Source organism: Dinoroseobacter sp. PD6, assembly GCF_028807315.1.
Lineage (GTDB): Bacteria > Pseudomonadota > Alphaproteobacteria > Rhodobacterales > Rhodobacteraceae > Dinoroseobacter > Dinoroseobacter shibae.
This window is the reverse complement of sequence record NZ_JARAMN010000006.1, coordinates 55,136-167,484: the sequence shown is the minus strand read 5'-3', so window position 1 is coordinate 167,484 and position 112,349 is coordinate 55,136. Positions and strand designations below refer to the sequence as shown.

The window sequence follows — 112,349 nt, the reverse complement described above, 5'->3', positions numbered from 1 at the left end:
TAGCCGTCGGTCGCCATTTCCAGCCGGTCGCCACCACAGAGCAGTTCCGCGCCCTCGTCCTTGCCAACGCCGATATACTCCATGTTCTGGTTCAGCTGGCTTTCGCTGACCACTGGACCCAATTGCGTGCCGTCCTCAAGCGCGTGACCCACTTTCATGGCCCGCGCCGCTGCGACCAGTTTTTCGACGAAAGCATCATGAACGGCGCTGTGTACGATCAGGCGGCTCGCAGCGGTGCATTTCTGACCCGTGCCCCCGAATGCGGAACTCGCGGCATGGGCCACGGCCAGATCGAGATCGCAATCGTCCATCACGATCAGGGGGTTCTTCGACCCCATCTCCATCTGCACCTTTGTCATGTTCTGCACTGCGGCCGCAGCAATGCCGCGCCCTACGGGGACCGAGCCGGTGAAGCTTATGGCGTCCACCTCGGCGCTTTCCACAAGACGTTGGCCCACGTCACGGCCCGGCCCCGCGACCAGGTTGAACAGCCCCTTGGGAATGTCCTGGCGCGCGATGATCTCGGTCAGGGCAATGGCGCTTGCGGGCGTAACATTCGCGGGCTTCCAGACGACCGCATTGCCGAAAGCCAGTGCAGGCGCAATTTTCCACGCGGGCGTGGCCACGGGAAAGTTCCAGGGTGAAATGATCGCCACCACACCCACGGCTTCGCGGCGCACGTCGATCTCGATCCCAGGGCGCACGCTTTCGGCGAGATCCCCGTGCTGGCGCAGCGCTTCGGCGGCAAAATAGGTAAAGAACTGCCCGGCACGGTAGACCTCGCCCTTGCCTTCGGCCAGCGGCTTGCCCTCTTCACGCGACAACAGGCGACCGATTTCGTCAGAACGCGCCATCAACTCGGTGCCGATGGCCATCAGAACGTCGTGACGTTTCTGAATGCCGGCGGCCCACCAGGCGGGCTGTGCCCGGCGTGCGGCGGCGAGGGCGGTGTCCAACTGGCCCGCATCCGCCTGCGCATACATACCGATCAGGTCAGTGGTGTCGGACGGATTGCGGTTCTCGATCTGGGCGGTACCCTCGGTCCAGGCACCGTCGATATAGAGTTGCGTGCGATCCGTCATGGCTCTCTCCTGTTTGCTTGATTGCTCCCTAGACCATTGCGCTTAATTCAGTCAGTCTGAAAAAATTGAAAAAATCTTCAGGTATTCTGAATGTCTATCAAGCTCGAAATGCTGAGAACCTTCTCGGTGGTGGCGACGCAAGGAACACTGGCAGGCGCGGCCGCGGTTTTGGGGCGCTCACCCTCCGCGGTGTCGATGATGTTGGCGCAGCTTGAGGACGACATAGGCGCGCCTTTGTTCGAGACTGACCGCAAAAGCCGTCTGACACCCCTGGGACAGCTTGTGCTTGAAGAAAGCCAGCGCGCTACGGATGTCTTCGACCGCAGTGTCGCTGCCATTCGCCGGCACGCCATGTCCGCGGGCGGGATCGTGCGCATCGCGGCGGTGCCTTCCGCCACAGTGGCGCTCTTGCCGGATGTGATCGAAGCTTTCCGCAAAGCACACCCTGATGTGCGCATCGAGATCAGCGACGTCGATAGCGCCGCCGTGCGCGCGCGCATCCAGCGCGACGCGGCCGATATTGGGATCGTTTCGGCACAGCCTCGCGACACACCGGAGGGCACGCGCATTCGCTCGGATGATTTGGGGATCGTTTGTGTCGAAGGAGGGGCCATACACCTCGCGCACATGAATACTCAGGGCATGTCGGGATGGGAATTGCTGAAACGGGAGCCTCTGATTTCGAATCCGCTGTGCGAACTGGTCGATGATCCTCTGGTTGCGGAGATGAGGATCGCCAGCACTTTGGAGGCGCGGAACACCACGGCAATCCTGTCGTTTGTCAAACGTGGATTCGGGGCAAGCATCCTGCCCTTCGATGCCGTGCGCAATCAGCCCGACGGTGTGGAGTTCTTCGTCCCTGCCCACTCCACCAGTCAGCGTGAACTGCGCAAGATCAGGCAGGATAACGGCCGGATGCGGGGTCCAGTTGCCGCGTTCTGGGACCTGCTGAAAGACTAACGGTCAAAGGCGAGCCCCGATGCAACAAATCGAAAACGGCATCCGGTTGGACGACAAGCTAATCCTCAAAGATGACAACCTCGGCGCCCATGCCACCAATCTGAGATCGAGAAATGCGCCGAAGCAGACAGCACTAAGCTTTGATTGCTGTACGCTTCTGCAATGGCCCACCCCCGAGCATGACCAGCCTTGCAATTCCCGATAAGTTCTGTCAGGATTAATTTGCCCAGCCAAGCCTCGATCTGAGCCCGGCTCCATTGTGATCGTTGCAACGGTGCGCATCTCTTCGCGCATTGCAACAAAGGAGGCTGGACATGCTTTTACATCTATTCCTTTCCAACCCGTTCCGCGCCGCCTGGAACGCTCCGCAACAGCCTGGCCTTGCGCCCATCCGGAGCGGAGCCGTTATCGATGTTTGACCATCAAGGCCCTCGCACGACCGAAAGCTGCTGCGGCAGGAGAAACGACCCCATGTCGGTGCGCATCGAAAAGGCCGGCCTAGAGCCACGCGATCAGGTCGTTCTTCAGACCGCGCGCTACTTTTTCGAAAGCTTCGCAAACCCCGAACACCAGAGCTGGTTGCTTGGGCTCACATGCCCGACCCTGACCTATGGCGAGATCGACGGGGTCCGCGTCGCGAGCCTTGTGCTCGGTGCGGTGCAGGCGATGCGACAGGCGCGCCAATCCTGTTTCCGGTTCAACAATCCCCATTGCGCAAACTGCGCGCGGCTTCTTTCGGAACATGAGGGGTTGTTCATGCGCAGCTTCATCGCCCTGCGGGAGGGGCGGCGCCCCGTGGCGTTCTCCTACGCGATGCTGCTTTGCGAAACCAACCCGGTGGACACGTTCCTGGCCGCGCAAACACGACTGATCAACGCAACCGACGCGCTGGAAATGCAGCCCATGTCCTGAACGCGCAGTCGCATCGTGATTGCGCCCCCATCCAACGCCCCCAGCAGCCAGTTTCGGGAGACTGCCATGTTAGATGCAAAAGAGATCCGGGAGGCGCGCACCCACAAGGCCGGGCGCGCGCGCGACATTGCCGAGGCGCTCGGGCTGCCGGAGGCCGCGCTGGTCGCGGCGCAGGTCGGGCATGATGCCGTGGCGCTGCGCCCGCATCCCAACGACCTGATCCCAGCCCTCGGGGCCCTCGGCCCGATGATGGCGCTCACGCGCAACGACGCCTGCGTCATCGAAAAGGATGGGGAATATACCGACTACCACGGGGGCGATCACGCGACGATGACCCTCAACGAGGGGATCGATTTGCGGATGTTTCCGCGCCACTGGGTGCATGCCTTCGCGGTCTCCGAGCAGGTCAAGAGCGGTCTGCGCCACAGCGTGCAGGTGTTCGACGCCGCAGGCGATGCGGTGCACAAGGCCTATCTGCGCGACGGCGCGGACATGGCGGCCTGGACACGGCTGCAATCGGACCTCGCCCTGCCCGCACAAACCGACACCTTGGCCCTGAAGGATCGGGAGCCGCCCGAGGGCGCGCGGATCAATCTCGACAAGCGCGACATCCTGCTCAAGGAGTGGGCACGGCTCACCGACACTCACCAATTCCTGCGCCTCTGCGCCAAGCTGAAAATGAACCGGTTGGGCGCCTATCGGATTGCGGAACCCCCCTTCGTGCGGCCGCTTGCGCCTTCGGCAGTGGACACGATGTTGCGCGCGATACAGGTTGCGGGATTCGAGATCATGCTGTTCGTCGGCAATCGCGGCTGCATCGAAATCCACACCGGCCCCCTTCGGCGGATAGAGCCGATGGGCCCCTGGGTGAACGTGCTGGACCCGGACTTCAACCTCCATCTGCGCGGCGACAAGGTCGCGGAGGTCTGGCAGGTCGAAAAGCCGACACAACGCGGCCCGGCTGTCTCGGTCGAGGCGTTCGACGCCGACGGTGTCCTGATCCTTCAGGCGTTCGGCGTTCCGAAGGAAGGCAAGGATACCCGCACCGCGTTCACCGAGATCGTCAACGGCTTGCCGACACAGGAGACCACGGCATGATGTTTCGACTTGCCCTGATCCTGTTTCTCGTGACCGGTCCGGTGCTTGCCTCGGACCGGGTTCTGGCCATCGGCGGGGCGATCACGGAGATTGTCTATGCCTTGGGCGAAGACGCGCGGCTTGTGGGCCGGGACACCACGTCGGTCTTCCCCCCCGAGGCCGAAGCGTTGCCGGATGTCGGTTACATGCGCGCATTGTCGCCGGAGGGCGTGCTGAGCCTCGCGCCGGATCTGATCATCGCCGACGAGGGCGCCGGCCCTGCCGAGGCGCTCGATGTTCTGACCTCCGCGAGGGTTCCGATCGTCATGGTCCCGAACCAGCCCGATGCAGAGGGCCTGGTGAGCAAGATCATGACCATCAGCGACGCGCTTGGCGTCCCGGAGCGGGGGGCGGAGCTTGCCGAGGCTGTCAAGAGCGACCTGGAGAAGGCGCGCGCCCGCGTTGCGGAACTTTCCGACGGGGATGATCCCAAGCGCGTGCTGTTCATCCTGTCGACCCAAGGGGGGCGGATCCTCGCATCGGGCACAGACACCGCCGCAGCGGCGATGATCACCCTGGCCGGCGGCGTCAATGCCAATACCGGTTTCGAAGGCTACAAGCCCCTGAACGACGAGGCCGTTACCGCACTGGCACCCGACCTGATCCTGATGATGGACCGGGGCGGAGATCACGATGTTGCGGTGGACGAACTTCTGGCCATGCCCGCGCTGGCCAGCACACCGGCCGCGCAGAACCGTGCGGTGGTCCGGATGGATGGCCTGTTCCTGCTCGGGTTCGGCCCACGAACAGCACAGGCGGTCCGCGACTTGTCCCTTGCGCTCTATGGCAACTGATCTGAGCCATCAGGCCGGAACCGCCGCGGGCGCCGAGGGGGGGCGGTATGCCCGCGCGATGCGACTGCATCTGTGGCTCTGGATATTTCTGCTTGCCGTATCTGCGTTCTCTTTGGGAATCGGGGCGGCGGGGGCACAGGTGCGTGCCGCGGTCGCAGACTGGATCCGCACCGGCACACTGGATGCGGGGGCGCAGGTGATCCTGTTCGACATCCGCCTGCCGCGACTGGCACTCGGGTTGCTGGTCGGCGCCGCCCTTGCGGTGGCGGGGGCCGTGATGCAGGGGCTGTTCCGCAACCCGCTGGCCGATCCCGGCATCGTTGGGGTCAGCGCCGGCGCCGGTCTGGGCGCGATTCTGGCGATCGTGCTCGGTGCGGCCCTTCCGGCCTTTTTCATCGATGCCTTGGGCAATTACCTGATCCCGCTGGCGGCCTTCGCCGGGGGCTGGGGCAGCACGATCCTGCTTTACAAGGTTTCGACCCGGCGCGGGCGGACGTCGGTCGCGACCATGCTCCTGGCCGGGATCGCCCTGGCCGCCTTGACCGGGGCGCTGTCCGGGATCCTGGTCTACATCGCCGATGACAGGCAATTGCGGGATTTGACCTTCTGGGGGCTGGGCTCCTTGGCCGGGGCGACCTGGACCAAGGTGCTGATCGCGGGCCCCTTGATCGCGGTGGCGTTCCTGTCGGCGCCCTTGCTGGCACGGGGATTGAACGGAATGGCCTTGGGCGAGGCCGCGGCGGCCCATATGGGCGTGGCGCTGGAGCGGCTCAAAACCGGCGCCATCCTGATCGTGGCCAGCGCCACGGGCGCGGCTGTCGCGGTGTCGGGCGGCATCGGGTTCGTGGGCATCGTGGTGCCCCCTCTGTTGCGCATCGCAGTCGGACCGGATCACCGGACGCTGTTGCCGAATGCGGCGCTCTTGGGCGCGAGCCTTCTGGTGCTGGCCGACTGCATCAGCCGAACCATCATCGCACCTGCGGAATTGCCCATTGGCATCGTCACCGCGGTTCTGGGCGCGCCGGTATTCTTGTGGATCCTGCTGCGCGCGCGGGGGGTCGTGGACCTGTGAGCCTGCATGCGCGAAATATCACCGTCAGGCTGGGTCGCCGGGATGTCCTGTCGGGCGTCGATTTCACCGCGCAACCCGGGGCGCTGACGGCGATCGTCGGGCCCAACGGCTCGGGCAAGACCACCCTGCTGCGCGCGCTGGTGGGCGAGATCGGCGCTTCGGGCGACGTGCGCCTGAACGGACTGCAGACCGCGTCGGCCAAACCCTGGGCGCTGGCGGCGATGCGCGGGGTGCTGCCGCAGGCGGCCTCGCTCGCCTTTCCCTTCACCGTTATCGAAGTGATTACCATGGGGCTGGAGGCAGGGCGTCATGCGGCGCGGCGTACCCTGCCCTTGCAGGCCCTGCAAAAGGTCGGCCTGAGCGGGTACGAAGACCGCTACTACCAGGAACTTTCGGGCGGCGAGCAGCAGCGGGTCCAACTGGCCCGCGTGCTCTGCCAAGTCTGGGAGCCGGTCTCGGCCGAGGGCCCGTGCTGGCTTTTTCTGGACGAGCCTGTGTCGAGCCTCGATATCGGGCATCAGCTCGGTATCATGCGGATTGCGGCGGACTACGCGGCGCGCGGCGGCGGCGTGATCGCCGTGATGCATGACCTGAACCTGACGGCGATGTTCGCCGATCAGGTCGCCCTTCTCAAAGGCGGCGCGATCCGGGCCGTCGGCACCCCGCGACAGGTGCTGACCGACACCAACCTGTCCGAAGCCTATGACTGCGCGGTGCGGGTCAACACGGCCCCCGCGGCCGATAATACATTCATCCTGCCGCACGCCGCGCAAATGTAGCCCCACCATGGGTGGGGCCACGCGCCGCAACGCCCGCCCCCTGGCTCAGAAGGTCCAGGTCAGGAACACGTCAACCGACCGCTTCTGTCCCTCGATCTGGTCGATCGGATCATAGGTCGTGTTCAACAGGTTGTTCAGCGCAACCGTCAGCGACGCGTTTTCGCTGATGTTGACGAAGGCATCGACCTCCAGCAAGCCGAACCCGTCGCCGGACCGCACCACTGCGCCGGTCTCGTCCCGCAAGGTGGCAGAGGTTTCGCCCCGCACATGCGCGTCCAGCACCCCGGTCATCCCGAACCAGTCGAAATCGTATTTCACACCGACGCGACCGAACAGTTCGGGCGTGCCTGAATCTTTGGTCTTGAACCCGTTGCCGAAATCGAATTCTCGCCGCACATATGTGAGCGAGGCGTAGGGCGACCAGTTGCTTGCCCCGATCCGGGTTTCGGCCAGAACCTCAAGCCCGAAGGCCTCGGCTGCAGCGATGTTGGTATAGCTCAGCGTGCCGCCACCTGCCGCTGTCAACTCGATGTAGTCGGAGCTGTCGGTATAGAAGAACGTGGCATCGATGGTTGCGCCCGCCCCGTCATAGCGCGCGCCCAGCTCCAGCGTGGTGGCAGTCTCCGGCTCCAGATCGGGATTGCCGATGACCGTTTGGCCGCCTGCGGAAGTTTCGAGGAAAAGCTGGCCCAGCGACGGATAACTGTAGCCTTGCGAGATATTCAGGCGCAGCGCCGTCTCGGGATTCGGGGTCCAGACCAGTCCGGCGGAGCCGAGAAACCTGTCGTCGTCATTGGACCGCGGGGCACTGCGCGTGTTGCGGATAAGCTCTGCATCCACCGCGTAATACCGCCCGCCCAGAAAGCCCGTGACCGTGTCGGAGAGATCGAATTCCTGCAAGGCGTAGAGGGAAGTGGTCTTGATGCTCGCATCTTCCTCGCGGCTATCGACACTCACAACCGGCGGTCCCGGCGGGCCGGGAGGCGGGTTTGCCGTGACAATCGAACTGCGCGCGGTGTCGAGACGGTCGTCTTCATACTCGAACCCGACAAAGCTGCGCCCGATGTCGAAAATCGACAACTCGGCTGTCACATTCAGCCCCCAGGTCCTGCCCTCGTCATCGCTCAGGCCCTGAATGTTCGTCGGCGCATTCGGCACGAACGGCGGCACACCAGTATTCACATCGTTTTCGAAAACCCGGTCGACGGTCTGATAATAGACATCCGCGTTCAGCTTCGGCATCCAGGGCGCGAGGTCCGTCCCTTCATAGAAAGCCGAGTATTTCGTGAGATCCCGATTGGGCAAGGTGATCGTGAAATCGGGATCGTCGGTGAAGACATCCGCCGATTGATCGTAACGCTGGGCTTTGAACATCACGTATTGGTTCGGATCAATCTGGTATCCCAGGTGCACGGCGAGGCTGTCACTGGCACTTTCCGAAGGCACCAGCGTGCGATCGGGCGTCTCGCGGTCCCCGAAATCGGCCGTTCCGGCCGTAATCCGGTAATCGAAGGCCCCGATGGTGCCCCCGACCGAGCCACTGGCGCGGTAGCCATCCGAGCCGCCGAAATAGCCCGCGCCGAACGTGACCTCTGCCGCGGTGTCGGGCGCGCCGCGTTTGGTCACGATGTTGACCACCCCGCCAATGGCGCGCGAGCCCGAGACCACCGACGACGCCCCCCGGATCACCTCGATCCGCTCGATGTTGAGCGGATCCACCAGCACAGGCTGCCCATAGGTCGTGTGGTCGGTCAGGGCTTGCCCATCGACCTTGATCAGAACCCGGCGCTCCGCCTCGCCCCGGATCTGAATACGCTGGATGCCCTGTTCGCCGATGATGACGCCCGGGACGCTTTCGAGGTAACTGCCGATCTTCTCAGGCGCGATGCGGCGCAACTGACCGTCATCGATCACGGTCACACTGGATGGGCTTTCGAAGACAGAGGTCGGCAAACCGGTGCCCAGGACGGTGATGGCTTCCAGGGCTGTGGCGTCCTGCGCGGCGCTGATCCGCGCAGATAGCCCAGTGGCGGTTACGAGAACAGTCGTGATGGTAAGTGCCTGTTTTAGCATGATCAGGTCCTTTGGAGTATTCGGAGCGGACTGCTGCTGGGCGCGAAACCTTGCTGAGCCTGAGGATGAAGAATCGGGGGTCGGGACGGGTCCGGGGCGCCGGGCCTTCGCGCCAAGTCAGAGATGGCGATCACGTCGTGCGCGCCCGGGTGCGAAGCTCGCCTGCCACCCATGGGCGCAATGAACTCAAATTTGCAGATCATGGTCATTCTCGCGCCGCCTTTCGTTGGCCTTGGCCCTGCGGGTCAAAACATCCATGCGTGGCGTGGCGAGACGCGCACCCTGGCCAAGGTCGGCAGGTACGGCATCATTGCTGCGATTGACATTTCCGATAAAAACAGTAAGAAATCAGCTTAGCAAGTGTTAACGCAGACTTTCCGGAGCGCACCGCACAGCGGGGTCACAAGGTCCTGCCCGGTGACGCCCCACACCACCACGCAAGCCCTGACCCGTCCTGGATGCGGTCACCGCCAGCATATCGCACACACCTTGTCGAGGGTTGCATGATGGCGCGAATACGTCCCTTCCCGACGTGGGTCGCATGGCTCACAGCTCACCCCACCATCGCACGATGGGTTCTGGCAGCCCCGGTTGCGATATGCTCCACGTTGTTTGTCATGCTCATGCTTCCGCAGGTGTTTCCACCCGGAATGAATGGCGGGGCATTTCTGCTCTTACCCTTCGCATTGGTTTTCATGCTCTGGGCGGCCGTTTCGGTCGTACCGGCGATCGCAGGGCCATTGGGCCTGAGCTTAGGGGTCGTGTTGGGGTTGGCGTTGGTCGAAATGGCCTTCCTGGTCAGCATTTTTCAGTGACGCCTGCAAAGCACGCCCCGGACCCGCTCGCCGCTCAAGGGCCACAACCACACTGCCGAAAGACATTCGCATGATCGATCTCGCCTCGCTTTCCCTGCTCGACCTCAGCGCGCTTCAGAGCTTCATGGGGCAGGGGGGGCCGGCCATCTGGGTCATTGCTGGCCTGTCGGTCATCACGCTGACCGTCATACTCTGGAAGCTGTGGCGTTTCGCTCGGATCGGGGCGTGGTCTGGACAGCGCGCCGACCGCGCCGTGCAGCATTGGGTAAAGGGCGACATGGGTGCTGCGCACCGGGCTTTGAGCGGGCAACAGGGGGTGCGGGCCAGACTGGTGGCGCGCGCCCTTGCGGCCCTGGACGATCCTGGCCTGTCTTTCGAGGGCGCAAAGGAGGAAACCTACCGCATCGCCCAGCGCGAGCTTGCGCAGTCACGCGCCGGGCTGCGGGTTCTGGAGTTGATCGCGACGATCGCACCGCTCATCGGCTTGCTGGGTACGGTGCTGGGAATGATCGCCGCATTTCAGGCCTTGCAAGACGCAGGCGCGCGCGCAGACCCCGGCACGCTGGCCGGTGGCATTTGGGAGGCGCTGCTGACGACGGCGGCGGGCATGGCTGTCGCCATCCCTGCCTCGATGGCGCTGAGTTATTTCGAAAGTGTCGTGGACCGGATCAGGCAAGATATGGAGGATCTCGCGACCCGGATCTTCATTCGCGCCGAAACCCGGGAGCTGACACCGAAACCGCTCCAGCAGGCCGCCGAGTGACCAGCTTTCGCCTCGATCCCACCCGGCCGCGTCGGCGGCCGAGCCTGACACCGATGATCGACGTGGTTTTCTTGCTGCTCGTGTTTTTCATGCTGGCGGCACGGTTCGGCTCGGACACGGGCCTGTCGCTGACACTGGCCGGCGGCAACAGCGGGGCGTATTCGGGCCCACCACGGGTGATTGACGTGCTGCCGGAGGGACAGCGTCTGAACGGTGTGGCACTGGACGAGGACGCGCTCCGCGCCACGCTTGCCGACCTGACCGCATCACCAGACGACCTGATCATCCTGCGGAGCCGGGACGACGCGGTTCTGCAACGGCTGGTCGATCTGGTCGCGACACTGGAAGCCGCGGGATACACACGCTTCGCAATCCTGGAGTAGTCCCGTGCGCATTCCACCGCCCCCGAAACCTCTGCGCAACGAGAGCATCATCCCGATGATCAACGTGGTGTTCCTGCTGCTGATCTTTTTTCTGATCACCGCCGAGATCCGCCCCGCGGATCCGATCGAGGTCGTGTTGCCCAGCACCGAAGACCAGGAGTTGGCATCCGAAACGCCGGTGCGGCTGTTTCTTTCGGCCGATGGCCTGATTGCCTTCGACGCGTTCACCGGCGAAACCGCGCTGGCCGCAGCCCTGGAAGAATATGGGCCCGAGCCGGGCGTTCCCTTGCAGATCCGCGCCGATTACCGGGTCCCGGGCACCGCGCTTGCAGCTTTGCTGCGCCGTCTGGCCGAGGCCGGGATTCGCGACGTCGAGTTGACCACGGCGCCGTCGTGACCATGGTGCGTCAGCTCGAACTGCCCGCGTTTGTGATGCTCGCAACCGTCCTGCATTTGGGCTTGTTTCTGACGCTGCCCGAGGGCGCGGCCGGAGATGCCGGCGCAGGCGGCGATGTCGCGATCAGCCTGACCGCCATATCGGGAGACCTCGACGCACTCGTCGAGGCGTTCGAGACACCGCCCGAAGCTTTGACCCGCGCACCGCAGATGGATCCGACGCCACTGGCCCCGGATCAGCCGCCCGAGGCCATCAGCCCCGCCACGCGCGCAGCGCCCCCGCCCGAGCCGCCGCGGACCCTGAGCGCCCCATCCGAGACGCCAGCCCTGCGCCTCGATACGGCGCCTCCCACCCCAGCGGACCTGCCTCGGCCGGACGCGCTTGCGGATCTTCCACCGCCCGCCCTGCCGTCACTGGATATGCCGCAGGCAATACCGACGCCCAGGGTGGCAGAGCCGGACCCTGCACCCGCACCTGCGCCGCCTGCAGCGCAGATGCCTCCCCCCGACCCTGCCACACCGCCGCCCCCGCCTGCGCCGCCTGCCCCGCCGGAGCCCGCGGTCGCGCAAGCCCAGCTGCCCGAGGCCGCCAAGTCACCGCCCGCGCCACGGCCGGAGCGCGCACAAGCGCCAAAAGCCGAAACAGCGGCCGCGCCGCAACCCGCCGCGCCGCCGCAGAAAGCCCAAAGGGCGAAAGGTGACGGCGATGCGGCAGCGGCCGGTCGCGGAACGCAGACCGACATATCCAGCCTCAGCCCCGGTGTCCGCGAGCGCCTCATGACACGCTGGGGCAGTCAGATCCGGGCCCGAGTCGAACGGCGCAAACCCTCGGGAACACGAGACCGCGGCACGGCCGTCGTGCGATTGGTGGTGTCGACCGAAGGTCAGCTGCTTGCCGTCAGTCTGGCACAAAGTTCAGGCGTGGCCGCGATAGACGCCGCCGCGATCAGCGCGGTCCAGCGCGCAGGCAGGTTCCCCAAGGCGCCCAGGGACCTCGATGGCACGCAACATGCCTTCACCTTGCCCATTCGGTTCGGAAGGTAGCAGGGCCGCCGGTCCAGGCGCGCGGCCCCAGGCGCCGAAAACGCCGGCGCGCTCAGACCGAGATCAGATGATTGTCCCAGCGCAGCGCCGTTTGGGCCGTGCGCACGGGCGCGCGGTTGGCAAGCGCCACTAACTGCCCGGCCCCCGAGGTGGCCAGAAAACCTGTGCCCGCCTTGACCACACCACAGACATCCGTCAGCTCATACGCCTCCAGAAACGTGAGGCTCCGCGCGTCATGGCATTGCAGGGTGTTGCCCCGCGGCGAGGTCACGGCGATCGTTGCCCCGTCCCGCGAGATAGCGATGCTGCCCACATAGCCGGCAAGCGCTCGCATTTCAGGCGCGGGGGCATGCACCAGGCGCGGCTCCGATCCCCGACGATGCAGACCGGCAAGTGCGGCGACCGGGCCGTCACCCTGCCGTTGCATGCCAAACGCCACCGCGCCGTCAGGGGCTACGGCAAGGTGGCGGATGGAATTCCGGTGCAGTTCCGGTGGAAGCTCTGCGATCTCGATAATCCGGCCTTGATCGAGATATGCAAGGTTGGGCCGCATGGTCGGGATATTGAGCTTGGCGCGGCCGCTGTCGGGGTGGGTATCGATCCCGCCATTGGCAACGACAAGCGTATCCGTGCCCGGCAAACGCTCAATATCATGGGGGCCGATACCGCCGCTGTCCCATTCGCCCAGGCGGATGTAACCTCTTGTCACGTCCCAGAGCCCGACACGCCCGCGCCCGGCCTCGTAGTCATTCTCGGTCGTATAGAGCAAGCTGCCATCGGCGCTGAAGGTCCCGTGACCATAGAAATGCCGCCCCTCGGGGGTCTGTAGCATCGCCTTCTGCGCGCCGGAAACACAGTCGAGAACCAGTGCGAACCTGCCCGGACGGCGGGCAAAGGCAACGGCTTCCGGGCGGCTCGGATGTGCCGCTGCCGCGTGGCCGCGGGCGGGCAAGGGCACCTCGAACCGGATCCGCAACGCCGCATCGATCCCACACAGCACATAGCGGCCATCGGAGGTGACCGCCGCAGAAAGATAAGCCGGGGACCCCGCATCTGCCCATGTCAGCGCGGGTGTCAGACCCGCCGAAAGAAGGCCGCCCAGAAAGGCACGTCTCCCGGACAAACCACTGGCCATGTCAGTCCCCGTCCAGGGCGTTGAACCCGGCGTCGACCCCGAGCTTCGGGCCAAGTCGGTCAGACACCGTGCTACGGATTTCGTTGACCGATTGCTGGATCACCTCGACTTTAAGGCGTGTTTGCGGCGCCGTCACACTGGCAAAGATGGGATCATCCAGCGCCTCCAGCCGCGACTGCGCACGGGCGAATTGGTCCCCAAGCCGCTCTCTCAAAGCGGCGTTGCCGGTGGCAAGACGCAGCGCCAGATCCTCGACCGACGCAAGACTGATGGCCACATGGCGCGCCGACCGACCGGACCGGCGCGCCTCGGCCCGCAGCGGGCGGGGGCGCTCGAACGTACCGAGGGGGCGCCCGAGGCGGGTGTCGGCGGTGAATTGCAGGCCCGTGGTCACCGCTTTGAACATCTCCTGCAAGGCTTCCTGTTCGGTGCGATACACCCCATCGGCTCGCGGGGTGCGCAACAGGTCTGCGTACCGGGTTTCCCAATCTGCCAGAATTGCGGCGGCGGTTGCGGCAATATCGGCCGTTATCGTCCGAACGAGAGTGCATCGATAATCGGCATTGCCAGTGGTGCTCAGCCCGGGGTCATAGAGCAGGAATTCCAGTGCGTAGAACCCCCGCGCAGCGATCGAGACGTCGGAATAGGTCTCGCCCCCCTGCGCGACCGGATCCTCCGTGGCGATCAGATCGCTCAGCACGCGCGGGGTTGCGCCGCGACTGTCGGGCCAGAATGCCAGAGCAAAGGCGCGGTCGTCCACTTCGGTCGGGCCGAAGCGCAGATGGCTGGCCGCGATCCAGGCATCGAATGCCGCGCCATAGGCCGCGCGCAATTCCGGCGCGTCCGCGCGACACTCCTGCGCGGCGGCATGCGACAAGTCAGCAGATGTCTCTGACAGCATCGCGAAGCGTGGCAGGATATGGTCGCTGACAATTCCGTCGATATCCGGGGCATTATCGTCCGCAAACGCCAGAACCGGGGCACAAGTCAGAAGGAAAGTCACAAGGAGATGCTTCATAGGCTTTCCAAAAACGCGATAAGAGCCTCGCGGTCTTCGGTAGACATGGCCACGACTGCATCGCGATGGGGTTGCGCCTCCCCCCCGTGCCACAGGACGGCCTCCAGCAGGGACCGCGCGCGTCCGTCATGCAGGAAATAGGTATGGCCGCTGACCGTCTCGGTCAGACCGATCCCCCAGAGCGGCGGCGTGCGCCATTCGCGCCCCGTGGCACGGGCCTCGGGGCGGTTGTCCGCCAGCCCCGGCCCCATGTCGTGCAGCAACATGTCCGTATAGGGCCAGATCAACTGGAAGCTCTGCTCGGGCCGGTCAGCCAGCCGGTGTGTCACGAAACTGGGTGTGTGACAGGAAACGCAACCGGTGTTGTAAAACACCTCCTTGCCGCGCAGCACCTCGGGGGTGTCCACGTTGCGCCGGGCCGGAACGCCGAGGTTGCGGCTGTAGAAGGCAACAAGATCCATCCCCAAGGCATCGATTTCCGTCCCCCGCGCATCGCCATCCCCGTGAACGGCGGTTTGGCACGCGGCCTGGGCGGGCGTGCATTCCCCGGCGCCAGCCGGAAAGAGCGGGTTGGAGATGCCGATATCACCTGCAAAGGCACCCGCCGATTGCTGCATGACGGTGGGATTGCCCGCCTTGAGCCCGAAACGCCCGAGCATGGGCTGGTCATATTCGAACGACCAGACGATGTTGGGGCGCCCGGAAATACCGTCGCCGTCCAGGTCCTCGGGATCCGCACGGGCCAGGATATCGGCCGCCGGGATCGCCTCCAGCAGGCCCAGACCGATCATCTGCGGGGCGACGCGGGGCGACAGCATCGCCTCCGGATGCAGCGGGCCATAACTCAGGTTGGCCGCGGTGTAGGTCGGGTGGCGCAACGACACCTCGGTGCCGTCCGCGAGCACGACGATCTCCTCGGTATAACGCACGTCCAGCCGGTATTCCGCCGCGTGGCCCTGAACGGCGAAATCCTGCAACTGGGTGCCGTAGGTCGGGTCCGGCAGGGTCGCGATATACCCTTCGATCTCGGGTATCCCCGCATCCACAGGCCCGGGAATCGACACCCGCAGAAACATCGAGATTGCATTATCGTCGGCGTTCTCCGGCGGATGGCCGCGCCCGTCCTTGATGTGGCAGCGCTGGCATGAGCGCGCATTGAAGATCGGGCCCAACCCGTCAGACGCGAGCGTGGAGGCGGGCGACGAAACCCACAGCTTCCGGAACAGCCCATTGCCCAGCTTGAAGGTCATTTCATCTTCGAAGCTGATATTGCCGGAAGGCAGCGAGAAGGCGTTCGGGTTGTCCAGCGCCCGCACCGTAGCCGCCCCGGCGGAGCGCTCCTCGAACTTCGCCGCGGCGCTGAAATCCTCGGTCAGCGCCGTGACGGCGGCGATCCGCGCCGCCTCCTCCGCTGTTCTGGGCACGACGTTCAAATGGGGATCCCCGAGCCTGGCGAAGGGGCTGTCGGCCCATGCGGCGGGCACGGCAGCAAAGATATACAGGAGCGCAGGGATGTGGCGGGTGAGCATGGCGGCAACTCGGCGCGGTATGGAGGGAAAAGGCAGGCCTCCGCAGAGGCCTGCCGTGAGCTTGATGCGGTGCGCGCGCAAGGCCGCACGGACCGCGCGTGGATCACTCGAACACAGCGCTCGGGTTGTCGAGGCTGTCGGAGCCTTCGATCTCGATCCCTTCGGCATTCAACACGGCGATGACCCGCTCGATCGACCTTGTCTGATCCACGAGTCCGTTCACCCCGCCCATGATCAACGCCTCGCCCGCGGCATTGCCTTGCTCCAGCATCTGGTCATAGGCAAACCCGGCTTCGGCGGCGGTCTTGATCCGTCCCAATTGCATCACGGCCATGGCCAGCTTGCCCTGCATCTCGGCATCGAGTGCCGGATCGGCCGCCACCACCAGATCGGACAGGGCCGGCCCCGAGACCAGCGTGCCATCGACGCGGACATACTCTCCGAGATAGACGTTCTGGATGCCGATGCCGTTATAGAAGTGATCGTTATGGGTATTGTCGGCAAAGCAGGAATGTTCCTCTTCGGGATCGTTCAGCATGACGCCAAGCCGCATCCGCTCCCCCGCCGTTTCGCCATATGAAAGCGACCCCATGCCCGTCAAGATCGCGGCGATCCCGGCCTCCGCATCGGCGGTCAGTTCAGCCCGCGCGGCCCCGTCATCGGCCCATTGTGCCACCATCCATTCCAGATCGGATACCAGAAGGTCGGTCGCCGCCTTCAGGAACGCCCCGCGTCGGTCGCAGTTGCCATTGGTGCAATCGTCCCCCGGAGCATAATCGGTCCAGGGCCGGTCGCCTGGTCCGGCACCGTGACCGTTCAGATCCTGTCCCCAGAGCAGGAATTCGATGGCGTGATACCCGGTGGCCACGTTTGCCTCGACCCCGTCCGCCTCGTGCAGCGTTTCTTCCAGAAGAGCCGGCGTGATCTCGGTCGCGTCAACCTCCGCGCCCGACAGCGTGAAAGTCGGGCTTGCAATCACATTGAGGGAGGCAAACGCGTTCTCGTCGGTCGGCCCGCCGTAAGAGGCGTCCACATAGTCGATCAGCCCCTCATCCAGCGGCCAGGCGTTCACCTTGCCTTCCCAATCATCGACGATGGCGTTTCCGAACCGGTAAACCTCGGACTGTTGATAGGGGACGCGCGCAGCAAGCCACGCCGCACGCGCAGCGGTCAGAGCCTCGGCAGAAGGCGTCGAAACGAGGGCGTCCACCGCCGCTTGCAGTCGCTGTGCGGTGATCAGGCTGTCTTCGTACTTGGCCACGGCCATGTCCGCGTAGTGATCCAGAACCTCTGCGGGTTCTGTGGCGAAGGCAGGCGTCGCAAGCACCAGCGCGAGCGCTGTGGAAAGGTGGGGCAGTCGTGTCATCGGGGCTGTTCCTGTATGTGGAGAGATCGTGAAATCGAAAAAAGGGCTGTTGCGCGCCCTAAGGCGCCGGATCAGAAGTCACATTCGAATTGTCGGATCTGTAGCGATCGGCGATCCATTCCGCAGACGTTTCGTCCGTCTCGGCAGACGCCATCAGCGCCTCCAGCGGATCGGTGTCAGCAAGACGTCGTGCCTGCGCGGTGGGTGATTGGCTTGTGTTTGGGTACAACTTCCAGGCCCTATTTGTGCTATTCATCGGGCTTCTCCGACCAAGGGACAGAGTGGCTGGAACTATCGAAAAGTTGACTTAATCAGTCGGAAAAGTCAACCCGACCAGTTTTATCAAGAACTCGTCGGGCCCTTTTGTCGCGCGTTACGCGTTCAGCGCAAAACGCTGCACGCGCGTGCCTCAGCGCACCGGTGAGCTGGTTCGATCTTGCTCTAACCTCAGGTAGCCACGTCGGCGTGACCGGGCTGGGAGCCATTTCAAACAGGTGTGAACTGCGAAGTGAAACAGGGAAGGACGGCTCGAACAGTCCACTACCCAAGGCTGCAAATCGAAGGGGATCGAACAACCGGCGTGGGGATTGATCAGGGCTTCCTTCGTCCGGTGGCAGAGTATCTCCCACCGCGCCCTCATGCCCGCCGGCGCAGCAGCCAGACAAAAAACGCGCCTCCGATCAGACCGGTGACGATCCCAATGGGTATGTCCTCAGGCGCCATTACGGTGCGGGCCGCGATGTCGGCCCAGACAAGAAAGATCGCGCCGACGAGCGCGGAAGCTGGCAGCACGCGGGCGTAATCGCCACCGACCAGCATCCGGACTATATGTGGGATCATCAGTCCGACGAAGCCGATGATGCCCGAGAAGGCGACCATGCACCCCGTCAGCAGCGCGCCCACGACAAAGACCGACAGTCGAAAGCGGGCGATGGGTATGCCAAGGGTCGAAGCCGTCTCGTCGCCAATCGTCATGGCATTAAGCCGACTGGCATTCGCGAGAAACCAGAGCCCGCAACCGACAAGGATCACAGCCGGGAAGAGCAGCTGGTCCCACTGCGCAAGGCCGAGACCGCCAAGCATCCAGAAAACGACAGTGTGGGTCGCGCGCGGGTCGCCGATGAAGATCAGGATATTCGCGCAGGACATGACGATGAAGGACACGGCCACGCCCGCCAGAACGAGCCGGTCGGCACCCGTCGCCTGCGCGAAGCTGGTCACGCCAAGGACAAGCAGCGTGGCGGCCAAAGCTCCAGCAAAGGCCAAGAGCGGAACGGTCAGCAGGCCGAGGAACAGCCCGGTGTGCAACAGCGCAAGGATCGCTCCGAATGCCGCACCCGACGAAATGCCGAGCAGATGCGGGTCCGCCAGCGGGTTGCGGGTGACCGATTGCAGGCTGGCCCCGACCAGCGCCAGCCCCGCCCCTACCATTGCCGCGAGAAGCGCACGCGGAAGGCGGATCTCCCAGACGATTGCAGCCTGTCCGGTTGTCCAGTCGGGCGTCAGCAGCCCCGGCAAAATCCGATCTGCCATGATACCCCAAACCGTGCCAAGTGGCACGGCGACCGCGCCCAAGCTGACCGCGACGGAGATCGAGAGCAGCAGCACCGCGACCCCCGCCGCCGTCAGCGACGGCATCACGAAGGCCCGGCGTGCGGGCGCTCCAACGCGGGTCTCGGTCATTCTGCGCGGAACGCTTCGGCGAGCGTTCTCACTGCGCCGATGTTGCGCGGGCCGGGCGTCGCCTCGACGTATTCGAGCGTGACGAACCGGTCATTCCTGACCGCAGACAAGTCAGCGAAAGCGGGGTTTTGCATCATGAAATCGCGCTTCTGCGCCGCCGTGACGTCGCCATAGTTCACGATCACGATGACCTCGGGGTCGCGTTCCACCACCGCCTCCCAGCCGACGGTCGTCCAGCTCTTTTCGACGTCGTCCATGATGTTGGTTCCGCCCGCGGCCTGGATCAGGGCATTCGGCATGGCGTAGCGGCCGGCAGTGAAGGGCATGTCCTCGCCACTGTCATAAACGAAAACGCGGGGGGCATTCTCCAGAGGTGTCATTTCGGCAAGGATCGCATCGAGTTCCGCGCGGTAGCCCGCCACCAGCGCCTCGGCGCGTTCCGCGACGCCGAAGATACGCCCGAGGTTCAGGAGATCGGCGTACATGTCATCCATCCGCGCAGGGGGCTTGTCCATGATATGGGTGCAACTTTCGGTCAGCTCGTAAACCTGGATGCCAAAGGGCGCGAGTGTGTCAGGCGTCACCTCGCCGCCGACCCGCATGCCGTAGTTCCAGCCCGCGAAGTAGAAATCCGCACCCGCGCCGATGAGGACTTCCTTGGATGGGTATTTCTCGGACAGTTCCGGCAACTCCCCAACACCCGCGCGCATGGCTTCGTCGAGCTTGTTCCAACCATTGATGCCGGTGAAGCCGACCATTCGCTCTGTCAGCCCGAGCACGAGCATCATTTCGGTCAGATTGACATCATTGGACACGGCCGCCTTGGGAGGGGCGTCGAACGTCACCTCGCGATCGCAGCTCTGGACGGTGACAGGATGCGCAAAAGCCGGGCCGGCAAACGCGAGAAGGGCGAGGGAAAGCAGGGGTCGCATGTTGGATCCTTAGGATTAGAGATGGAACGTCAGGTGAGGGTCGCCGCTGGGCGCAAGGGTCTGGCGCGAGACGCGGACACCGAAGGCGCGCGCGATCAGAGCTTCGCTCAACACCTCGCCAGGCGGGCCGTAAGCCAGAGCCTGACCATCCGAGAGAACCAGCACCTCATCTGTGTGGGTCGCGGCCAGATTGATGTCATGGAGCGAGGTGACGATTGTCGGACCCAGGGTGCCGATCAGGTCCAGCACTTCCAGTTGATGGCGGATATCGAGGTGATTGGTCGGTTCGTCCAGAACAAGCAGCCGTGGCTCCTGCGCCAGTGCGCGCGCAACCATGACACGCTGACGCTCCCCGCCTGACAGTGTTCCGAACATGCGATTGGCAAAGGCCGAAAGGTCCAGCCTGGCGAGGGCGGCGCGCACGATCCGGGCATCGCTGTCCCCAGCCGAGGCCAAGCCACTGCGATGTGGTGTTCGGCCAAGGGCCACGATCTCGCGCACGGTCAACGCGAAGTCGGTGGGCTGCTCCTGCAATACTACAGCGATGGAGCGGGCCACCTCGCGGGCCGAGATCGACCAGATGTCCACTCCGTCCAGCAGCACTCTTCCGCCGGCAGGGCGGAGATAGCGATAGAGCAAACGCAGCAGTGTGGACTTGCCCGCGCCGTTCGCTCCGACGACGCCGAGTATACGGCCAGGGGCCAGCGCGAAGGAGGTCGGGTGCAGGACGGACGCGCCACGCTTCGGAGCCCAGCTCAGATCCTCGACCAGCAGAGCGGCGGCCGTCACTGGACCGGCCCCCCTTCGGCGACGATCAGTGCTGCCGGCACGCGGGCCAATGTCGTGCGCTGCAGCTTGCCCGGCCGCGTGGTCGAGGAGCACCAACCGTCGTCCAGGTCGCGATACTGCCGTGCGAAGGCAACGAGATCTTCGATGTCCTGCCCCGGCTCGATGTCACCGAACAGGTACGTCGCCTTGGCGGATGCGTGGTAAGCGACAGTGCAGGGTCTATCGCAGCCGGCCATGCAGGCCACACCCGAAATCTCAAAATCGTTCGAAAGGAGACCTCCGGCCGCTTTGAGCGCCGCGCGCAAGCGGTCGATCAGCTCAAGGCCAGGGCGGCAGTCGCGGCCCTTGTGCCGGCATGACGTGCAGATCGTGATCCTGTGGGAATGATATCCGGTTGCGCCCATGTCGCCCTCCGCGAATACGCGAGAGCGGACATCGGACATGCAAACCGGAGCGGAACGCGCCCGTATGGAACATCATGACCTCCTGCCCAGACACCCCGCCTGGTCGAGTTTTATTTGGCGCCGAAAGCGCACCATCGATGGCAGGTCTCCTGACTCGCGGGTCACGGCTTCCCCGAACCTTCCCGGACCGCATCGGTCCAGTGGTGTCCACGGGGTCGCTCGCCGCTCACAGTTGCGGGGGCAGTCACGGGTTTGGTGCCTGATGGCTACGCCTCACCGTGTTCCCTTTTCATCCTTTCACCCTCGCGGGTTTCGGGAACCATCATTTCGACCATCGCCTGAATACCAATCCCGGTCAAGAACAAGGCGCGGATCAGGACCCAGTTGGCCAACACAAACCCAGCAACAGGTTGGATGCGTTCCGTAGAGCTTCTTCGTGTTTGACTGATCACCGCGCGTAGCGCGCCGCTGTCAGCCCCTCCATCGAGATTTCAGGCGGTTTTCCCATGATCACATCGGCGACGGCCCGGCCCGAGCCACAAGCCATGGTCCAGCCCAGCGTCCCATGCCCGGTGTTGAGGAACAGGTTTTCGTAACGCGTCGGGCCGAGAACCGGCGTGCCATCGGGCGTCATCGGGCGCAAACCGGTCCAACCTTCGGCACGAGAGAGATCGCCGCCCTTGGGAAACAGATCGCCAATCACATGCCGCACCGTGTCGGTTGCATGCGGGCCCAGGCGATTGGAATAGCCCACGATCTCGGCTTGCCCTGCCACGCGGATACGATCGCCCAAGCGGGTAATCGCGACCTTGTGCGTCTCGTCCATGATCGTCGATTGCGGGGCGAACGCGTCGTTCGTGACGGGGAGCGTGACGGAATAGCCCTTGACCGGATAGACCGGCAGCCTGATCCCGATGGGGTTCAGGACGTTCACGGCGTAACTGCCCATGGCACACACATAGGAGTCCCCGGAAATACGCCCGGCGATCTCCGTGTCCACACCCGCGATCTTGCCATTCTCGACGGCGATGGCGTTGATGGTTTGGCCGTACTGGAACTCAACGCCCATTTCGATGCACTTGTCGGTCAAGGCAATCGTGAACATGCGGCAATCGCCGGTGCGGTCCGACGTCAGGCGTAATCCGCCGACGAACTTTCCGCGGACTTCCGCCAAGGCCGGTTCTACTTCGACACAGGCATCGCGCCCGAGCACCTCGTAGGGCGAGCCGTACTCGGCCAAGACCGCTTGATCGGCCTTGGACGCTTTCATCTGCTTGGCGGTGCGGAAAAGTTGCAGCGTGCCCATCTGGCGTCCGTCGTATTCGATACCGGTGTCGGCGATCAGATCCGGCATGACATCGCGCGAATAACTGGACACACGCACCATGCGCCCCTTGTTGATCGTGTAGCTTTCGGCGTTGCAGTTGCGCAGCATCTGCACACACCATTTCCACATGGTCGGGCTCAGGAGCGGCATGATGAACAACGGACGACGTTTCATGAACATCCATTTGACCGCCTTGACCGGAATACCCGGCGCCGCCCAGGGCGAGCTCATCCCGTAGCTCAACTGACCCGCGTTGGCGTAACTCGTCTCCAGGCCCGGGCCGGTCTGACGATCGATGACCACGACCTTTACGCCTTGCTTGGCCAGGTAATATGCGGTGGTGACGCCGATGACGCCCGCGCCCATGATAACGACTTTCATGACAAGCCACTTTCCTTGATCAGGTTTGTCACGATCGAGACCCAACCTGGCGTTAATTCTCTTGCTGATGAGCGCCACCTTACAGGAAGGGCGCCGGTCAAACCGGGGAAATCGCGATGCGCGGCGTCACCGGGTCGCTGCGGGTTGTTCCACCTGAATGATGGTCAGCATCCGTCGCTGGTTTCCCCTTGTCTCCCAGTGGAAACTGGCGCCTTCCGCCAAGCCCAGCAGGGCGACACCGATCGGCGTCGTCACGGACACCCGGAGCCGGGCAATATCGGCCTCTTCGGGATAAACGAGGGTCACGGACTTTTCCTGTCCGGTCGCCTCATCGCGATAGGTCACCCTACTCCCCATACTCACGACATTTTTCGGCATCTTGGAGGATGCCACGATACGCGCGCGCGCGATTTCGTCGAACAAACGGTCCGCAAGTGCGGGCTGACGCCGCATCATGCCGTCCGCCAGCCCCTCGAGATGCTCGAGATCATCCGCACTGATGACAATTTTCGGAGAACGTTTGGTATGCTTTTTCGTAGCTTGAAGTGATGTAGACATCTGAAAATGTCCTTCTTGTTTAACTGTGGAATGTGGAGTCGGGGTTGAGGTCAGGTCGCGTGGTCAACTGCGATCACGGCAAGTCTGCCGATGCGACCATTCTCGAAGAGCAGAGGGGCACGCTGCCCCACCTGCATACCAATCAATGTAGCGCCCAAGAGCGACGCTACCGGAATGAGAGCACTCGTTGGCCCCTTGCGCACGCGGTGGACCAGTTGCCCCCTTAGGGGGTCACCACCATCGATCGCGTAGGTAACGCGAGATCCCCCAACCACGAGATCGCCCTGGTGCAGGTTTTCCGAGGGCCGTGTGTTCATCACCTTGTTGGCAAGCACGTAGACCAACAGTTCCGAGGCTGGCGGTATCGCGCACACACAACTTTCCAGATGCTCTTGCAACTGCCGGTAATCCGCCGCAGGCAAGCGGGTCCGTCTATCCTGCAAGGCGCCGGATGAAGGCTCAAGCTCTACTTCCGGGTGATCGAGATCGAACATGATTTCTCCTCGGGGCGAACGCCCGCTGTCACGATTTTTGCAAGTGAGGAGACCCCGGGAAGTGTGTTAGGCGCAGGCGCCTAGTCCCCCCGGGGAAGCGGGCGGTTCAGCAGTAGAAATCGGAAATGATCTACGTGTTCCAGCATGCATCGAACGTAGGGACTGGCATCGCTGTCGTCAATCTCGGTTGCTTTGCACCGGCACGTTTGCGCGGTCCTTGGCCAATGGCCCAGGATCCACACAAACCGCGGTAATTTTGGCAGCCCAAGCTCTGACAGGCGCCGAGTCCAGAGTCAGCCCGTTTGCACCATCCGCTTCGAAAATCATCCACCCGAAAGCCCGAGAGAGCACTTCATAGCGACCCTTGCCCGAAAGCGCATCATGATCGCTGGTAGGCTCTGCCGAAAAGGCTTGCAGGGAACCTCACTCGCGCCTGAAGACGACAGCCGTCAAGGTTTTGCGCTTGGCAACCGAGACCGGTACTGGCACTGGCGGCAGGAGCGTCAGACTGTTCAAACCGACCCCTTCGGCAAGGCCACCATGGCTTGTCGGACCGTTTGATCTGCCTTTTGCAGCATCTCGAAGGCCTCGAAACGTTTTTGATGTAGCGCCAAGATCTCGGCAGACGACGGGTCGAAGCGTGCTTTGACAGACGACATCGCGGACATTGCCGATTGGATTGTCGGATACGCCCCGGCCGCGACCGCTCCCAACATCGCGGCGCCAAGCAACACGGGTTCGGCCGAACGTGTCGACAGCACCGGAAAACCGCTCGAGTCCGCCAGAAGCTGCTTGATCGTATCGCTTTCCCCGGCACCGCCGCTGACCACGATGGTCGAAGGTCGCACTCCATGCTGGCCTTGCGCCTGCATGATCTGCCTCAGCCCGTATCCGACGCCGAGGACCGCGGCGACATACGTAGCAAGGAGGTCCTCGAAATCCGCAGACAGCGTCAGGCCCGAGATCGCGCCCGTGGCCCCCGGGTCTGCAAACGGGGCGCGGTTGCCGAGGAAATCCGGCACCACCACGCGCGCACCGGCGAGCAAAGCAACTTCGCTTTTTTCCGAGACGCGGCGGTCAACTTGGCGCAGGAGATAGGTTTGCAATGACAGCCCCTCGGCCCGGGCGGCTGCCTCGGCCTCGGCGCTGGCGGGATGGACGGTCACGAGATGCGCAATGGCTTCGCCCGCTGCGGATTGGCCCCCTTCGGACAACCACATGCCTGGCACCATGGCAGAGTAATAGGGCCCCCAGACACCGGGCACCCTGTGCGCTTCGGGCGATGTCGACATGGTGCAGGCCGAGGTGCCAAAGACGTAGGCCATCGTGGCCTCGGGACCGCGCTCGGGATCGGCACCGACCGTGCCGATCCCGCCCGCGTGCGCATCGATCAATCCCGCTGCAACAGGTATCCCGGCCAAAAGGCCCATCTGAGCGGCGGCGCCATGGCTCAGGCCTTGGGCCAACGCAGATCCAGGAGGCACTATCTCAGTCCCGATGCGGGAGAAGTTCTCCGACGCCAGCTCCCGCAAACCGATTTCTTCGAAATAGCTGTTATCCCATCTATCCTCATGCGCGAGGTAGGTCCATTTGCATGTCACCGTACAGCAAGAGCGCGCCAGTGACCCGGTTGCGGCCCAGGTCAGGTAGTCGACAAGATCAAAAAACTGCCCGGCAGCCGCGAAGCTCTCAGGCATGTTCTCCCGCAGCCAAAGCAGTTTCGGGGTCTGCATCTCCGGCGAGATTGCACCACCGACAAATTCCAAAACGGGATGCTCCTTGGCGTTTATCCGAGCGGCTTGATCGGTGGCACGCTGGTCCATCCAGACGATGACATTGCGCGCGACATCGCCCGAGGCGCTGACGCTGAGCGGGTGCATGTCGCCGTCCAGGACAACCAGGGAACAGGCCGCGTCGAAGCCGATGCCGCGGACCTCTTGCGGAGAGATCCCCGCATCGGAAATTGCCCCACGCACGCAGCTGCAGACCGCCTGCCAGATATCATCGGAGGATTGCTCTGCGATGTTGCCAGGTGCGCGCCACATCTGGATGTCGTGCTTCCTGCTGGCAAGAAGGGTCCCTTCGAGATCAAAAACCCCTGCGCGGGCGCTGCCCGTGCCGACATCGACACCGATAAAACAGGTCACAAGTCCACCGCGTTTGGCAAAAGGACGAGGTCGCGGATCGTCACGTTGGAAGGCCGCGTGAGCATGAAAACGACGCAGTCGGCAACTTCCTTGGGTTGCATGAGGCTGCCTTCGGCCAAGGCCTGTTCCATCTTGGGCTTGGGCCAGTCATCCAACAAGGCCGTCACGACCGGTCCGGGCAGTATCGCGCCGACGCGCACACCGTGTTTGGACATCTGCCGCCGGACGCTGTGGGTGAAGGCTTGCACGGCATGTTTGGAGGCGGTGTAAATCGGCTCCCACACTACGGGGATGACGCCTGCGACCGAACTCGTCAGGATGACGTCGCCCGAGCCCTGCTTCGCCAGGTGCGGCAAGACCGCATGCACAGATCGGAACGCGGCATTGATGTTGAGGTTCAGCACATGATCCCATTCGTCGGGATCCCCTGCGAGGACATCGCCACCGACATAGGCGCCCGCGTTGGCATGGAAAGCGTCCAACCGTCCGGCTTTGTCCAGAATTCGGGACAACATCTGCGCCACGCTCGCCTTGTCCATCAGGTCCGTCACGATCGGAACGGCCTGCGCGCCGAGCTCGGCGCGGACCTCTTCCAAAGCCGTTGCGTTTCGATCTATGATGGCAACCTTGGCCCCCGCGTCGATGCACGCACGCGCGCAAGCCAAACCGATCCCCGAGGCGCCCCCCGTGATTGCCACGACCTTTCCAGACAAATCCGTCATATCTGCGCCTTTCCGTTCAAACCTGGTTTCCTGGCTTACCCATAGAAGAGGTGCATACCCCGCCAAATGACTGCCGCCGGACTGCCCTGGATACTATCGGTATGCTCCAGCGAGTCATCGGCAGTCTCTTCCGCGCTCGGCCTTGTATCTACTGCGCATGGTTCAAAGGCGGCGAGAGTACATACTGAGTTGCCCAGTCTGACCGACCGAACGCTGCGCTGGCTAAGACCACCTGTCAGAGCCAGGACATCAGAACCAGCGACTTGCGCCACGGCGCTTATCCGGAATTCAGGCGGCATCGGGATTTCCTTGTGTCCAGGCCTGCTGGAACTGACCAGAAAAGCAAAAGATGGGCAGAATTGCGCACCAGCGGGATTTCCGCTTGAGACCCGCCGTTATGAAAGCGATTTCCAGCCAAACGCATTCACGGCAATGCCCCCCGTTCTGGTTTACCTTCGAGATGACGCGTTCCGCAGCCCGGCGCAGAGCGCAACTGCCCTTGTGGACGCAAGGGCTAGTCATATGCTGGAATACCCACCTTCGATCATCATGACCGCGCCATTGACCAGGTCCGAAGCGGGCGACGCCAAGTACAATGCCATATCCGCGATCTCGATCGGCTCCCCAAATCGCCCGAGTGGCGTGCGGGCAATGAAAGGGTCTTTTCTCTCCGGCGCCGACCACAGTTCCTTGCCCATTTCGGTCAGCACCACGGTGGGGCAGATGGCGTTGACCTGCACATTATGCGGGGCCGCCTCGGTCATCAGGGATTTGGTCAGGGCATTGAGCCCCCCCTTGGAGGTCGCGTAAGCCGCATGGTCTTTCAAGGCGATCACACCTGTCTGCGAGGATATGTTGATGATCTTGCCCTGTTTGCGCTGCATCATCCCGGGCATTACTGCCTTGGATAGAATGAATGGCGCGGTCAGGTTGACGGCCAGCGTGCGTTGCCAGTCGTCGAGATCATAGTTTGTCACCGGGCCGGTCACGGCAATGCCAGCCGAATTCACGAGAATGTCGATCTTGCCAAAAGCGGCAAGGGCTCGGTCCGCGACGTTCTGCGTTTGATCCGGATCGGCCAGATCGCCGGTGATCGCCGCGAACTGGCGCCCCGTGGTCTTGATCTGCGCGCCGAGATCCGTCAAGCGGTCCAAGTCACGTCCTTGGCCGACAATATCAGCGCCGGCATCGGCGAACACCTCGGCAATGGCTCTGCCGATCCCGGATGAGGCCCCGGTGACAAGGGCGGTCTTGTCTTGCAGGCTGAAGCGGTCTTGCCAAGGCATTGTCTATTCCAGGTTTGTGTGATTGGCGCGCATGGCCTCAGGCGCGACCTCCATAAGGGCACGCAAATCGAGCACGAGGATTTCGAAGAACAGAAACATGTATACCTCGTAGAGCGAGCCCATGGGCAGGATCGAGGTGGTCTTGTCTCCCTGATCTGCAGCCATCGTCTGAGCCGGCAAGGTCACACAAGCATCGACACTTCGCGGTACCGCACCGCCTGGTTCCGCGGTGATGCAAATGGTAGCGGCTCCGCTCAATCTGGCGACCTCGACCAGCGCTGCGACGGTCGCAAACTGGCCGGGACCGGCGCTGACGAACAACAGATCGCCCTGTCCCACCGGAGGCGCCGTCATGTCGCCAACGACATGTGCGTCGCAGCCCAGGTGATAAAGCCGCATGGCAAGCGCCTTCATCATCAGGCCTTCACGACCGACGCCGTAACACAAGATGCGCTTCGCACCTGCCAACGCCTGCGACAATGTCGCGACCTGCGCCAGCACCTCGGCCGAAAGACCGGGACGAAGCTCGTCCAGCAATCGATCTGCAAGCCCGTCGAGAGCCAAGGTCATGACGCCCCCATCTTGATCTGGATCTTGACATCGGTTGGTCGTGCTTCCACCGCTCGGTCAAAAGCCGCGATACTGTCTTCGAAGGGAAAGGTTGCAGAGATCAAGGGCTTCAGATCGACCTTGCCCGATGCCAACAGGGCGATGGCGCGGTCATACATGTTCGCATAGCGGAACACCGTTTCCATTCGCAGTTCCTTAGACTGGGCCAGAACGATGTCCACCGGCACCGGATCGACCGGCATCCCGACCCAGACAACGCAGCCGGCGGGCGCTGCGGCTTCCAACGCTGCCTGGATAGACGCGGCCGCACCCGCGCATTCAAAGACGACATCGGCCCCCCAACCCTCTGTCGCCTCTTGCAGAACCTCCGCCGGGTTGTCGCGAGGGATCAGGATCGGGTGGATATTGTCATAGCCCGCAGCAATCGCCAGCTTGTCTTCCACAAGATCGGATACGAACACCTTCGCACAACCACCGGCCAGAGCGGCAAGTGCGACCATCACGCCGATGGGCCCTGCACCGGTGACCAAGGCCACATCCCCGGGCTTGATCCGGGCCTTTGCAGCGGCCTGCATCCCAATGGCGAAAGGCTCGACCATCGCTCCTTCGGCAAAGCTCACGTGATCCGGCAGTTTGAATGTGAAGGCCGCGGGATGCACCACCGAGGGCGTCAGGCAACCGTGCACAGGCGGCGTTGCCCAGAACTGTACCGCGGGGTCCACGTTGTAGACGCCAAGCTTGGAGGCCTTGGAACTGCCATTGGGGATGCCGGGTTCCATACACACCCGGTCGCCCAACGCCAGATGCGTGACCGCCGCGCCAATTTCCGTGACAATGCCCGCCGCCTCATGACCAAGAACCATTGGTTGCTTCACAACGAAGGGGCCGATCTTGCCATGCGTGTAATAGTGCACGTCGCTGCCGCAGACCCCGACAGTATCAATCGCGATGCGGACATCCTCTGGACCAAGCTCGTCGGGAAGATCGATGTCGCGCAGCGCCAGCTTGCGCGCTGCTTCTAATACGAGTGCTCTGGCCATGTGCGCTCCTCCGTGTGGGTCATTTTGCGCGATCTTCCAGCAATGCGACGGCTGTGTATTCGTCGGTGACCAGCGTGTCGACAAAGCCACGGGTCAAAGCTGCGTTGATGACGGCAACCTTGTGCAAGCCACCCGCCGCGAGAATGACGTTGTCGATCTTCGCCATATCATCCAATGACATCCCGATGACGCGCTGGTTCAACGGGTGGTCGATCAATTCGCCCTTAGCATCCAGAATATGCCCGGTGATGTCCCCCACCCCGCCCAAGGCGCGCAACTCATCGGCTGTAATCCCGCTCGGCAAGGCATCCTGCACCAGCAGGGAGCTTTCCAGATCGCCGGTTGCGAGGGCAATGGCCTGGCAAGAGCGGATCTTCTCGAGCATGTCGCGGATCACGTCCTGTTCGACGAACAAGGTGCGGCTTTCCGCGCTGCCCGCGTATAGGGGTGCAGTGAAAAAGCTGTGTTCCGCATTGCAGAGATCCGCAAGGCGCGTCGTGATTTCGTATCCATTCACATCGGAGCCGCGCGACACGCCCCCCATGATCGACACGATCTCCAGATCAGGACGATCCAAGGGTTGCATGTGCCGGGTCGCCATATTGAGCGTGTTGCCCCACGACATGCCGAAATGCGTGATCTCTTTGTCGCGCAGCAACTCCCCCAGTAGTCCGCCAAGCCCTGCGCTGACCAACTGGGTCACCGAACGCGCATCCTGGGGGGACGGCACGACAACCGCCTGTTTCAATCTGAACCTGCGTTCCAGATTCCATTCCAGTTCGGCTGCTGCGGCGAAGACGGAGTCGATGTTGACGCGCAAGATGCCACGGCGACGTGCCTCGCTCAGTGCTCTGTTGACCCGAAGCCTCGTGACGTTGAATCGCTTGGCGGCTGCGGCCTGGGTCATGCCTTCGAATTCACACGCCCAAGCAAGGCGCACCAGGAGCTGCTCTTCCGGGTCGATCTGGTCCAGTTTGATCGTGCGTGACATGCGCTTCGCTTCTCTTGGCTACTCGTCGCCCAGGCGCGCAGCCAGAACAGGGAAAACCGATGTGAAGATCATTTGACCGCTCCCATCGTCAATCCGCGGACAAGTTGCTTGGATGCGATCAGCGCGAAGATAAGCACCGGGATGACGATTAAGGTGGAAGTCGCCATGATCTTTCCATAGGGCAGATTATAGCCCTCCATGAACGACACAGCCATGGCCGGGGCTGTCTTTGCCTCCGAGCGGGTCAGGATCAGCCCGAACATCAATTCATTCCACGAGAAGATGAACGAAAAAATCGCAGATACCGCCACACCCGGCATGGCCAAAGGCAGGCAAATCTTCCGCATGATTGTGAACTGGCTCGCCCCTTCCAGTCGGGCGGCTTCGTCCAGATCATAGGGGATCCCGCGAAACTGGTCCGTGACGATCCAGATCACGATTGGCAGGTTGAAGGTGAGGTAGATCAGGATCAGCGTGATATGCTTGTCCAGAAGCCCGAGGTTCCGCGCGATCAGGAAGAATGGCAGCGCAAGAACGATGGGCGAAATCATCCGGTTGGTGATGAACCAGAACCACAGGTCCTTCTTGCCGCGAAACTCGAACCGCGCCAGAGCAAAGGCCGCGGGTACGCCAAGGACGAGCGCAAGAAACGTCGTGCTGATTGCGATGATCAACGAGTTGATCAACGTGCGCAGAACGCCGTCTTCGAACAGCGCTTCGCGGTAGTTGCTCAGCGTCGGCTCGAAGATCCAGACGGGCGGGGCTTCCAGGGCGACAATCTGGGTTTTCAGGGAGGTCGTAACCATCCAGTAGAACGGAAACACGCATACGGTGATGATCAACACCAGTAGCGCGATCTGCGAAAAGAGGGAGCGGGTCGATGTCATGGCTCAAACCTCCTTGTAGAAGACGCGGATGTAGATTTGCGCCAGCACGATAGTGATGATCAGCAGGATGATCGCCTGTGCCGAAGCGAGGCCCTGATCAAAACCGCGAAAGCCGACACGCTGGATCATCAGCGATATGAACTCGGTCGAGGACCCGGGCCCTCCGCGCGTGAGCGTGAAAACCATGTCGAACAGTTTCAAGGTATCCGCGGTGCGCAGGATCAGCACAGCAACAAGCCCTGGCAGCAAGAAGGGCAGCTGCACGTAGCGCAAAACCGTCCATTTGGATTTTGTCTCCAGGCGCGCAGCCTCTTCAACCTCGCCCGGGACCATGGTCAGACCTGCGAGCAGAACGAGCGCCACAAAGGGGGTCCACTGCCAGACATCCCAGAAGATGATCATTGCAAAGGCGTTTTCCGGATCGCCAATCCAGTTGATGTCGGCGCCGCCCAGAAGTTGGTTCACGACTCCGAATTTCTGGTTGAACATCACCTGCCCCAGAAGCCCGACCACTGCATAGGTCGTCGCCATCGGCAGAACCAGGCTGAGCCGCGCCAGCGTTTTGACCAGGGTCAGACCGGGTTGATGGAGAACCAGCGCGATGCCAAGTCCGAGTGCGATCTGCAACGGAAGGGCCGTCCCGAGCAAAAAGAACGTGCGCCCCATCGCCTGCCAGAACACCTCATCCGTCAGGACCGTCCAATAGTTCTCCAGACCGATAAACTCGACCCGCCGCAGCTTGGTCAGGTTGTAGAAGTGTAGCGATGTCCAGAGGGCGTAGAGCAGCGGGGCAATCCCCACCAAGGCCAAACCGATCACAGCGGGTCCGATAAATGCAAAAACAGTTTTGCGGGGGACTTGGCCGCTCATGATCTTCTCCAGGGTTAGTGGGCCTATGGGATTTCGGGGCATCCCTCAGGATGCCCCGAAACGCGGTGTCGTGATTACTGGGCGAGCGGCTTTTCGCCCGAGTAGTAGCCGGCGGCGTCAAGCACCTCTTCCATGCGGGTGCCGATTTCCTGCGCACCCTCTTCGGTGGTGACTTCGCCGAGCATCATCTTGGTGCCCCACTCCTGCACGATCTCGGTGATCTCAGGCCATTCCGCAAAGCGCGGGCGGAACTCAGGCACACCGTCCTGCCAGCTTTCCACCAGCGCCGGGACGAACTTGAACTCTTCCAGACCGTCTTGCTGATAAACGGACTGGCGGGCCGGAACGCCACCACGCTCAAGGTATTCGCGCGCGTTTGCCTTGGATGTTGCCCACTGAATGAACAGATATGCCGCGGCCTGTTCAGCCTCGTCCGCCTGCGAGGCCACCGCGAGAGAGAAGCCGCCCAGAGCCGGTTTGCGACCGGCAGGCCCCATCGGCTCGGGCGCAATCTCGACGCAATCCGCGACCCGCGATGTCTCGGGAGAAACGACCGAAGAGTAGAATGCAGACCATTCGGTGATCATCGCCACATCGCCCTGCGAGAACGCGTTCACCGTTTCGGCATGGTCATAAGCGACGATGCCATCGGGCATGTACTCCATGAGCTCCTGGCGGAACTTCAAGCCCGCCTGGCTTCCTTCGCTCATAAGGTTGGACCGGAATTCCTCGTTCAGGAAGGAGCCGCCAAAGGGCCACAACATCCGTGCGAAGCTGTCTGCGGACTGGGTTTCATTCCGCTTGGACTGCAAGGCAAAAGCGTATTTTCCATCCTTGGTCAGCGCCGGGCCATAAACGTCCTTCAGTTCTTCCCATGTCGACGGCGGCCCGTCGAAGCCCGCCTCTTCGAGCATGCAGCGGTTGTAGAACATCAGGCCCGAATAGTTGTCGAACGGCAGGCCGTAGATGGTGTCGTTCCAGCCGCCAAAGGCGTTGAGGACAAGAGGAAAGAAGTCGTCGATATCTAGGTCCGGGTCGACCGCATCAGGGAACTTGGCCTGGACATCGGCCAGAGGCAGGATCCATTCGTTCTCAGCAAAGCTCCCGATCCAGACAAGATCGATCAGCGCGATATCAAGGTCGCCACCCGCCACGAAATCGCGGACTTGTTCGCCAAGCGCGTTCTCATAGGGGTGCTTGATCACGTTGACCTTGATGCCGGTCTCCTCTTCGAAGGCAGGCAACATCGCCTCGATCGCCTCGTAGCCGGGGCGCAACAGGAACACGACATCGACGGTCGTGCCCGCGTAAGGCGCGGCTGCGTCCTTCAAGCTCCAACCGTGGCCATCGGCCATGGCGCCAGATGCCATCACGCTCGCGACGGCGGCAGAGCACAACAGATTTCTCAGAGTTTTCATGAGTATGGGTTCCTCCCTTGGCGGAACATTTGGATTGCCTTCCAAATGGATTTACGTGCTTACAAAAGTAACATTGCAGTTGCCTGTCAATACAAAAGTTTCTAACTTGATACATATGGTGGCGGGCTTCTGATGGCCCGGGGAGCAGGAGGTTCGCGCCGTGGCAGGCATCAAGATCGACAAAATCAACAAGTTCTACGGGACGACCCAGGCGCTTTTCGACATCGACCTAGACATAGAGGACGGTGAGTTCGTCGTCTTTGTCGGCCCGTCTGGCTGCGGCAAGTCCACGTTGCTGCGCACGCTGGCGGGACTGGAAGGCGTCAGCTCCGGCCGTATAGAAATTGGTGGGCGCGATGTCACGACGGTCGAGCCTGCCGATCGCGACCTTGCGATGGTATTCCAGTCCTACGCGCTCTATCCGCACATGACCGTGCGAGAGAACATGGAATTCGGGATGAAGGTCAACGGGTTCGAACCGGACCTGCGCAAGGAACGCATCGCGGAGGCCGCGCGTGTGTTGCAACTTGAAGATTATCTCGACCGCAAGCCCGGTCAGTTGTCGGGGGGGCAGCGCCAGCGGGTTGCGATTGGGCGCGCGATCGTGAAGAACCCCAGCGTTTTCTTGTTCGATGAGCCTCTTTCGAACCTAGATGCTAAGCTGAGGGTGCAGATGCGGGTGGAGCTTGAAGGACTCCACAAGCAGTTGGGCGCGACCATGATCTACGTCACACACGACCAGGTCGAAGCCATGACCATGGCCGACAAGATCGTGGTCTTGAACCGCGGCCGCATTGAACAGGTCGGTTCCCCCATGGACCTCTACCACAAGCCAAATTCTCGATTCGTCGCGGAGTTTATCGGCTCGCCAGCGATGAATGTCTTCTCTTCCGATGTGGGATTACAGGACATTTCTCTCGATGCATCGGCGGCCTTTGTGGGCTGCCGTCCCGAACATATCGAGATCGTTCCAGACGGCGATGGTCACATCGCCGCCACGGTGCATGTCAAGGAGCGCCTCGGAGGCGAGAGCCTGCTTTACCTCGGTTTGAAAGGTGGCGGCCAGATTGTCGCCCGCGTTGATGGCGACGATGAAACAGAGGTTGGTGCAGCTGTCAGTTTGCGCTTCTCGCGACACAGGTTGCACCAGTTTGACGAGGCGGGCAGAGCCATTTAACAGCGCGCCATGAATACCCCGCGAAAGCTCCGCCCACCGCAGACCTGCACGGACCTGTTTGGCGATGTGGATCTGGTCATCTTCGACTTCGACGGAGTGATCGCTGACAGCGAGGTTATCTCCCTTGCCACTCTACAAGCGTCGCTAAAGGCCTTCGGGATGGACCTCACGATTGAAGAGATCCGCCAGAAGTTCCTGGGAAAATCGCTCAAGACGATTTCGACCTATGTGGATCAACACAGCTCATCGCAGGCCCCAGCGGACTTTGGTAATGCCTGGCAGGCAGAGCTTTACAGCAGGTTCCGCGCGGAACTGAAGCCGCTGCCGCATCTTGAGAAGCTACTGTTCGAACTCGCCGAGACCGCCACGCGGTTCTGCATCGCGTCCAGCGGCACGTTCGAAAGGATCAATGTCGCCCTGTCTGCCATGAGCATGTCGGATTGCTTCGATCACGTCTTCAGTTCAGAACAAGTCTCGCGCGGCAAACCGGCGCCGGACCTGTTTCTCATGGCGGCCGAAGCTCTGGACGTAAGTCCGTCCAGGTGCCTGGTCATCGAGGACTCTCTCTACGGGATTCGCGCAGCCAAGGCCGCTGGCATGCGCGGGGTCGGCTTTCTCGGTGGCGCACACCTGCAAGGCATCGTCGAGCAACACGGGAAAACGTTACTGGAGAACGGCGCGGATATGATCCTCGCCTCCCATCAAGACATCGCGGCGCGCCTGGCACCCAAGCGCACGCAGCAGAACTGACTGCCAGGCGATCAGGACAACTGGCCAGATGGCGAGTTCGGCGCTCCGCTTACCGCAGCACAACAGCCAAAAACGCCTAGCCCAGTTCCTTCAGCAACCATTCCGCGCGTGCGATATGGGTCCGCGCGATCCCGAGCTTACTTTCCAGCCGGGCCTTTTTCTTGGCCGAGCTGGCGGCCGCGATCTCGGCTTCCAGCTCGTTGGATTTCACGCGGAGCTTTCGCAGGACCTTTTCCACATGGCTGGGCGTGATCCTGCTGGCCTTTCCACTGTCGAGGCGGGCGTTATAGTCGGTTACCTTGTCGGCGAGTTTTTTCAGCCCCATCCTGTTTGCCCCTCTCTTCGCCACTCGGTCTTATCCTGCACGAAGTTCATGACTGCTCCGTGACACGGTCGTCTGCGCGTGACGCGATTGGGACCTCGCGGGGCGTGGTCATCGCCTCAGCCAACTCATCTTCGTCGAGCGACAGCAAACTTTCGACTTCGGCGACAGCACGATCGCGTTCCACATAATAGCTGCGCGCAGCTTCGATCATCGCGCGCATTGCGCTGAAGGCATATCCGGAATCGTTCATGAAAGAGGTGGCAGCCGCCGGCGTGAGCACGCCCTTTCGGATCAGCGCATCGACGCGCCGCGACGTGGACAGCGCATCCTCTTCGATCCGGGCGCGCTCCTGTTCGAGCCAGAGTGTGCTGCGATCCTCCGGCGCGGCGCGGTCGAGTTTGCGGATTTCCACCGCGATCCGGGCGATCTGCGTGCGCAACTCGTCATAGAGTTCTGTCGTCGCCCCCTGGGGGCGGACTGTGTAGCGCAGGACGTTCTTGCGCAGGTGCTTGACCGCTTTCACCGCGCGCACGATCTCGGCAGACACGTCGCGCAGGGCATAGATGCGCTCGGCGATATCCGGGGGCGTTCGCTTGTCTCCGGCACGGGTGGTGTACTCGACAATCCCCGAATAGAGCGTTTTCACCCGGCGATCATAGCCCTCCGTCAGATCGAGATCGAGAGGTTTGCGGCACTTGCGAACCAAAGCGCCCACATCCTCGGCGGCGTATACCTCGTCGCGATGCAGGTTCAGTCCATGCAGGATCAACTCGGCGGCATTGTCATAGAGGTGCAAAACCTCCTTGCGCAGGGCGACCTCCAGCGTTTGGGGAAACTCATCCACCGCCTCGTTCAGGTAGCGCGGGAGGCTGATATCGGGCACCGGCTCGACGATGCGGCGTTCGAGAAAGGCGATGAGCCGCGACAGGAAAGGCAGCATCAGCACCACGCCGAGCACGTTGAATATCGTGTGAAACACCGCCAGCTTCATGGTGAAATCCGTGGCGGCGATACCCACAAGGTCACTGATCCAGTCAACGCTCTGGCGCAGAGGGTCGATGAGCACGAGCGCCACACCAGCGGTGACCAGGTTAAAGATCAGATGGGCCAGCGCGAGGCGCTTGCCTTGGTAGTTCGCACCGATCGCGCCGATCATCGCGGTGATCGTGGTGCCGATGTTCGCACCGATTGCCAGGGCCAGCGCGTTATCGTAGCTGATCTGTCCCGCGGCGAGAGCGGTCAGGATCAGCACCATCGTTGCGTGGCTCGACTGCATGACCACGGTGGCGGCGGTACCGATTAGGGAATAGACCGCAAGCCCCAACAGCCCGGACAACGCAAAACGCGTCAGGTCGATCTCATCCTTGAAGGCATCGAACCCTTCTTTCATGTAGTGGATGCCAAGAAAAAGGAACCCCAACCCCCCAAGCGCGTAGCCGATCCCCCGCGCCACCTTGGACTTCTGGAACACCAGCACGATGCTTATGGCGATCATCGGCATGGCATAGGCCGCGATATCGACCTTCAGCCCGAGCCCGGCGACCAACCAGGCGCCGGTGGTGGTGCCGATATTGGCCCCGAAAATGATGCCCACCCCGCCGACGAGCGTGATCAGGCCCGCGCTCAGGAAGGAAATGGTGACGATGGACACCAGCGAGCTCGACTGCAGCAGCGTGGTGGCCACGATCCCGAACGACAGCGCCCGGGGCACCGAGTCGGTCGTGCGCTCCAGCAGTCGTTCTAGCGTACCACCGCCAAAAGACTTGAACCCATCCTCCAGCATCAGCATGCCGAAAAGGAAGATCGCGACGCCGGCCGCGATTTCCTGGGCGTCGGGGCTGACCCAGAAGGTCACCACGAGGGCCGCGATCACGAGCGGCAGGTAGAAGCGCTTCACGCTGGCGGCCTCCCTTCATCGCGTTGCAGCCTGGAAACATATCCTAACCCGAGGCACTCGCGTTGACCTGGGTCATATGCGCCGCCCCACCCTCAAGGAATATGGCGCCGCCGATCTTGCGCCAGAGGGGGCCTGCGCCGTGCTGCGAACCGACCATATCGAAAAAGCCGTTCAGCGAAACCGGGATGAAGTTTTCCGTTTCGGAACGGCCCTGATCTTCATCGTGGGCATCATGTTGTTTACCATCGTCCGGACCGAGGGCGGCACCGATGGCATCTTGATGGTCGCGGCCGCGATGATCGGTGGCTACATGGCCATGAATATCGGCGCGAATGACGTGGCCAACAATGTCGGACCCGCGGTCGGGTCCCACGCGATCACTCTGACCGGTGCCATCGTGATCGCCGCCTTTTTCGAGGCCGGGGGCGCCTTGATCGCCGGTGGTGACGTCGTAGGCACGATAAAGAGCGGGATCATCGACCCGGACCTGGTGGGCGACCGGGACACGTTCATCTGGCTGATGATGGCGGCCCTGCTGGCGGCGGCGGTCTGGCTGAACTGCGCAACGGCCATCGGAGCCCCTGTTTCTACCACCCATTCCATCGTCGGCGGCGTGCTCGGGGCGGGCATCGCCGCTTCGGGCTGGGGTATCGCGGACTGGTCCGTGGTGGGCCGGATCGCGGCGAGTTGGGTGATCTCTCCGGTGATGGGCGGGCTGGTCGCGGCCGGCTTTCTCTATGTCATCAAGCGGACGATTACCTACAAACGCGACGTGCTGGCAGCCGCAAACCGGATGGTTCCAATCCTGGTGGCCGGCATGGCGTGGGCCTTCGCGACCTACCTCATGCTGAAGGGCGTCAAGAAACTCATCGCGGTGCCATTGCCGCTGGCGGTCCTGATCGGGCTGGCGGTGGCAGCGGCGGTCTATGTCATCCTGCGCCCCCATATCGTCGCGCGGACGGCGGCCATGGAGAACCGCAAGGCGAGCGTCAACGAGCTTTTCACCGTGCCGCTCATATTCGCGGCGGCGCTGCTGAGTTTCGCCCATGGCGCGAACGACGTGGCCAACGCGGTCGGCCCACTGGCGGGGATCACCGAAGCCATTGCCGAGGGCGGTGTCTCGACAAGTGCGGGCATCCCGCTCTGGGTGATGGCGGTGGGCGCAATCGGGATCGCCCTGGGTCTCGCGCTTTATGGACCGAAGCTGATCCGTACCGTGGGCAGCGAGATCACCGAACTGGACAAGATGCGGGCCTTCTGCATCGCGATGGCGGCCGCGATCACAGTGATCATCGCCTCGCAATTGGGGCTGCCGGTCAGCTCCACCCATATCGCCGTGGGCGGGGTGTTCGGGGTGGGATTCCTGCGTGAATACATCAAGTCGAGCTACGCGCGGATGCTCGACGAGATCAGGGAGCACCACGCCGAGAGCGACCCGGAAGCGGTGGAGGCCTTCCTCGCGAAGTTCGAGGCCGCCGACGTTGCCGGAAAAGGCGAGATGCTGAGGGAAATGAAGGCCCAGGCCTCTGCTGATCGCCTTCTGAAGAAACGTGAACGGCGCGGACTGGGGCATGTGCACCGGGTCGAGCTGGTCAAGCGCACCCTGCTGCTGCGGATTGCGGCGGCCTGGATCATCACGGTCCCGATCGCAGCGCTGCTTGCGGCGATGTTCTTCTTCATGATCAGGGGCATGATGCTGCCTTGATGGCCTTCATGCGCATGTTGCGCCGGACTCAGGACAAGGCAGCCGCTGCTGCGGCCCGCACGTTAATCGTCGTGAAGAGTTTGCGCGTGGTGGTTGCAAGACGCCTCGTTAGTGCTCCGCAAGACGCGGGCAGCATGGCGTTGGGGCCGGAACGACCGGCGCGGCGCGGTCGATCGGTCTGATTTCCGGGCGCGCTTTCTTTATCAGGTTGGCGGTCTGTCGAACCACTTAACACAGCCTTGCCGCCAGGTTTTTCCCCGAATTCGACATCACCAGCCCCCATGACACAAACGCTCCAGACTGGGCGGTTCAGGTGCAGAGCGATACAGTCGGCGTTCACGTCACGGGTTTTGAGCGCCCGCGACAATTGCCGTGGCGTCTTGTCGCCGTGAACCGTGACTTCGCCATGGTCGTCGCGCGTTACAACGCCACGGAATGGCGGGCCTTGGAAGCAGCGAAATAGCTATCGAATGCCGCTGCCACGATCCGTGCCAGCGGGGCGCCTTTGGAGGTCACGCGCAGGCCCGTCGCGCCGCATTGGACAAGTCCATCCCGCTCCATATCCCGCAGTGAATCACGCTCGGGCCCCCACCATCCGGCAGGCACCCCGTAGCGCGCACCAATAGCATCCGGGTCCACGTAACCGTCGCACATGATCCGTTCGATCACCGCGGCACGCATCAGGTCCTCGCCTGCGAAGGCGCGGCCCTTGGCAACCGGTAGCGCACCGTTTTCGATGGCGCGCGCCCAGGCGCGGGTCTCAGGTTGGTTCTGGATATAGCCCTGCGGCGTCCGCCCGATAGAGGTCGCGCCCAGACCGACCAGGGTGGCCGCAGGATCGTCCGTGTAGCCTTGGAAATTGCGATAGAGCCGCCCTTCGGCCTGCGCCCGGGCGAGCCCGTCTTCGGGCTTGGCAAAATGATCGATGCCGATGGCGCGATATCCGGCCTCGGTCAGCGCACGCGCCGCAGCGGACGCTTGCGCCGCCCGCGCCCGTGCGTCCGGCAAGGACTCCTCCGGGATCATCCGCTGCGCCTTGGCGACCCAGGGGACATGGGCGTACCCGAAGAGCGCAATCCGGTCCGGGCCCATTTCGGAAACCAGGTCCACCGTGTGCAGCAGCGTCTCGACACTCTGGTACGGGAGCCCGTAGATCAGATCGAAATTGACTGCCGCGATGCCGTGCCGCCGGAACATGCCGACCGCCTTTGCAACCATCTCCGGCGGCTGGATACGGTTGATGGCGCGCTGCACCTTCGGGTCGAATTCCTGCACACCGAAACTGGCCCGATTGAAACCGAGTTCTGCCAGCCGCGTCACCATCGGCTCCGTCAGGGTACGCGGGTCGCTCTCGATGGCGATCTCGGCATCCGGCAGGATGTCGAAGGCCACCCGCAAGGCGTCCATGATCCGGGCGATCTGGTCCGGCGACAATGCGGTTGGCGTCCCACCGCCCCAATGCAGATGCGCCACCGGTACGCGCCCCGGCATCGCCGCCCGCACAAGAGCGATCTCCTTCAGCAGCGTCTCGACATATTCGGCAAGCGGGCCTTCGCGCTTGACGAGTTTCATGTTGCAGCCGCAATACCAGCACATTTCGCGACAGAAGGGGATGTGGACATAAAGAGAGATCGGCTCCGACGCATCAAGCGCGCTCAGCCATCCGCGATAGGTCGCCTCGGGAAACGCGGGCTCGAAATGCGGCGCCGTGGGGTAGCTGGTGTAGCGCGGGGTCGCCACGCGCGCATATTTCTCGACGATTTCATCCACGGTCTTGTTCCTCATTCCGGTCGGCTCCTGCCCCCTTCGACAAGAAGCGTGCACGATCCGACCATCCCCGTTATCCTCCATGTCTCGCATGGGTCCGACAAAGGCGTCCTTGACCTTCATCAAACCGCAGCCGTTGGCGACACACCATTATCAGGGCAGTGGACTGACCCCGAAAAGCCACGGATGCACCCCGATCAGAATGAGATAAAGCACGACCCCAAGGCCGAGCCTGAGCAGGCTTTCACCCAGAGGAAAGGCCCTGAAAACCGGCGTTTGCCGGGATTTCTGCAACAAGGGGCTCCATTGAGAGCCAAGCGTGCGCCGCGCGCGCCGGTCCACTAGGCGTCCACCCAGCAGAGCGAAGGCCGCAAAGGTGCCGAACAGTATCACATGCGCGAGATCACCGTTCGGAAACAGGTGAGCCCCAGCCCAGATTGCCAGTGCTAGAAGAAGTGGATGACGCGTCACCCGGACGATGCCCGGACGGTCCGGATCGAAGGTGTCATTGCGCGCGCCACCGAAGGAGAACGGGTTGGGTCGGCCAAGTGTCAGAGCAATAATCACGCAGACAGGCAGCATCGCGGCGAGTACCAGGTGCGCCTGCCAGGGGGCCCAGTCCCAGAGTGGCACAAAGGGCGCGCGCCCGGCAGCGCCGATCAACCAGGCCAGTACGCCAAGAGACAGGGCCGAATAGGCCAGCGTGAAGCCGCGCGCCCCGAGCCGCGCTTCGAGCCAGGGCCGCATCGGCGGGCGAACCGGCACCCCGTGGGACAGAAAGAACACCGTGAAGGCGAGGATGAACTCGACCCAACCCATATGCATGCACCCCTTTTGCAACGCAGCACCGCAAGCCGCGCTGACCAGCAACCTGCCCGCGGCACGATAGCCCTCCAGCCGCAAAATGGCAGCGGCATAGATGTCGCGCATCAGCGCCTCTGATGTGGCAGTTGACCTTCGCTGCCCGCCCCTCCTCTATGGCCGAAACCACATCGCAGGAGGCTCCCATGACCCAACTCACAACCCGCAGCGGCGCGCCCGCCTCGTCTCTGTGCTTCGGGTGCATGCAGTTCGGGGGGACGGCCGACAAACCCGCAAGCGCCGCCATGTTCGAAGCCTGCCGCGCCGCAGGGATCAACTTCTTCGACACCGCGCATGTCTATACGGAGGGTCGATCCGAGACCTGGCTTGGCGAAATGGTCACGGACCAGGTAGATGATCTGCTGATCGCCACGAAGGCCGGGTATGTCGGCGGCAGCGGTCGCGCGAATATCCGCGCGACCTTCGACGAAAGCCTCAGGCGCCTCGGCCTCGATGCCGTCGACATCCTTTACCTGCATCGCTGGGACGCGGAGACGCCGCTTGAGGAGACCTTCGAAGCCCTTGCCGATCTGCAATCCGCGGGTCGCTTTCGCTACATTGGCGTGTCGAACTTTGCGGCTTGGCAGGTGATGAAGGCACAGGCGGTCGCTGAACAGTTCGGCACGCGCATCGACATCCTGCAGCCGATGTATTCCCTGATCAAACGACAGGCCGAGGTAGAGATCCTGCCCATGGCCCTGTCCGAGGGAATCGCGGTCGCGCCCTATTCGCCGCTCGGAGGGGGGCTTTTGACGGGCAAATACGCCGAGGGCGGCACGGGGCGTCTGACCGAGAATGAAAAGTACGAGGTGCGCTACAGCTTGCCCTGGATGCATGAGACTGCAGTGGCGCTGCGCAGTCTCGCGGCCGAGATAGGCGCGGCGCCAGCAACCCTCGCTGTGGCCTGGGTCGCCGCCCATCCGGGCGTGAAAGCACCGATCATCAGCGCCCGCGACGTGGCGCAACTGGACGCCTCGCTTGCCGCACGCGACATGGCTCTGCCTCCGGAACTCTATGCCCGCATCACCGCCCTGTCCCAGACCCCACCCCCGGCCACGGACCGGCTGGAAGAGGCACTCAGCTGATCGCGGCGACAGTTCATCCCGCGAGGGGGAAGGTATCGATCACCTCGAACCGACCATCCGCACGTTCACCCACAAGCGCCAGGCCGGATATCTCGAACGGAGCGGGCAGAGGCGGAAGAAGATCGGCCAGCACGACCTCCCAATCGGGCAATGCTGCCGCAGGGAGACGGTCGGTCAGGGTCATGTGGAACCGGTATGCCGACAGGACGTAGGGATAGCCCCAGTTCGTCAGGTTGGCCTCCAACTCCGGACGCAATCCGCTGCCCCGCCTTCGGGAAAATTCCTCCGCCGTGGGTGAGGCACGAAATGCATCGAGTTGGGTCACGCAAGCCGCCGCCAGATGGTTAAGACCCGTCGCATCCCCCACGGGCAGCAGCGCCAGAAACCGCCCCATCCGCCCGAGCGCCAGCCCATCGCAGCGCGCCGGCGACAGGCGTCGGGCAAGCGTGGAGACCGCCTCGGATAGCCCTTCCAATGCGCAACCTTCCCCGAGCCGGAAGGGGGGCTTCAGGGTCGCATGAAAGCCATAGCGGTGTGCCGTTGCGGTTACCGCGTCACGTTCCGGCACTGCCAAGGGCACCGAGGGGCACCCCGCCGTTACATCCCAGCCCAACCACGCAGCCCCGAACGCAGACAGCGCCCCTTGCGGAGGCACATGATAGATCGCGAAGCGCTGATATGACATTCAAGCGTCCTTTCCGGACCTGGGCTTGCATACAAAGACTTTTGAAAGTTCAATGGTCTTGCCAAGGTCCCGGACCAGTCCCTATTAGCCAGTATGGACCACGTGGCCTCGCGGCCAGGTTAGGTAACTTTCTGCCTGCGGCGCGACGTCGTTGATTGCGCGCCAAAGTGCTCCGGCAACGCGGGCTAACGCGCAAGTGCTCCGCTGAGGGCCGGATAAAGCGCCAGGTAACGAGCGTAGATCTCTTCATAGGCCTGCACGGCTTTCGGATTCGGCTCTATCACGCGACCGGGTTTGACCATCGCCGCGATACCCTCGTCTATGGTCGCGAAGTATCCCGCGCCATGAGCGGCGAGGATCGCCGACCCAAGCGTCGGCCCGTCGGTTGAGGCCGGGATACGCACCGGGATGCCCGCCGTGTCCGCATGGATCTGCATGAAAAGGTCGGAGTTGGTCGCCCCACCGCCCGCAACCATTTCACTGCCCTCGTATCCGCCCTTGGCGAAGGAATCGAGGATCGCGCGGGTGCCCATCGAGATACCCTCCATGATCGCACGGAAGACGTGATGCGGCTCATGCGCTAGGGTCAGCCCGGTGATCGCCCCACGCGAGCGCGCGTCGGTGTAAGGTGTCCGGTTGCCCTGGAAATGGTCCTGCACGATCAGCCCTTCGGACCCCGGCGGCAGCGCGGCGGCCTTGCGGTTCATCTCGTCGATATCGAACTCGCCACCCACGAAGCGACGTAGCCAATTGATGATCGAGCCGGTGGAGGTCTGGCCGCCTTCGACGATATGACGACCCGGGTAGACGATATCGGCATAGGCCCCCCACATGCCCGGCGCGTGAAAGGGCTTCTCCGTCACTCCGAATTGCAGGTGCGAAGACCCGGTGATCAGGCACAGCTGACCCGGTTGCGACACACCGAGGCCGATCATGCCGATCAGGGCGTCCGCTCCTCCTTGCACAAGCTTGGTCTTGGGTGTCAGGCCCAGCGCCTCGGCGGCATCGGGCGTCAGGCTGCCAACCACCTCGCCGGGGGCCGCAACGCGCGCAGGCCATTTCTCGACCAGATCGGGCATGCCCAGTGCGGTCACGAGGCTTTCCGCCCAGCCGCCATCGCGGTTGGCATAGTGCCAGCGCAACCCGACATTGTTGAGCGATGCGCAGCGCTCCCCGGTCAGCCGAAGCGTGAGGTAATCCTGATACTCGCAAATCGTCGCGGCAGCATCGTAGACATCCGGCTCATTGCGCTTGATCCAGAGCGCCTTGGGAATCATCCACTCGGCCGATACCGGTCCGGCCCCGTCCGAATTCAGCCGAAGGCGCGCATCGCCCGTGGCGAGGACCGCTTCCGCCTCCTCGTCGGCGCGCACATCCATCCACAAAAGCGCAGGGCGCAGCGGCTTGCCCGCCTTGTCGAGCGCGACAACTGTGCAAGAGGTCGTGGCATAGGCCATTGCATCGATCTGCTCCCCTGAAAGGTCGGCCTCGCCCAGAGATGCACGGGATGCCTTGCACAGGCAGGTCCACCAGTCCTCGGGGTTCTGTTCGGCCCGGGCACCTGGGGAAAACGTCGTCTCGTAAGGTTCCGCATGAGAGGCGACACACACGCCGTTTATATCGTAGATTCGGACACGCAGGCTTTCGGTTCCCCCGTCCGCCGCCAGAAAATACGCCACGCTCCTATCCTCCCTCGGTCTGCGCCGTGTCACGGTGCCGCGATAATCGACGCGACCTCCTCCGTCGCGTCCCAGTGCGGCATATGTCCGGCCTCCAGCATGTGACAGGCCACGGCAGGCGGCAAGTGAAACGCGTGATCGCGCGGAATGATCTGGTCGGAGAGCCCGAAGATCGCCCGGACCGGTATCTTGCCTGCCAGGCTGCGCAGCGGAGCGATCGTGTCGATCCGCTGCACATCAGCGCGCGCCGCCGCCGCCGCCAAGGCTGAAAGCCGATCTCCCTGCAACTCCCGAGACAGGGCCTCCAGGGCGTGATTGTCCAACTCTGCCGCTTTCCGACCCAGGAGCCGCATTAGATGGGCCAACTCGCCAACGCTGGGCGCGGCCGCCATGCCGGACAGAAAGGCACCGTTGATCTCGATCCCGCACCCTGCCGGAGTAAGCAGCGTGAGCCGGGCAACCCGGGACGGAACGCGCAGTGCAGCCCGGGCCGCGACATGCGCGCCAAGAGAGTGCCCCACAAGCTGAACCGGCTCCGGTTGGCTTGCAAGGTCCGCGGCAAGCCAGTCGACAAGCGCCTCGATACTTCCGGCGTCAACCCGATTGCGCCCGTGTCCGGGCAGATCAGGCGCACTCGATGTAATGCCCGCGCGTTGCAGGCTGGCCCGCAGGGCGGCCCAGTTCGAACCGAGTCCGGCGAAGCCATGCACGCAATAGACGGATGCCGTCGCCCCGGGCGCTGCCTGGATCACCGCTGGTGTCGATGCACCTTCTTTCAGCATAGCGCGCACATCGCCCGCTTCTATTCGCCCGCGACGTCCTGTGCCGGTCACCTGGGAAAGCGCAATATGGTTCTCTCTGGCGATCCGACGCGCCAATGGCGTGGCCCGAAGACGTGCTGCATCAGGTGAGACGGGCGCTTGCGCCGCGGTGCCCGCCACTTCCGAAGGAGAGGCCCCGGGGGAAGATGCAGCGGCGTCCGGCTCTTCCACATTGTCCCACGCATCGCGTGTTTCAATCACCGCAATCGGCGTGCCGACTTCAACCACGTCACCGGGGCCGACAAGTGTTTCCATCAGTATGCCATCGCCCAACGCCGGGTATTCCACCATTGTCTTGTCGGTCTCGACCTCGAGCAAAGGATCGCCGCGCTTGAAGCTCTGTCCGGGCTGGACCAGCCAGTCAGCGATGGTCGCTTCTTCCATCGTCTCGCCCAGTCGCGGCATCGGCAGCGTCAACCTGGCCGGAGAACTCATGCGAACATCTTCCGCGCAATGTCCACGATCAACTCCGGCGTTGGCACCGAATTCTGCTCCAGCAGCGGTGACACCGAGATCGGAATATCCTCCCCCGCAACGCGCACCACGGGTTCTTCGAGGAAATCGAAGCATTCCTCCGTGATCCGCGCCGACAGTTCGGCCGCCACCCCACAGGTCATCACCCCTTCGGAAACCACCATTGCGCGCCCGGCGGCTTCAACGAGGGGGCGGATCGTGTCGAAATCAAGCGGGTTGAGTGTGCGCAGATCGACAACCGTGACATTGATGCCATGGGCACCGGCCAAGGTTTCGGCAGCCTCCAAGGCATGGTGCACCTGCCGCGAATAGGTGACGATGACCAGATCGTCGCCCTCGCGCAGAACCGTCGCCTCGCCCCAGCCGGCAGGCGCGGCATCGGGGTCGAGGGCGCCCTTCATGGTGTAGAGACCCTTGTGTTCGATGAAGACAACGGGGTCGGGCTGCTGCAACGACTGGCGCAGCAGGTGATACGCGTCCTCGACCGTGGCAGGCATGGCAAGCCGAAGGCCCGGCGTGTGCATGATATACCCTTCGAGGCTTTGACTATGCTGTGCGCCTGCAGATCGCCCCGTGCCGCCCTGGGTCCGCAGCACCATCGGGACACCGATCTGTCCGCCGAACATGTAGCGGATCTTGGCCGCCTGATTGGCAAGCTGATCCATCGTCATGCCGATGAAATCCACATACATCAGTTCGGCGACCGGGCGCAGACCAGTCATCGCAGCCCCCACGGCCGCACCGACGATGGCTGCCTCGGAAATGGGCGTATCGATCACCCGCTCCGGCCCGAACTCCTTGATCAGGTCCTTGGTCACCCCATAGGCCCCACCGTAGCGCCCGACCTCCTCGCCCATGACGATGACGTTTTCGTCTTTGGTCATGGCTTCGGACAACGCGAGGCGCAGAGCGTCGCGATAGGTTGTCTGCTGCACGGCCATTACCGCGGCTCCTGTGCCAGAATGCGGTCGAGACGGGTGCGCACAGGCTCCGGCTCCGGCTGCGACGGGGCATAAACATCACGGAACATCGACTGCATCTGCGGTTCGTTGCCTGCAACGGCAAAGTCGATGGATCCGTCCATTTCGGAGGCCACCCTCGTGTCCAGCGCATCGAGCTCGGCCTCCGACATCAATCCGCCGGAGATCAGTTTGTCGCGTGCTCGAAGCACCGGGTCCTTCTTGCGGCCCTCTGCCTCTTCGGCTTCGTCCCGGTAGGGCGACTTGTCTTTGCGGGCGTGGCCGAAGAACCGGTAGCAATCGATCGACAGAAACGCGGGTCGACCCGCACGGGCGCCCGCAATCAAGTCTGCCGCGGCATCGGCCACATCCTCGACATCTAGGCCATCGACCGTGCGCGCCGCCAGACCGAAGGCCGCGGCACGTTCGTGCAGGTTGGGGTTTGCCGTGGCCTGATCAATGCGCGTCCCCATCCCGTACTGGTTGTTGATGCAGACGAAGATCACCGGCAGCTTCCACAACGCGGCCATGTTCATGCTTTCGTACAAGATGCCCTGGCCCGTTGCGCCATCTCCGAAAAAGGCGACCGAAATGGCGCCGCTCTTCTTGTGCCGTGCAGACAGACCTGCCCCGACGACCGCCGGAATACCGCCCCCAACGATGGCATTGGCCCCAAGATGGCCCAGCCCCATATCCGCAATGTGCATGGAGCCGCCCTTGCCGTGGCAATAGCCGCTTTCCTTGCCCGCGATCTCGGCCATCATGCGGTCAGGGTCGGCCCCGCGAGCGAGAAAAATTCCGTGACCCCGGTGATGGGTTGTGAACGTATCACCGTCGCGCATATGTGCGCAGACCCCGACGGCGGCGCTTTCCTCGCCAATCGACAGGTGCAGCATGGACCCCGCCGATTTGCCGCGCACAAACAGTTCTCCGACACGCTCCTCGAATGTCCGCACCCGGCGCATGTCTTCATAAAGCTGTGGCAGCGTCGTGTTCTTCATTCTCGTAGTCTCCCGGGTCCGGTCAGATGAGACCGTATTGACACGCCTTGTTGCGCAAAAAGGGCAGGCCGTTTTCCATCACCTCCGCCTCGCCGGAGGCAACGGGCCGCCAGACCGAAAGCCCTTCGGCGATCTCCGCGGGCATGTTGATGAAGCTCTCCATTGCCAGACCGCCCTTGAATCCGACCGCCCGCAGGGCGCTGAAGATCTCGTCCCAAGCGATGGTACCGGCCCCGGGCGTGCCACGGTCGGACTCCGACAGGTGGATGTAGCGCAGGTGCTCACGCGCATCGATGATGCCTTGCGCGATGCCCTTTTCCTCGATGTTCATGTGATAGGTGTCGAGATGGACGAACATGTTCTCCGCCCCGATGCGCTCGATCATCTCGACGGCCTGCCAGCCGGTGTTGAGCAAATGGGTCTCGTATCGATTGACCGGCTCGATCCCGAACAACAGCCCGAGAGATCTGGCATGTCGCGCGGCCCGTGTCAGGGCATCTGCGACATTGTCCATCTCGGCCCGCGTCGGAGGCTTGCCCGATCGCTCCCCGATGCCGCCATAGACCACGCCGGACAACGCCTCAGCCCCCATGGCCGCGCATTTGTCCAGCGCAATAGTCAGGAAATCGACAGCACCTTCGGGATTGCGCGATGCCCAGACCTCCTGCGGCAGGCCAAGCGAACAGACCGCGCGCATCCCGGCCGCCTCGAGAACCGAACGGCTGTGTTCAGCATCGACATTTGGCGGGTCCAGAAGCGCGATTTCCAGAAAATCCATGCCATAGGCCCTGGCCTTCGCGACCGCCTTCTCGCAACCGGCCTGGTCCCATGTCATGGTCCACATGCTCGTATGAACGCCGAAACCTTCCATTACACCCCCACATGCTCACTTGCTGTGACCAACTTGGTGGCGAGCCCCTCATCGATCAGCAGTTTCCTCACGAAGCCGGCCCGCAGCACCGCCAGCGTTGCCGTCAGCTTGCCCGCGCCACCGGCCAGCAGAACCGTGTCCATCGCGCCCATGTCCTGCGGTTGCACACATGGCGTGCAACGGTTCAGTTCGATATCTGCCACGGAGCCATCGGCCTTGTAGAAAACGCCGCAGCAATCCCCGACCACATCGGCATCGCGCAATTGCTGGATCTGCGCCGGGGTAAAGATATCGCTGTCGAACAGGATCGCGCCCTCGCGGCATTCTCCGACGCTCATCAACGCATGATCGGCCTTGCGGGCGACACTCATCGCTTCGCGGACCAGACGCTGTGACATGATGCCAGCGCAGGCATCTGCACTGTCGGTCACGAACGGCGCTGGCATCAGGATCGCGCGACCGCCGGTCTGGGCGGCCAGTCGCACGCAGACGTCGCCCGGTGCGGTATGCGAGGCATAGGTCACCGACCCCATAAGCGACACGAATGTCAGGCCCGGATGGCGAACGCCGGTCACATTGTCCGCCATGGCAGACAGGGTCCGCCCCCAGCCCAAACCGATGGTGGCCTGACTGTCGGACGCGGCAATGCGGGAAAGGTACCCGCTGGCCAGGATAGCAACAGCGTTGCGCGACAAGACTTCGTCGCCGCTATCTGCGCCGATCGGCGCCACCTGCACCTCTTGCAGCCCGAAGGCTGTGACCAGTCTGTCGGCCAGCGACAAGGCCCGTGATGTGCGATGCTCGACCGCGATTCGCACCAGCCCCTGGTCGCGCGCATCCGCAAGCATGCGCAGAACCTTGAACCGGGAAACCCCCAGCCGCTTGCTGACCTCCTGTTGGCTCAGATTGCCCACATAATACAACCAAGCCGCCTGTGCGATGTCATCATCAGCCTGGCGTTTCTGCATCAACATGGCGCGTCCGGGGCCTCCCAGCTTCTTGCAGCAAAATGGCTTGACCGAGGCTTTCGTGGTTATATAGTCACAAACGTGCAGTCAATGCACAAGTGTTGAATTGGCGTCCAGCACTGCTGCTGTGTATGGTAAGGCGGACGTTCAAATCGACTTTTTGCCTGGGCTGACGGCACCCCCGCAGCCTCGGTCAAGGACCCGCAAATGCGGGCACAGGGAGGATCAGATGAAGACCAAATTCACACTTCTGGCCAGCGTGGCAATGGCGTCGTCGGCACTTTTTGCGACACAGGCGGTGGCAGACGGCCACTCCAAGGATATCGCAACCGTGGTCAAGATTGCCGGCATCCAGTGGTTCAACCGCATGGAAGAAGGCGTCAAGAAGTTTGCCGAGGAAACGGGCATGAACGCATTTCAGGTCGGCCCCGCCCAAGCAGATCCGCAGCAGCAGGTCGCGCTGATCGAGGACATGATCGCCCAGGGCGTGGACGCGCTTGCCGTCGTGCCGATGTCCCCCGAAGCACTTGAGCCGGTCCTGGGCCGCGCGATGGAAGCAGGCATAACCGTCATCACTCACGAGGCGGCTGCCCAGCAGAACACGACCTATGACCTCGAGGCCTTCGTCAACGAAGACTTCGGGGCGAACCTGATGGAACAGCTTGCTACCTGCATGGGCGGCGAGGGCGAGTACGCAGTTTTCGTCGGATCGCTGACCTCCCAGACCCACAACCAGTGGGTAGATGGTGCCATCGCCTACCAAGAGGCCAACTATCCGAACATGACGCTGGTCGGCGACAAGAACGAGACCTTCGACGACGCCGAGCAGGCCTACACCAAGACGCAGGAGGTTTTGCGCGCGTTTCCGAACATCAAGGGCATGCAAGGCTCTGCTTCTACGGATGTCGCGGGCATCGGGCGCGCCATCGAAGAGCGCGGCATGGAAGACGCCACCTGCGTTTTCGGCACCTCCCTGCCCTCCATCGCCGGTCAGTATCTTGAAACCGGCGCAGTGGACGGTATCGGGTTCTGGGATCCTGCGGTTGCAGGCGAGGCCATGAACAAACTCGCCGTGATGGTGATGAACGGCGAGGAAGTTACCGACGGCATGGACATTGGACTGCCGGGCTATGAGAGCGTTTCGCTCGATGGCAAGGTCATCTACGGCCAGGCATGGGTAAATGTCGATGCGGAAAACATGAGCGAATACCCGTTCTGATCCCCTGACCGAAAGGGGGCGGCGAATGCGCCGCCCTCATCCTTGTGAATGCCCTAAAATCAAGTTGGTTGTTCATGTCTTCAGACCATGACACCGCGTTCATCGATCTGCGTGCGATCACCAAGCGCTACGCGGGTGTGACGGCGCTCGACTCGGTCGATTTCACCGTGCAACCCGGCGAGGCGGTCTGCCTTGCAGGTGAAAACGGCTCCGGCAAATCGACCCTGATCAAGATAATCTCGGGCGTCGAGCCTGCGACCGCAGGCACCGTTCGAATTGCTGGCCAAGAGCATGTCACCCTCAACCCGCGGATTTCAGCGGCGGCGGGCGTGATGGTGATCTTTCAGGATTTCTCATTGTTCCCCAACCTGACCGTGGCCGAGAACATCGCATTCACCACGCAGCTTTCGACTCGCCAGCGCCTGTTCAAGTTCCGCGCGGTGCGCGACATCGCCCGCGCCGCGCTGGACCGGATCGGCGTTCAGATCGACCTCGACGCACGGGTCGAAACACTGCCGGTGGCGCAGAAGCAACTGGTCGCGATCTGCCGCGCGTTGGCATCCAAGGCCCAGTTGATCATCATGGATGAGCCCACCACCGCGCTCACCGAGAAAGAGGTGCGGCGCCTTCAGGGGATCATCCGGATGCTCAAGGAGGAAGGCGTCGCGGTGATCTTTGTCAGCCACAAGCTGGCAGAAGTGCTGGAGGTGTCCGAAAAGGTTGTGGTTCTGCGCAATGGCAAGAAGGTTGCGGAAGGCCCGGCCTCGGAGTTCGACACCCAATCCCTGACCTATCATATGACCGGCCGTGACGTACCCGAGGTGCCGCCCAGCGACGTCGCCGCAGGCGCGCAAACGCTCATGCAGGTGCAGGGACTTGGCAAGGCGGGCTCCTTTTCCGATATCAGTTTCGAACTCAGAACCGGAGAAGTGCTGGGGATCACAGGGCTTCTGGGCTGTGGTCGCACTTCGGTTGCCAAGGCACTCTTCGGTCTGGTCACCCCGGACGCAGGCAGCATCCTGGTCGACGGCAGCCCTGTGCCCCTTGGCGATCCGCAGGCCGCGTCGCTGGCCCGGATCGGCTATGTGCCCGAAGACCGCCTGACCGAGGGCTTGTTTCTGAGCCAGTCCATTCTGCGCAACGTCGCGGTCGGGCGGCTCGATGCGCATACGAGCGGCGGTTTTCTCGACATGGCGGGGCTTGCAAAGGAAGCCTCCGACTGGCTGCGCCGGCTCAAGGTCAAGGCCCCGGATGTCGAGGCCCCGGTTAAGTCCCTCTCTGGTGGCAACCAGCAGCGCGTTGCCCTCGCTCGGTGGTTGTCGCGGGCACCAAGGGTGCTCATCCTGAACGGGCCTAGTGTTGGTGTCGATGTGGGCTCGAAGGCAGACATTCACGACATCATCCGCGACCTCGCACGGGAAGGCATCGGAGTTATCGTGATCTCGGACGACTTGCCCGAGCTTCTGGCCACCTGTCACCGGGTCCTCGTGATGCGGGAGGGCCGCATCATCGACGCCCTCGAAGGCACGGCGCTTACCGAAGACGACCTTGCCCACAGGCTTGCCTCATGACCGGTTGGCTCCCCAAGGATTTCTGGACCCGCAACGAAACGCTGGTGGCCGGTGTGATCATGCTGTTCTGCATTGTCGCGACCGTTTCGGACCCACGATTTCTGACCATCACCACCGTTTCCGACCTGCTGCGCGCTTCCATTGTAATCGGGATCCTCGCCGTCGGCGCGATGCTGGTGCTGGTGTCCGGTGGGATCGACGTTAGCTTTACCGCCATCGCCGTGTTCGCGATGTACTCGTCAACCGTGTTGTCGCTTACCATCTGGCCCGAGATACCCTGGCCCGTGATCTTCGTGATTTCAGTTGTGTTCGGCGCTGCATTAGGGGCGATCAACGGATTCTTCATTGCCTTTCTGGGTCTTCCCACGCTGATCGTGACACTGGGCACCCTGTCGATCTTTCGCGGCTTTCTGCTGACCTTCATCGGATCACAGCGGATCTCGGACCTGCCCCCGTCGATGCGTGATTTTTCACGCGGCGTGATCGCGAGAGGCACCACCGAGGCGGGGAATTTCTATTCGATCCCCTGGGCGGCGCTGGCGCTGCTGTTTGTGATCGTGCTGACCTGGTTCATTCTCAAAAAGACCATGCTGGGGCGGTCGATCTATGCCATCGGCGGCTCGGTCGAAAGCGCAAGGCGCATCGGCATTAACGTCAAGTGGACCCAGTTTTTCGTCTATGTCTATGTCGGGGCCCTGGCCGGTCTGGCCGGGATTATTCACGGCTCCGTGGGGCGCATGGCCGATCCATTCTCCCTGGTCGGGCTCGAGTTGTCGGTCATCGCGGCCGTGGTTCTGGGCGGTGCGCGCCTGATCGGCGGGTACGGCACGCTCACGGGCACGATGCTCGGCGTCGCGTTGATCGTGATCGTGCAGAACAGCCTGATCGTCATCGGCATCCCGACCACATGGCAATCAGTCACGATCGGCATCCTGATCCTGCTCGGAACGGGCGTTCCTGCCTATCGTGCCAAGCGGGCGGCGGCACAAGCTGGATGAGGTTTTCCTGCCAATGAACACATCTGTGAAAGACTTCACCGCCAGCCCGGAGTTCCGGTTGCTGATCATCATGGTTTTTGTCTTCGGCTTGATGTCAGTCCTGTCGCCGGATCGCTTTCTGTCATCTCAGAACCTGACCTCGATGGCGTTTCAGTTTCCCGAGTTCGCGATCCTCGCACTGGCCATGACCATCGCCATGATGACCGGCGGGATCGACCTCTCGGTGGTGGGCATCGCCAACCTGTCGGCGGTTGTCGCCGCACTGATCCTCACCCATTTTTCGAATGCCGAAATGCCCGCCGCGCAATCCGCGATCTGGCTCGCAATCGCGATCACCGCAGCGCTGTGCATCGGGGCGATTGCCGGTTTGATCAACGGATCGCTGGTGGCATTCTTCGGCCTTCCGCCCATTCTCGCCACCCTGGGATCCGGTCTTGTGTTTACCGGTTTTGCCATTGCGATGACCGGTGGCAGCGCAGTCATGGGCTTTCCCGACACGGTCGCCTTGATCGGAAACGCGACCTTGGCGGGTGTGCCTGTCCCTCTCATCCTGTTTGCGGTTCTGGCGTTCCTGCTGCACCTGGTCCTGACCCGCACCGCCTTCGGATTGCGCGTGACGATGTACGGGGCCAATCCGCTCGCGGCGCTTTATGCCGCCATCGACATCAACCGCATGCTGCTCAAGGTCTACGTGATCGCCGGGATGTTCGCGTCGGTTGCCGGGCTCATCATAATGAGCCGTGCCAATTCAGCGAAGGCCGATTACGGGTCTTCCTACCTGCTGCTGGCGGTTCTGATCGCCGTGCTGGGCGGGGTGAACCCCTATGGTGGCTATGGTCGCGTCATTGGCGTGGTGTTGGCGGTGCTGTCTATGCAGTTCCTGTCCAGCGGCCTGAACATGCTTGGGGTGTCAAATTTCGCACGCGAGTTGATCTGGGGCGCGCTGCTAATCCTCGTCATGGTGATCAACACCCATGCCGTGACCGCCCTGCGCAGTAGCCTGAAGCCACCAAAATAAACCATCCGTCCAGAGCGGGAGGAGGACATGATGAAAAAGATACTTAACAAGCCGGAAGACTATGTCGACGAGATGCTGGCGGGGCTGATCGCCGCGCATCCGGAATACTACCGCCTGCACGGCGATACCGGCAAGGTCGTGGCCCGCGCCAACCCGGGCAAGGACGGCAAGGTCGGGATCGTGACCGGCGGTGGGTCCGGCCACCTGCCGGTCTTTACCGGCTATGTGGGCGAAGGATTGCTCGACGCCTGCGCGATCGGGGATGTCTTCGCCTCGCCCTCAGCCGAACAGATGGCCGATGCGATCCGCGTGGCCGACAGCGGTGCTGGCGTGCTACGCCTATATGGCAACTACGGCGGCGATGTAATGAACTTCGATATGGCCGGAGAGCTGGTGGAGTTCGACGACATCACCTGCACCACGGTGCTATTGGCCGATGACGTGGCCTCTGCCCCGCCAGCAGAAGCCGAAAAACGCCGCGGTGTCGCGGGCATGGTCTACGCCTTCAAGATCGCCGGGGCCGCCGCCGAGGAAGGCCGTGACCTGGATGGCGTTACCGCCGTGGCCCAGAAAGCCGCGGATGCCTGCCGCTCCATCGGTGCGGCGCTGTCACCCTGCACGGTGCCACAAGCGGGCAAACCCACCTTCGAGATCGCCGAAGACGAAATGGAAATGGGCATGGGCATTCATGGCGAACCCGGCGTCTGGCGCGGCAAGCTGCAGACCGCCGATCAGATCGCCGAAGAGATGATGGACAGGCTTCTCGCCGATATGCCGATCGGCAATGGCGACCGCGTGTCCGTGATGGTGAACTCCCTCGGAGCGACACCGCCCGAAGAACTCTACATCCTCTACCGCAGGGTAAAGGCCCGGCTCGAAGCTGCGGGCGCACGCATCGTCATGCCGCTGGTCGGGCGTTACGCCACGTCGATGGAAATGGCGGGCGTGTCCTTCACCCTGTGCAAGCTGGATGACGAACTTGAGAAGTTGCTTCTGGCACCGTGCGACTGCGCGTTCTGGAGGGTTGGATGACGATCACCCGCGATACACTTCTGGGTGCCATTGACCGCATCGCAGCCGCGATGGAGCGGGATTTCGACCTACTCAACAGTGCCGATGCGGCCCTTGGTGATGGTGATCTGGGGGTCACCATGACACGTGGCATGCGCGCGATCGTGGCGATGAAGGACGATCTGCCCGAGGATATCGGCATGGCCCTGCTGGGATGCGCCCAGGCGTTCACCAAGTCCTCGGGGTCGTCCTACGGCACGCTCATGGCAACAGGACTGATGAGCGCCGCAAAGGAACTGCGGGGTCAGCAGGAGATTGAATCGGAGAGTATTCCCGGTCTCATCGCAGGTGCGCGCGACAAGATGCAGGCACGGGGCAAGGCAGAGCTTGGCGGCAAGACGGTTCTGGACAGCCTCGACTACGTCGCCCGCACGACAGACAAGGCCGATGACAAGGCCAGCGCAGCAGCCGAGGCCGTGGACCGCGCGCTGGAGGATTTTCGCGACAAACCGGCCACGGTCGGCCGCGCCCGCATTTTCGGCGAAAAGAGTATCGGTCTGGACGATCCCGGGATGCTGGCGATGCAGTCGGTGATCAGGGCCGCCGTGGACAAATAGGCGCTCGGGCGCCTGGCGCTCAGGGCATCAGGGCGATCTCGCCGACCGTCCGGTGCAGCCTTGCAGAACCATCTCGACCCGGTCGCGCACTGACACGCGCGGCAAGACCCGTCCATCGTATCCCAACGCGTCCAGAGCGTGCGTTATACGATGATACTCCTGCACCGCCGTGTTGAAATCGTGTCGGCGCTCGGCGTCTTGGCCAAAGATCTCTTCCCACGGCAGCACCACGAAAACACGGCCCGCATAGGCACGAGCCGCACCCAGTGTCTCCCGGATGGACGGGCCGCCCGAATGCTCCAACGCGACCGCGGCGTCGACGATGCCCCGGTCGAAGAATACAAGACCCTCATGCCCCGTAGCCCGTTGCAGATCCGATTGCGCCATCTCGACGGCGCGCCGCGCGAACGCCCCCATGTCCAACCAAGGCAAAGCAGTGCCACCCTTGGCAATTTCATCTGCGACGATGCGTCGACCCGGTTCTTCCACGATGGCGAAACCCTTGGCGCTCAGCTATTGCAGGACTGTTGATTTTCCACCGCCAGAGCACCCGGTTAGCAAGATAAACCTGCGGCTCAATGTGTCATCCCCAGCCCTTTCTTGGCAACACCCGCCCCAGGAGCGCGCCGTGGCGAAACGGGTTCACACAAGGCCTTCGCCACTCAGACCAATGGGTCTTCGCCGCCATAATGGCGGTCCGGGTAATCGGCATGCAACGCCTGGTCGGCGGGGCTGAACCGCGGGCGGGCGAAATTGTGCTGATGCCAGTACGGATAGACCAGCGGAAGGCGACTGACATCGTTAAGGCGCTTCAATTCATCCTCCGACAGGACGACATCGACCGCGCGGAAGTTGCGCTCGAACTGATCGACGGTCCGCCCGCCGACGACCAGGGACGCTACCGCAGGCCGTGTCAGCAACCACGCCAGGGCGATCTGGGCGGCCTCGACCTGATGAGCCTCGGCGATCTCAACCAACACATCGACGATGCTCCAGAGCCTTTCCATGTCGCGGATCGGAGGCTCGTTCCAGCCCTCGGCCTGCCGCGAGCCTTCGGGCGTCTGCCTCCCGCGACGGTGTTTGCCCGACAACAGCCCGGCCGCCAGAGGCGACCAGACCAGAACCCCCAGCCCTTGGTCGACCGACAGGGGCAGAAGCTCGTATTCCGCGTCGCGCGCCTCGATCGTGTAGTGAATTTGCTGAGTGACGAAGCGGCTGGAATGGCGCGGCGCAGCGGCCAGCGATTTCATCACATGCCAGGCCGAATAGTTGGAACAGCCCGCATAGCGGATCTTGCCGTGCTGGATCAGCGTATCGAGGGCCTCCATCTTTTCCTCGACAGGGGTCAGACCATCCCATTCGTGCATGTAGTAGATGTCGATACGGTCGGTGCGCAGCCGCTTGAGGGAACGCTCGCATTCCCGGATCAGGTGCCAGCGCGAGACACCTTCGTCGTTCGGGCCATCGCCGATCGGCATACGCGCCTTGGAGGTCACGAGGATATCGTCATATCGGCCTTCCAAAACCTCGCCGAGGATCTCTTCGGACAGCCCGGTGGAGTACATGTTCGCCGTGTCGAACAGGTTGACGCCGTGGTCGATGCAACTGTCTACGAGGCGTCGCGCGTCGGTTACATCCTGGCTGGCCGTGCGGCCGAAATCACCGCGCCCGCCGAAAGTGAAGGTCCCCATAGTAATGACCGAAATCTTCAGACCGCTCCGACCCAGCGTTCGATATTTCATGATCTCTCTCCCTCCCCGTTCCGCTCTTCGGAATGACGTGGCCCGTAACTTGAGAAAGCCACCATGACTTCAGCAATCTCGGCATCCGACAGGATATGCGGCGCGCCCCCTATGCTGCTGAACAGGTAGGTGCGTGCCAGTGTCTCGAGCTCTTCCAGCCGCCAGCGAGCCTTGTCGACGGTTTCGCCTAGGACCGTCGCGCCGTGATTGGCCATTAGGCACCCATGACGGTCGGCCATGATGCGTGCCATGTTTGCGCACAGTTCAGGGCTGCCGAAAAGTGCGTAATCGGCAAGGGGCACATCATTGCCGCCGAAGGCTGCGATCATGTAGTGGCAGGCCGGGATCGATCGGCGCTGCACTGCAAGGACGCTGCAATAGGGCGGATGCGCATGCAGCACCACCGGCATGTCCGGGCGCGCCTGGTGCATTCCCTGATGAAACGGCCATTCAGATGATGGTTGCGCACCGTTGCTGTCGGGCAATCCGTCCAGCGGGATCGTGACCAAAGCGTCGGGTGTCAGGTATTCATAGGGCACACCCGACGGGGTGATCAGGATACCGCTGGCGATACGCGCCGAAATATTGCCTGACGTCCCCTGGTTGAGATGTCGTGCGTTCATCCAGAGGCAAGCATCGATCAGCGCCTGCCGTGTGGCGGTCGTATCTGTCAGCGGGGTTGCGGGTGTCATGGTGCCGTCTCCAACAGGTCTTCTGCGATGCGCTTGCTGGTTACCAGATGGGTGACAAATCCCCCCTTGATTGCGGCCTTTGCCGGAGCTGCGCGCCCCGGTCCTGCGGCAACCAAAAGCGCCATGTCCTTGCCTCGCATCTGATCAAGAGTCACTCCGATCATGCGGTCCTCGACCTCGGCCACCACCGGTTGTCCCTTAACGTCGATCAGGCGTCCGCAGATCACGCCAACTGCGCCTTTGGCGCGGTAGTCCGAGATACTGTCCGAGGTCACGATACCGCTCCGCACCACATGCGCGTCGGCATCACAGGTCCCACAAGCCAGCACCGTCTTGTTGCAACTCGCCAGCGCTTCCAGCTGTTCCCGGACCACCGGCTCGTCGCACAAAGCATCGCGCAGCGCCTTGTTCGAGAGCACGAGGGGCACATGCAAGTTGATGCATTCCCCCCCCAGACGTTGCGCCAACATCGCCGTGCAAGCCTCGGCGGCAAATCCGAGTGCCGCGGGACGTGACCCCAGAAGTTGAATGACCCTCAGATCGGGTACCGGGGCGTTAGGCACCTGCTGCGCCATCTGATAAATGGTCGCCCCCCAGGACACCCCCAAACGGTCGCCCGGCTCCAGCAAACGTGGCAGCCAGTCCGCCGCGGTCCGGGTCACCCGTGCGACGCTGGCCGCGGCCCCTTCGGGATCGAGCGGATCGTCCGGCACAACCAAGGCATCGGTCAGCCCAAAGACCGCACAAAGCTCTGCCGCCAGGCGGTGCCCTCGGAAAACATCGCTGTCGAGATGCACCCGCACCCAGCCCCTCGTGCGGGCTTCATTAAGGTAGTTCACCACCGATGCGCGGCTGATCCGCATACGTTCGGCAATTTCGGTCTGGTTCAACCCGTCATGGTAGTAGAGCCATGCCGCTTCGACAAACAGGGCGTCGTCACGCGATGCCATTCGCATCGGGTCCGCAGCGCCGCCTTTCAGCTTGCCGAGAGGACTGACCGAAAGGGGCACGGGCTATTCGGCTGCCTTGGAGAACTCGGGGAACAGACTCGCCAATCCCTCTGCGGATGCGTTGCACAAACCGCGTTCGGTAATGAGCCCCGTAACCAGCCGGTTCGGCGTCACGTCGAAGGCCGGGTTACCGCCACTTGTACCGTCGGGTGTGACCTGCACCATGCCGATCTCACCGGTCCCGGTGATCCCTTGCACGTGGGTCACCTCGAAGGCGTCGCGTTCTTCGATCGGGATCTCGGCCACGCCGTCCCTGACAGTCCAGTCGATCGTCGGCGAGGGCAGCGCCACATAGAACGGCACGCCGTTATCCCGCGCCGCCAGCGCCTTGAGGTAAGTGCCGATCTTGTTGCACACGTCGCCCTGGCGGGTGGTGCGGTCGGTGCCGGTAATCACCATGTCCACGAGGCCGTGCTGCATCAGGTGACCGCCCGCGTTGTCGGTGATGTAGGTGTGCGGCACGCCGTGCTTGCCCAGTTCCCATGCGGTCAGCGCCCCCTGGTTGCGGGGGCGTGTCTCATCGACCCAGACCTGCAAGGGGATACCCGCATCATGGGCGTGATACATGGGACTGGTCGCAGTGCCCCAATCCACCGTGGCCAGCCAGCCGGCGTTGCAATGGGTGAGCAATCGCACCGGTTCGCCTTCGGGCTTGCAGGCGGCGATTTCGCGGATCAGGGCAAGCCCGTGCTCCCCGATCCGGCGATTGATTTCGACATCTTCGTCCGCGATGTCATGGGCCAGCGTCAGGGCGGCAGCGGCCCGATCAGCTTGGGGCAATAGACGCAGCGCAGCGCGGCAACGATCCAGCGCCCAGCGCAGGTTGATCGCCGTAGGGCGGGTTTTCTCCAGAAAGCTCCAAGCCGCATCCATATTCGCATCCGAGGGGTCCTCGGCCATGGCTAGCGCCATGCCGTAAGCCGCCGTAGCCCCTATCAGGGGCGCACCGCGCACGCGCATCTGGTAGATCGCATCCGCGAAATCCTGCATCGTGGCGACCGGAACGACGCGAAAGTCATGGGGCAACCAGCGTTGGTCGATAATTTCGAGAACGTTTTGTTCGTGGTTCCACCACAAGGAACGGTAGTGTGTACCGTCGATTTTCATAGGACGTCCTTTCTATTGAAGTCCCGCGCAAGGGCGCAGACGGCCTTTGCATCGGCAAGCGTTGCGGCCGAATGGATCAACTCGGCCCCCATCAGCAGATTGCGCGCCTCCAGCGGTGCGCGCACCCGCACATCCGCGATGTCCTCGAAATCGGCATTATGCGCCAGCGAGAGGCACCGTCGATGCATCTCGATCCCGCACACCGCCCAGGCATCGCGCCAAATCTCTGCCAAAACGGCATCACAGGCCGGAGTGCTGTCCTGCCCCTGATCCTCGAACAAGGTTTGGGGATAAAGTATGCCTGTCCGCTCGCTGCGCCACAGATCGCGGAACTCGGCTTCAAAGACGGAACAGGTGTCCGCAATCACGCTGAGGATCCACTCTTGATAGGTCGCAAGGTCTTCACCGCGATGGGCGGGCTGGCTGAAATAGGCCATCAGGAAATTGGCGCAGAGCATCCCGATATCGAAGCCGAGCGGCCCGTATTGTACAAACTCCGGGTCAATCACGCGGCTATCGCTGTCGGTTGACATGATCGAGCCGGAATGCAGGTCGCCATGGACCATCGTTTCGGTGTTCGACACGAAGCGTTGCAGCGCTTGCTGCACCTTGACCTTCAAGCCGACATCGGCGCGCAACCTGGCGATGACCGGTTCAAGTCCTTCAGTGTGACTGTTCATCTCGGCATCGAAATACGGGTCGGCAAAGACCAGAGCCTCTGTGATGGCTGGGATCTCCACATTCCCTGCAAACAGGGCGACATCAGCCTTCTTTTCGGGGCTCGGCATCGACAGCTCGGATCCACGAAACGCTGTTCGGGCACAAAACCGGCCCAGAAACGCGGCCAGCCCCGCGACATGCTCCCCGGCGATCAGCTTGCGCCGCAAGATCACATGGGGGGACAGGTATTCCATGATGATCAGCGCCTGCGCCTCGTCGAAATGGTACACCGTCGGCACCGCGCCCGGGTCGCGTGCGGCCTGCCGCGTCAGCGCGTGATACTCGAAATAAGCGCGATAGAGAGGCAACGGCCAACTGTCCCCAACCAGACGGACATAGGGCAGCGCCTGCTTGACGATCACTTTTCCGCTGGGGCCACTGACGATGAAAACGAGGTTGAGATTGCCATCTCCGACCTCTTCCACCTGCCAAGCCCCCGGATCATTTCCCACACGGGACGCGAGCGCCGAGACGCCCCGGAGCCGCTCTGGCAGTGTCTCCACGGTTAAAGCTTCATACGCCGTGCCTGCGCCCATAGGCGGCCTCCCCTCGGTTGCTCTGACGCGCTGTCGAGTTGTGCGTAGTCCTCAGTTTATACTTATGTCAAATTATTTGACAAATGTATTCACGCCCGCCTACCGTCGCGCGACACGGGGGAGGAGACGCGTGGCTGATCATGCGCTCATAGTGAACGGTTTGCAAAAATCGTTTGGCAAGAACAACGTATTACGCGGCATCGACCTGGCTCTGGATCCGGGGTCCGTGACTGTTCTGATGGGCGCGAACGGCGCTGGAAAATCCACGCTGGTGAAAGTGATATGCGGCCAACACCGCGCCGATGGCGGCACCATGCGCCTTGCTACGAACGCGTTCGACCCCGAGGATGCCGCCGACGCGATCCGGCAGGGGGTCGTGACGGTCCACCAATCCATCGACGACGGCGTAATCCCCGATCTCGATGTGGCGAACAACCTGATGCTGGACCGGTTGGCGGAACACTCGCATGGCCTTTTCGTGCGCGAGCGCCACCTGCGTACCGAGGCAGCCAAGGTGGCCGCCGCGATGGGTATCGAGGTGAACCTGAGGGCCCGGGTGTCTGACCTGTCCGTCGCCGACCGGCAAATGATCGCCATCGCCCGTGCCATGGCCCGCGCGCCCAAGGTTCTGATCCTCGACGAACCGACCTCATCGCTCTCGGCGACCGAAGCGGACCGGCTGTTCGAGCTGATAGACCGCCTGCGCGCTCAGGGCGTGGCGATCCTGTATATCTCGCACCGAATGTCGGATATTCGCCGCATCGCAGACCGCATCGTGGTCATGCGCGACGGCATGATTTCAGGTGTTTTCGAGACTGAACCGCTCGACCTTGAAGCCGCCGTGACGGCGATGCTGGGCCACCGCATGACCGAGGTCGACGCCGAGGTGCGGCAAGGCACACATCCGGTACTGGAAATCAAAAATCTGCAGTTGTTCGAAGGTGCCTCCCCGATCACCTTGACCGCCCATGACGGCGAAGTTGTCGCCCTGGTCGGATTGCTGGGTAGCGGCAAGAGCCGCCTCGCCGAGATCCTCTTTGGCATCGCGAGGCCAATACGGGGGAGCATTCGTATCAAGGGAAAGGACTACAGCCCGCGTTCGGTCAAAGATGCGGTTGCACAGGGTGTGTTCATGTCCCCCAAGGACCGTGGCACCAACGCCGTGATCCCGGCTTTCGAGATCGCCGACAACATGACCTTGCCGTTTCTACAGGGTATGAGTGTCGGGTCGTTCCTGAAATCTCGCCAACAGCGCAGCACCGCGCAAGGCATGGTGGACCGGCTGGGCATCGTGTGCCAATCCGTCAGGGACGGCATCGGCACATTGTCGGGCGGCAACCAGCAGAAAGTGATGATCGCCCGCTGGTTGCTGGAGCCCGCGCAGGTCCTATTGCTCGACGAGCCCTTCCAAGGCGTGGATATCGGCGCGCGCCGCGACATCGGTCACCATATTCGCGCCACCACCCAAGGACGCGCCACCCTCGTGTTTCTAGCGGAAATCGACGAGGCACTCGAGATCGCCGACCGGATCGTAGTGATGAGCGAAGGCGCAATCGTCGGCGAACACACGAACCGGAACATCGACCTCGCCGCGCTTGTCGCGGATATCTCGGGGGCCACATCGACCGTGACAGGCACATCTCCATGAACGACCGACTTCTCGACATCGCCATTCGCTATGGCTTCCTGATGCTCCTGTTCGGGTTGATCGTGTATTTCAGTCTCGCCGCGCCGGGCTTCCTCGGGCCTTTGTCGGCGGCCTTCGTGCTGCAATCCGTGGCGATCACCGGTATTCTTGCCCTTGGGGTGACCTGCACCCTGGTGGTCGGCGGATTTGACTTGTCAATCGGCGCGGTGGCGACATCGGCGCTGATGCTGTCGGCCTATTCCATGGTGATCCTCGAACACCCGGCAATCGTCGCGGTTCTGTTATGCCTCGCGATGGGGGCCCTGGTCGGGTTCATCAACGGATTGCTGATCGTGAAATTCCGGGTGCCCGATCTGCTGGCGACGCTGGGCATGATGTTCCTGCTGATCGGTCTGCAACGCATTCCGACCCAGGGTAATTCCATCGCTACGGGGATGACCCTGTCCGATGGCACCGTGGCCGAGGGCACCTTTTCGGCGGCCTTCCTCTGGCTGGGGCGTCACCGGTTCGATGTGGTTATCGAGCGCCTGCTGCCGATGCCGGTGGTGATCTTTGTGGGGATCGCCGTTTTGATCTGGCTGTTTCTGGGCTTCACCCGGCATGGACGATTGATGTACGCCATCGGGTCCAATGAACGCGCCGCTGGTCTCGTCGGCACCCCGGTCAACCGCTACAAGATCGCGGCCTACATGATCTCGGGCGTGACCGCGTCCATCGGGGGTATCCTGCTGGCTGCCCGTCTGGGACGGGGCGACATTGCCAGCGGCAACAACCTGCTGCTCGATTCCGTGGCGGCGGCCCTGATCGGCTTTGCGGTGCTGGGCGCAGCCCGACCCAACGCTTTCGGCACCGCCATGGGCGCGCTTTTCGTGGGCATCCTGCTTCAGGGCATGACCATGATGAATGCGCCCTATTATACCCAGGATTTCGTCAAGGGCACGGTCCTGGTTGCCGCCCTTGTCTTCACTTTCTACCTGTCCTCGCGCCGCAGCGGCCCGGGGCATTGATCATCAGCGATAGGGAGGACTCGATATGCTGAGACGTCACTTCATGGCCTTTGCAAGTGCGGCAAGTCTTGCGCTTGGCGCGGGCGCCACAACCGCGCAGGAGGTACCTGCCCCACTGGATACCCCAAAAGAGGTCACTATCGCGCTTGTGCGCTACCTCTCCACCGGCGACTTCTTCCAGGCCTACCTGTCAGGCGTCGAAACGCAGGCCGCGGCACTTGGTGTGAACCTGCGCGTATTCGACAGTCGCCAGGACGCCGCCTTGCAGGCAGACATGGTCGACCAGGCCATCGCGCTTGGCGTGGACGGGATCATCATCCAGCACGGTCTCACGGAATCCATGCGGGAAGCCGCACAGCGCGCGGTTGATGCGGGGATCAAGGTTGTGGCGTTCGACGTGAATGTCGAGAACGCGGCTATTCCGCAGGTCGAGCAGTCCGATTATCTGCTCGGCAAGTTGGCTCTGGAACAGGCGATCAAGGACAATGGCGACAGCTTTGCCGCTGGCTATGTCTACGTCCCGGGCATCGCGCCGCTCGACCGCCGCCACGCGGCCTGGGAAGAAGTGAAAACTGCCAATCCAGGCATCACCGAAGAAGCGCGGATCGGCACGCTCGACAATCCGATCGCGAATGCCAATGCCAACCAGGCACGCGCGGCCCTTCAGGCGAACCCGAACATCTCGGTCTTCTTCGCCCCCTATAACGAGTTCGCCAAAGGCGTGAAAATCGCCGCGGACGAATTGGGCCTGAGCGGCGAGATGAGCATCTACTCGGCCGATATTTCCACTGCGGACATCGCGCTCATGCGCGAACCGGGCAGCGCCTGGAAGGCCACGGTTGCCACCAACCCAGCGGTTGTCGGGGAAGTCTCCGTGCGCGCGCTTGCCCTCATGCTGGCCGGCGAGGATCCCGGCGCGTCTGTGATCGTGCCGCCGACTCTCATCACGCAGGCTTTTCTCAACGACAATGACATCCGCAACATGGAAGACCTCGGTGCCAAGATGCCTCAGTTCCAGCACGCGGATGTCGCGATGGCTGATTGGATGCCTCTGCCCGCACGCTGACACAACCCGATCTGCCCCGCGACCAACGGGGCAGGTCGAACAGGTCTCGCCGGTGACGACCACCTGTCGACCGACCCGATCACTGCACCCGCCACAACAGTCCCGGAAGCCCTGGTTCACGGTCGCGCGCCAAGGACTTGGTCAGCTTGACGGGACTATTTTCCGCACCCAGTCTGAGCCCCTGACAAAAAGGGCTGGTGAAGGCCGTGCCAAAAGCGCGCTGGATGCAGATCGCCGAAAGACATGCAGGACTTGGCGCTGTCATGAGGCGGGCGTCCTCAATATGGTGGCGTCCGAAGGCCGGTCATAACGGTCCTGGCCTACGCCACCTGCTGGCCGCAATAGCAGCGCTTCTGTTCATCGGCACGTCGCAAGCCATGGCTCAGGAGGAAGACCTTCCTGAACAGGTCCGGTTCCTCGTACTCTACTCCAGTTCCAGCACGCTCTACGCCAACATCGCAATTCAGGAAGGCATCTCTTCGGCGCTCACCCAGGCGGATGCGCGGTCGCGGTTCGAGGTTTACGGCGAGCACCGCGACCTGCAGAGGTTTCCTGGTGCCGAGGAGGATCGGCATTTCATCCACAAGGTGACCCGCAAGTACAGCGACGACACGCTCGACGCGGTCCTGACCGTGGGCCCCAAGGCACTGTCCCTCGCGATAACGCATCAGGACCGTTTTGCACCGGGACTTCCCATCGTTTTCGGCGGCGTGGACAGCGAAGATCTTCGCGGGTTCGATCTGCCGCCCAATGCCTATGGCGTCTTCGGCTCCTTCGATCTTGTCGGCACGCTGGAGCTGGCGCGGGCGCTCCAGCCTGATGCGACACGCGTCGCCATTTTCACCGGAAGCGCGGCCTTCGATCAAAGTTGGAAGGCCTCCGCTGAGCAACAACTCGCAGGTCTCGCGGAGCTTGACGTCACCCACCTGTCGGACTTGACGCTGGAGGAGTTTCGCGACGCCGCGGCGGCCCTCGACCGGGACACCATCGCGATCGTACTCACCATCTTCCGGGATGCAGCGGGGCGGCTGTTCACACCGGTTGAAGCCGCCGTTACGCTCGCCGAGGTTTCGGGTACGCCAGTTTACGGGGTCTATGACACCTATGTCGGATGCGGTCTCGTGGGCGGGCATTTCTCGACGTTTCAGTCGCTCGGCACGGCGCTGACCGAAACGGCGCTTCAGCTCGTCGATGATCCTACGAATGTGTCGCAGACTATCGAGGTGCCCGCTTCATCCGTGCTCGACTAGCGACAGATGCAGCGGTTCGATCTTGATCAAGACCGCCTCCTGCCCGGCGCTGAGATTCTATTTTACGACCCCGGCGTCTGGGAGGAATACTGGGCGGCAATCCTCCTGGCCTTCCCGATCATCCTCTTGCAGTCGAGCACAATCATCGGCCTCGGCGTTCTGGAAAAGCGCCGTCGCCGTGCCGCGGCCGAGCTTGCCCAGCAGCGGGCGGAGGTCGCCCGGCTTTCGCGCGTGTCCCAACTGGGCGAGTTGTCCGGCGCGATCGCGCATGAGCTGAAGCAGCCCCTGACCTCGATCCTGATGAATGCGGAATCCGGCAGGGCCCTGTTACGACAAAGCCCGCCGGATCTGCGTGAGATTGCCGAAATCCTGGAAGACATTGCCAACGATGATCGGCGCGCGGCGGGTGTTATCGACAACCTGCGCAAACTCCTTGGCGAGGGGGCCCCTGACGTCCAACCTGTCGAACTCAACGACGTGGTGCGCGCGACCCTGCGCCTGATCCGGAGCGAGCTGATCGCGCGGAGTGTCAGGACAGATTTGAAACTCTGCGAGGCTGCCCTAATTGCGACAGGAAATGCGGAGCAACTTCAACAGGTTCTCTTGAACCTGATTTTCAACGCTACAGATGGCATGGCGGATCAACCGAGAAAGACACGGCGGATAAGCATCGAGACGACACTGCGTACCGACGGCATGCGCGAGGTGTCCGTCACCGATACTGGCCCGGGCCTGCCCGAGGCCGTGCGGGACGCCGCTTTCCAACCTTTCGTGACGACCAAGGCGCATGGAATGGGCCTCGGGCTGTCGATCAGCCGGACGATTGCAGAGGCTCATGGCGGTCAACTCCACGTCGACGGCGCGGCATCGAAAACCCGCGCCATACTGGCACTTCCAGCGCCATGAGTGCCCCGGAATCCCAGGAATGCCTTGTCCACATCGTCGAGGACGACGCCGCGATCCGGCGTGCGCTGCGACGAATGATCATGCGGCACGGGTACGAGGCCATTGAGCATGCCAGTGGCGAGGCGTTCATGGATGGCTTCGACCCCGACAGGATCGGATGCGTCATCGTCGATATGTAACTGCCCGGGATCAACGGCATTGCCTTTCAGGACCGGATCGCCGCGACATCCAAGAGCTGTCCCGTGGTCTTTCTGACCGGGCGCGGCGACATCGCGATGGGCGTGCGCGCGATGGAGTCCGGAGCTTTCGATTTTCTGACCAAGCCCGTCGAATCCGAACGGCTTCTGACACGGTCCGCAACGCAATCGACCATGCATGCGACGCGCAATCCGCGCTGTCGGTAGAAGCGCGCTTCGAACGGCGTCTGCGAAGACTTACACCGCGCGAACGCCAGGTCCATGATGCGTTGGTGGCCGGAGAGCCCAACAAGAACATCGCAATGGACCTGGGACTTGCGGAGAAAACCGTGAAGGTCCAAAGGGCGCGGGTCATGCAGAAGATGGGGATGCGTAACCTCGCGGACTTGGTGCGTGCCGCCGTCACCCGCCGGATCGGCGCACCGTGATGTAGGCCCATTGGGCATCTATCGGGCAACGGCCGCGCATGCGTAGGTTTGGCCCATGTGTAGCGATGCTGGACTTGTCGCGATTGTCGACGATGATGACGCCGTGAGCCGGGCATTGACGCTGGGAACCCGGTCTCTGGGCTACGATGCGCGGACCTTTGCCTCTGGCGAAGCCCTTCTCGGGGCCGCTTTCGAGGTCCCGCCGGTCTTGTTGCTTCTCGATCTGCATCTTCCCGGGGTTCGCAGCCCGGACCTGATCGCACAACTCAGAGCACGCGGCTTCACCCCGAGAATCGTTGTCATGAAGGGGCGCGATAGCGAAGGTGCAAAAGGCAGTTGCCTGGCTGCGGGCGCAGACGCGTACATCAGAAAACCCCTGTCCCGCGCGGACCTCTCCGGGTTCCTCCCGAAAGTCTGAGGCGCATCCACCACCCGATAGGTACATGGTCCAACTATGCGCCATCGTCGCCGTTCCGCATCCTGTGGGCAGTTCTGTGGTCGCCCGGCGCTGGCTCGCTTCACCCATCGCGGTACAGCCCCGGCCCCATGTCCGGCGCGTGTCCAGATCGGACTGTCAGCAGACAACAGGAAGGAGAACCTAAACATGACACAAGCAAGACTGGTGGTCGCGGCTTTGTCGGGCGCGATCGCATTGACGGTCACGGCGCCCGGCTTCGCCCCACGCGCAATCGCTCAGGATGCTGAGCCGCCCGCGCATTTCCACGAGAAGGGAAAGATGCCCTCGCAATTCACCATCGACATCCTGAACGAAGCACGCGAAGCGCTGCCGTTCGATGACACTCAGGATTTCGACGAGCTCGCCCGTGACCTGATCGCCGCGCCCGAAACGCTCCAGATTGAGGCGGAGGCCGGCGGGTTCGCCTGGGACCTGGAGCGATTCAATTTCCTCAAGGAAGGTGAGAACTTCGATTGTATCCATCCCTCTCTCGAGCGCCAGGCCCGTCTGACCACGCAATTCGGCCTCTACGAGGTGATGGAAGGCATCTACCAAGTGCGCGGCTACGACCTTTCAAACCCGACCTTGATCCAGAGCGACAGCGGCTGGATCGCCTATGACGTGCTGTTGTCCAAGGAAACCGCCGAGGCGGCAATGGAACTGGTCAACCAGGAGCTTGGCAAACGTCCGATTGTGGCCGTGATCTATTCGCACTCCCATGCGGACCACTTCGGGGGCGTGCGTGCCCTCGTGGATGATGCGGCGATCGAGGCTGGCGAGGTCGAAATCATCGCGCCTGAAGGCTTTATCGAGCACGCGGTGTCCGAAAACGTCTATGCCGGCAACGCCATGACGCGGCGGATGTTCTATCAGTACGCCTCGCTCTTGCCGGCCAGCCCCTATGGCTATGTCACCCAAGGCCTCGGCCAGGCTGCCTCCAGCGGCGCCACGGGCCTGATCGCGCCGACGATGGAGATTTCGGAGCCCCTCGAAGAGCACACGATCGATGGTGTGCACATGGTTTTCCAACTGACCCCGGGCACCGAAGCCCCGTCCGAGATGAACACCTACCTGCCCGACGTGAAGGCGCTTTGGATGGCGGAGAACGTCACTGGAACGATGCACAACATCTACACCCTACGGGGGGCCCAAGTGCGCGATGCCTTGGGATAGTCCAAGTTCATCAACGAAGCGCTGCAGATGTTCGGCACCGAGGCCGAGGTCATGTTCGCCTCGCACCACTGGCCACGATTCGGCAACGAACGCATCCAAGAGGTGCTGCGCGCACAGCGAGACCTGTACGCGAACCTGAACAGCCAGGTGCTGCACTTCGCCAATCAGGGCGTCACGATCAACGAGATCCACAACGTCTACGAACCGCCCGAGAGCATCGCGAACAACTGGTTCAACCGTGGCTACCATGGCTCGGTCGAGCACAAAGTACGCGCGGTGATCAACCGCTACCTCGGCTACTGGGATGCCAACCCGGCCACGCTAATCCCGCTGTCACCGGCGGATTCCGCTCCGCTTTATGTGGAGATGATGGGCGGTGCGGACGCGATCCTCGCCAAGGGGCAGGAGCCGTTCGACACCGGGCAGTATTTCCACGCCGTCGAGATCCTGAACAAGCTTGTCTATGCCGAGCCGGACAACACGGCTGCCAAGGACCTACTGGCCGACAATTTCGAGCAGATCGGCTACCAGCAGGAAAACCCCGGCCTGCGCAGCAGCTTCCTCGCCGGCGCCTATGAGCTGCGCTCCCCGCTGCCCACGGGCACTGCGACCGAAACCGCAACGCCGGACGTGATCCAGGCGATGCCCACGGGGCTGTTCCTGGACTACATCGCGATCAAGATGGACAGCCGGAAAGCGGGCGATACCGAGTTCACGATCAACATCGTGCATCCCGACATCGAGGAGAAATACATCCTCGAACTGAGCAACGCCACTCTGACAAATATCGAAGGCTACCAGGCCGAGACCCCCGACCTGACCCTCACGATCGACCGCGCGCAGCTAGTTCCGGTCATGATCGGCGAGGCGACCATCGACGCACAGATCGACGCCGGGAATGCTCAGGCCGAGGGCGATCGGTCAGTGTTGACGCAGCTGGCTTCGCTGCTGACCGACTTCGAGATGACCTTCGAGGTCATGCCGGGCACCGAAGGCGCTGCGGCCGTTCCGGGGCGCTATGACCCTGAGGCAGGCCCCAGCGGGGTCGAGGGCAACCCCTTCCAGGTCAAAACGGTCAATGCCGGGGAACTGCCCAACTGAGAACTGCCGCCGCGCCCAGCGCGCGGCGCCCAACCGAAGGGGGGCCGTGGCCCAGCCCCACGGCCCTCCACACGCGAGGTACAATGCCTGCACAAAAATCCTGCCGACTGCTTCATTCCGGATGAAGCCCTAGGGAGAAGACCGAGCAGTCAGGCGCGCAAACTGGAGGACCCGCTCAGCCATGAAGCATACCAGAGCTCTGTCACTGACAATCATCACCGCGACAATGGCCTCGGCGGCATTTGCGCAGGGGGAGGCCGATGCCGCGGCACAGGCGAACAACCCGCTCGCCGACACCACGTCGCTCAACCTGCAGAACCAGTATTTCGGCAACCTGTCGAGCATCGACCGGGACGCAAACGCCGTTCTGCTGCGCGGGGCCAAACCGTTTCGGCTGGGCGCTGCAAACATCATGGCCCGCGCGACTCTGCCCATCAATACCGTGCCCCGCGCTGGGGGTGGGGACCGCTCCGGCCTTGGCGATCTGAACGTCTTTGCGGCCTTTCTGTTCGACACCGGCAACCCCGCGATCAGTTTTGGGATCGGTCCGCAGCTCACCGCGCCGACTGCGACAGATGACGCGCTGGGATTGGGCAAATGGTCGGCGGGATTTGCAAACGTGCTGTTCAACGCATCCAGCCCGACCGTGCAATACGGCTAATTGTTGACTTGGCAGGCCAGTTTCGCAGGCGAAGACACCCGCGACGACGTCAACGCGGCCGCCTTTCAGCCATTCGTATTCTATCAACTCGGTGGCGGCACCTACCTGCGATCAACCGGCGTGATGACCTACGACTTCAAGACCGATGATTATGCCATCCCCATCGGCCTCGGGATCGGCCAGGTGTTCCAGCGCGAAAACGGGGTTCTGAACCTGTTCGTCGAACCGCAGTATACCGTGGCCTCCGACGGCGATGGCCAACCGGATTGGGGGATCTTCGCGGGTGTGAACTTTCAGTTTTGAGGACACCGGCGAAGCCGTCATTGTGCGCCTGCATGAGTTCAAGCGGAGTTTTCACCAGAATGGAGGTCTTCAAACGCCACCATGTGACTTGAGTTACCGGGTGACCATTTCCAGAAACTCGACGAGCGCCTGACGATCCGCAGCACTCGGCACGCGCTGTTCGGGCATACGGCTTCCTGGTGTATAGGCATCCGGGCCATACTCGAAGAGCTCGGATATCGTTTGGGCGGTCCATACGATATCAAGGTCTTTGAGAGCCTCAGAATACTGATACCCCTCGGCGGTCGCGATCCGGCGTCCAAAGATGCCATGGAGTGTCGGCCCGGCCCGCGCCCCGTCATCGGGCGTGAGGGTATGGCAAACGGCGCAGGCCCGAAAGACTTCTGCACCGCGCGGATTGGTTAGGGTCGGATCGGGGGGGCCACTGCCCTCCCCCAGGGCGATTCCGTCCAACGACCAGCGCCGGATCAGGCCATCGTTGCCACCCGTCAAAAGCACGCCATCCGAAATGGCCAGTGCCCAGATTGGCCCTTGACCGGTCTCAATGGCCACCTGCACGTCGAGCGTATCCGGATCGACCAGCCATACGTCCCCCGTCATGGCCCCAACGGCCACAAGCCCTTCGGAGGCGGCAACGGACAACAGCCCCCGACTGGAGATGGTCGCCTCATCAAGTTCTGTAATTGCAGTGACTTTCCGCAGAATGCCATCGGGAGACGCGACGAATAGGGCTGCGCCATCGGTCGCGAGCGCTGAAGCGGCTGCAGGCAGGCTGATCTGGCCGGCATCTGTCCCGTCCGGGTTCCACAACCGCAGCCTCAGATCCGCGCCCACGCTGGCCAAGCCACCGCGGTACCCGATGAGGCCGGTGATTTGTCCCTCATGCGCCTCGATGTAGCTGGGACTTCCAGTGCCGGACCAAAGGGCGATCCGCCCATCCCATCCAGCCGATGCAAGACCGTCGCCTAGGGCGACCATCGCGCCGACGGGCAGCGGGTGCCAGATCTCGGATTGCAGGGGCTCCGGGCTATCCCCCCAGATAACGACACGGCCATCCTGTCCCCCGGAGGCAAAGCGACCGCCTTCAAGCGGGACAACAGCCGTGACCGCCCCTTCGTGGTGACGGGTGACCTGCATGGCTGTGAAACCATCCCAGACAATGGCCCGGGTATCGAAGGATCCGGAATAGATGCGACCTGCCTCGTCCGTCGCCAGGGCGCGCACAGGTCCACCATGACCGCGTAGATCTTGCGCCAAGACAGGGGCAGAGGCCAGCGCGACCGCACAGAGGGTCGAGGCGACCCTCATCTTGCCCCCCTGCCCCACGGCAGATCAGTTGCTGATCAAGTTTTGTTCACCGGGCGATACGCGCGCGCCCTCTGTCGTGAAGGCCGAGGTGCTGTCGGTCTGAAAGGTGCCGTTAAGGACATTCGCCGCAATGAAGGCAATGCCGAGAACGACGCCACAGGCGAGAAGGAAAGCTTTCATCAGTCAGGCTCCTTGTAGTTTTCTTGGTGATTGGGATTTCGAGGATGAGGCTACCAGATTGGCCCAAAGGGCTCCTGCCATCTCGACGTAAAGCTTGCCCAGAGGGCCCTCCGGATCGCGGGCCACGATGGGCTGACCGCTGTCGGATGCGGCCCTCAAGTCCATTGTGAGCGGCACTGCCCCCAAGAACGGCACATTCAAACGCTTGGCTTCAGCTTCCGCTCCCCCGGTACCGAAAAGTGCGTGCTGTTTGCCGCAGTCGGTGCAAGTGAAATGCGCCATATTCTCGATCAAGCCAAGGATCGGCACATCCACCTTGTCGAACATCGCTATGCCACGACGCGCATCGATCAGGGCCAGGTCTTGTGGGGTCGAGACGATCACGGCACCCGCAAGCTTCGTGCCTTGGGCGATCGCGAGTTGCGCATCGCCGGTGCCAGGGGGCATGTCGACGATCAGAACATCCAAGGCACCCCAGTCAACCTCCGCCAGCATTTGCGTGATCGCCGACATCACCATGGGACCGCGCCAGACCATCGCCGTCTCGGCATCGACCATCATACCCATGGACATGGCCGATATTCCGTTGGACTGCATCGGCAGAAGCCTGCGATCCTTGCCCATGCGAGGTTGCCCATGAAGAGCAAGCAGCGTCGGGATGGAGGGGCCGTGGATGTCCGCGTCCAGAATGCCCACCTTCAAACCGTTTGCACGCAGACCCAAGGCAAGGTTTACGGCAGTGGTCGATTTGCCAACCCCACCCTTGCCAGAGGCAACGGCCACCACATGCGCGACCTCGGCCAACACCGCGGGCTTCGCGGCATTTGGTTGTTTGAGGACCGGTGGAGCGGCGGCTGCATCATTGGTCAGGGTAACAAAGGCCGTCTCAGCCCCTGGTATAGCGCGCAAGGCCGCCTCGGCCCTGGATCTTGTCTCGCCGAGAGACGCGGCGCCCGCGGCCGTTGTCATTATCGATACGCTGATACGACCACCGGACAGAACCGGCCCCGACACCTGCGGAGCGCCAAGAAAGGGCGTGCCGTCAGGCATCGTCAGCCCTGTCAGCGCCTCACGGGCAGCATGCAGGATCGGGTCATATGCCATCGGTCTTCAAACTTTCGGTAGCGCCAGTCTTTGCCTTCGCACGGGCAGGGAGACATGAACGGATCGCCCGGCGCAGAAATGTACCGCGCCGGGCGAGCCAAGCGTTCATTCCGCTGGATGCGGAGTTTTGGCGGGGCCGCCGTCTTGGGCCGCTTCGCCTTTCTGGACCTCTTCCACCCAAAGGGAGTGGTGTTCTTTCGCCCAGTTCAGATCTACTTCGCCGGTACCCATCGCATCAAACGCGCCTTCCATCCCGATCGAGCCAATGTAGATATGCGCTATGATGATGAAGGACAGGACAGCCGCAACGATCCCATGGATCAGTTGGTAGAACTGCCAATCCGCCTGTGTACCAGCCAAAGCCGGAAACAGCATCATGAAGCCGGTGAAAGACAGGGCAGCGCCGCCCAAAGTGGTCGACCAGAAGATGACCTTTTGACCCGCATTGAACTTTTTCGCAGGGGGATGAACACCTTTCTTGAGAAGACCGCCACCCTTGGCGACCCACTCGGCATCCACCTTGTCCGGGATGTTGTGCGAGATCCAGACCGCGAAAGACATGATCAGACCCAGCATGAAGGCCCATCCCACATAGTTATGCGCGATTTTGCCCCAAACCGAAATCGTGGAGAATGCAGTCTCTCCGAGCCAGGGCAGGACCATCGTGCGCCCAAGCACCAGGTTGAGACCGGTGAGAGCAAGCACGATGAATGAACCCGCCATCAACCAATGCGCAAACCGCTCTACCGCTGTGAAGCGCAGGATACGGACGCCGGACAGCTTGCTATCCACCATGATCTTGCCACGGATGAGATAGAAGCCCGTCAACACGACCAAAGCACCCACAACACCAAGGATCGAAAGGATTCGCACCGTGCTGGTGTGGGTATCAGCCCAGGAGGCGTTACCCGGTTTGATCAGACCGCTGGACAGTCCGTCTGGGATCGAAACACGACCCGCGACCATCTGATCGTCCCGCAGAGCCTCGAACAGGGAGTCCTCCGTGACCGCTTCTGCGGTCGGGTTGATTTGCTGAGCTTGCGCAGGTGCATGGAGGGTGCCGCCCATGATGCCCAGCACCACGAGCACACCGAAAACGGCCACGAAGCGTTGTGAGAGTGTTTTCATATTCATTTTTCTATCCCACTCAGACCGTTACCGTATCGCCATAAGCGCTACGCCAGCCCCATGCCCCGGAACCGTAGCCCCGGGTCACCACGCGTTCCTTGTAGATCTCGGCAATGATGTCCCCGTCGCCGGCAAGCAGCGATTTGGTGGAACACATCTCGGCGCACAGGGGCAGTTTCCCCTCGGCCAGTCGGTTGGAGCCGTACTTGACGTACTCGGCTTCGGTCATGTCCGCCTCCGGGCCGCCTGCACAGTAGGTGCATTTGTCCATCTTGCCGCGCGTACCGAAATTGCCCACCTTGGGATATTGCGGCGCGCCGAAGGGGCACGCGTAGAAGCAGTAGCCACATCCAATGCAGGTGTCCTTGGAGTGCAGCACGACGGCGTCATCGGTGGTGTAGAAGCAATCCACCGGACACACCGCCGCGCAGGGCGCGTCGGTGCAGTGCATGCAGGCCATCGAGACCGATCTCTCGCCCGGCAAGCCATCGTTGATCGTCACGACCCGGCGACGGTTGATGCCCCACGGAACCTCATGCTCGTTCTTGCAGGCCGTCACACAAGCGTTGCATTCGATGCAGCGGTCCGCGTCGCACAGAAATTTCATTCGTGCCATTTCAGTGTCCTCCCTTAGGCCGCTGCAATTTGGCAAAGTGTGACTTTGCCTTCATGCATGCCTGTTACCGGGTCATATCCATAGGATGTGACCGTATTGACGCTCTCGCCCAAGACGATGGGGTCGGTGCCCTCGGGGTAGTTGCCCCGTTGGTCTTCGCCCTGGAACCAGCCCGCGAAGTGGAACGGCATGAAGGCCACGCCCTCCGCCACGCGTTCGGTAACCAAGGCCTTGACGCGGGTCTTGCTTTCGTTTTCCGGACCGTAGACCCAGACCCAACCGCCGTCGGAAATGCCCCGGGCCTCTGCGTCCGCCGGGTTGATCTCCACGAACATGTCCTGCTGCAATTCGGCGAGCCAGGGGTTCGACCGGGTTTCTTCACCACCGCCCTCATACTCGACCAGACGGCCGGAGGTCAGAACGATCGGGAAGCTCTCGGACAGATTGCGCTCGACGGCAGAGGCCTGCATCGTGTGGCCGATGTTCGGCACACGGAACTGGCGACCGTCGTCGCGGGTCGGGTAGTCGGCCACGAGATCCGGGCGCGGCGAATAGATCGGCTCGCGGTGCACCGGGATCGGGTCGGGCAGGTTCCACGCCACGGCGCGGGCCTTACCGTTGCCGAAGGGCACGCAGCCGTGCTCGATCGCGACACGCTGGATCCCGCCGGACAGGTCGAGCGACCAACTCACATTGGCCATCGCCTCGGGATCGTTGCCGCCGATGCGCTGGATGGTGGCCAGCTCTTCCGCGGTCAGATCGCTGTCCCAGCCGAGGCTCTGAAGGATACCGTAGGTGAACTGCGGATACCCGTCCTCGATCTCGGAGCCAACCGGATACGACCCCTCCGCCAACAAGGTCTCGCCGTCCCGGTCGAGACCGAAGCGGGGACGGAAGCCACCGCCGCCCTCTTTGACCGGCACGTTCGGGTTGTAGAGGATATGCGTGCCGGGATGCTTGAACTCCGGCGTCCCCCAGCAGGGCCAGGGCAGACCGTAGAAATCGCCGGCCACGTCGCCCGCATCCGCGGGCGCGCGCAGAGTGACCAGGTCGAACTTGTCCTGGTTGGCCATATGCGCCTTGAGCCGTTCGGGGCTCTGCCCGGTGTAGCCGGTGGACCAGCCACCGCGGTTGATCTCGCGCAGGACGGATTCGGCCGTGGGCTCCATCGAGAACTTGCCCTGAACCATCTCGTAGTTCTTGAACATCTCGTCCGCAAAGCCGAGCTTTTCGGCCAGCCGGTAGATCACGGCATAGTCGTTGTCGCTCTCGAAGATGGGCTCGACGACTTTCTCGCCCCATTGCACCGAGCGGTTCGAGGCCGTCCGGCTGCCATCGCATTCGAACTGTGTCGAGATCGGCAACAGGTAGGTGTTGTCGGGACGATCGTGGAGGGCAGCGAATGTCGTGGGATGCGGGTCCGCGACGACCAGCAGATCGAGCGCGTTCATCCCCTTGAGGCTGTCGCCCATCCGCGGCACCGTGTTACCGCCGTGACCGAAGACGATCATCGCCTTGATGTTGTCGCGCTGATCGACGTCCTCCGCGTCAAGGGTGGTCGCATCGAACCAGCGGGTCGACGGGATCCCGGCCATTTCCATGTTCGCCTTGCGATCGCGCGCATCGCGACCGCCTTTGGCCGGCACCTCGTCGAAGCGCGCCTGCAGGTAGTCGTAGTCCACTTCCCAGACACGCGACCAATGGCGCCAGCCGCCCTCGGACAGACCGTAGTAGCAAGGCAGCGACCCGATATCGAGGCCGAAATCCGTGGCACCCTGAACGTTACAGTGGCCGCGGAAGATGTTGGCGCCCGACCCGTTGGAGCCGACATTGCCGGTTGCCAGAAGCAGGTTGCAATAGGTGCGCACGTTGGCCGTGCCGACCGTGTGCTGCGTGCCGCCCATGCACCAGATAAAAGTTGCAGGGCCTTGGGTGGCGAAGGTTTCCGCGACGCGGCGCAGTTCCGCTTCACCGATGCCGGTGATGCGCTCCACCTCTGCGGGCGGGTAGGCTTTGACCGCTTCGCGGATCTGGTCCATGCCCCAGACACGCTGATCGATATACTCCTGGTCCTGCCAGTTGTTCTCGAAAATGTGCCACATGATACCCCAGATCACGGCGATATCGGTGCCCGGACGCATGCGGATGTAATCCGTGGCGTGGGCGGCCGTGCGGGTGAAGCGCGGGTCGATCACGATGACATTAGCGCGGTTGGTCTCCTTGCCCGTCAGGATGTGCTGCAGCGAAACGGGGTGCGCTTCAGCGGCGTTGGAGCCCATGAAGATGATCGTCTTGGAGTTGCGGATGTCATTGTAGCTGTTGGTCATCGCGCCATAGCCCCAGGTGTTCGCAACACCTGCGACCGTGGTCGAGTGACAGATCCGCGCCTGGTGGTCGACGTTGTTGGTCCCCCAAAACGCCGCGAACTTGCGGAAGAGATAAGCGCCCTCGTTGGAGAACTTGGCCGAGCCGAGCAAATAGGCGCTGTCGGCGCCATGTTTCTCGCGGATGTCGAGCATCTTGTCCCCGATCTCGTCGATCGCCTGATCCCAGGAAATCCGGACCCATGCGCCGTTTTCCTTCTTCATCGGATATTTCAGGCGACGGTCACCGTGCACCAACTCGCGCACCGACGCGCCCTTGGCGCAGTGGGTGCCCCGATTGATCGGGCTTTTCCATGCCGGTTCTTGACCGACCCAGACCCCGTTTTGCACTTCGGCGAGCACGGTGCAGCCCACCGAACAGTGGGTACAGATGTTGGTCTTGATCTCAACGGGCTGGCTGAAGTCCGTCATGCCAGCCTCGGCGCGACGCACCGTCGTGGCACCGACCGTCCCCAGCGCCGCAAGGCCACCCACGGCCAGTCCGGAGGATCTCAGGAAGCTGCGGCGGTCCACAGGCTTGGCGGAAACGTTCTGCGCAAAGGCCGCGAGGCCACTACGGCGCGCGTCTGTCGATCTGCGTTTGACCAGCATGGCTTACGACCCCTTGTAATAGCGATTGGTGCGGTAGAAGGCTTTGACGTGCTCGGTTTCCTGGTAGCGCTGTTTGGTGCGCTCGGCTCCGACCTCTTCGGCAAAGGAGGGGCGTGCGCCCCCTGCGATCACACTGGTCGTGGCCGCGGCGGCGACAGCGCCGAAGAACCCGCGCCGTCCGATGCCCCGTTCTCTCTTGGTATTATCAGACATGGTAACCTCCCGTTAGTCGTTCCACAGCACCCGGACTTCGCGTCTGCGGGTGAGCTGCTTATGATTTCGCCACACCTGGCCCCGAGGCACGGTGCGCTTTCGCCTCGAGGGCAAATGCCCGAGTCTCGATATCAGTGAAGATGCGGCCAACCTCGGCAACGCTCCGGTAGAAGCGCGCGCTCGGTGCAACGGCCAGATCATCGAAGAACTGGGCCGCCCAAGGTTCCAGATGCCGCGCAAAGAAACCGGCCTCCCCAGCCGCGCCACAACCCAGCACACTGGCGTCGAAATCACCGGCCGCAAGCCCCGCCATCACTTCTGCAATGCTGGCGATGTGATCTTCCGGCTCGAACCGCCCCTCGACGCGCTCAATACCCATCATGGCAAGATCGCGTCGCAGATCTGCCAACGGTCGTTCGTTCAGGAACCCCGTCAGGTAAAACGAAGCATAGGGCAGCAATTCACCGCGCCCGACACCGACGAACAATTCGAAGAATTCGCGCGCGACATCCTCTGCGTCTGCCGCCCCGGCTGTATCGGCCAGAACACCGTAGGCTTGCCCGAGGGCAGTGTCGTCCCCAGTCAAACCCGCCAGAGCCGACAAAGCATCGCTATCCGGCGGCGCAACCAAAAGCGATGCAATCAGCGACCATTGCTGGGCGCGAAGCACCTCATATTCGGACTTTGCTGGCTTGGCCTGAGCCGTGCTCGCTGTCGACAAGGTCTTTCCCCGCTGTTGGAACTTTTGCCTGGCACCGCTTACGAATGGAACGATTCCACAGTTTCAGGCGTTTAGCAATCTTTTGTAGCACTGCCGTCGCGGTGTCTTTGCACAACTATTCCGGCATGGCGCCTCCATGGCGACGCCGCGGCAACTGAGCCACGCGATCAAAGGCGCGCGGCGCGTCTGGTTTTTCCTTTTGTTCCGGCTCAGATGGCGCGTCCCGCCGCACCGCAACTGGTGATGCTTCGGGCTGATCGGTCTCGGGGGCAGGGTCGGCCTCCTCCCCTGTCGTGTCCTCGGCAATCAACTCTTCCGCATCGTCGGACTGCTCGCCGATGAGCCCCTTGACCATCTTGGCCACGCTTTGCTCGGACAACGCCCCGCCGCCGCCAGGCACGCCGCCGGGCGCATTCCAGTCCCAGGCGTAGTCCACGGCAGGATCGAGGTAATCGCGCACCGCCGGGCTGGCCTGCCACAACTTGCGAAACGCCGCGTTCTTCAGGTGCGCCGGAACGCCCTTGGCCAGAAAGGGCGTCATGTCGAACCCGGCCTCGATCTCGTCCAGCGAGGGCAGCGCCGCGATCAGGTCCGGGTCCTCCTCGACCGCGTCCACGGCGTCGACCGCGGCTGTGTCGGCCACCTCATCGGCAACTTCGGCCTGGCGCTTCGCCTCGAGCTTTCTGCGCGACCAGCGGCTTAGTCTGCTCGCTTCGGGATCCGTCATCCAGCCCCCTTCGGCGGCAAACCCGCCTTGCCCCGTGTCTGCACCCATTTTTCATTGTCCGACAACACCCGTGGCGCGCGCGGGTCATGCTGGGACTTGGCGGGCACGCGCTTGCGCTTGTGGAACTCCTCGTGGACGTGATGGGCCTCGATAAAGGCCTCGATCCTGGCTGCCACCGCACGCGGCATGGCAAGCGCTTCGACGACCCGCTCGGGATCGCTGGCCATCGCTTCGCCCTCATAGGGGTCCGCGGTGACCAGCCGCACCTCATCGCCATCACACGACACCCAGAGCGACGGCCGCATGGCACGCAGGTTGTCGATGTAATGCCTTGTCTCGCCCGAGTGCAGAACGACCGCGTGATCGCCCATGTAATAGGTGCGCACGTCCCCCTGCTCCGACATCAGCGCCCCCGTGTCGAGGGCGGGCAGCTCGGCCATGAGCGCCGAAGGCCGCACCACGCGCTTGGCCCATTTGTTGCCCGGCGGATGCGACACGCCCACCACGGCGACACGGATCACTTCACGCGGCATCAGGCTGTCCCCATCACGGCCGCAAACGCATCCCTGTCGTCGATCAACGGCAGACCCGTCACCAGGTTCTGCGGCTTGAACCGGATCACATTGCTGCCATCCAGCCCCATCAGAAGAAACACCGGTCGCGTCCCGATCTGCGGCAGCACACGATCGGGGGTCTCGAAGGTCAGGGCAAACAGGCCGACGAGCGTGGGAACCGGCGCCTCGCCATTCCAAAGCGCATTGCCCACCTTCGTGCCTGCCTCGTCTAGCCCGACAAACCATTGCAGATCGACATCGTCCGCCGTCTTAAGCGGCACAACACTGACGGCCTTGCCCAGCAGATGGCTCACGAACCGCGCAATCGCGTCGGCCAGACCTGCGCGCGCCTTGGGGTCGGCGCCGAACGGCAGCGCCATCGTATGGGCATCGGACCGGCTCCAATAGGTCCAGGCATTTGCCTCGTTCAGCACATCCAGTGAGTCCACCCCGCCATCCATCATGGCAAAAAGCGGATTGCTGTGTATTTCGCCCTCAAGCTCGGTCACCAATTCATCATCGGCCAGCATCAACCCGCCATCTTGCAGATAGGCGCGCTGCGGACGAAAAAGCATCTCAGCCGCGCGCAGGGTATGTACGTCTTCGCAACCCTCGAGCGCATTGCGCAAGATGAGCTGCACCAACTGGTCGTAGAACAGATGCGGCAGGCGCACGCGCTTGCGCACAAGCTCCAGATAGCCGTCTTCGATCGACCCTGCGGCCAGCAGCGTATCGCGCAGTTTCAGCAGAAAGCCCCAATTCTCCCGGGCATCGGCATCTTGCATATTCGCGCATTCGACGCTCGAAACGGTCGCTTGCGGATGCGCCAGCAGCCGCGAATGGAGCGCGCGCTCGGCAGCACAGGCCTCGGGCGGCGGCACGATCTCGGGACGCGCCAGCCAGGCAAGGATCAACTCGTCCGTCACCTGCATGCGACCCGCCGCGTCAAGCCGCGTCAAATGATGACCGGAAGCGACCCAGAACTCCTTCATGTAATTCCCTTTTCTTCGGCAAAAGCGGCAAGGTCGAACGCTTCGTCCTCGTCGGTTTCGACCATGTGGAACGCCTTGTCATGGCCCCCCAGATAGCTGGCGGAAAAGGCCGTCGTCTCGCGCGGCTTCAGAGTGCGGAACTGCTCGCGGATCCCGCGTTCATCGGCGCTGCGATGAAGCGCGATCAGCGTCCCCTCACCGTGACCACGGCACAAATCCTCCGCGAGGCTCACCTCTTCATCGGCGGCGGGCGTGGCCGCGGCCAGGCTCGGGGCGCCCAGCTGTTCCACGAACTGCCGGGCCAGTGTCGCAACCATGTCGTCACGGTCTTCTTGGCGGGCCAGGGTGACCGTGACCAGCGTCGACCAGCCAAAGCTCTCGACCCCCAGGAAACCGGACCGAAAGGCGATCTGTTCCTTGCGGCTCAAACTCTCGGGATCGCGGCCGGCAAACAGAAATGTGCCCGTGACGGCCCACTCACCGGGACTGGCCGCGGGCGCAAAGATCACGGTGTCGGAGCGATCAAGCTGGATGGTGCGCGGCAGGCGGATCACAGCTTCGGCCCCGTCTCGTCGCGCCATGGGGCGACGGCAAGCGCATCTTTCAACGCCGCCAAACCCTCCGCCGTTTGCAAATCGCCCTTGGCGGTCAACTTGCCCTCTGACGGCAACCTGCCGACATAGCGCGCGGCAACGGCATCGAAGCCTTCATGCGTCAGCCGGTCGAAATTCAGCATCAGGTAAGCGGCAAAACTCTCCAGCACGGCAGGCGGGTCCAGGAATTCTTCCTCTTTCAGGGACAGAGATTCCGGCTTGCTGCCCGGTGCCGTCAGATGATCGCGGTCTGCGATCAATTCGACCCCCAGAACCATCCAGTCCGGCACCGCCTCCTCGGCCGTGTCCGGCGCCACGCTCAGGCGCATGCCGCCCAGACGGCCACCATCCAGACGCAGCTCTCCGGGCCAGCCGAATTCCACGGCGCGCTCGGGCGGGCAATGCGCCGCCAGCGCTTCGCCCAAGGCCACCATACCCAGCACGAAGGCCTTGCGGGCTTCGGCCAAGGGGGTTTCCGGCTCCAGCACAACTGCAAAATCAAAACGCCCCGGCCCATGTCCACCAGCGCTTGCATGCCAGACAAGCGTTCCGGCCCCATGGTCGGGGGCCAAGTGACAGGCGTGCGCCAAGGCGTCACCCTTTGCCAGCCAATACGCCGTGTAGGGCGGCGGCAGCACAAGGGCACGCGGCGCAGAATGATCGTCGAGCACGGCGGCTTGTCCTTGCAACATCAGGTGTTTCAATTGAGTGTAACGCACTTGTTGCCTACTACAAGACTGCACGAGCCATTGGGGGCTGTTCCAAGACATCTCGATCGGACCAGGAAACACATGACCAAAGCCACCGCAAACCGGACCATCCTGACTTGCACCTGCGAAAACACCATGTCGCCCGACGAGGGAGCCTTGGCCAAGGCAGGCTGTGCCGCGGGCGGTTCGGTCAACCAGCTTTGCCGCGCGAACCTCGATAATTTCCGCGCGGCCTTGGCCAAGGGGTTGCCCGTGACGGTGGCCTGCACGCAAGAAGCCCCGCTGTTTTCGGAAGTCGCTGCAGACGAGGCACCCGATCTGGCCCTGTCCTTTGCGAACATCCGCGAAACCGCGGGCTGGACCGCCCAGGCGGCAACCAGCGGCCCGAAAATGGCCGCCATGATCGCAGCCGCGGCCGTTGCCCCGGCCCCCTTCGGCGTCACTACGCTGGACAGCACTGGCGTGACCTTGATCCTAGGCCGCGACGAGGTCGCGATCGAGGCGGCAGACGCTCTGTCCGAACATCTCGACATCACGGTCCTGATGCAGCCCGGTTCACAGATCACCCCGCCCATGCAAACCCGTTTCCCGGTTCTGCAAGGACGCATCCGGACCGCCCTGGGTCATCTGGGGGCATTCACACTCACTGTCGATGAGTATGCGGCCCCTTCGCCCTCGTCGCGCGAAGTGCTGAAGTTCGAGGCCGCGCGGGACGGCGCCGTGTCACGGGCGGATCTAGTGGTCGATCTGACCGGCACCCAGCCGCTTTTCGCGGCACATGACCTACGACCGGGGTATCTTCGCGCCGATCCGAAGAACTCCAGGGCCGTCGCGGACCTCATCGCGAAGGCGGGGCAGATGGTGGGGACCTTCGACAAGCCGGTATATATCGACTTTCTGGCCGATCTTTGCGCCCATTCGCGCAACGGGATCACCGGCTGCACGAGGTGCCTGTCCCTCTGCCCGACCGGCGCGATCACCCCAAATGGCGACAGCGTCCAGATCGATCCCGCCATCTGTGCCGGTTGCGGCCAGTGCGCGGCGGCCTGCCCGACGGGGGCGGCCGCATATGCCCTGCCCGATGTGGCAACGGTGGCCGCACGTCTGCGCGCGGCCCTGAAGGCGTGGCACGATGCGGGCGGGACGACGGCACCGGTTATCTTGCTGCACGACGCGGATCACGGGGAGCCGTTGATCAACGCGTCGGGCCGCTATGGCAACGGCCTGCCCGCCCATGTCATCCCTCTCGGGCTGAACGAGATCACGCAGGCCGGGCCCGAAGTTCTGGCTGCCGCTTTCGCCTATGGCGCGGGTGCCGTCGCGCTTTTGGGGCGCGCCAAACCCCTCCATGATGTCGACGGATTGCGGGCGGGGATCGAGCTTGTCACGGGCGTGGCGGAGGCGATGGGCCATGGTCCCGTAACCCTGATCGAAACGGACGATCCGGACGCCTTGGAAGCGGCGTTGGACGTCCTGCCCAAGAGCGCCGTTCATGCGGCCCCTTCCAGCTTTCTGCCGCCCGCGGACAAACGCGGTCTTCTGGTCATGGCATTTGCCGAAATGAACCGCGCCGCGCCAAAGCCCGCGCAAACCCTGCCTTTGCCGCAAGGCGCGCCCTTCGGCAGCGTGACCGTCGATCCCGAGGCCTGCACGCTGTGCCAGGCCTGCACCGGTGTCTGCCCAACAGGCGCATTGCTCGACAACCCGGAAACGCCAATGCTGCGCTTTACCGAAAGCGCTTGTGTGCAATGCGGGCTCTGCGCCGCGACCTGCCCCGAAACCGCCATTACCCTGACACCGCAGTTGGATTTCGCCGCCTGGGACACGCCGCGCCGGATCCTGCACGAAGAGCCGCCCTTTTGCTGCACGGTCTGCGGCGAGGCCTTCGCGACGCGCTCGGGAATCGACCGGGTCAAATCGCGCCTGGTCGATCATTGGATGTTCCAGGGCGAGACCGGCGCCGCGCGACTCAAGGTTCTGTCGATGTGCGAAGACTGCCGGGTCCAGGAAATCGTCAACCAGGGCTTCGACCCCCATGGCGAGACGATACGCAAAGTCAGAACGCAAGCCGATTACGGTGACGGTTACGAGGACAGCTAACTGAGTGGCGCGATCAGCGGCCCCCCGGTATTGATGTATACGCCTCCTGTAGGCGCACTGCTTTTTTCTTCGAAGCGCTCCTCTTGCATGGTGCCACTGCTCCGGTTGGAAAACGGGGAGCCAGGAGTAGCGTCAGGACCCATTGTTCAGCGGCAGCACTTGTGGTTCAAGGGCGAGCAACGAGCGGTGGAATGGAAGGTTAGGGCCTAATCAATCGGTCCTACCCCTAGGAAGCGACAGCTCCGTTCAGCGGCAGACCATCCTGCAGGAACAGAACGCCACCTCGACAGGATTCTGTCGCGGGGCCGAGGCGCGCTTCTGGACGCGGGCTGATCGAACCCGCCGAAGAAATCCTGCACCACCACGCCCGGCGCACCATCGAGCACGTCCGACAAGGTGACGGTCGCCTTGTCGCGGTAAGTCTCTGCGCGCAGCAGGTCCGTGCCGCCCGGGGTGTCGCGCTGCCGCTCTTCGGCGGTGGCCAGAGCGCCACTGGTGCCGTCGATGACGATCGGTTCCAGTTCGATGGTGGTGCCCGGGGTGGCGGATTGGCCGAGGGCGAGGGTTGGCATCAGCGCCTCGACAACCGTCGCGGTCAGGGGTCGTAGAAGCAGCATCTTTTCCAGTCTTTCGGTTGGAGTTGCGGCTGCCGGTCAGGTGGCGCGATGAGGAATCCTATTCCGCCGCCTCGGGGAACCGGACGGGTGCGGCGGGCAGGTGAGGTTTCGACGCGGCCCGGTCCGGCGGACCTTCCGGCAGGGCGACGCGGGACAGGGCGGGCCAGTAGGCTATCGCCCACAGCAGGAAGGCAGCCGTCCAGGTCCCGGAGGCAAGCGCGGGCGCAGGAAGGGGCAGGGACAGGCCGAGATCAGGCGCCACACGGAGCATGACGGATGCGACCAGCATCCCGGCGCCGAGCCGGGCAGCGCGCGACAGGCCGAGCGGCCGGCCCGTGTGCAGAAGGCCCGCGATGCAGTAGACCGCATAGACGCCAAGCCCGAGACCGCCCATGAAGGCGATGTGCAACCCCGTGACCTCCGGCCAGGGTGCCCCGAGACGCGCAGCCCCCGCGAGGATGAGGCCGAGTCCCGCCAGCGCGCTGGAGCCTGCAAGCAAGAGAATCTCGGCCATGGCAATCTCGCGCCCGATGAAAGCTTCGCCGACGCGGTCCATGAACGCTGCCCCGGCGGCGACCAATAGCCAGGCGGAGACTGCGGGACTGACACCGAGCAGGTCGCCCGCCATCACCACGAGGACTAGGCCGGGCGCAAGATGCAATCGACCGGGATGGGGCCGGAAGGGCGAGGTTCGCTCGGTCGGATCGAGCACGAGGTTCGTCACTGGCGCGGTAATCCGCGACAAGGCGAGGCCCAGAAGCCCCAGAAGGGCGAACCCGGCGAGGTGAATGCTCTGGGTTGCCAGAGTGAGATTTCCGGTGGCAAAGCCGAAGTGGCCCACGGCCGTACAGACCGTGAGGATCGCCAGCCAGGCGATGAAGGCGACCAGCCGGTCGGTGCGTCGGCGGATCGACAGGACCCCCAGCCAAACGGTCAGCGCGCACATCCAGCCGAGATCCGCCAGTGCGCCGACGGCCCCGAACGCATCCCAGCCGAAAAGTCCAACGGTGCGCCCGACCGCCCAGAGCCCCGCCAGCGCCCAGAGCGGGCGACCCCGTGGCGGCTCGGTATCGGTCCATTTCGGCGCGGCGGTGGTGACGAAGCCGATCAATGCGGCGCCGAACGCCCCGATCAGCATTTCATGGGCGTGCCAGAGGGCCGGGGGCACGTCCTGCGCCATCGGCAGATCCAATCCCCATGCGAGGACCCAGAGCGCGGGGAACTGCGCCGCGTAGAGCGCCCCCAGCAGAAAGAACAGGCGAAACCCCTCATCGCCGAGGGTGGCGAGCGGACCCCGGGGCAGGGGTCGGCTGCGCCCGGTGGCGGGGCCGCAACTCATGCGACCTGCCTTTCATCGACATCGTGGATGTGTCGGAAGATCGGATCCGTGTGGGTGGCTGTCTGGACCCAGTCGAAGACCGCGTCGTCGCTCCGGTCGCACGGGTTTCCGATAAGGGGCCGGTGGCCGAGGATCCCGCGCCCATGTGTATCCAACACGGCGATGCGATGGGCGATCCGGGCAGCTTCGGACAGGTCATGGGTGATGAACAGACCCGACAGGTGGCCTCCGGCGCAGGTCGCGATGACCAGATCCTGCATGCGGCGCCTCAGTGCCACGTCGAGCGCGGTGAAGGGTTCGTCGAAATAGATGAAATCGGGCCGGATAGCGAGGGCGCGGGCGATGGCCACACGCTGCCGCATGCCGCCGGACAACTCCACCGGGTATTTGTTCAGGTCCTCCGCCAGGAGCGCGACCTGCGCGGCGGCCTGCGCGATGCGCGTCGGGCGCGCAGCACGTGGTACCCGCGCCATCCGCAGCACGTAGTCGATGTTGCCCGCCGCCGTGGCCCAGGGAATCAGGGCGGGGTCCTGAAAGATCATCGCATGGCGCGTGTAACCGTGGGAGATCCGACCGGCCCTGGCCTCGATCAACCCGGCGGCGATATGGGCGAGGGTGGATTTGCCACAGCCGGAGGGTCCGACGAGAGCGACGATCTCGCCTTGAGCCACGCTCAGGTCGATCGTGTCGAGTACGGTACGGCCCAGAAAGGCGTGGCCAATGCCCGAGAGCTGCAGGGTGGTCATCGCTTCACTCCCCAGGGTTGGGCTGCGTGCCGCCAGCGGTCGATCTCGGCTTTGACGGGTTGGACCAGCGTGTATTCCACCACGATCAGCAGAGCGACGGCGATCAACACCCAGGCGAGGGCCAGTCCGATATCGAGGTTGATGCGGGCATCCGCGAGGGCCCCACCGATGCCACCCGCATTGGCCAGCAATTCGGCCATCACCGCCACCTTGAAGGCGGTGCCGAGGGCGAGGGCGAGGGCGGGAAAAAGGGTTGTGGTGGTCTGCCGCAGGCCGATGGTCATGAACCGCCGCACCGGCCCGGCGCCGAAGACCGAGGCCATTCGGTCGAGCAGCCGATCCCGGGTCGTGATACCCCGCGCCGCACCCATGAAGACCACCGGCAGGGCGGAGATCAGGATTACCGTGCGCACCGTCGCGTCGGAGCCACCGAACCAGATCATCGCCAGCACGATCCAGGCAATCGGCGGCACACCGAGCAGGACCGTGACAAGGGGTGTGACCAAACGCAGGACCGCCGGGAAATAGCCCGCTGCCACGCCGAGCGCGGTGCCGACCGCGGCGACCAGAAAGAAGCCGCTGACAGCCCGCTGGAGCGTCAGGGCGGCGATTTTCCAGGCTGCGGGGTCGCCCGCGAGGGATGCGACCGTCTGCATGGTGTCGAGCGGTGATGTCAGAATGAAAGGCCCGTAGGCCTCATGCCCGGCTTGCCAGACCGCAAAGAGCAGAGCCAGGGCCGCCAGCCCGGCCCAGCCCGACCACAGAAAGGCCCCGACGCGACCGACGCGCGTCACCAAGGAAATCAGGAGGAGATGAGACATGACCGGGCCTGCCTGAGAAGAGGGGGCGGGACGACTGGGGGCCGTCCCGCGCGAGAGGTTACAGATAGAAGGCGTCGTCCGGCATCGCACCGCCGATGCGAGCGAGATCCGGGCCCGCCATTGCCGCCAGCAGGCGTTCGATGTCGGCCCGCGCTTCGTTGGCCGGACGGGCGACCAGGTTCGAATTGGGGATCGAGGCCGCCAGAAGCGGTGCGGGCAGGCCGAGCGCCTCGGTGGCATGGGCCGCGGCTGCCTCGGGGTTGGCCAGAACGTCGGCGGTCGCCTGTTCAAGCGCAGCCAGAAGGGCGGGAACCGCGTCACCGTAAGTGTCGAGGAAGGTTGGCGTCAGTGCCAGCCCCGCCTGCGGCAGCACCGGCGCGGCCCCGGTCATCTCGCCCCAGACGGCCTGCAGGTTGATCGCGCGACGGATCTGCTTGCCCGCCTCGCGCCCGCGCAGCACCGCCGCGGTGGTCGAGGGCTCGGCGGTAAGGGCGGCATCGACCTGGCCCGCCAGCATCAATTGCATGGCTTCGGTGGGCGTGCCCGCATAGGTGATTTTCAGATCTTCGGCACGCATCCCATGATGGTCGAGGAGTTGGCTGAAAATGATCTCCGGGGTATCGCCGCGGAACGGCACCGCGATGTGACGACCCGCGAGATCGGGGATCGTCGCGATCCCTGTTTCCTCGGCGATGATGTAGAGCAGGCCATTGGTCATCGCGTTTTCCAGCCTGATCGGGAAGCCGCGATTGTAGAGGTTCGCGGCCGCTTGAATCGGCACCACGGACACAAGGATTTCGCCCGAAGTCAGCCCCGCCCGTAACTCGTCGGGGCTGCGCCATGGGGTAAAGAGCGTCTCCTCGGCGATGTCGGACAGCATTCCGGTCTTGACCGCATGGGCCAAGGTGATCGAGGGGCCGGCCGGCGGCCCGTAGAGCGCCAGCCGTGGGATCGGCTGTGCCGCGGCGCTGCGGGGCAGGGCGAGGGCGCCAGCGGCCGTGCCCAGCAGGGCGAGAGTGGATCGGCGGGAAAGAAAAGTCATTGCAAGTGCTCCTGAAGGCCTGAAACCGAGGTTTCGGTGTCGACATAGGTGGAACAGGCGCCGCGCCGGGCCTTGGCAGCTGAGAGGGAGGGCGGGATGGCGCGTGACCGGACCTCTGCGGCGAGGATGGCGGGCGCCGGTCTCAGTGCCAGAGCGAAGGGGTGGTCCATGGAGAGTCTCCAGATTGGCGAGCGCCACAGGGGCGCGGGGATCTGGCTGGGGCTGCGAAGGCGCCTGGCTCTCGAAGGTCTCGGCCCCCATTCGGGCGGCTGAGGATATAGAAGCTTGCGGCAAGTAAGCAGATTGCCTGGAGCGCGAGGACCAGCCCCGGCACACCCGCGAGCAGGCTGACGATCAGCGCCGCGCCCATCATCAGATGGGCGACAGCCTTGCCGCGCGGCGCGATGGCGCCATGGGCGCGCCAATCGGCGATCGCGGGGCCGAACACACGGTGCCGCTCCAGCCGCTGCGCAAGGTGCGGTGATCCCCGTCCCAGACAGACAGCGCCCAGGATGACGAAGGGCGTGGTCGGCAGGACTGGCAAGACCGCGCCCACCGACCCGACCATTACGGCGATGACACCCGCCGCGACCCACAGGGGCTGGCGCGCGGTCGCAAGGGCAAGTCGGGTCCGTATCATGATCGTTCGCGCGCCGCTTGTTCAGTTGATATCTGTTACATCGATTAAAGGGGGCCGCTTGGGTGATCCTTAATCCTGATAAATTCACTCAGGTTTTGTTATGACCGGTGTTGGGGCAACAATCGAGCAACGGGCCCGCCCAATCGAAATCCGGTAGCTGTCGCATGTCCGAGGCAGACGGCGCGTCCTCAAGAGCGCGGTCAGGTTCTGCAGAGGCACGTCGCCGAGGCCCGTTGTCCCGCGAAGTCTCCCAAGTGGCGAGGCGATCGCGATGGACGCCCCGTCCCGGGCGAAGGAAACGCTACCCGATTAGCTTTGCAGACGCTGTTGCACGGCGGCAGGTACCGCCAGGCCGTGGGACGCGCTGGCGCGCCGGTGCTGATTAAAAAGGCGCGGCAGGCGGATGCGGGGTCTCCACGCCGCATCGCAAAGCCGACCCACAGTCAGAAGTGAGCCCGCAAAATGGCGGTCAGGTGGTCTTGAACAGTGGTAATGTCGACGTGATCGGTATCAATGTGTGGCCACTGAGACCTACGCCTCGATCAAGCGCAGGGTGGGCACGATTACCAATGCGAGCACCAAGACCATGTCTGGGGCCGGAGTCGCGACAGCGCTGGTCAAAAACGGCAACATTATGACGCCGACGGTCAGTGGCACCACTGCAGTCAATGGCGGCACAGTCGTGGTCGATAGAGGGGCGCTTACAGGTGAGCCCATGTGGCGGGCGGCACGCTCGATCTGGACGACGGCATTTTAGCTGTGATCGAGGTCACAGCGGCAGCTTTGACATGGATGGTAGCAGCGGCGGCACCGTGACCAAGTCCGACGGCACCACGTTCCTGCGCGTGTCCGGAGGCGCGACCGTCGCAGCAGGGTGCGACCAAGATGGATCTAGCTCAGCGAGGCAAAGGCGCTCATCAACACAGTCGCAACCAGAAGCCCAAGGACTTACACGGCAAGCACAGTGGGTAACCCGATCACCATGGCTTGACCGACGACCCTGCCCCCCCGTCGTATGTCATTCGCCGATCAGGCCCTCCGCGGCCGCAAGATTAGACCGGCGCGGGGCGGGAAAAGGCCTATTTGCAGCGCCATAGCCCCTGCAATAGGCGGCCATACTTGAAACAATCCATAAAATCCGGTAGGATTTTTATATTTATTCGAGTTCGATTTTGACAGCACAATTTTTCAGGGGGCCCCATGCGCGTTTTCGCAGTGATTTCCGCGCTCTGCATTTCAATCGTTACGAGCAGTTTCGATGCGCAGGCGTTCAACAAGTCCCGCATCAAAGGCACGATTTTCGTCCGCAATGCGGCCGGAGAGACGATTCCCATTCCCTGGCAAGACGCGGAGGAGTTGCGCCGAATCATCAATTTCGAGGGTCGGCATTTCGACCTCGATACGCGACTCTACATGGTGGATTTGGACCACAAGAAGATCGAGAAGATGGAGGAGGAATTCTTCGATTTCTCCACCATGCTGCTGGACGACATCTATGCTCCCGCGAAAGTCTACCTGAAGGTTTTCCATGAAGGCTACTTTCTGGAAACGCCAATTTATGACTTCCATCGCCATGACGGCGATTGGCCTGTTGGCACGCTGTATATCGAGCGGCGGTATTTCAATGATGGGGAGCGGCGGCAGGAAGTTCTCGACTTTCTGGATCGCGACAAGTTCACGGAATCCGAGGCCAGTGACACGCTGAATGTGCTCGGCAGCCTATTGGCGGATCGAGCCGACCCGGAGGACTTCCAGCTTCTGGTGCAGATGGTGTCCAAGCTGATCCGGGACAACGGGCGTTTGCCGCCGGACCTGGTGGGTGACCTGCAACGTCTGGCGGCGACGCGCATGGTCGGCGGGCGCGGCTTCACCCGGTTTGCCGAGCTGGAGACAGCGGCGCGGTTCGATGTGCTCTTCGGACTGGGATTCTGGCTAACGCGGGCCCCGGAACCGAAGCAACCGGTTCTGCCCAATCTGACCTATTATCAGCTAGCACAGCAGTTCTTCGACGCCACGGTCGAACTGGCGTTTTCCCATGCTGCCGAGCTGGACCGTTTCGCCGTGGCCAGTGCATTTCAGGAATACTACAAGCTGGAGTGCGCGCTGGGTCTGCCCGAGGATTGCTTTACCGTGATCGGGGATTTCATCGCGCTTCTGGAAGAGTTCGAGAGCCAGGGCATGTCCTTTCCGAACCGGCGCAAGAAGACCTTCCTGGCCGATTACAGGGTCAAGGTCGAAGACCTGTCGGAATATGGGACCGGGCGGGACATCACCGATGGCGCCTTTGTCGCCCGCATGGCCGCGAATACGGAGATGCGCGCTTATTGGCAGGGCTTTTTCGATGCCGCGCGCTCGGGGCCGATGGAGCCGGTCGTGAGCGCCTCTCCGGGGCTGTCGCGCACTGTACGTCTGGCCGAGGACATTCTCAACCAGCCGGTCGTCACCAATTGAACACAGGGAAGGATAGCCCCATGCCCGAAGACACTCCCCCACCCCAGTCGACATCTAAGCGCCCCGCCACACCGGTGGAACACAGCCCGATCGACCCGGTCCCGTCCCCGACTGCAGACCCGCCGCCCGGGCAAGAAGAAAGCGAAGACCGGTTTCTGCGCCGTTTCGTGGTGATCACGGCGACGCTCGTGGCCTCGACTATCGCGATCGGCATCATCTTTATAACCGCGCTGCTGCCCTTCTACAGCGATCAGAACGCGCCGGAGCAGCTGGTTAACTGGGGCGGGATCATCATCGGTTTCTACTTCGGAACGTTCGCCAGCCTGCTCAAGGACTGGTTGTCGTCCAACAAAAGCACAGGAGGTGCAAGATGAGACACATTTTGAGACAGGGCATTCTGGCCGCTTTCCTCTTCCTGATCGGGTTCATGGCCGCTGCGCAACCTCCGGCGCCGCCGCCACCCTGCCCGCCGAACGTGTTGCAGTGCTGATCCGGCTGGTACTGCTACTGGCGCTTTGGGCTCCTGCGACGGCTCTGGCGCAGGCGTGCACCTCCGCCCCGGAGGTGTGCAACCAGATCCTGAGCGCCAAGCAGGACAACGATGCCGGTGCCCCAAAGGACGCGCTGGACCATTTGCGCAAGGCGCAGGAAACGGCCGGGATCGACACCCAGTGGGTGGTCTACCTGCTGGGACAGAAGGCGACTGCATATTCCCAGAGCGGTAATTCCGAGCAATCGCTCGCAGCTATCGCCTCAGCGCTTGAATTCCGACCGAATGATGTTTGGCTGCTGCTGCAATCCTGCCGTTTGCATGCGGCGAGCAGTTTTCTCGCCAAGGCGCAGCGCGATTGTGCACGGGTGCGCACCCTAATGCGCCGGACGAAGGACAAGGACCTGCAAGCCGTCCAGATGGCTCATCTCGTCCATGCAGAAGCGCAGCTTGCACTGATCATGCGCTACCCGGACCTGGCGCTGGAGAAGTTGGAGTCGCTGGATGGCAGCGGGATCCCGCTCCGGTTCATCGACGATTTGCGGGCGTCTGCCCTGTCGATGCTGGGGGATCATGCGGCGGCCAAACAGGCACTGGACCGGGTGCTGGCCCTCGCCACCGACGAGCCGGAGGCATCGCGCGCCGCCCTCTACCAGCGGCGTGGGTTCGAGCAGATCGCCCTCGGCACCGTGGACGCGGGGCTCGTCGATCTTGAGACCGCCGTCGCGACTGCGCGAGAGGTCGACGACACCGTGCCGGACAGGGACAGTGCCCTTGCGCAGTACCTCTACGGGCTGTGTGCGGTACATTTGCAACGGGAGGCAGCCGAGGCCGCGCTTGAGTGGTGCGGCGCTCTGTCGGAGACGGAGACCGGGCAGACCAGCCACGTCTTTCTCGATGCCTACGGGTTGGCGCAGATGCGCAACGGACTCTACGAGGCGGCGGCGGAGACATTCGCTAAGGCGCTAGACCTCGTCCCGCGCAGCACACAGAGCTACCGTCACCTGCAACAAAGCGTCCGCCTGGCGCAGGACTCGGGCTTGCCGCTGGTGCTGGACGACTATGTCGACGACCGGGTGCGATTGTTGCAGCCCAACTGATCGTGACCCGCGTAGCGGCCCCGCGACAATGTCAGTGGTTGATCCGGTATTCCATGACCAGTCCACACATTTCAGACAGAGACTTGGTTGATCGAACTCAACGTCTCTGGTCGAGCGTATTAGCCATTTCACGGTGCTTCCGAAAACCCGAAAAAGCGTACAAAGACGATCCAGGGTAAAATCGTGAAGGCCGTGCGCGCTCTGCCCCATCTGGCGCGCAGGTCCATCACATGCGATCTCGGCACCGAGTTTGTCAGTTGGCCACACCTGCAGTCTGAGATCGACACTTGGACGTGGTTTTGTGATCCATCTTTGACTTGGCAGAATGGCACCGTCGGAAACACAAACCGACGGGTCCGAAGATAGCGCCTCCGCAAGCGCGACATCCGGACGGTCTCAGACCATGAATTGAAAATGACCTGTGACCGCCCCAACGCGACACCCGGGAAATGCCTCGGACGGAAGATGCGAGCCGCGGTCTTCTGCGAAAAGGTGGTGGAAGAAGTCGACCCGTGCCCCTGCCCTAAACCCGAGCACGAGTCGCGTTTCAAGTATGTCCAATAGGCTATTCGGCTCTTCGCGACACTTCGTTGAACTCTTTGTCGAGCTTGATGTCGAATTGGTTGCCACCTTTGCAAATCACGTCATCCAAGTCGTAGCCATCGTCTTCGACCTCGATGTCATCGGCATCCATCTGGCATTCCATCTCTGCCAGCATCGCCATGATCTTCATCTCGGTGGCCTCATCGACCTCGCTCGCAAAACCCGTGCTTGCCACGACCATGGCCGCGGTGAAGGCTAGGATCGGTTTCATGTGAAGCTCCTTGGTTGGTTACTGAATGGACAAGGTGACGGACTGGCTTTCCCCGGTGGATCCGGGAATGCGCAGCACATGGCGGCCAGGCTTGATCGCGATGAACGACAGCTCGGCGACCCCGGCCTTGTCGAACTCGATCGAGTCGATGGCCATGGGGCGGATCTCGATCTGATTGATGACGATCTCGTTCATCCAGATCGCCCGGAAAAAGCTGGGTCCTTCGATCGCCAGCTCGGCAGAACCGTCGGCGGTGATCTCGAGCTTGTAATAGGCTCCGGACTCGAGCACCACGTCCTCGCCAAGGGGCTTGCCCGAAGCGAGGGTCAACTGGATCGTCTCGCCCCGATTGCAGCTGGCCAGCAATCCGGCAAATCCCAGATCGTCACACAGCGGCGCCGCAGCCAATGGCCCCCCGAAACAGGTAAGAGCGGCTGCGCATATGAGGTGTCTCATCGGTTATCCTTTCTTTGGGGCACGGCAGACCCGTCGCAGGGCAATGGACTTAGTTGACGGTCACGACGCCCCATGGCTGTTGCCCAACCTGGATGGAGCGGATGGCGCGTTCCTTTTCCACGTCGATCACTGTGATGTCGTTGGAATTGCCATTGGTGGTCAGCAGGTATTTTTCATCGGGCGTGAAATCGAGCTGCCAGACCCGCTGACCCACGAGGATGTAGTCGAGCACTTCGAGGCTGCGCGCGTCGACCACAGCGACCCTGTTCGCAGGTCCGAGCGCCACGAAGAGACGTGAGCCATCCTTGGTCACCCGCGCGCCCACCGGTTGCAGCCATTCGGGCTGAAGCCCGGCCACTTCGAAGCTGATCTTGCCCACAACCGTCGGCGCTCCGTCTTCATCGATATCCATGACCGAGACTGTCCCGCCGATCTCGGAGGTGACGAAGAGCCGGGTGCCGTCGCTGGTGTAGTGGGCGTAGCGCGGGCGCTGATCCACCAAGATATTGTGTTTGATCTTGTAGTCCTCGGTCGAGATGAAATGCGCCATGTTGGTGGTTTCGGAGGTGTTGACCACCCATTTGGCATCCGGGCTCATGCCCATGCCCTCTGGCTCCACGCCGACGGGCACCTCGGCCAGCACCATACGTGTCTCGGTATCGGTAACGGTAACCAGATTGTCGTCCTCGTTCGCGATGTAGAGCCGCTTGCCTGAAGGTTCGAGAATGAACAGCTCCGGATCCGGGCCGGACGGCAGGCTCGGCAATTCCTCGTATGTGGTGGCGTCGAATACGCGGATCAGGTTGTCGTCCGACGCGCAAACATAGATCACCTTTTCATCCGGGCTGACGGTGATGCCACGGGGACGGTTTCCCGCGAAAAACTCGGTCTCGACCTCCCACGTGTCGGTATTCACTACAGTGATCGTGTTCCCACGTTCATTCGAGACGAAGGCTCTGCCGGCAAGGCCCTGCGCTGTGCCCAGCGCCAGAATGGCGACGGAAAGAAGGATCGTTTTCATGGGGCCCTCCATGGGTTCAAAGGCGGTTCATTTGAAAGCGGAGCAAGCCGATTCCGGCTCGTCCAGGCCGAGTGTGTCGAGGGCCGAGTGCTGGTGCAGAAAGCCGTCCTGGGGGCTGACGCTGACGGTGATGCTGCCGTCGTGGAGCAGGATCGGCTGACGCAGCTGGCCGTTCCAGTCGCGGAAAGTCACTTTCTGGCCCTTGAAGGCGGCAAGCTCGAAAGCGTCCGAAATGGCGTAGTCGCGCAATTCCATGGGATTGGCCGTATTGGCACGGGTCACGGCTTCGCCGACCACCCGCAAAGCGAGCCAAACGTTGTAGTCTTCGGGCTTGGCATAGCGCCCGGCCAGTGCCTCGAAGCGGGTCTGGAACTGCGTGGCGCCATAGGCTTCATGCGCTCCGTGAAACGTGGTTGGCACCAGCCCGCCCGAGCCAGCCACAGGGCGCGGCGTCCAGAGGTGATAACTGAGATAGCGTGCGAAGTAGTCGGTCTCATCGGCGGCGACGAGCACGTCATGGCCCGCAGCGCCTTGGGTGAAGTTCGGCAACTGCCGCTGAACCAGGACGTGGCCAGAATCCGTCCTGCGGGACCCGCCCGAGTACTCGAGCACACGTTCCTCGGTGATGCGCGCGCCAAACTTGCGGGCCGAGAACCGGTAAGAGTCGGCCAAGGCGACATCGGCTGGGTTTGAGCCCGAAATCAGGAACCAGTTCTTCCACTGCTTCCAGACCAGAAACTGCGCCACTGCATCCGTGTTCATTCTGCGGCTCGGGGCCGTGTGAAGCAAGTTTCCGCGGCATTGATCATCCCGCAGCGCCATGTCCGGAGCGAGGGCGTTGAACACGAGTGCTCCGGCTTCTGCGGCGCGATCCGTCAGACGTAAAAGGTCCTCAAACCGGGCCAGAATGACGATGATATCCACGCCCTCGGCCAGCAACGCCTCAAGCGCCTCTCCTGCATCTGCGGCCGTGGTGGCTACGGCGCGCGTCTCGTAGGTATGGCCCAGAAAACTGCCGGTTGTCCCGTTATCTTCGTCAGCGAGTGCCGCGCCGGCAAAGCCCAGATCCTCCGGCCGAAGGTCATACCGGCTGATCGGGAGCAGGGTCTGATAATCGACCCTCAAGACGGCAGCCCGTACGTCAATGGCCAACGCAACCGGAGCAGATGCCAGCAAGCTGAAGGCGGCCAAGAGCGGTGCCAGCAAAAGTCTCACGATGTCCTCCCCTCGCCCGACACTTCGAAGCACCAGGTTTCTTCTTGCCCTGGTTTCTCGGGTCCGAACGGTCCCAGGCCGATACCTTTGGCGTGGTTGCCTTCAAAGCTTAACAGTCAGATCCTCACACGTAACTCTTATTTTTTAAGAACAGGGACATGAAAGAGATCCTCTTGGTCACCTTGCTCTGGACGACTAGCGCGGCGGCGCAGGACAAGGTGGCCTTCTTCGGGCTGACCATGCTCGATACGTCCCTGCAAACTGCCGCCTTGGGCCCTGACCCTGCGGAGGCTGCGCGGCTCGAGGCTCTCGAAAAGGTTGTCGCGGAAAGGTTCCAAGCCGAAGGCTATGAGCTGGTTGATCTGGCGCCGGAAAAGGTGGCCATCGACCGAGTCGCCAATCTTGCAAAATGCTATGGCTGTGACACGCGGATCGCTCAACGCTTGGGAGCGGGTTTCTCCCTGGTGGGCGAGGTGCAGAAAGTGTCGAACCTTATTCTGACCATGAACCTTCAGCTGCGCGATGCGAATAGCGGGGATCTGGTCAAAGGTGGCGTCGTCGACATCCGGGGCAACACAGATGACAGCTGGTCCCGCGGCATGCGCTACATCTTGAACAATCGCATTTTCAAGGGCGAAAAATGAGAAAGTGCAACTTCATGCTGGCTTGGGTGACCGCGGTGCTCTTGCCCTGTCTCGCCACGGCCGATGAACTGAGATGCCAGACGGTCAGCCTGACCACGCAGATGGCCGCCGTTCCCGCAGAAGTCTGGGCGGTGCGCGGCAACTGAACAAAAATGCCCTCGCAGCCGACCGTCGTCTCGACCAAGCACCCGAATGGCGATGCCGCGATCGCGGCGGTGACAGGGGCCTTCTGATGGGACTCGACGCGGTGACGGAGCGCTTTGGTGCCCCCGGGTTCTGACCTGTTTGCGGCTCGGTGCCCCGCCACCGCACCAGTGGCGACGCGCAGTGTTGCATTTGCGACTTGCAAAAAACGGAAATCTGATCCCGGTGATCGATATCGACGCAAAAACCTCTGCCGTGCTACCCTCCGTCATTACGTGCGACGGCCCACGCACCATTGGTGCTTTTGTTCTGGGAGGAACGAAATGACCCGCCTGACCCTGACGACTGCCCTTTTGTGCTGTACCGCCCTGCCTGCGCTTGCCGGGGCGGAGGCATGGGATGACATCAGAGCCGCGCTTTATGGAGACCGCTTGTTGCTGGACGGTGCCAAGGTCATCGCCATCGATGCCCCCTACCGCACTCCGGACGACGCCCGCACGGATCTCGCAGCTCAGATCATTCCGCCCTTGGGAACCGAGGTATCGAAGGTTTGGGTCGTGCTCGACGAGAACCCCATGCCCGTCTCTGCCGTGTTCGAGCTCAAGGACCCGCAGCCGAGCTTCTTCTTTGACGTGACAATGCGCGTGAACGGGCCGACGCCCTTGCATGTTGTAGCCGAAACCAGCGATGGGCGACTCTTCGTGCAAGAGAGTTTCGTGAAGACCTCGGGCACCGGTGCGTGTGCCGCCCCGCCGGGGACCGATCCAATTGCGGCACTGACGTCGCTGGGCGAGATTGATGTCTCTCTTGGCAGTGCGTTGCCCGGCATCGCGGAAGGAGAGTTGATCAGCTTCGCCTCGCGATTGTCGCGCATGGATGTGGATATTTCACACCCGTCCCATTCGGGTATGCAAAGGGACCAGATCTCGCTGCTCTTCATCCCGATGCGCTATGTCGAAAGTGTCGATATCGACCTCGATGAATCCAGGTTCGTCGAGATGACGGGATCAATCTCTCTTTCAGAAAACCCGCGTGTCGGGCTTTCAATACCGAGCAGCTCCCGATCGGTCGACGTCACCATGACCGACACCGACGGCACCGTCAGCAAGCTGCATCAGAAGCTCGCCGGGTACTGACCCGAACACAGGAAAAGACGCCGCCGGGCTCAGAACCCGGCGGGCTCGGCATCAATTGTAGCAAGCGAAGCTGAACTGCGCCGCGCGGCGAAAAACATCACTCACGGTCAGATCGCAGTTATCCGCCATCGCGGTAGTCTGACCGCTTTGCGCAGTACTGAGCGCAAGGCCGTTGACCGCGATCCGTGCGGTCCCATCCGGTTGCACCAACGAGACAAAAACACGCGCGGCCCCGTCGCCCAGAATGGCGGCTTCCCCGGCTCCCAGTTCCGCCGACTGCCAGACGGCATCAGTGCATTCAGCCCCGACCGTTGCATGAGCGCGATCTACTTGCGCAAGCGTCAGGCGGCAGCTTTGCGCGCCAGCCATCACCGTGGCGCGATCGCCGGCGGCCAGAAAAACGTTCTCGCCATTGACCGACAGACGCGCTGCGTCCTCTGTGACTCGAGATGCAAAGACCCGCAGACTGCCATCATTCAGGATCGTGGTCTCACCTGGACTGATCCCTTCTGCGGCGGGCAGTTCATCGCCGCACAGGGCGGAGATCGAGGCGCCGTTGCGGGACAGGCCTTCCAGGGTGATGCGGCAATGCCCATCGCCCGATGCAACGGTGCGCCAGATCCCTTCGCGCAGGGTCTTGCGGTCTCCGTTGATTGAGGCGCGCAGGCTGTTGGTCCCCGGGTCGAGCCGGGAGACGAACACCCGCACGGCGCCATCCGCGAAAAGCGCGGTCTGCCCCGGCATCAGTCCGGGCGCACCCGGTGCCTCCTCTTCGGCAGGTTCGTCTGCCGGTGCGCTGGCCTGCTCGGTGGCAGGCGCCAGGGTCTTTTCAGGCGGGCTTGCGGCCCCCAACGCGGCGACCATTTCGCTTAGATCGCCGGATTGCATCGCCAGTTCTTCGAGGCGTATGCGCAACGCCGCCAGATCCTCTTCGGCCAGCGCACCGGATGCCTGATCCACAAGCGCATCTACTGCACCCTGCAGGTCCGCAAGTCTGCTATCCATGGCGTCTTGTACCTTCACGAGTTCGCCATCGAGGCGGGATTGTACCGCGTTCAACCGGCTCTCGAGATCGGCGACTGCTTCGGTCAACGGCGCGGTCCGCGCATCTAGCAGGGCTGCCGTATCGTCCCCGCCCGAAAGGCCGCGTCCAACGGCAAAAACGAGCAAAATCCCGATTACAGCCCCGAATGCGGCGAATATCTTTTTGTCTTCCAATGTAATTCCCCCCCGTCGCGCGAACCCGGCAAGCGTGCCAGGTTGGACGAATCTCGTTGTGTTTTCGCCCGTCAGCCTACCATTTCAGCCTCATCCGGACTTATTTTTTTGCAGATGTTTTCCCGTCGCGATCTCAGTTCGATTGAGGCTGCGGCTCTTCAGGAGTGATACGCTCCAGCGGATAGTCCCAAAGCACCCAGCCATCGCTGCCCTCTGGCAACCAATGAACCGCAGCATAACCCCAAGCGAGCGCGCGCTTCGCAGCGTTCCAGCTCATCCAGCAATCTTCGAGACAAAACAGCAGGATCGGATGCGTCTTCTCACCCCCGGTGGCCCGCGCGAGGCCATCGCGAAAGTACTGCTCCGTGATCTCGGCCAACGCACCATAGCCCACGTTGGGCAACCATATGGAGCCCGGGATCGAATAGCGCGGCTTGTCCCGCCAGAGCGTACCCTCTGGCAAATTCGCGGGCCTCGGTGCCTGGGGCATCACATCGATGAATACCGTTTCGCCTCCGAGCCAGAGGGCATAAGCAGCTTCCGGTCCCACGACCGCCGCCCCACTCAGCGTTGCCGGAACCGGAGCGCGGTAGTGATCCATTCTGTAGTCTTCGGGCTCCGGCACCGGCTGCGCAGCGGCCGCCAGCGGCAGCCACAGCAGAAGGGCCAGCCCCCGGATCATTGTGGTGGCTCGATCACTTCCTTGCCGAGATCAGTGACCAGCGGCACGCCCGCCTCGAAAAGCACGGCGTTTATTTCGTCCTGATGCCGCCGGATGAGGGAGTTCAGCCTGCGTTGCCAAACCTTTTCGCCCTGGCGGACCCCCATGGTGATCCGAAAGAACAGCCGCGGCGGCAAGGTCTCGTTCACCAGCGGGATCAGTTTGAGGTTGGGGTGGTTCTGTTTGACCAGTGGTCCGCCAATGGGGCCCCAAAGGATCGCGGCGTCAATGTCGCCCGCCTCCAGATCATTGAGCATATCAACGGCAGGGCTCTCGTGGCGACGATCCACCACGAGGTTATAGGCCTTCGCTTTTCCCACAAGCCCGTTGCGTGCCAGATGGGCCGAGGGCGGCGTGCCCGCGACGATCCCGATCCGCCGCCCCTGCAGGGACGGATCATCGAGCGAGGTCACGCCGGCCAGATCGCCCTCGGCGGGAACGATAAGGGAATAGACGGACGTGAAGTAATGATTGGTGTTCAGCACCAGCTCATGGCCCTGTGCATAGCCAATCACCAGATCGCATTTCTTGGCGTTGAGCGTGTTACGCACAAACCCCGTGGCCATGGGATACCATGTGTATTGGACCGGTAATTCCAGCTTCGATCCAACTAACTCCGCCAGCCTGTTCTCGAACCCATCCTCGGTCTTTGCGGACATCGGCAGGTTCGCGGGATCCGCGCAGACCCGCAGGGCGTTTGTCGATACCAGATCAGAGGTTTGGGCCGCGACCCCTCCGGAGGAAATTGCCAGCCCGACCGACAGGGTCACGGTCAATCTGCATAGCACATCAGCCCATGCAGCCATCTTCTTCCTCGCGGATCATGTCGCTCTTGGCTTCCTTTTTGGCGGGGCGACCGCGCGGTACGGCATCCACGGCGCGTGCTTTGAGATACACATAGATATCATCAAGATAGCACATCACGTTCCTGTTGTCGCCGAAATGGGGCATGACGGAGTTGCCAACCGCGCGGCCATTCACCACGACATCGTAGAAGTCGTAATAGCCCATGTGGATGGCGGAATTCTTGATCTTCGGCGCATAGGTCGACCCTTCGCCGTCCGGGCCGTGGCAGACATGACACTCGGCATGATAGCGGCGGAAACCGTTGAACGTCAGCCAGTCGACGGTGCCGTCTTCGGCGATGTTGAAGGTCGGAATATCGTCTTCGGTGAAATAGCGGCCACCCTCGGAATAGGCGACCGGAACTTCCGGATAGTCCCCTTCAGGATCCACATCCTGATCGGACCAGTTTGCCGCGAAAACAACTGTCGCGGTCAGGGCGGCCGTGGCGGCTGCGACTATCGCGAGGGGGGCTGCGGAGCGCATCATCATGCTGGCCTTTCAATTTTAAAGGTTGAAGCTACGTGTTGGCGCATCTCTCAATGCGCCAACACACTAGGCAAACCATTCCAGGTCTCAGTTCGGCAGGGCGAACACGGTCAACTGACCGCCCAGGGCGGTGTAGTCACTCAGGGCAGCATAGCCGCCCACGGCGCCCAGACCGTCATTGGGGTTTGTCAGGCCCGCTGCGAGGCCGATCCCGGCCCAACCGCCGACACCCGACAAGACGCCGACATACTGTCTGCCGTCATGCTCGTAGGTCATCACGTTACCGATGATCCCGGACGGAGTCTTGAAGCGATAGAGCTCCTCGCCCGTGTCCGCGTGCACCGCCTTCAGGTGACCTTCGAGCGTACCGTAGAACACGACGTCGCCAGCCGTTGCCAGCGCACCGGACCAGACAGAGAACTTCTCGGGAATGGACCACAAGATCTCGCCGTTGATATTGTCCCAGGCGATGAAGTTGCCCATGCCCCCATGGCTGTCCGGCGCCGGGTACATCGACAGGGTCGCCCCGACATAGGGCTGGCCTGCGGTATAGCTCACCCGGAAGGGTTCGTAGTCCATGCAGACGTGGTTGGTCGGCACGTAGAACACCTGGGTCTTGGGTGAATAGGCCGCCGGCTGCTGGTCCTTGGTGCCCAGCGCAGCTGGGCAGATGCCGGTGGTGTTGACGTCTTCACCGTTCTGTGCGGTGGAATACTGAGCCACCACCTGCGGACGACCGTAGGTTTCGCTGTTCGGGTCCATATCGACACCGGTAGTCCAGTTCACGACCGGGTCGAACTTCTCGGCCACTAGCAATTCGCCGGTCACACGGTCCATGGTGTACGCCAGGCCGTTACGATCGAAGCGGGTGAGCAGCTTGCGCATCTCGCCGTCGAATTCCTGTTCGGTCAGGATGTTCTCGTTCACACCGTCATAATCCCACTCGTCATGCGGGGTCATCTGGTAGAACCATTTCGCCATACCTGTATCGATATCGCGCGCCATGACCGTCATCGTCCAGCGATTGTCGCCGGGCCGCTGGGCCGGGTTCCAGGTCGAGGGGTTGCCGGTACCGTAGTAGAACAGATTCTCTTCCATGTCCGCTGCGTACCATCCCCAAGTGGTGCCGCCGCCGATCATCCACTGATCGCCCTCCCAGGAATTCAGGCTCGAATTCTCGCCGATCGGCTTGCCCAAGTGGGTGGTGTTTTCCGGATCGACAAGCATGTCGTCATCTGGACCCAGCGAATAGGCCCGCCATACCAGTTCGCCGCTGTTGATGTCATAGGCCGTGACATGACCGCGGACACCGAACTCACCGCCGGAGATGCCGACGATGACCTTGTCCTTGACCGGCAGAACCGTCGCGGTGTTTGTCTCGCCGATTGACGGGTCGCCATTCTGGACTTCCCACAGCACATCGCCCGTGTTGGCATCGAGTGCGACGACCTTGGTGTCGGCCTGGTGCAGGAAGATCTTGCCATCCGCATAGGCCACACCACGGTTCACCGTGTCGCAGCACATCACCGGAATCACATCCGGGTCCTGCTTGGGCTCGTACTTCCAGATGATCTTGCCTTCATTGGACAGATCGAGGGCATAGACGATATTCGGGAACGGCGTGTGCACGTACATCGTATCGCCAATCACCAGAGGCGAGCCTTCATGACCGCGAAGAACGCCGGTCGAGAATGTCCAGGCAACCTGCAGATCCCCCACGTTCTCGGCGTTGATTTCATCCAGTTCGGAGTAACGGTGGTTCTTATAGTCGCCAGTCTGGATCGCCCATTGTTTCGAGTCGTCCATTTGAGTGATCAAGTCGTCATTTGCATACGCAACAGTGGCGGCACAAAGGGCAATTCCTGATGTCAGAAGCGAAAACCTTCTCATCAATATTCCTCCCAAAAGAAGCGGCGGTCTCGCCGCGAAAGCGATGCTCGCCCCGTCCCTGGGCCGACCATCTTGGCGTTTTCTGCGGGGACGATGTTCCTCCTCGGCCCTACAGAAGGTTTCGGCCTTACATCCCTTCCACCCAGCAGGTGGCGAGATAGGCAATCATGTTCTTGCGGTCCTCTTTCTTCCGAAGACCCGCAAAGGCTATCATTGTGCCTTTTTCGAAGTTCTTGGGTTTGGCAAGAAACGCCGCAAATTTTTCTGTGCTCCTGATTGTGCCTTCGGCATTCAGAACCACAAACGCGTCGGAATACGAGAACCCCTCGATCGAACCGACTGCGCGGTCGACCGCACCGTTGAGCCGGGGACTGGCTCTGCTTTCGGCATCGACGCTTACTTGGTGATACGCCTTGCCGGTACGGAAAACCTTCTCGCCGGCGGCAGCGTCTACGGTGATATCGCCAGCCGCCATAGCCAAGACAGGCAGTGTCACGAGACAAGTCGCTGCGGCGAGGATGCGGTTCATGGTCTCCCTTCCGGTTTCCTCAGTTCAGACGTGCGGCATGCCACTCGACGTGGTCCTGCGCGAAGGTACTCACAAAGAAATAACTGTGGTCATAACCCGCCTGCATACGAACCTGACCGGGTTGGCGGCGGGCAATCATGGCCTCTGCCAGAGCCTCTGGCTTCAAGAGGTCCAGAAACTGATCCGACGCCCCCTGATCCACCAGCAAATCGCCCTTCCATCCATGTTCCTTGAGCAGGATCGTCGAATCGTGCGCCGACCAAGCCGCCTCGTCATCACCCAGATAAGCGCTAAGCTGCTTTCGTCCCCAATCGGACTGAGTCGGGTGCGAAATCGGTGCGAAGGCGGACAGCGACGTGAACATGTCAGGGTTACGCAGGGCCATGGTAATCGCTCCATGCCCCCCCATCGAATGCCCGGTAATTCCGTGGCGGTCCTGCACCGGCAGGGTTTCCAAGACAATACCACGTAATTCCTGCAGGACATAGTCATACATCTGGAAATGGGGCTTCCACGGATCGCGAGTGGCATTCACGTAAAACCCCGCCCCCTGCCCCAGATCATAGGCGTCGTCATCGGCTACCCCATCGCCTCGCGGCGATGTGTCGGGAAACACCACGGCGATACCGTTCTTGGCCGCGTGCTCCTGAAACCCACCTTTGACCATGGCGTTTTCATGGGTGCACGTGAGTCCCGATAGGTACCAGAGAACCGGCACCGGACCTTCCGAAATCTGCGGCGGCAAGTAGGCGGCAAATGTCATATCGCAGTTGCATGTGCTGGACCGATGCGAAAACACCTTCTGCGTTCCGCCAAAGCTCCGGTTCTCTGCCACCAGGTCGACCACCCCTCAGAACTCCACGACTGCGCGGATGGATTCGCCTTTGTGCATCAGGTCGAAGCCGTGATTGATCTCGTCCAGGGTCAGCTTGTGCGTGATCATCGGGTCGATCTCGATCTTGCCGTCCATGTACCAGTCCACGATCTTCGGCACATCCGTCCGACCCCGCGCGCCGCCAAAAGCGGTGCCGCGCCAGACCCGGCCCGTGACCAGCTGGAAAGGCCGCGTCGCGATCTCGGCGCCAGCCGGGGCCACGCCGATGATGATGCTCTCGCCCCAGCCCTTGTGCGCGGATTCGAGGGCCGCGCGCATCACCTGTACGTTGCCCGTGGCGTCGAAGGTATAGTCAGCCCCACCGCCGGTCAGATCGACCAGATGCGCCACCAGGTCGCCCTCGACCTTGGCGGGATTCACGAAATCGGTCATCCCGAAATGGCGGGCCATCTCGATCTTGCCATCGTTCAGGTCCACACCGACGATCTGATCCGCACCGGCAAGACGAAGGCCCTGGATCACGTTGAGGCCAATACCACCGAGGCCGAACACGATCCCGCGTGAGCCGATCTCGACCTTGGCGGTGTTTATCACTGCACCGATGCCGGTGGTCACGCCGCAGCCGATATAGCAGATCTTGTCGAAGGGCGCGTCCTTGCGGACCTTGGCCAGTGCAATTTCAGGCACCACCGTATGGTTCGAGAAGGTCGAGCAGCCCATGTAGTGATAAATTGGAGTGCCATCGAGCATAGAAAACCGGGTGGTAGCATCAGGCAACAAGCCCTGTCCCTGCGTCGCCCGAACCTTCTGGCAGAGGTTGGTCTTGGGGTTCAGGCAGTATTCGCACTCCCGGCATTCCGGGGTGTAAAGCGGGATCACATGGTCGCCGACCTCTAGACTGGTGACACCCTCGCCGACCTCGATGACGATACCCGCGCCCTCGTGGCCGAGAATGGCCGGAAAGATGCCCTCGGGATCGTCGCCGGACCGGGTGAACTCGTCGGTATGGCACAAGCCAGTCGCCTTGACTTCGACCAGAACCTCACCGGCCTTGGGACCGTCCAGGTTTACTTCCATCACTTCCAGTGGCTGACCAGCAGCAACTGCCACAGCTGCGCGCGTTCGCATTCAATTTCCTCCCACTGACCATGATGGTGCGAAGCCACCATGATCGTATCCCGACTATGGGCGCGCGAGGTTCGTTGCATCAATTAAGACAATGGTGGGTATTCGGATGATTGGACAGGTGAAACCCGGTTAGTCATACTGCACCAACACCTGAACAAGGATGTCACATGCTTAGACCTCTGGCCGTTGCACTTGCGATTCTGCTCCCGTCTCTTCCGGCGCTGGCGGCGGATTACTCCGATCCGACATGGCCGTGCGTTCAACGAAAGGTCGAGAACCTGTCACCCGGTCTGATGTGGGCGTTCCCCCTCGACCCAACGACGGTTACCCCGGACAAGGCGCGGGACGCGGATGTCGCGGAACTGGCCGGATACCTCGGTCTGCGGCGCGTGACGCTGGAGGAACTGGAACCTCGTGTGGCGGCGTTCGCCCAGGCCTATAACGGGGATACCGAAACCCTTGGCCTTGTGTTCCATGACGTGTTCGACAACCTTTCAAAGCGGCGCAGCCGTATCATCTCGGGGATCGAGGACTTCTCATTGAGCCAGATCGCGCTAGCAGAGAAGATCGATGGCAATCGGCTAGCGATGGATGCCGAGATGGCGAAAGACGCACCGAACTTCGATGTGATCGACGCCCTCGAAGAAACGATCGACTGGGACCAGATCATCTACACGGACCGCCAGCGCAACATCACCTACCTGTGTGAAACGCCCACCTTGCTTGAGCGGCGGCTCTTTGGGATCGCCCAGATGTTGCAGCGCGTCGCGGTCGTCGACTAGGGTTGCTCGCGCTGCGGGGTTGCGCTCACTCCCATTCAAGCTCAGTGAACGCCACGGTTGCGTTGCGCGGGTTGTAGGCCTCGAAAAGCTCCCAGTACTCTTGTTCTTCAGCTGCGATCCGTGCGACCGCTTCGCCCAGTCGCTCCCCCGCATCCAGCGCCCGCCGCGTATCGCGTTCTAGAACACCGAGATACCGCGCCATGTCGGCCGCTCCTACTGGCCACTCCAACAGGGGGCCGCCATGGCCCGGCACCACTCCGGTAATCTCGCGCTGCGCCAGTTCGGCGATGACTGCGCGCCATCCCAGCAGACTTCCGTCCAAGGCGGGTGTATGCCGATCAAAGACCAGGTCCCCGGCAAACAGAATGCCGCTCTCTCGATCCAGCACTGTCAAATCGGTGCCCGTATGGGACGTGGGCCAGGTCTCCAACTCCAGGACGCGCCCACCCAGGTCAATCTCTGCGGTTGTCTCGACAAAATCGTCCAGCAAGGTCACTTCGGTACCCAGCATCGTCTCAGCCCCAATCAACCGCGCAAGGCTTGCGAGATAGTTGGCCTGCCGGTCGATCAGTGCCCGGGGCAGATCCCGGTGCCCCACTGCCAGCGCCCCCCCTTCGACGAGAACCGATGCCCCGAAGACATGGTCGGGATGCATATGGGTCAGGATGACATGACTGACCGGCTTGTCGGTCACTGCCCGGATCGCGCGCCAGGTCGCCTCGCCCATCCAGCGCGCTGTGCCGCTGTCAATCACGACGACGCTGCGCTCTCCGACCACGAAGCCCAAGTTCGACACATCGCCCCGGTTGTTCATGTCAGGTTCTGCAACAGCGCCACGATGGACGAAAACACCCTCTGCCACCTCGGCCATCTCAAATGTAGTCCCCGTCGGGGCACACTGCGGCGCACCTCTGGCGACCAGTCCTGCAATGTGCAGGTTGGGCGGGGATTGCCCCAACCGCGCAACGCACGCGGAAGCACTTGCTGCCTCGAAACCGGGCAGAAGATGGTCGCGACAAGGGCCTGACTCAAGGGAAAGACAAAGGGTAACGATCGCTTCGAACACCGGGTCTTCCTCCTGCAGCACTGTAACACGGGATTGTGACAGCCGTCGCGCGCGGGGATCGTATGTCATTCTGCATGTTTTTATGGCATGTATGTCAAGCTTGGACCCGGGAGGAAGAGATCATGGCCAAGAAGTTTGTTTGCGCCGTCGCTGTGGCGACTTTGACCGCGGGGTGGGCCTGGGCCGGCGAAACAGTTCAGAATCCACTGACAGCAAGTGCCACTTGGGAAGATCTGCGCGAAGATGTATTGGGCGATGTCGCCCTGATGTCGGCGGACGGGATCTTGTCGATGGACGCGCCCTACCGCGCCCATGACGCGGCCACCGTGCCGATCCAGCTCAAGCAGACCGACCCTTCGACCCGAATCCACGCCGCGACGGTGGTTGTGGATGAAAATCCCGCCCCGGTCGCCGGCCTCTTCACCTTCGGCGAGGGCATGGGCACGCTGGATTTCGAGCTGCGGGTTCGTGTCGATCAATACTCCAACGTGCGTGTGATTGCGGAAACTGCGGACGGGTTCCACATGACGGGCCGCTACGTGAAGGCCTCCGGGGGATGCTCGGCACCGGCAACCAAGGACGCGGCCGCCGCACTGGCAAATATGGGACAGATGAAACTGAAGTCCTTCGACAGCAACGTGCAGATGTCGATGCCGCGGCGCGAGGCCCAGATCATGATCCGCCACCCCAACTATTCGGGACTGCAGCGCGATCAGATCACACAGCTCTTCATTCCCGCCCATTTCATCGATCATCTCGAAGTGTGGCAGGGCGACGAGATGCTCTTCTCGATGGAAGGGGGTATCTCGATTTCCGAGAACCCGGTCTTCCGCTTCGGCTATGACGACAACGGGGCCGAGGATTTGACGGTCAAAGCCACTGACACCGATGGCAACAGTTTCGAAGCGCGGTTGCCCAAAAAAGTCACCAGCTAGGATCGACCAGTTCCGAGATGCAAAAGCCGCCGCCCCGCCAGGGGAGCGGCGACTTTTCATCTGTCAGAAACAGATCACCTCGGCTTCAGCCTGGGC

The 112,349-nt window shown here is 62.5% G+C and carries 116 protein-coding genes, 1 pseudogene and 1 riboswitch (2 of these 118 running past the window's edge); of the genes and pseudogenes, 45 read left to right on the top strand and 72 right to left on the bottom strand.

Translation table 11 applies throughout. The features are described from left to right. A protein-coding gene (locus tag PVW48_RS12280) for an aldehyde dehydrogenase family protein (protein WP_012177255.1) crosses the window boundary here: on the bottom strand, positions 1-1,082 show its 5' portion. Its footprint begins 370 nt before the window's first position; the window shows 1,082 of its 1,452 coding nt (coding positions 1-1,082); the start codon lies at positions 1,080-1,082; the stop codon falls past the left edge of the window. 90 nt (positions 1,083-1,172) lie between these two features. Between PVW48_RS12280 and PVW48_RS12275 the strand changes: the two genes are divergently transcribed. From PVW48_RS12275 to PVW48_RS12250, 6 genes are all read left to right on the top strand, one after another. Next, on the top strand, positions 1,173-2,042 hold the full coding sequence (locus PVW48_RS12275) for a LysR family transcriptional regulator (RefSeq protein ID WP_274581549.1): 870 nt from the start codon (positions 1,173-1,175) through the stop codon (positions 2,040-2,042). Positions 2,043-2,513: 471 nt separating this feature from the next. Continuing rightward, on the top strand, positions 2,514-2,954 hold the full coding sequence (locus tag PVW48_RS12270) for a hypothetical protein (RefSeq protein WP_274581548.1): 441 nt from the start codon (positions 2,514-2,516) through the stop codon (positions 2,952-2,954). Between the two features lie 66 nt (positions 2,955-3,020). Next, positions 3,021-4,052 (top strand): hemin-degrading factor, encoded by a 1,032-nt coding sequence (locus PVW48_RS12265; protein WP_274581547.1) that lies wholly within the window; start codon positions 3,021-3,023, stop codon positions 4,050-4,052. Next, positions 4,049-4,885 carry a heme/hemin ABC transporter substrate-binding protein gene (locus tag PVW48_RS12260; RefSeq protein ID WP_012177251.1) on the top strand — a complete coding sequence of 279 codons (837 nt, stop codon included), beginning with the start codon at positions 4,049-4,051 and terminating at the stop codon, positions 4,883-4,885. Before PVW48_RS12265 ends, PVW48_RS12260 begins: the two co-directional genes overlap by 4 nt. Next, positions 4,875-5,957 (top strand): FecCD family ABC transporter permease, encoded by a 1,083-nt coding sequence (locus tag PVW48_RS12255; protein ID WP_274581546.1) that lies wholly within the window; start codon positions 4,875-4,877, stop codon positions 5,955-5,957. The genes PVW48_RS12260 and PVW48_RS12255 overlap by 11 nt, the downstream gene beginning before the upstream one ends. Beyond that, positions 5,954-6,736 carry a heme ABC transporter ATP-binding protein gene (locus PVW48_RS12250; RefSeq protein ID WP_274581545.1) on the top strand — a complete coding sequence of 261 codons (783 nt, stop codon included), beginning with the start codon at positions 5,954-5,956 and terminating at the stop codon, positions 6,734-6,736. The genes PVW48_RS12255 and PVW48_RS12250 overlap by 4 nt, the downstream gene beginning before the upstream one ends. A gap of 45 nt (positions 6,737-6,781) precedes the next feature. Here PVW48_RS12250 and PVW48_RS12245 read toward each other — a convergent pair whose 3' ends face one another. Beyond that, positions 6,782-8,809 carry a TonB-dependent receptor gene (locus PVW48_RS12245; protein ID WP_274581544.1) on the bottom strand — a complete coding sequence of 676 codons (2,028 nt, stop codon included), beginning with the start codon at positions 8,807-8,809 and terminating at the stop codon, positions 6,782-6,784. Between the two features lie 171 nt (positions 8,810-8,980). Here PVW48_RS12245 and PVW48_RS12240 point away from each other — a divergent pair, with 171 nt between their 5' ends. From PVW48_RS12240 to PVW48_RS12215, 6 genes are all read left to right on the top strand, one after another. Further along, positions 8,981-9,166 carry a hypothetical protein gene (locus PVW48_RS12240; RefSeq protein WP_274581543.1) on the top strand — a complete coding sequence of 62 codons (186 nt, stop codon included), beginning with the start codon at positions 8,981-8,983 and terminating at the stop codon, positions 9,164-9,166. Between the two features lie 260 nt (positions 9,167-9,426). Next, on the top strand, positions 9,427-9,624 hold the full coding sequence (locus PVW48_RS12235; protein ID WP_274581542.1) for a hypothetical protein: 198 nt from the start codon (positions 9,427-9,429) through the stop codon (positions 9,622-9,624). Between the two features lie 70 nt (positions 9,625-9,694). Next, a complete protein-coding gene (locus PVW48_RS12230) occupies positions 9,695-10,387 on the top strand; it encodes a MotA/TolQ/ExbB proton channel family protein (protein WP_274581541.1) in 693 nt (230 codons plus the stop codon). Then, positions 10,384-10,770 (top strand): ExbD/TolR family protein, encoded by a 387-nt coding sequence (locus PVW48_RS12225; RefSeq protein WP_044027604.1) that lies wholly within the window; start codon positions 10,384-10,386, stop codon positions 10,768-10,770. The genes PVW48_RS12230 and PVW48_RS12225 overlap by 4 nt, the downstream gene beginning before the upstream one ends. 4 nt (positions 10,771-10,774) lie before the next feature. Further along, positions 10,775-11,167, top strand: a complete 393-nt coding sequence (locus PVW48_RS12220) for an ExbD/TolR family protein (RefSeq protein WP_012177246.1) — start codon at positions 10,775-10,777, stop codon at positions 11,165-11,167. Between the two features lie 2 nt (positions 11,168-11,169). Continuing rightward, positions 11,170-12,210 (top strand): energy transducer TonB family protein, encoded by a 1,041-nt coding sequence (locus tag PVW48_RS12215; protein ID WP_274581585.1) that lies wholly within the window; start codon positions 11,170-11,172, stop codon positions 12,208-12,210. A 52-nt stretch (positions 12,211-12,262) separates the two neighbouring features. On the opposite strand, the gene PVW48_RS12210 is transcribed toward PVW48_RS12215, so the two are convergent. From PVW48_RS12210 to PVW48_RS12115, 20 genes are all read right to left on the bottom strand, one after another. Beyond that, the gene (locus tag PVW48_RS12210) at positions 12,263-13,345 is read right to left on the bottom strand and encodes a DUF1513 domain-containing protein (protein WP_274581540.1); all 1,083 of its coding nucleotides are present in this window, start codon (positions 13,343-13,345) and stop codon (positions 12,263-12,265) included. Between the two features lies 1 nt (position 13,346). Continuing rightward, positions 13,347-14,363 (bottom strand): imelysin family protein, encoded by a 1,017-nt coding sequence (locus PVW48_RS12205; RefSeq protein ID WP_274581539.1) that lies wholly within the window; start codon positions 14,361-14,363, stop codon positions 13,347-13,349. Continuing rightward, complete coding sequence (locus tag PVW48_RS12200; protein WP_274581538.1) at positions 14,360-15,892, bottom strand: di-heme oxidoreductase family protein; 1,533 nt, start codon at positions 15,890-15,892, stop codon at positions 14,360-14,362. The genes PVW48_RS12205 and PVW48_RS12200 overlap by 4 nt, the downstream gene beginning before the upstream one ends. 103 nt (positions 15,893-15,995) lie before the next feature. Beyond that, complete coding sequence (locus PVW48_RS12195; protein ID WP_012177241.1) at positions 15,996-17,258, bottom strand: imelysin family protein; 1,263 nt, start codon at positions 17,256-17,258, stop codon at positions 15,996-15,998. A 636-nt stretch (positions 17,259-17,894) separates the two neighbouring features. Next, positions 17,895-18,941, bottom strand: a complete 1,047-nt coding sequence (locus tag PVW48_RS12190; RefSeq protein WP_443112679.1) for a FecCD family ABC transporter permease — start codon at positions 18,939-18,941, stop codon at positions 17,895-17,897. After that, positions 18,938-19,873: an ABC transporter substrate-binding protein gene (locus PVW48_RS12185; RefSeq protein ID WP_274581537.1), complete on the bottom strand. Its 936-nt coding sequence runs from the start codon at positions 19,871-19,873 to the stop codon at positions 18,938-18,940. Before PVW48_RS12185 ends, PVW48_RS12190 begins: the two co-directional genes overlap by 4 nt. Before the next feature lie 15 nt (positions 19,874-19,888). Further along, complete coding sequence (locus PVW48_RS12180; RefSeq protein WP_274581536.1) at positions 19,889-20,662, bottom strand: ABC transporter ATP-binding protein; 774 nt, start codon at positions 20,660-20,662, stop codon at positions 19,889-19,891. After that, complete coding sequence (locus PVW48_RS12175) at positions 20,659-21,066, bottom strand: DUF1636 domain-containing protein (RefSeq protein WP_274581535.1); 408 nt, start codon at positions 21,064-21,066, stop codon at positions 20,659-20,661. The genes PVW48_RS12180 and PVW48_RS12175 overlap by 4 nt, the downstream gene beginning before the upstream one ends. Before the next feature lie 122 nt (positions 21,067-21,188). Beyond that, positions 21,189-21,405, bottom strand: a riboswitch (cobalamin riboswitch). Positions 21,406-21,514: 109 nt separating this feature from the next. Then, on the bottom strand, positions 21,515-22,774 hold the full coding sequence (locus tag PVW48_RS12170) for a D-amino acid dehydrogenase (protein ID WP_338020475.1): 1,260 nt from the start codon (positions 22,772-22,774) through the stop codon (positions 21,515-21,517). A 126-nt stretch (positions 22,775-22,900) separates the two neighbouring features. After that, positions 22,901-23,332: a nucleoside diphosphate kinase regulator gene (rnk, locus tag PVW48_RS12165; RefSeq protein ID WP_274581534.1), complete on the bottom strand. Its 432-nt coding sequence runs from the start codon at positions 23,330-23,332 to the stop codon at positions 22,901-22,903. A gap of 50 nt (positions 23,333-23,382) precedes the next feature. Next, a complete protein-coding gene (locus tag PVW48_RS12160) occupies positions 23,383-23,826 on the bottom strand; it encodes a hypothetical protein (RefSeq protein WP_274581533.1) in 444 nt (147 codons plus the stop codon). Positions 23,827-24,338: 512 nt separating this feature from the next. Continuing rightward, complete coding sequence (locus tag PVW48_RS12155; protein WP_274581532.1) at positions 24,339-25,973, bottom strand: FGGY-family carbohydrate kinase; 1,635 nt, start codon at positions 25,971-25,973, stop codon at positions 24,339-24,341. Continuing rightward, positions 25,970-26,695: an SDR family oxidoreductase gene (locus PVW48_RS12150; protein WP_274581582.1), complete on the bottom strand. Its 726-nt coding sequence runs from the start codon at positions 26,693-26,695 to the stop codon at positions 25,970-25,972. Before PVW48_RS12150 ends, PVW48_RS12155 begins: the two co-directional genes overlap by 4 nt. A gap of 518 nt (positions 26,696-27,213) precedes the next feature. Continuing rightward, positions 27,214-27,981, bottom strand: a complete 768-nt coding sequence (locus PVW48_RS12145) for an SDR family NAD(P)-dependent oxidoreductase (RefSeq protein WP_012177231.1) — start codon at positions 27,979-27,981, stop codon at positions 27,214-27,216. A gap of 3 nt (positions 27,982-27,984) precedes the next feature. Next, positions 27,985-28,551 (bottom strand): SIS domain-containing protein, encoded by a 567-nt coding sequence (locus PVW48_RS12140; RefSeq protein WP_012177230.1) that lies wholly within the window; start codon positions 28,549-28,551, stop codon positions 27,985-27,987. Then, on the bottom strand, positions 28,548-29,591 hold the full coding sequence (locus PVW48_RS12135; RefSeq protein ID WP_274581581.1) for an NAD(P)-dependent alcohol dehydrogenase: 1,044 nt from the start codon (positions 29,589-29,591) through the stop codon (positions 28,548-28,550). Before PVW48_RS12135 ends, PVW48_RS12140 begins: the two co-directional genes overlap by 4 nt. A gap of 19 nt (positions 29,592-29,610) precedes the next feature. Further along, positions 29,611-30,582 carry a sugar-binding transcriptional regulator gene (locus PVW48_RS12130; RefSeq protein ID WP_012177228.1) on the bottom strand — a complete coding sequence of 324 codons (972 nt, stop codon included), beginning with the start codon at positions 30,580-30,582 and terminating at the stop codon, positions 29,611-29,613. 68 nt (positions 30,583-30,650) lie between these two features. Beyond that, on the bottom strand, positions 30,651-31,469 hold the full coding sequence (locus PVW48_RS12125) for a carbohydrate ABC transporter permease (protein ID WP_012177227.1): 819 nt from the start codon (positions 31,467-31,469) through the stop codon (positions 30,651-30,653). Positions 31,470-31,472: 3 nt separating this feature from the next. Further along, positions 31,473-32,339 carry a carbohydrate ABC transporter permease gene (locus tag PVW48_RS12120; protein ID WP_012177226.1) on the bottom strand — a complete coding sequence of 289 codons (867 nt, stop codon included), beginning with the start codon at positions 32,337-32,339 and terminating at the stop codon, positions 31,473-31,475. A 74-nt stretch (positions 32,340-32,413) separates the two neighbouring features. Beyond that, positions 32,414-33,802: an ABC transporter substrate-binding protein gene (locus PVW48_RS12115; protein WP_274581531.1), complete on the bottom strand. Its 1,389-nt coding sequence runs from the start codon at positions 33,800-33,802 to the stop codon at positions 32,414-32,416. A gap of 115 nt (positions 33,803-33,917) precedes the next feature. On the opposite strand from PVW48_RS12115, the gene PVW48_RS12110 reads away from it, so the two are divergent. Both PVW48_RS12110 and PVW48_RS12105 read left to right on the top strand, forming a co-directional pair. Further along, positions 33,918-34,934 (top strand): ABC transporter ATP-binding protein, encoded by a 1,017-nt coding sequence (locus PVW48_RS12110; protein WP_274581530.1) that lies wholly within the window; start codon positions 33,918-33,920, stop codon positions 34,932-34,934. 9 nt (positions 34,935-34,943) lie between these two features. Continuing rightward, positions 34,944-35,684: an HAD family hydrolase gene (locus PVW48_RS12105; protein ID WP_274581529.1), complete on the top strand. Its 741-nt coding sequence runs from the start codon at positions 34,944-34,946 to the stop codon at positions 35,682-35,684. Positions 35,685-35,760: 76 nt separating this feature from the next. On the opposite strand, the gene PVW48_RS12100 is transcribed toward PVW48_RS12105, so the two are convergent. Next, positions 35,761-36,009 (bottom strand): hypothetical protein, encoded by a 249-nt coding sequence (locus tag PVW48_RS12100; protein ID WP_274581528.1) that lies wholly within the window; start codon positions 36,007-36,009, stop codon positions 35,761-35,763. A gap of 46 nt (positions 36,010-36,055) precedes the next feature. Then, a complete protein-coding gene (locus PVW48_RS12095; protein ID WP_274581527.1) occupies positions 36,056-37,906 on the bottom strand; it encodes a Na/Pi cotransporter family protein in 1,851 nt (616 codons plus the stop codon). A gap of 76 nt (positions 37,907-37,982) precedes the next feature. Here PVW48_RS12095 and PVW48_RS12090 point away from each other — a divergent pair, with 76 nt between their 5' ends. Continuing rightward, positions 37,983-39,611: an inorganic phosphate transporter gene (locus tag PVW48_RS12090; protein ID WP_012177220.1), complete on the top strand. Its 1,629-nt coding sequence runs from the start codon at positions 37,983-37,985 to the stop codon at positions 39,609-39,611. A gap of 420 nt (positions 39,612-40,031) precedes the next feature. On the opposite strand, the gene hemN is transcribed toward PVW48_RS12090, so the two are convergent. Both hemN and PVW48_RS12080 read right to left on the bottom strand, forming a co-directional pair. Beyond that, on the bottom strand, positions 40,032-41,396 hold the full coding sequence (gene hemN / locus PVW48_RS12085; RefSeq protein WP_274581526.1) for an oxygen-independent coproporphyrinogen III oxidase: 1,365 nt from the start codon (positions 41,394-41,396) through the stop codon (positions 40,032-40,034). Positions 41,397-41,531: 135 nt separating this feature from the next. Further along, the gene (locus PVW48_RS12080; RefSeq protein ID WP_274581525.1) at positions 41,532-42,308 is read right to left on the bottom strand and encodes an NnrU family protein; all 777 of its coding nucleotides are present in this window, start codon (positions 42,306-42,308) and stop codon (positions 41,532-41,534) included. Positions 42,309-42,385: 77 nt separating this feature from the next. Here PVW48_RS12080 and PVW48_RS12075 point away from each other — a divergent pair, with 77 nt between their 5' ends. After that, on the top strand, positions 42,386-43,324 hold the full coding sequence (locus PVW48_RS12075) for an aldo/keto reductase (RefSeq protein ID WP_274581524.1): 939 nt from the start codon (positions 42,386-42,388) through the stop codon (positions 43,322-43,324). A gap of 13 nt (positions 43,325-43,337) precedes the next feature. Here the strand turns inward: PVW48_RS12075 and PVW48_RS12070 are convergent, their stop codons facing one another. The 7 genes from PVW48_RS12070 to PVW48_RS12040 form a co-directional block, all read right to left on the bottom strand. Further along, positions 43,338-44,009, bottom strand: coding sequence for a DUF1045 domain-containing protein (locus PVW48_RS12070; RefSeq protein ID WP_012177216.1), 672 nt, complete (start codon positions 44,007-44,009; stop codon positions 43,338-43,340). A gap of 185 nt (positions 44,010-44,194) precedes the next feature. Further along, positions 44,195-45,688 (bottom strand): FGGY-family carbohydrate kinase, encoded by a 1,494-nt coding sequence (locus PVW48_RS12065; RefSeq protein ID WP_274581523.1) that lies wholly within the window; start codon positions 45,686-45,688, stop codon positions 44,195-44,197. Positions 45,689-45,717: 29 nt separating this feature from the next. Further along, the gene (locus tag PVW48_RS12060; RefSeq protein WP_274581522.1) at positions 45,718-46,944 is read right to left on the bottom strand and encodes an acetoin dehydrogenase dihydrolipoyllysine-residue acetyltransferase subunit; all 1,227 of its coding nucleotides are present in this window, start codon (positions 46,942-46,944) and stop codon (positions 45,718-45,720) included. Next, a complete protein-coding gene (locus PVW48_RS12055; protein WP_012177213.1) occupies positions 46,941-47,924 on the bottom strand; it encodes an alpha-ketoacid dehydrogenase subunit beta in 984 nt (327 codons plus the stop codon). Before PVW48_RS12055 ends, PVW48_RS12060 begins: the two co-directional genes overlap by 4 nt. Then, positions 47,924-48,943 (bottom strand): thiamine pyrophosphate-dependent dehydrogenase E1 component subunit alpha, encoded by a 1,020-nt coding sequence (locus PVW48_RS12050; protein WP_274581521.1) that lies wholly within the window; start codon positions 48,941-48,943, stop codon positions 47,924-47,926. Before PVW48_RS12050 ends, PVW48_RS12055 begins: the two co-directional genes overlap by 1 nt. A 22-nt stretch (positions 48,944-48,965) precedes the next feature. Then, positions 48,966-49,778 carry a sugar phosphate isomerase/epimerase family protein gene (locus PVW48_RS12045; RefSeq protein ID WP_274581520.1) on the bottom strand — a complete coding sequence of 271 codons (813 nt, stop codon included), beginning with the start codon at positions 49,776-49,778 and terminating at the stop codon, positions 48,966-48,968. Between the two features lie 35 nt (positions 49,779-49,813). Then, positions 49,814-50,788, bottom strand: a complete 975-nt coding sequence (locus PVW48_RS12040; protein WP_274581519.1) for a sugar-binding transcriptional regulator — start codon at positions 50,786-50,788, stop codon at positions 49,814-49,816. Between the two features lie 223 nt (positions 50,789-51,011). On the opposite strand from PVW48_RS12040, the gene PVW48_RS12035 reads away from it, so the two are divergent. The 6 genes from PVW48_RS12035 (at position 51,012) to PVW48_RS12010 (ending at position 57,216) form a co-directional block, all read left to right on the top strand. Continuing rightward, positions 51,012-52,001 (top strand): autoinducer 2 ABC transporter substrate-binding protein, encoded by a 990-nt coding sequence (locus PVW48_RS12035; RefSeq protein WP_274581518.1) that lies wholly within the window; start codon positions 51,012-51,014, stop codon positions 51,999-52,001. A 74-nt stretch (positions 52,002-52,075) separates the two neighbouring features. Further along, a complete protein-coding gene (locus PVW48_RS12030) occupies positions 52,076-53,572 on the top strand; it encodes a sugar ABC transporter ATP-binding protein (protein ID WP_274581517.1) in 1,497 nt (498 codons plus the stop codon). Beyond that, positions 53,569-54,570 (top strand): ABC transporter permease, encoded by a 1,002-nt coding sequence (locus PVW48_RS12025; protein ID WP_274581516.1) that lies wholly within the window; start codon positions 53,569-53,571, stop codon positions 54,568-54,570. The genes PVW48_RS12030 and PVW48_RS12025 overlap by 4 nt, the downstream gene beginning before the upstream one ends. 13 nt (positions 54,571-54,583) lie before the next feature. Further along, entirely contained in the window at positions 54,584-55,588 is a 1,005-nt protein-coding gene (locus PVW48_RS12020; RefSeq protein WP_012177206.1) for an ABC transporter permease, read from the top strand. Between the two features lie 30 nt (positions 55,589-55,618). After that, positions 55,619-56,620 carry a dihydroxyacetone kinase subunit DhaK gene (locus tag PVW48_RS12015; RefSeq protein ID WP_012177205.1) on the top strand — a complete coding sequence of 334 codons (1,002 nt, stop codon included), beginning with the start codon at positions 55,619-55,621 and terminating at the stop codon, positions 56,618-56,620. Then, positions 56,617-57,216, top strand: coding sequence for a dihydroxyacetone kinase subunit L (locus tag PVW48_RS12010; protein WP_274581515.1), 600 nt, complete (start codon positions 56,617-56,619; stop codon positions 57,214-57,216). Before PVW48_RS12015 ends, PVW48_RS12010 begins: the two co-directional genes overlap by 4 nt. Before the next feature lie 27 nt (positions 57,217-57,243). On the opposite strand, the gene PVW48_RS12005 is transcribed toward PVW48_RS12010, so the two are convergent. The 6 genes from PVW48_RS12005 to mtnK all read right to left on the bottom strand — a co-directional run bounded on the left by PVW48_RS12005 (position 57,244) and on the right by mtnK (position 63,023). Further along, a complete protein-coding gene (locus PVW48_RS12005) occupies positions 57,244-57,729 on the bottom strand; it encodes an AAA family ATPase (protein ID WP_274581580.1) in 486 nt (161 codons plus the stop codon). A 149-nt stretch (positions 57,730-57,878) separates the two neighbouring features. Then, positions 57,879-58,958 carry an aldo/keto reductase gene (locus PVW48_RS12000; protein ID WP_274581514.1) on the bottom strand — a complete coding sequence of 360 codons (1,080 nt, stop codon included), beginning with the start codon at positions 58,956-58,958 and terminating at the stop codon, positions 57,879-57,881. Then, positions 58,955-59,650, bottom strand: a complete 696-nt coding sequence (locus tag PVW48_RS11995) for a class II aldolase/adducin family protein (protein WP_274581513.1) — start codon at positions 59,648-59,650, stop codon at positions 58,955-58,957. Before PVW48_RS11995 ends, PVW48_RS12000 begins: the two co-directional genes overlap by 4 nt. Continuing rightward, complete coding sequence (locus PVW48_RS11990; RefSeq protein ID WP_274581512.1) at positions 59,647-60,660, bottom strand: sugar-binding transcriptional regulator; 1,014 nt, start codon at positions 60,658-60,660, stop codon at positions 59,647-59,649. The genes PVW48_RS11995 and PVW48_RS11990 overlap by 4 nt, the downstream gene beginning before the upstream one ends. A gap of 3 nt (positions 60,661-60,663) precedes the next feature. Further along, the gene (gene mtnA, locus PVW48_RS11985) at positions 60,664-61,767 is read right to left on the bottom strand and encodes an S-methyl-5-thioribose-1-phosphate isomerase (RefSeq protein ID WP_274581511.1); all 1,104 of its coding nucleotides are present in this window, start codon (positions 61,765-61,767) and stop codon (positions 60,664-60,666) included. Continuing rightward, positions 61,764-63,023 (bottom strand): S-methyl-5-thioribose kinase, encoded by a 1,260-nt coding sequence (mtnK, locus tag PVW48_RS11980; protein ID WP_443112678.1) that lies wholly within the window; start codon positions 63,021-63,023, stop codon positions 61,764-61,766. The genes mtnA and mtnK overlap by 4 nt, the downstream gene beginning before the upstream one ends. Positions 63,024-63,153: 130 nt before the next feature. Here mtnK and PVW48_RS11975 point away from each other — a divergent pair, with 130 nt between their 5' ends. The 13 genes from PVW48_RS11975 to PVW48_RS11915 all read left to right on the top strand — a co-directional run bounded on the left by PVW48_RS11975 (position 63,154) and on the right by PVW48_RS11915 (position 73,220). Beyond that, on the top strand, positions 63,154-64,671 hold the full coding sequence (locus PVW48_RS11975) for a sugar ABC transporter ATP-binding protein (RefSeq protein WP_274581509.1): 1,518 nt from the start codon (positions 63,154-63,156) through the stop codon (positions 64,669-64,671). Further along, the gene (locus PVW48_RS11970; RefSeq protein WP_274581508.1) at positions 64,668-65,678 is read left to right on the top strand and encodes an ABC transporter permease; all 1,011 of its coding nucleotides are present in this window, start codon (positions 64,668-64,670) and stop codon (positions 65,676-65,678) included. The genes PVW48_RS11975 and PVW48_RS11970 overlap by 4 nt, the downstream gene beginning before the upstream one ends. Before the next feature lie 25 nt (positions 65,679-65,703). Next, complete coding sequence (locus PVW48_RS11965) at positions 65,704-66,744, top strand: substrate-binding domain-containing protein (protein ID WP_274581507.1); 1,041 nt, start codon at positions 65,704-65,706, stop codon at positions 66,742-66,744. Positions 66,745-67,007: 263 nt separating this feature from the next. Then, on the top strand, positions 67,008-67,994 hold the full coding sequence (locus PVW48_RS11960) for an ABC transporter substrate-binding protein (RefSeq protein WP_274581506.1): 987 nt from the start codon (positions 67,008-67,010) through the stop codon (positions 67,992-67,994). 6 nt (positions 67,995-68,000) lie between these two features. Then, the gene (locus PVW48_RS11955; protein WP_274581505.1) at positions 68,001-68,900 is read left to right on the top strand and encodes a sensor histidine kinase; all 900 of its coding nucleotides are present in this window, start codon (positions 68,001-68,003) and stop codon (positions 68,898-68,900) included. Then, positions 68,897-69,079, top strand: coding sequence for a response regulator (locus PVW48_RS11950; RefSeq protein ID WP_012177192.1), 183 nt, complete (start codon positions 68,897-68,899; stop codon positions 69,077-69,079). The genes PVW48_RS11955 and PVW48_RS11950 overlap by 4 nt, the downstream gene beginning before the upstream one ends. Further along, positions 69,080-69,304, top strand: coding sequence for a response regulator transcription factor (locus tag PVW48_RS11945; protein WP_338020474.1), 225 nt, complete (start codon positions 69,080-69,082; stop codon positions 69,302-69,304). It begins immediately after the preceding gene. Next, on the top strand, positions 69,232-69,525 hold the full coding sequence (locus tag PVW48_RS11940) for a response regulator transcription factor (RefSeq protein WP_274581578.1): 294 nt from the start codon (positions 69,232-69,234) through the stop codon (positions 69,523-69,525). The genes PVW48_RS11945 and PVW48_RS11940 overlap by 73 nt, the downstream gene beginning before the upstream one ends. A gap of 55 nt (positions 69,526-69,580) precedes the next feature. Continuing rightward, positions 69,581-69,943: a response regulator gene (locus PVW48_RS11935; protein WP_274581504.1), complete on the top strand. Its 363-nt coding sequence runs from the start codon at positions 69,581-69,583 to the stop codon at positions 69,941-69,943. Positions 69,944-70,129: 186 nt separating this feature from the next. Next, complete coding sequence (locus PVW48_RS11930; protein ID WP_274581503.1) at positions 70,130-71,155, top strand: MBL fold metallo-hydrolase; 1,026 nt, start codon at positions 70,130-70,132, stop codon at positions 71,153-71,155. Positions 71,156-71,182: 27 nt separating this feature from the next. Beyond that, the gene (locus tag PVW48_RS11925; protein ID WP_274581502.1) at positions 71,183-72,256 is read left to right on the top strand and encodes an alkyl sulfatase dimerization domain-containing protein; all 1,074 of its coding nucleotides are present in this window, start codon (positions 71,183-71,185) and stop codon (positions 72,254-72,256) included. Between the two features lie 181 nt (positions 72,257-72,437). After that, positions 72,438-72,917, top strand: coding sequence for a hypothetical protein (locus PVW48_RS11920; RefSeq protein ID WP_274581501.1), 480 nt, complete (start codon positions 72,438-72,440; stop codon positions 72,915-72,917). Further along, positions 72,918-73,220: a hypothetical protein gene (locus tag PVW48_RS11915; RefSeq protein WP_274581500.1), complete on the top strand. Its 303-nt coding sequence runs from the start codon at positions 72,918-72,920 to the stop codon at positions 73,218-73,220. Positions 73,221-73,313: 93 nt separating this feature from the next. On the opposite strand, the gene PVW48_RS11910 is transcribed toward PVW48_RS11915, so the two are convergent. From PVW48_RS11910 to PVW48_RS11850, 13 genes are all read right to left on the bottom strand, one after another. After that, positions 73,314-74,528 carry a c-type cytochrome gene (locus tag PVW48_RS11910; RefSeq protein WP_338020472.1) on the bottom strand — a complete coding sequence of 405 codons (1,215 nt, stop codon included), beginning with the start codon at positions 74,526-74,528 and terminating at the stop codon, positions 73,314-73,316. A 24-nt stretch (positions 74,529-74,552) separates the two neighbouring features. Continuing rightward, positions 74,553-74,708, bottom strand: coding sequence for a hypothetical protein (locus PVW48_RS11905; protein ID WP_157865211.1), 156 nt, complete (start codon positions 74,706-74,708; stop codon positions 74,553-74,555). A gap of 3 nt (positions 74,709-74,711) precedes the next feature. Continuing rightward, positions 74,712-75,812: an Mrp/NBP35 family ATP-binding protein gene (locus PVW48_RS11900; protein WP_274581498.1), complete on the bottom strand. Its 1,101-nt coding sequence runs from the start codon at positions 75,810-75,812 to the stop codon at positions 74,712-74,714. A gap of 105 nt (positions 75,813-75,917) precedes the next feature. Next, positions 75,918-76,946, bottom strand: coding sequence for a formate dehydrogenase subunit gamma (locus PVW48_RS11895; RefSeq protein WP_274581497.1), 1,029 nt, complete (start codon positions 76,944-76,946; stop codon positions 75,918-75,920). A 13-nt stretch (positions 76,947-76,959) separates the two neighbouring features. After that, the gene (fdh3B, locus tag PVW48_RS11890; protein WP_012177183.1) at positions 76,960-77,556 is read right to left on the bottom strand and encodes a formate dehydrogenase FDH3 subunit beta; all 597 of its coding nucleotides are present in this window, start codon (positions 77,554-77,556) and stop codon (positions 76,960-76,962) included. A 14-nt stretch (positions 77,557-77,570) separates the two neighbouring features. Continuing rightward, entirely contained in the window at positions 77,571-80,531 is a 2,961-nt protein-coding gene (locus tag PVW48_RS11885; protein WP_012177182.1) for a formate dehydrogenase subunit alpha, read from the bottom strand. A gap of 3 nt (positions 80,532-80,534) precedes the next feature. Next, positions 80,535-80,744: a hypothetical protein gene (locus tag PVW48_RS11880; protein ID WP_274581496.1), complete on the bottom strand. Its 210-nt coding sequence runs from the start codon at positions 80,742-80,744 to the stop codon at positions 80,535-80,537. 58 nt (positions 80,745-80,802) lie between these two features. Continuing rightward, the gene (locus tag PVW48_RS11875; protein WP_274581495.1) at positions 80,803-81,465 is read right to left on the bottom strand and encodes a TorD/DmsD family molecular chaperone; all 663 of its coding nucleotides are present in this window, start codon (positions 81,463-81,465) and stop codon (positions 80,803-80,805) included. 115 nt (positions 81,466-81,580) lie between these two features. Next, entirely contained in the window at positions 81,581-82,192 is a 612-nt protein-coding gene (locus tag PVW48_RS11870) for a DUF3306 domain-containing protein (protein ID WP_274581494.1), read from the bottom strand. Beyond that, complete coding sequence (locus tag PVW48_RS11865) at positions 82,189-82,725, bottom strand: DUF3305 domain-containing protein (protein WP_274581493.1); 537 nt, start codon at positions 82,723-82,725, stop codon at positions 82,189-82,191. The genes PVW48_RS11870 and PVW48_RS11865 overlap by 4 nt, the downstream gene beginning before the upstream one ends. Further along, positions 82,725-83,738, bottom strand: coding sequence for a DUF6352 family protein (locus tag PVW48_RS11860; protein ID WP_274581492.1), 1,014 nt, complete (start codon positions 83,736-83,738; stop codon positions 82,725-82,727). The genes PVW48_RS11865 and PVW48_RS11860 overlap by 1 nt, the downstream gene beginning before the upstream one ends. Then, positions 83,735-84,292, bottom strand: coding sequence for a DUF6505 family protein (locus PVW48_RS11855; protein WP_274581491.1), 558 nt, complete (start codon positions 84,290-84,292; stop codon positions 83,735-83,737). Before PVW48_RS11855 ends, PVW48_RS11860 begins: the two co-directional genes overlap by 4 nt. Further along, a complete protein-coding gene (locus tag PVW48_RS11850; RefSeq protein ID WP_274581490.1) occupies positions 84,289-85,023 on the bottom strand; it encodes a biotin/lipoate--protein ligase family protein in 735 nt (244 codons plus the stop codon). Before PVW48_RS11850 ends, PVW48_RS11855 begins: the two co-directional genes overlap by 4 nt. A 99-nt stretch (positions 85,024-85,122) precedes the next feature. Between PVW48_RS11850 and PVW48_RS11845 the strand changes: the two genes are divergently transcribed. Next, positions 85,123-87,141, top strand: coding sequence for a 4Fe-4S dicluster domain-containing protein (locus PVW48_RS11845; protein WP_274581489.1), 2,019 nt, complete (start codon positions 85,123-85,125; stop codon positions 87,139-87,141). Positions 87,142-87,347: 206 nt separating this feature from the next. On the opposite strand, the gene PVW48_RS11840 is transcribed toward PVW48_RS11845, so the two are convergent. The 6 genes from PVW48_RS11840 to PVW48_RS11815 form a co-directional block, all read right to left on the bottom strand. Continuing rightward, a complete protein-coding gene (locus tag PVW48_RS11840; protein WP_012177173.1) occupies positions 87,348-87,758 on the bottom strand; it encodes a hypothetical protein in 411 nt (136 codons plus the stop codon). A gap of 58 nt (positions 87,759-87,816) precedes the next feature. Then, positions 87,817-89,097, bottom strand: coding sequence for an NnrS family protein (locus PVW48_RS11835; protein WP_274581488.1), 1,281 nt, complete (start codon positions 89,095-89,097; stop codon positions 87,817-87,819). Beyond that, positions 89,094-89,843, bottom strand: coding sequence for an ABC transporter ATP-binding protein (locus PVW48_RS11830; protein ID WP_012177171.1), 750 nt, complete (start codon positions 89,841-89,843; stop codon positions 89,094-89,096). Before PVW48_RS11830 ends, PVW48_RS11835 begins: the two co-directional genes overlap by 4 nt. Continuing rightward, positions 89,840-90,664: an ABC transporter permease gene (locus PVW48_RS11825; RefSeq protein ID WP_012177170.1), complete on the bottom strand. Its 825-nt coding sequence runs from the start codon at positions 90,662-90,664 to the stop codon at positions 89,840-89,842. Before PVW48_RS11825 ends, PVW48_RS11830 begins: the two co-directional genes overlap by 4 nt. A gap of 58 nt (positions 90,665-90,722) precedes the next feature. Continuing rightward, positions 90,723-91,706 carry an ABC transporter substrate-binding protein gene (locus PVW48_RS11820; protein ID WP_274581487.1) on the bottom strand — a complete coding sequence of 328 codons (984 nt, stop codon included), beginning with the start codon at positions 91,704-91,706 and terminating at the stop codon, positions 90,723-90,725. Between the two features lie 142 nt (positions 91,707-91,848). Beyond that, complete coding sequence (locus PVW48_RS11815) at positions 91,849-92,346, bottom strand: YbaN family protein (protein WP_274581486.1); 498 nt, start codon at positions 92,344-92,346, stop codon at positions 91,849-91,851. A gap of 1,200 nt (positions 92,347-93,546) precedes the next feature. Here PVW48_RS11815 and PVW48_RS11810 point away from each other — a divergent pair. From PVW48_RS11810 to PVW48_RS20130, 4 genes and pseudogenes are all read left to right on the top strand, one after another. Continuing rightward, entirely contained in the window at positions 93,547-94,797 is a 1,251-nt protein-coding gene (locus PVW48_RS11810) for a hypothetical protein (protein ID WP_274581485.1), read from the top strand. 20 nt (positions 94,798-94,817) lie between these two features. After that, positions 94,818-95,171 (top strand): hypothetical protein, encoded by a 354-nt coding sequence (locus PVW48_RS11805; protein WP_274581484.1) that lies wholly within the window; start codon positions 94,818-94,820, stop codon positions 95,169-95,171. Positions 95,172-95,280: 109 nt separating this feature from the next. Continuing rightward, positions 95,281-96,387 (top strand): hypothetical protein, encoded by a 1,107-nt coding sequence (locus PVW48_RS11800; RefSeq protein ID WP_274581483.1) that lies wholly within the window; start codon positions 95,281-95,283, stop codon positions 96,385-96,387. A 70-nt stretch (positions 96,388-96,457) separates the two neighbouring features. After that, positions 96,458-96,951 (top strand): annotated as a pseudogene (locus tag PVW48_RS20130) (IS30 family transposase); the annotation flags it as partial. Position 96,952: 1 nt separating this feature from the next. On the opposite strand, the gene PVW48_RS11795 reads toward PVW48_RS20130, so the two are convergent. From PVW48_RS11795 to PVW48_RS11780, 4 genes are read right to left on the bottom strand one after another with little or no spacing between them, the layout of a single operon-like run. Beyond that, positions 96,953-97,201 carry a PepSY domain-containing protein gene (locus PVW48_RS11795; RefSeq protein WP_012177164.1) on the bottom strand — a complete coding sequence of 83 codons (249 nt, stop codon included), beginning with the start codon at positions 97,199-97,201 and terminating at the stop codon, positions 96,953-96,955. Positions 97,202-97,219: 18 nt separating this feature from the next. Beyond that, positions 97,220-97,657, bottom strand: a complete 438-nt coding sequence (locus PVW48_RS11790; RefSeq protein ID WP_012177163.1) for a hypothetical protein — start codon at positions 97,655-97,657, stop codon at positions 97,220-97,222. 49 nt (positions 97,658-97,706) lie between these two features. Further along, positions 97,707-98,678 carry a YVTN family beta-propeller repeat protein gene (locus tag PVW48_RS11785; RefSeq protein WP_012177162.1) on the bottom strand — a complete coding sequence of 324 codons (972 nt, stop codon included), beginning with the start codon at positions 98,676-98,678 and terminating at the stop codon, positions 97,707-97,709. A gap of 27 nt (positions 98,679-98,705) precedes the next feature. Beyond that, on the bottom strand, positions 98,706-99,893 hold the full coding sequence (locus tag PVW48_RS11780; RefSeq protein WP_274581482.1) for an ABC transporter substrate-binding protein: 1,188 nt from the start codon (positions 99,891-99,893) through the stop codon (positions 98,706-98,708). Between the two features lie 158 nt (positions 99,894-100,051). On the opposite strand from PVW48_RS11780, the gene PVW48_RS11775 reads away from it, so the two are divergent. From PVW48_RS11775 to PVW48_RS11765, 3 genes are all read left to right on the top strand, one after another. Continuing rightward, complete coding sequence (locus PVW48_RS11775; protein ID WP_274581481.1) at positions 100,052-100,537, top strand: DUF3280 domain-containing protein; 486 nt, start codon at positions 100,052-100,054, stop codon at positions 100,535-100,537. A gap of 14 nt (positions 100,538-100,551) precedes the next feature. Beyond that, positions 100,552-100,683: a hypothetical protein gene (locus PVW48_RS11770; RefSeq protein WP_274581480.1), complete on the top strand. Its 132-nt coding sequence runs from the start codon at positions 100,552-100,554 to the stop codon at positions 100,681-100,683. A gap of 321 nt (positions 100,684-101,004) precedes the next feature. After that, a complete protein-coding gene (locus PVW48_RS11765; protein WP_274581479.1) occupies positions 101,005-101,817 on the top strand; it encodes a quinoprotein dehydrogenase-associated SoxYZ-like carrier in 813 nt (270 codons plus the stop codon). Positions 101,818-101,868: 51 nt separating this feature from the next. Here the strand turns inward: PVW48_RS11765 and PVW48_RS11760 are convergent, their stop codons facing one another. The 8 genes from PVW48_RS11760 to PVW48_RS11725 all read right to left on the bottom strand — a co-directional run bounded on the left by PVW48_RS11760 (position 101,869) and on the right by PVW48_RS11725 (position 109,470). Further along, positions 101,869-102,909 (bottom strand): hypothetical protein, encoded by a 1,041-nt coding sequence (locus PVW48_RS11760; RefSeq protein ID WP_274581478.1) that lies wholly within the window; start codon positions 102,907-102,909, stop codon positions 101,869-101,871. A 259-nt stretch (positions 102,910-103,168) separates the two neighbouring features. Further along, positions 103,169-103,717 (bottom strand): PQQ-dependent catabolism-associated CXXCW motif protein, encoded by a 549-nt coding sequence (locus PVW48_RS11755; RefSeq protein ID WP_274581477.1) that lies wholly within the window; start codon positions 103,715-103,717, stop codon positions 103,169-103,171. Continuing rightward, on the bottom strand, positions 103,714-104,562 hold the full coding sequence (locus PVW48_RS11750) for a substrate-binding domain-containing protein (RefSeq protein ID WP_274581476.1): 849 nt from the start codon (positions 104,560-104,562) through the stop codon (positions 103,714-103,716). Before PVW48_RS11750 ends, PVW48_RS11755 begins: the two co-directional genes overlap by 4 nt. Then, positions 104,546-105,091, bottom strand: a complete 546-nt coding sequence (locus PVW48_RS11745) for a c-type cytochrome, methanol metabolism-related (RefSeq protein WP_012177155.1) — start codon at positions 105,089-105,091, stop codon at positions 104,546-104,548. The genes PVW48_RS11750 and PVW48_RS11745 overlap by 17 nt, the downstream gene beginning before the upstream one ends. An 84-nt stretch (positions 105,092-105,175) precedes the next feature. Beyond that, positions 105,176-106,978 (bottom strand): methanol/ethanol family PQQ-dependent dehydrogenase, encoded by a 1,803-nt coding sequence (locus PVW48_RS11740; protein WP_012177154.1) that lies wholly within the window; start codon positions 106,976-106,978, stop codon positions 105,176-105,178. Positions 106,979-107,105: 127 nt separating this feature from the next. Next, the gene (locus tag PVW48_RS11735) at positions 107,106-107,507 is read right to left on the bottom strand and encodes a c-type cytochrome (RefSeq protein WP_012177153.1); all 402 of its coding nucleotides are present in this window, start codon (positions 107,505-107,507) and stop codon (positions 107,106-107,108) included. 19 nt (positions 107,508-107,526) lie between these two features. After that, a complete protein-coding gene (gene fghA / locus PVW48_RS11730; protein WP_012177152.1) occupies positions 107,527-108,354 on the bottom strand; it encodes an S-formylglutathione hydrolase in 828 nt (275 codons plus the stop codon). A 3-nt stretch (positions 108,355-108,357) separates the two neighbouring features. Next, a complete protein-coding gene (locus PVW48_RS11725) occupies positions 108,358-109,470 on the bottom strand; it encodes an S-(hydroxymethyl)glutathione dehydrogenase/class III alcohol dehydrogenase (protein ID WP_274581475.1) in 1,113 nt (370 codons plus the stop codon). Between the two features lie 167 nt (positions 109,471-109,637). Here PVW48_RS11725 and PVW48_RS11720 point away from each other — a divergent pair, with 167 nt between their 5' ends. Beyond that, positions 109,638-110,252, top strand: a complete 615-nt coding sequence (locus tag PVW48_RS11720) for a hypothetical protein (RefSeq protein WP_274581474.1) — start codon at positions 109,638-109,640, stop codon at positions 110,250-110,252. 25 nt (positions 110,253-110,277) lie between these two features. Here the strand turns inward: PVW48_RS11720 and PVW48_RS11715 are convergent, their stop codons facing one another. After that, entirely contained in the window at positions 110,278-111,123 is an 846-nt protein-coding gene (locus PVW48_RS11715) for a quinoprotein relay system zinc metallohydrolase 2 (RefSeq protein WP_274581473.1), read from the bottom strand. A gap of 317 nt (positions 111,124-111,440) precedes the next feature. On the opposite strand from PVW48_RS11715, the gene PVW48_RS11710 reads away from it, so the two are divergent. Continuing rightward, positions 111,441-112,253, top strand: coding sequence for a quinoprotein dehydrogenase-associated SoxYZ-like carrier (locus PVW48_RS11710; protein WP_274581472.1), 813 nt, complete (start codon positions 111,441-111,443; stop codon positions 112,251-112,253). A 63-nt stretch (positions 112,254-112,316) separates the two neighbouring features. Here the strand turns inward: PVW48_RS11710 and PVW48_RS11705 are convergent, their stop codons facing one another. After that, positions 112,317-112,349 carry the final stretch of a hypothetical protein gene (locus PVW48_RS11705; RefSeq protein ID WP_012177147.1) on the bottom strand. 318 nt of this gene lie beyond the right edge of the window, so the window shows 33 of its 351 coding nt (coding positions 319-351); its start codon lies beyond the right edge, outside the window; the stop codon is at positions 112,317-112,319.

Bases quoted from the DNA above. Each gene is read 5' to 3' on its own strand.
- PVW48_RS12150 (WP_274581582.1), bottom strand. From the start codon at position 26,695: ATGACGGATTTGTCTGGAAAGGTCGTGGCAATCACGGGGGGCGCCTCG.
- PVW48_RS11830 (WP_012177171.1), bottom strand. From the start codon at position 89,843: ATGACCACCCTGCAGCTCTCGGGCATTGGCCACGCCTTTCTGGGCCGT.
- PVW48_RS12185 (WP_274581537.1), bottom strand. From the start codon at position 19,873: ATGCGACCCCTGCTTTCCCTCGCCCTTCTCGCGTTTGCCGGCCCGGCT.
- PVW48_RS12030 (WP_274581517.1), top strand. From the start codon at position 52,076: ATGTCTTCAGACCATGACACCGCGTTCATCGATCTGCGTGCGATCACC.
- PVW48_RS12200 (WP_274581538.1), bottom strand. From the start codon at position 15,892: ATGCTCACCCGCCACATCCCTGCGCTCCTGTATATCTTTGCTGCCGTG.
- PVW48_RS11865 (WP_274581493.1), bottom strand. From the start codon at position 82,725: ATGCCGCGTGAAGTGATCCGTGTCGCCGTGGTGGGCGTGTCGCATCCG.
- PVW48_RS12170 (WP_338020475.1), bottom strand. From the start codon at position 22,774: ATGAAAGTCGTTATCATGGGCGCGGGCGTCATCGGCGTCACCACCGCA.
- PVW48_RS11740 (WP_012177154.1), bottom strand. From the start codon at position 106,978: ATGAGAAGGTTTTCGCTTCTGACATCAGGAATTGCCCTTTGTGCCGCC.
- PVW48_RS12190 (WP_443112679.1), bottom strand. From the start codon at position 18,941: ATGACCGAGACCCGCGTTGGAGCGCCCGCACGCCGGGCCTTCGTGATG.
- PVW48_RS12075 (WP_274581524.1), top strand. From the start codon at position 42,386: ATGACCCAACTCACAACCCGCAGCGGCGCGCCCGCCTCGTCTCTGTGC.
- PVW48_RS11870 (WP_274581494.1), bottom strand. From the start codon at position 82,192: ATGACGGATCCCGAAGCGAGCAGACTAAGCCGCTGGTCGCGCAGAAAG.
- PVW48_RS11835 (WP_274581488.1), bottom strand. From the start codon at position 89,097: ATGAGTTGCGGCCCCGCCACCGGGCGCAGCCGACCCCTGCCCCGGGGT.
- PVW48_RS11745 (WP_012177155.1), bottom strand. From the start codon at position 105,091: ATGATGATGCGCTCCGCAGCCCCCCTCGCGATAGTCGCAGCCGCCACG.
- PVW48_RS12140 (WP_012177230.1), bottom strand. From the start codon at position 28,551: ATGACCTTGGCTCTCGACGGGCTTGCAGATCGATTGCTGGACGAGCTT.
- PVW48_RS11925 (WP_274581502.1), top strand. From the start codon at position 71,183: ATGTTCGGCACCGAGGCCGAGGTCATGTTCGCCTCGCACCACTGGCCA.
- PVW48_RS11735 (WP_012177153.1), bottom strand. From the start codon at position 107,507: ATGAACCGCATCCTCGCCGCAGCGACTTGTCTCGTGACACTGCCTGTC.
- PVW48_RS12000 (WP_274581514.1), bottom strand. From the start codon at position 58,958: ATGAAATATCGAACGCTGGGTCGGAGCGGTCTGAAGATTTCGGTCATT.
- PVW48_RS11770 (WP_274581480.1), top strand. From the start codon at position 100,552: ATGCTGGCTTGGGTGACCGCGGTGCTCTTGCCCTGTCTCGCCACGGCC.
- PVW48_RS11935 (WP_274581504.1), top strand. From the start codon at position 69,581: ATGTGTAGCGATGCTGGACTTGTCGCGATTGTCGACGATGATGACGCC.
- PVW48_RS11970 (WP_274581508.1), top strand. From the start codon at position 64,668: ATGAACGACCGACTTCTCGACATCGCCATTCGCTATGGCTTCCTGATG.
- PVW48_RS11805 (WP_274581484.1), top strand. From the start codon at position 94,818: ATGCCCGAAGACACTCCCCCACCCCAGTCGACATCTAAGCGCCCCGCC.
- PVW48_RS12245 (WP_274581544.1), bottom strand. From the start codon at position 8,809: ATGCTAAAACAGGCACTTACCATCACGACTGTTCTCGTAACCGCCACT.
- PVW48_RS12045 (WP_274581520.1), bottom strand. From the start codon at position 49,778: ATGACATGGGACCAGGCCGGTTGCGAGAAGGCGGTCGCGAAGGCCAGG.
- PVW48_RS11715 (WP_274581473.1), bottom strand. From the start codon at position 111,123: ATGGCCGAGGTGGCAGAGGGTGTTTTCGTCCATCGTGGCGCTGTTGCA.
- PVW48_RS12215 (WP_274581585.1), top strand. From the start codon at position 11,170: ATGGTGCGTCAGCTCGAACTGCCCGCGTTTGTGATGCTCGCAACCGTC.
- PVW48_RS11885 (WP_012177182.1), bottom strand. From the start codon at position 80,531: ATGCTGGTCAAACGCAGATCGACAGACGCGCGCCGTAGTGGCCTCGCG.
- mtnK (WP_443112678.1), bottom strand. From the start codon at position 63,023: ATGGGCGCAGGCACGGCGTATGAAGCTTTAACCGTGGAGACACTGCCA.
- PVW48_RS11950 (WP_012177192.1), top strand. From the start codon at position 68,897: ATGAGTGCCCCGGAATCCCAGGAATGCCTTGTCCACATCGTCGAGGAC.
- PVW48_RS11920 (WP_274581501.1), top strand. From the start codon at position 72,438: ATGAAGCATACCAGAGCTCTGTCACTGACAATCATCACCGCGACAATG.
- PVW48_RS12255 (WP_274581546.1), top strand. From the start codon at position 4,875: ATGGCAACTGATCTGAGCCATCAGGCCGGAACCGCCGCGGGCGCCGAG.
- PVW48_RS11750 (WP_274581476.1), bottom strand. From the start codon at position 104,562: ATGGCTGCATGGGCTGATGTGCTATGCAGATTGACCGTGACCCTGTCG.
- PVW48_RS11880 (WP_274581496.1), bottom strand. From the start codon at position 80,744: ATGTCTGATAATACCAAGAGAGAACGGGGCATCGGACGGCGCGGGTTC.
- PVW48_RS12080 (WP_274581525.1), bottom strand. From the start codon at position 42,308: ATGCGCGACATCTATGCCGCTGCCATTTTGCGGCTGGAGGGCTATCGT.
- PVW48_RS11725 (WP_274581475.1), bottom strand. From the start codon at position 109,470: ATGCGAACGCGCGCAGCTGTGGCAGTTGCTGCTGGTCAGCCACTGGAA.
- PVW48_RS11795 (WP_012177164.1), bottom strand. From the start codon at position 97,201: ATGAAACCGATCCTAGCCTTCACCGCGGCCATGGTCGTGGCAAGCACG.
- PVW48_RS11815 (WP_274581486.1), bottom strand. From the start codon at position 92,346: ATGATACGGACCCGACTTGCCCTTGCGACCGCGCGCCAGCCCCTGTGG.
- PVW48_RS12260 (WP_012177251.1), top strand. From the start codon at position 4,049: ATGATGTTTCGACTTGCCCTGATCCTGTTTCTCGTGACCGGTCCGGTG.
- PVW48_RS11820 (WP_274581487.1), bottom strand. From the start codon at position 91,706: ATGACTTTTCTTTCCCGCCGATCCACTCTCGCCCTGCTGGGCACGGCC.
- PVW48_RS11910 (WP_338020472.1), bottom strand. From the start codon at position 74,528: ATGAGGGTCGCCTCGACCCTCTGTGCGGTCGCGCTGGCCTCTGCCCCT.
- PVW48_RS11810 (WP_274581485.1), top strand. From the start codon at position 93,547: ATGCGCGTTTTCGCAGTGATTTCCGCGCTCTGCATTTCAATCGTTACG.
- PVW48_RS12160 (WP_274581533.1), bottom strand. From the start codon at position 23,826: ATGTTCGATCTCGATCACCCGGAAGTAGAGCTTGAGCCTTCATCCGGC.
- PVW48_RS12090 (WP_012177220.1), top strand. From the start codon at position 37,983: ATGCGCCGCCCCACCCTCAAGGAATATGGCGCCGCCGATCTTGCGCCA.
- PVW48_RS11765 (WP_274581479.1), top strand. From the start codon at position 101,005: ATGACCCGCCTGACCCTGACGACTGCCCTTTTGTGCTGTACCGCCCTG.
- PVW48_RS12040 (WP_274581519.1), bottom strand. From the start codon at position 50,788: ATGTTGATGCAGAAACGCCAGGCTGATGATGACATCGCACAGGCGGCT.
- PVW48_RS11755 (WP_274581477.1), bottom strand. From the start codon at position 103,717: ATGATCCGGGGGCTGGCCCTTCTGCTGTGGCTGCCGCTGGCGGCCGCT.
- PVW48_RS12055 (WP_012177213.1), bottom strand. From the start codon at position 47,924: ATGGCCGTGCAGCAGACAACCTATCGCGACGCTCTGCGCCTCGCGTTG.
- fdh3B (WP_012177183.1), bottom strand. From the start codon at position 77,556: ATGGCACGAATGAAATTTCTGTGCGACGCGGACCGCTGCATCGAATGC.
- rnk (WP_274581534.1), bottom strand. From the start codon at position 23,332: ATGTCTACATCACTTCAAGCTACGAAAAAGCATACCAAACGTTCTCCG.
- PVW48_RS12035 (WP_274581518.1), top strand. From the start codon at position 51,012: ATGAAGACCAAATTCACACTTCTGGCCAGCGTGGCAATGGCGTCGTCG.
- hemN (WP_274581526.1), bottom strand. From the start codon at position 41,396: ATGAGGAACAAGACCGTGGATGAAATCGTCGAGAAATATGCGCGCGTG.
- PVW48_RS11710 (WP_274581472.1), top strand. From the start codon at position 111,441: ATGGCCAAGAAGTTTGTTTGCGCCGTCGCTGTGGCGACTTTGACCGCG.
- PVW48_RS12135 (WP_274581581.1), bottom strand. From the start codon at position 29,591: ATGGCCAGAGCACTCGTATTAGAAGCAGCGCGCAAGCTGGCGCTGCGC.
- PVW48_RS12240 (WP_274581543.1), top strand. From the start codon at position 8,981: ATGGGCGCAATGAACTCAAATTTGCAGATCATGGTCATTCTCGCGCCG.
- PVW48_RS11900 (WP_274581498.1), bottom strand. From the start codon at position 75,812: ATGGCATATGACCCGATCCTGCATGCTGCCCGTGAGGCGCTGACAGGG.
- PVW48_RS11790 (WP_012177163.1), bottom strand. From the start codon at position 97,657: ATGAGACACCTCATATGCGCAGCCGCTCTTACCTGTTTCGGGGGGCCA.
- PVW48_RS12050 (WP_274581521.1), bottom strand. From the start codon at position 48,943: ATGAAGAACACGACGCTGCCACAGCTTTATGAAGACATGCGCCGGGTG.
- PVW48_RS11825 (WP_012177170.1), bottom strand. From the start codon at position 90,664: ATGTCTCATCTCCTCCTGATTTCCTTGGTGACGCGCGTCGGTCGCGTC.
- PVW48_RS11930 (WP_274581503.1), top strand. From the start codon at position 70,130: ATGACACAAGCAAGACTGGTGGTCGCGGCTTTGTCGGGCGCGATCGCA.
- PVW48_RS11965 (WP_274581507.1), top strand. From the start codon at position 65,704: ATGCTGAGACGTCACTTCATGGCCTTTGCAAGTGCGGCAAGTCTTGCG.
- PVW48_RS11860 (WP_274581492.1), bottom strand. From the start codon at position 83,738: ATGAAGGAGTTCTGGGTCGCTTCCGGTCATCATTTGACGCGGCTTGAC.
- PVW48_RS12145 (WP_012177231.1), bottom strand. From the start codon at position 27,981: ATGCCTTGGCAAGACCGCTTCAGCCTGCAAGACAAGACCGCCCTTGTC.
- PVW48_RS12060 (WP_274581522.1), bottom strand. From the start codon at position 46,944: ATGAGTTCTCCGGCCAGGTTGACGCTGCCGATGCCGCGACTGGGCGAG.
- PVW48_RS11845 (WP_274581489.1), top strand. From the start codon at position 85,123: ATGACCAAAGCCACCGCAAACCGGACCATCCTGACTTGCACCTGCGAA.
- PVW48_RS11785 (WP_012177162.1), bottom strand. From the start codon at position 98,678: ATGAAAACGATCCTTCTTTCCGTCGCCATTCTGGCGCTGGGCACAGCG.
- mtnA (WP_274581511.1), bottom strand. From the start codon at position 61,767: ATGAAAATCGACGGTACACACTACCGTTCCTTGTGGTGGAACCACGAA.
- PVW48_RS11895 (WP_274581497.1), bottom strand. From the start codon at position 76,946: ATGAATATGAAAACACTCTCACAACGCTTCGTGGCCGTTTTCGGTGTG.
- PVW48_RS12120 (WP_012177226.1), bottom strand. From the start codon at position 32,339: ATGAGCGGCCAAGTCCCCCGCAAAACTGTTTTTGCATTTATCGGACCC.
- PVW48_RS12235 (WP_274581542.1), top strand. From the start codon at position 9,427: ATGCTCATGCTTCCGCAGGTGTTTCCACCCGGAATGAATGGCGGGGCA.
- PVW48_RS12130 (WP_012177228.1), bottom strand. From the start codon at position 30,582: ATGTCACGCACGATCAAACTGGACCAGATCGACCCGGAAGAGCAGCTC.
- PVW48_RS11995 (WP_274581513.1), bottom strand. From the start codon at position 59,650: ATGACACCCGCAACCCCGCTGACAGATACGACCGCCACACGGCAGGCG.
- PVW48_RS12195 (WP_012177241.1), bottom strand. From the start codon at position 17,258: ATGACACGACTGCCCCACCTTTCCACAGCGCTCGCGCTGGTGCTTGCG.
- PVW48_RS12105 (WP_274581529.1), top strand. From the start codon at position 34,944: ATGAATACCCCGCGAAAGCTCCGCCCACCGCAGACCTGCACGGACCTG.
- PVW48_RS12125 (WP_012177227.1), bottom strand. From the start codon at position 31,469: ATGACATCGACCCGCTCCCTCTTTTCGCAGATCGCGCTACTGGTGTTG.
- PVW48_RS12275 (WP_274581549.1), top strand. From the start codon at position 1,173: ATGTCTATCAAGCTCGAAATGCTGAGAACCTTCTCGGTGGTGGCGACG.
- PVW48_RS11775 (WP_274581481.1), top strand. From the start codon at position 100,052: ATGAAAGAGATCCTCTTGGTCACCTTGCTCTGGACGACTAGCGCGGCG.
- PVW48_RS12015 (WP_012177205.1), top strand. From the start codon at position 55,619: ATGAAAAAGATACTTAACAAGCCGGAAGACTATGTCGACGAGATGCTG.
- PVW48_RS12025 (WP_274581516.1), top strand. From the start codon at position 53,569: ATGACCGGTTGGCTCCCCAAGGATTTCTGGACCCGCAACGAAACGCTG.
- PVW48_RS12100 (WP_274581528.1), bottom strand. From the start codon at position 36,009: ATGGGGCTGAAAAAACTCGCCGACAAGGTAACCGACTATAACGCCCGC.
- PVW48_RS12270 (WP_274581548.1), top strand. From the start codon at position 2,514: ATGTCGGTGCGCATCGAAAAGGCCGGCCTAGAGCCACGCGATCAGGTC.
- PVW48_RS12205 (WP_274581539.1), bottom strand. From the start codon at position 14,363: ATGAAGCATCTCCTTGTGACTTTCCTTCTGACTTGTGCCCCGGTTCTG.
- PVW48_RS11905 (WP_157865211.1), bottom strand. From the start codon at position 74,708: ATGAAAGCTTTCCTTCTCGCCTGTGGCGTCGTTCTCGGCATTGCCTTC.
- PVW48_RS12230 (WP_274581541.1), top strand. From the start codon at position 9,695: ATGATCGATCTCGCCTCGCTTTCCCTGCTCGACCTCAGCGCGCTTCAG.
- PVW48_RS11960 (WP_274581506.1), top strand. From the start codon at position 67,008: ATGAGGCGGGCGTCCTCAATATGGTGGCGTCCGAAGGCCGGTCATAAC.
- PVW48_RS11840 (WP_012177173.1), bottom strand. From the start codon at position 87,758: ATGCTGCTTCTACGACCCCTGACCGCGACGGTTGTCGAGGCGCTGATG.
- PVW48_RS11850 (WP_274581490.1), bottom strand. From the start codon at position 85,023: ATGTTGCAAGGACAAGCCGCCGTGCTCGACGATCATTCTGCGCCGCGT.
- PVW48_RS12010 (WP_274581515.1), top strand. From the start codon at position 56,617: ATGACGATCACCCGCGATACACTTCTGGGTGCCATTGACCGCATCGCA.
- PVW48_RS12070 (WP_012177216.1), bottom strand. From the start codon at position 44,009: ATGTCATATCAGCGCTTCGCGATCTATCATGTGCCTCCGCAAGGGGCG.
- PVW48_RS12210 (WP_274581540.1), bottom strand. From the start codon at position 13,345: ATGGCCAGTGGTTTGTCCGGGAGACGTGCCTTTCTGGGCGGCCTTCTT.
- PVW48_RS11720 (WP_274581474.1), top strand. From the start codon at position 109,638: ATGCTTAGACCTCTGGCCGTTGCACTTGCGATTCTGCTCCCGTCTCTT.
- PVW48_RS12020 (WP_012177206.1), top strand. From the start codon at position 54,584: ATGAACACATCTGTGAAAGACTTCACCGCCAGCCCGGAGTTCCGGTTG.
- PVW48_RS11955 (WP_274581505.1), top strand. From the start codon at position 68,001: ATGCAGCGGTTCGATCTTGATCAAGACCGCCTCCTGCCCGGCGCTGAG.
- PVW48_RS12175 (WP_274581535.1), bottom strand. From the start codon at position 21,066: ATGGGCGCAACCGGATATCATTCCCACAGGATCACGATCTGCACGTCA.
- PVW48_RS12265 (WP_274581547.1), top strand. From the start codon at position 3,021: ATGTTAGATGCAAAAGAGATCCGGGAGGCGCGCACCCACAAGGCCGGG.